Genomic DNA, 115,343 nt, shown 5'->3' on the forward strand with positions numbered 1-115,343 from the left:
GGTGCTGAGCGACGAGGAGAATGTCCAGCGCCGCCTCGACACGCTGGACATAGTCCATGCCCCGCGCAATTCCCGCCCCGAGGTGCTGTCGGACCTGGTTGCGGAGGCAGTGGGCCGCTTGGACGACGGCGCCGGGCGCGCGGCGCTCCTGGCCGATCCTTCCCGGGCCCTCAGCGATTGGACGGGGGAGTCCCGCACCGGGCAGGGGCGCGGGGGAACCACGGACGGGACGGCGGACTGCGGAACGGGCAGCGCTGCAGATGAGCGGGCAGCCGGTTCAGTCACCGCGGTGTGGGGACCGGCCGGCGCCCCCGGCCGGACCACCGTCGCCGTCAATCTTGCCGCCGAAGCGGCAGCTGCAGGAAAGGCCGTGCTGTTGGTGGACGCGGACACGTACGGATCCTCGGTGGCCGCGCACCTGGGCCTGCTGGAGGAATCGGCAGGAGTTGCGCAGGCCTGCCGGCTCGCGGAGCAGGGCATGCTGGACGGGGAATCGCTGCTCCGCAGCACCCTCAGCGTGTCCATCAAGGGGCCGCGCCTGCTGGTGCTGACCGGGATCACCCGGTCGGACCGCTGGATCGAGTTGCGGCCCACCGCCCTGGGGCTGGTGGTGGAGCAGGCGCGCAAGAGCGTGGACCTGATTGTCATCGACTGCGGCTTCAGCCTGGAGACGGATGAAGAGCTGAGCTTCGACACCATGGCACCGCGGCGCAACGGTGCCACGCTGCGCGCCCTGGAACTCGCGGACACAGTGCTTGCCGTGGGGGCTGCTGATTCCGTGGGGGTTCCGCGGCTTGTCAGGGCACTTGCGGAACTGGAAAGTGCGGTGCCCGGCACCGCACCGAAAGTGGTGCTGAACAAAGTGCGCAGTTCTTCGGTGGGGCGTTCGCCGGAACGGCAGCTGCGCGATGCCTGGGAACGGTTTGGACCAGGAATGCCTGTGACCGCTTTCCTTCCGGCGGAATATGCCACAGTTGATGCGGCTTTGCTGGCAGGTTCCGCGCTGCTGGAGACGGCACCTTCATCACCCCTTCGGCATGCGATTGCGGCGCTCGCTGAGGTCCGGGTTTCCACCCGGCGCCGGAGCAAACGGATTGCGGCCGCGGCAAAGTGACCTTTTCACCCTTGCGGGATAGGCTCAAGGAAAGCCATCCGCAAAGAAGCGGGTGGCAAAGAAGGCAACAACGGAGGCGTATTACATGTCGTCTGGATCCCCCATTTCGGATCTATCGGGTATCGACGAGTCCCTGGATGAATTCATAGGGAACTACTACGAGCATCTGGCAGGGGAAGACGCAGACGGATATCCGCCGTCGGCCCTGCGGGAAAGGGCGGTGCGTCACCGCAGCCTGGGAGCCGTCCGGCCCGACGGCTCGGCGTCCGTGGACATCATGGACGACGGCGATGCCAGCGTCATCCTGATCGTCACCGACGACATGCCGTTCCTTGTTGATTCGGTGACTGCGGAGATCGTGCGCCGCAACGCCGCTATCAGGCTCGTGGTGCACCCCACCTTCCTGGCCAACCGGGACCGGGAAACCGGCGAACTGCAGGCAGTGCACCGGGTGCCGGCCAGCGCGGGGATTTCCAGCGGCGACACCGCCGCCATGCCCAACCTTTCCAGCCTTCTGGGCAAGCAGAACGAAACCACCCGCGTTGAATCCTGGATTGCGGTGGAAATCGGACGGCTGGCCGATGAGGACCAGCGCAGCGAACTCATCGCCGGCCTGCAGAAGGTCCTTGAGGACGTCCGCCTGGCAGTTGCCGACTGGCCTGCCATGCGGGCAAAGGTCCACGAGGTCTCCCGTTCCTTGGAAAATGCCGCAAATCCCCGTGACATTCCCGACTTGACGCAGGCCCGCGAGCTGCTTTCCTGGCTGGACAACGGCAACTTCACGTTCCTGGGCTACCGCGAGTACGACCTCATCTCCGAAAACGGCGAGGACCTGCTGCGCGTCAGCTCGGACAAGGGGCTGGGACTGCTCAGCCGTGCCTCGGCAGCCGGACGCGTGCAGCACCTGACCAGCGCCGGCCGGGCGAAGGCCCGGGAAAAGCGCGCACTGGTGATCACCAAGGCCAATTCCCGGTCCACCGTGCACCGGGCCGCCTACCTGGACTACATCGGCGTCAAGAGCTTTGATGCCCAGGGCAACGTCAACGGTGAGCGCCGGTTTATCGGATTGTTCTCCACCGGTGCCTACACCGGCTCCGTACGCAATATCCCGATCGTTCGGGACAAGGTCCGCGAAGTCATGCGCCGTGCCGGCTTCCCCGCCGATTCGCACTCCGGCAAGGACCTGCTGTCCATCCTGGAAACGTATCCGCGGGACGAGCTGTTCCAGATTGACGTGGAGACGCTGCTGGAAACAGCCCAGAGCATCCTCCGGCTGCAGGAACGACGCCGTACCCGGCTGTTCCTCCGCCCGGACGTGTACGGGAGGTTCATGTCCGCCCTGGTCTTCCTGCCCAGGGACCGGTACAACACCTCGGTCCGCCTGCGCATCCAGGACGAACTGCGCTCCAGCTTCAACGCCGAGTCAATCGACTTCGAGGCGCGGCTGACCGAGTCCGCACTGACCCGTATCTTCTTCCGCATCCGGCTGCCGCGCGGCGAAGAAATCCAGGACATCGATCCGGTTGCGCTGGAACAGCGGCTGGTGAAGGCTGCCCGTTCCTGGAGCGAAGGCATCAGCGAAGTTCTCCGTGCCAAGTACAGCCGGAGCGACGCGCAGCGGCTGGCTGGCCTGTGGGCCGAAGCCTTCCCCGAAAACTACCGCGTCGGATACGAAGTCGAAGATGCCCTGGAGGACATTGCCCGCTTTGAGGCCCGGCTGGCTGAACCCGAGTCGTCCCCCGAGCTGTTCGTCTACGTTCCCGAGCGCACCGGCGTCAGCGGCAGCGAGGACGCGCGGCTGAAACTGTACCTGCTGCAGCCGCGTTCCCTGACGCAGCTGCTTCCCACCCTGCACAACCTGGGCCTGGAAGTGCTTGACGAACGTCCCTATGAGATTCGCAGGGGAGACGGCACTTCGGTGTTCCTCTACGATCTGGGACTGAAATACCCGGCGGGGCTGGACCCGATCAAGACCGGTTCCCTGCTCGCTGAAGCCTTCCGCGCCGAGGCGTCCGGAGCGAGCGAGTCGGATTACTTTGACCGGCTGATCCTTGAGCAGGGGCTGTCCTGGCGCCAGGTGGTCATCCTGCGCAGCTACGCCAAGTACATGCGCCAGCTGGGCAACACCAATTCCTATGGTTTTGTTGCCGGAACGCTGCGCCGCAATCCGGAGGTGGCCCGCGCACTCGTGGCCCTCTTTGAAGCGCGGTTTGATCCTGAACTGTCCGAAGATGAACGCACCGCCGCCGAAGAAGCGGCCCGCACGGCGCTGGATGCGGGACTGGAAAAGGTCCCCACCCTGGACGCTGACCGGGTCCTGCGCACCGTAGCCAACCTGATCAACTCCACCCTGCGCACCAACTTCTACCAGGACAAGCCGTACGTCAGTTTCAAGCTGAACACGGCGGCCATCGAGGGGGCTCCGTTCCCGCGGCCCAAGTATGAAATCTGGGTCTACTCTCCGCGGGTTGAAGGCGTCCACCTTCGCTTCGGTGAGGTTGCCCGTGGCGGCCTGCGCTGGTCCGACCGCCGGGAAGACTTCCGCACGGAAATCCTCGGGCTGGTCAAGGCACAGACAGTGAAGAACGCCGTGATCGTTCCGACCGGTGCCAAGGGCGGCTTCTACGCGAAGCAGCTGCCTGACCCGGCAGCGGACCGCGGAGCGTGGATGGAAGAAGGCAAGGAAAGCTACCGCACCTTCATCCGGGCCCTGCTGGACATCACCGACAACCTGGTGCTGTCCACCGACGGCGAAGAACAGGTGGTTCCGCCGCAGCGCGTCGTGCGACATGACGGTGACGACAGCTACCTCGTGGTGGCCGCGGACAAGGGCACTGCTTCCTTCTCCGACATCGCCAACGCACTTTCCGCAGAGTACGGCTTCTGGCTGGGCGATGCCTTCGCCTCAGGCGGTTCCGTAGGTTATGACCACAAGGCCATGGGCATCACTGCCCGCGGTGCCTGGGAATCGGTGAAACGCCACTTCAGCGAGCTGGGTGTGGACACGCAGACCGAACCGTTCACCGCCGTCGGCGTTGGTGATATGAGCGGTGACGTCTTCGGCAACGGCATGCTTCTGTCCAACCAGGTCAAGCTGATTGCAGCCTTTGACCACCGGCATATTTTCCTGGACCCCAATCCGGACCCTGCCGCCTCCTATGCGGAACGCCGCCGGCTCTTCGAGCTGCCCCGTTCCTCCTGGGCTGATTACGACGCCTCACTGATCAGCGACGGCGGGGGAGTCTTCCCGCGCCAGTCCAAGAGCATCCCGGTCAGTTCCGAGGTCCGCCAGGCACTGGGGCTGGGCAGCGAAGTCACCAAGATGAGCCCGCCGGACCTGCTGCGTGCCATCCTCAAGGCGCCGGCAGACCTGCTCTACAACGGCGGCATCGGCACCTACGTCAAGGCCTCCACGGAGACCAACACGGAGGTTGGGGACAAGGCAAATGACGCCATCCGCGTGGACGGCCGGGACCTGCGGGTCAAGGTGGTCGGCGAAGGCGGAAACCTGGGCATGACCCAGCGCGGCCGTATTGAAGCGGCCCGTGCCGGAGTCATCCTCAACACCGACGCCATAGACAACTCGGCGGGCGTGGACTGCTCGGACCATGAAGTCAACATCAAGATCTTCGTGGACCGCATGGTTGCCGCCGGCAAGCTGGATCCGGCAGAGCGTGCAGAGTTCCTGCACTCCATGACGGACGAGGTTGGGCGCCTGGTCCTGCAGGACAACAAAGACCAGAACATGCTCCTGCTCAATGACCGCCGCCACGTTATCGAGTGGAGCCCCAGCTACGAGCGGCTGATGGACTGGCTCGAGAAGCACTCGGATCTGAACCGCGAGCTGGAAGCGCTGCCGACAAATGAGGAACTGCGGGCCCGTGTGGCCGCCGGCGAGGGCCTTACATCGCCCGAACTGTCGGTGCTGGCCGCCTATGCCAAGATCGAGCTGACCAAGGCACTGACGCAGTCCGATCTCGCAGACGACCCCTACTTCAGCGGGACGCTGCGCCGGTACTTCCCGCAACAGCTGGTGGAACGCTTTGACGACCAGCTGGACACCCATCCGCTGCGCCGGGAAATCATCTCCACCATGGTGGCCAATGACATCATCAACATTGGCGGCATCACCTTCGCTTTCCGGGTCATCGAGGAAACCTCGGCCACCGAATCCATGGTGGCCCGTGCCTTCACCGCCCTGCGGGAAATCTACGAGATCGACGGCGTCATTGATGAACTGAACCACTTGCCGGCCAGCTTCCCCACGGAAAACTGGACGACCATCCATCTGGACATGCGCCGGCTGCTGGACCGGGCCGTCCGCTGGTTCGTCAACCATGTGGGGCGCGGCAGCTCCATCGACGAAGACATCGAGGCGTTCAAGCCGGTCATCGGTCCGCTGCGGGCAGATCTCCTTCACTACCTGAAGGGCGCCGACCTTGACCGGTTCCAGGCAGCCCTTGAACGCTCCCGCGAATGGGACGTCCCGGAAAACCTGGGCACCTACTGGGCGGAACTGTTTGAGAGCTTTGGCCTGCTGGACATTGCACTGCTGGCAGCAAAGCGGGTGGATGAGCCGGCCGCGAACGTTGCAGGTGTCTACTTTGCACTCTACGAGCGGTTCGGTGTTGACGATCTGCTGGAACGGATCACCAAGCTTCCGCGCGGTGACCGCTGGCAGGCGCTGGCACGGGCCGCGCTCCGCGACGACCTGTACTCCACGGTCGCTGACATGACGGTCGCCGCACTGACCGCGACGGCGGGACAGGCCGGCGAGGATCCGTTGAAGCGGGTAGCGCTCTGGGAAGAGCAGAACTCGGACAATTTGGAGCGTGCCCGGGTGATGTTCGAAGATGTGAACAAACTGGAGCACGAGGACATGGCATCCCTTTCGGTTGCTCTGCGCCTGCTGCGCTCCATCGTCCGACGCTAGATACGAAAAGAAAAAGAGACAGTGGCCATATTTACCGATCCCATCAAGGACCATGCCGATTTTGGACCGGGGGACGCGGAGTGGCTGCACCTTTTGGTCGGCGACTGGCAGCTGGTCGCCGACCTGGCGTTTGCGGATCTCGCGCTCTGGTTCCCTCTTCCGGACGGCAGCTATGTTGCGCTGGCTCATGCCCGCCCGTCGACGTCGCACACCGTGTTCCACAGCGACTTCGTGGGGGAGCGGATCCGGGCGGATCTGCAGCCCCTCGTTGACAGGGCGTGGAACAGCCAGGTCATTGAACGGTCTCCGGAAACGAGCTGGACGGCGGAGACTGCCATGCGGGTGGAAGCCATTCCTTTTGTCCGCAACGGCCGCACCCTGGCCGTGGTCACCAGCCACATGGACCTGTCCTCCTCCCGCATGCCGTCACGGCTGGAACTGACCTACCGGCAGTGCGCCTATGATCTGCTGCGGATGGGAACCCTGGGGCTGTGGCCCGACTTCGCCACACCCACGGGTTCCCGCCGCGGCGCTCCCCGCGTGGGAGACGGACTCATCCGCATGGATGCCGAGGGCGTGGTGCAGTATGCCTCGCCCAACGGCGTCTCCGCTTTCCGCCGGCTGGGGGAGATGGAGGCGCTGGAAGGCCGAGCCCTTGCGGAAATCACCACGGCGCTGCTCAAGGACCGGCGCATGGTGGATGAAACGCTGCCGCTGGTGGTGACCGGACGGATGCCGTGGCGCACGGAAATCGAGTCCCGGGGAGTCAGCCTGTCGCTGCGGGCCATTCCGCTGCGGGACGAGAAGGAACGGTTTGGCGCCCTGGTGCTGTGCCGGGATGTTTCCGAACTGCGCCGCAGGGAAATGGAGCTGGTGTCCAAGGACGCCACCATCCGCGAAATCCACCACCGGGTCAAGAACAACCTGCAGACAGTGGCCGCGCTGCTGCGCATGCAGTCACGGCGGATGGAAAGCGAAGAAGGCAAGCAGGGGCTGGCGCAGGCCATGCGCCGGGTTGCCACCATTGCCCTGGTCCACGAAACCCTGTCCCAGGGACTGACGCAGAACGTCAACTTTGATGAGCTCATTGACCGCCAGTTCCGCCTGGCTGCCGAAGTGGCCTCGCCAACCCAGCAGGTCCGCACCGAAAAGGAGGGGTCCTTCGGGGAGCTGCCCAGTGATTTCGCGACCCCGCTGGCACTGGTGATCAATGAACTGGTCACAAACGCCGTCGAACACGGCTTGTCCGACCGCAAGGGCACGGTGTGGCTTAGTGCGGCGCGGCAGCACGGCGCCTATGCCGAGGAAATCCTTATTGTCACCGTGGCCGACGACGGCGTGGGGCTGCCGCCGGGGCCCCGCCGGGAGGGTTTGGGACTCCAAATTGTCCGTACCCTGGTGCAGAGCGAACTGGACGGCACCATTGAATGGTCTGCCCGTCCGGGAGGCGGAACGGAAGTGCGCATTGAAATGGGATTGGACAATGCGTCGCGCCGGAACTGACGTGTTGTAGTTCCGGCCTGTAAACGGGTTAAACAGGAAGGGCCGCTGCTCTTGGCAGCGGCCCTTCCTGAAGTTTCCCGGACTAAATCCGGCTCATTAAGAAGCGCGGCGTGCGCGTGCGGCACGGCGCTTCAGTGCGCGGCGTTCATCTTCACTCATGCCGCCCCAAACGCCGGCATCCTGGCCGGTTTCGATAGCCCACTGGAGGCAGGTATCCATGACCGGGCATCGGCGGCACACACTCTTGGCCTCTTCAATCTGAAGAAGAGCCGGGCCGGTGTTGCCCACAGGGAAGAACAGCTCCGGATCTTTGTCCAGACACGCTGCGCGGCTCCGCCAATCCATGCTAATCACAATCTCCTCTAAATAGTTGTCTCCCGTTTGTGAAAACATTCACGAGCAACTGCAAACGAAAGGGGCCAGCTCCGGCCCCACATTTCCCCAGCTCCTAGGATTCCATGTAACGGAACCTCATACAAGGGTTAGGGAGCTCCCAATTTGCCCGAAACTGTGAGGGATGTGTCACAGCGGCGACAGTCAATCCGCGCCCCGGCGCAGAGCTCTCCGACTATGTCCGGTAGTGTGCCAGTGTGTCAAGACTTCAAGAGCCGCATGGGGGCCGCCCCGCGTCCCGTCCAGCGGCAGTTATCTTCATTTCCGCAGTCCTGGTCCTGGAAGCAGCAGTTCTCCTGGTGCTGGCGGGCTGGTTTGTCTACAACCTCTTCACGGAAACCCCGGTATCCATGGGCGGTGCGGTGTTCACTACCGTCCTGCTGGCAGCTGCAGGCGGATGGCTGCTGGCCCTGGGGCACTTCTTCTTCCGTGGTTTCCGCTGGACCCGGGCCGGAGTGCTGGTGTTCCAGCTGTTCGCCCTCGTGATCGCCGTCCCCACGCTGCAGGGCGGAGTCCTGCTCGCCGGGCTGCTCCTGCTGGTGCCCGCCGTTGCTGTGTTGATATTGCTGTTTACCCGCCCCGTCGTCCGGCACACCTCGAGACTCTCGGGGGAGACAAAGGCCCTGTAACCGGCCCGGCAGTGGAATCGGCCACACGCCGGCTTTCGCCGGGACGGCCCCGCGAGCCGTGGAATACCTGTGCGCAGGTGTCCTGTTCCAAGTGGTTTGTGAACGTGCAGCCGCGCGGGCGTGGCTTTTAAGCGGGATAAGGCAAGGCCCTTAGAATGGTGCCGAGCGGGCCCAACGTACGTGCCGCGTCAACGGCAGCGGCCCTGAGCCTCCTTGTTTGAGGGGGTACAGTTTATGGCTGAATTGCTGTCCTGACGAGAGGTCTGTGTGTCGAAGCTAGAAACGGGACTCAAACCGGTCACCGCTCGCGCCGCAACTCCGTCTGCCGCCAAGCCCGCCTACCGTCCCGAAGTGCAGGGACTGCGAGCCCTCGCCGTACTGATGGTGGTCACCTATCACATCTGGTTCGGGCGGGTTTCCGGCGGGGTGGATGTCTTCCTCCTCATCTCCGCGTTCCTGCTGACACTCTCCTTCATCCGCAAGGTGGAGGGCGGGCGGCCCCTGGCACTTGGCCGCTACTGGCTTCACCAGTTCAAGCGGCTGCTGCCTCCGGTCATAGTGGTGCTCGTTGGAACCCTGACGGCAACGGCGCTGTTTGTCCCGCAGAGCCGCTGGACCGAGATCCTTTCGCAGAGCTGGGCCTCACTGCTGTATTTCCAGAACTGGCTGCTCGCAGCGCAGTCCGTGGACTATTACGCCGCAGACCACAGCACGGCGAGCCCCCTGCAGCATTTCTGGTCCCTTTCCATCCAGGGACAGGTCTTTATTCTCTGGCCGCTGCTCCTGGCGGCATCGGCACTTCTGGCCAAGATCGTCCGGGTCCGGTTCCGGCGGATGGTGCTGATTGTCTTCGGATCGGTTTTTGCCCTGTCCCTGGGCTTCTCGATCCTTGAAACCTACACCAACCAGGCCCATGCCTACTTCGACACCCGCACCCGGCTGTGGGAATTCGCGCTGGGATCCCTGCTCGCTCTGGCGCTGCCGTACTTGAAGCTTCCCCGGGGCCTGCGGATCGCGGCCGGGTGGCTCGGTTTGGCCACCATGCTCAGTGTGGGCTTCCTGCTGGACGTCCAGGGCCAGTTCCCCGGCTACGTGGCTCTGATGCCGCTCCTGGCCGCGTCGTTCGTCATTATTGCCGGCCAGACCGGAAGCCGCATCGGAGCGGACCGGCTGTTGTCCTGGAAACCGCTGATGCGCCTGGGCGACATGTCCTATGCCCTGTACTTATGGCACTGGCCGGTCCTGGTGATCTACCTGATTTGGCGGGACCGCCAGGAGGTGGGGCCGGTTGGGGGAACCGCGATCATTGCTGTGTCACTGGTCCTCGCCTACCTGACAACCAAACTGGTTGAGCGTCCGCTCCGGTCCTCCGCATGGGTAAACCGCAACTCAGCCCGCGCCGCACTGGTGATAGGCCTTTGCATCGCCGTCGCCGCGGCTCCGATTGCCGGCTGGCAGTACGGACTCAAAACGCAGGCCGAGAAGCAGGCGGCCGCGGCGATGAGGGATAATCCCGGTGCCCGCTCACTGCTTGCAGGCTTCGAGGACCTCAGCAGCCCTGATGCCCAGCCCGTTCCCGCGCTCAGTGCGCTGGACCAGGAGTGGGGCGTCCTGGAGGGTGACTGCTCCGAGTTCGAGGCCGCGCCCGGGGACCCGGTGCTGGCCGGAAACTGCATGATGACAGAGCCTTCCCCGCAGCCGGAGAAAACCATCCTGGTGATTGGCGATTCCCACGCCGAACAGTGGCTGGGAGCGCTGGAGCCCCTCGCCAACGAGCACAACTACCGGCTGGTTTCCCTGCTGCTGGGCGGGTGCCAGTTCGGTGCCCTCACCGAGGGCCGCGGGGAAGACTGCAACAGCTTCAATGAAGCAGCCGTGGACTACGCGCTGGAACTGAAGCCAGACGCCGTCGTGACTGTCGCTACGGCGGCCCACCCGGTGGAACCGTCCGATCCTCCGGTCGCCGGACTTCCGGAAGCGGCAGAAATGCTGCGCCAGGGAGGAGTTCCGGTAATCGGTGTGCGGGATAACCCGCGATACGCCTTCAATATGCTGCAGTGCGCCGAGGCCAACGGCGCCGGGTCGGATGACTGCAACACTGCCGTGGACCAGAAGCTCTCGGATCCTGCAGCGGTGGCGTCGCTTTTCGATTCCATGCCCGGCCTGGAACTCATCGACATGACAGATTTGATCTGCCCCGACGGGACCTGCATGCCGGTGGTGGGGAACGTCTACGTTTATCTGGACGGCAACCACCTGACAACCACTTACACAGCGTCAATGACTGATGAATTCGACCGCCGGTTCCATGCAGCGGTGCCTTGGTAACAAGCGGCAGGGGCCTGGAAAAGTGCCCGTGCTTCGATTCTCGGATAACCTAGACCGTCGGGTCCGTGCCCGGATAGGCCGCACCGAAACAAACAGGAGAAACAAGTGAACGTTGACCTCGTCGTCGTAGGGTCGGGCTTTTTCGGCCTTACCGTAGCCGAGCGGGCTGCCCGGGAACTGGGCCTCAAGGTCGCAGTGCTGGACCGCCGCCACCACATTGGCGGCAACGCCTACAGTGAGAACGAGGTGCAGACCGGCATTGAAGTGCACCGTTACGGCGCCCACCTTTTCCACACCTCGAATGAGCGTGTGTGGGAGTACGTCAACCGTTTCACCGAGTTCACCAACTACGTGCACAAGGTCTACACCAGCCATAAGGGCGAGGTGTACTCCATGCCGATCAACCTCGGCACCATCAACCAGTTCTTCCGTTCGTCCATGGGGCCGGCTGAAGCCCGCGCGCTGATCCAGGAGCAGGCCGGCGAGCTGGCAGGCACAGATCCGGCCAACCTCAATGACAAGGGAATCCAGCTGATTGGCCGGCCCCTGTACGAGGCGTTCATCAAGCATTACACCGGCAAGCAGTGGCAGACCGATCCCAAGGACCTGCCGGCCGAGATCATCAGCCGCCTGCCCGTGCGCTACAACTACGACAACCGGTACTTCAACGACACGCACGAAGGCCTGCCGAAAGACGGCTACACGGCGTGGATCGAGCGGATGGCCGATCACCCGAACATCCAGGTGCACCTGAAAACGGACTTTTTCGACGACGGCCACGAGTTCTCCCGTGACAACACAGTGGGACAGGTTCCGGTCATTTACACCGGTGCAGTCGACCGTTATTTCGACTATGCCGAGGGCGACCTCTCCTGGCGCACCATCGACCTCGAGGAAGAGGTCCTGCCCATCGAAGACTTCCAGGGCACTTCCGTCATGAACTACCCGGATGAGGATGTTCCCTTCACCCGCATCCATGAGTTCCGCCATTTCCATCCGGAACGGGACTACACCAAGGACGCCACGGTCATCATGCGCGAATACTCCCGTTTTGCGCAGAAGGGCGACGAGCCGTACTACCCGGTCAACACTGCGGAGGACCGGGCCAAGCTGCTGGCCTACCGCGACCTGGCCAAGGGTGAAAAGGATGTGCTGTTCGGCGGCCGCCTCGGCACCTACAAGTACCTGGACATGCACATGGCGATCGGATCCGCGTTGTCGATGTATGACAATAAGATCAAGCCCCATTTCACCGGCGGGGCGAAACTTCAAAGCGGAGGAGTAGACGCGTGAGTGACGCAGCCGCAAAGCGGACACCGAAGGTGAATGAACCGGACCAGATCTGGTCACCGCTGCAGCGGGTAATCCTGCCGTCCACGGATCAGCTGGACACCATTCCCCTGTACATGGACACCGGCAGCGCTACGGGCGTGCAGCTGTCCACCATGAACGGTGATGCGCACACCGACTCCCAGTCGCCGTCTGCTGCAATGCCCGGGAAGGAAGCCCACGCTGAAGACTTCCTCTCCCGGCGATCCACCTCCGTCCGCCCCGGCGAGCGTGTCTCCTTCGGCACGTACTTCAACGCCTTCCCCGCCAGCTACTGGCGCCGCTGGACCAATTTGGACACCGTGCGCCTCAGCGTGCGGACCACGGGCACCGGAGCCGTCAGCGTCTACAAGTCCAACGCCCGCGGCTCGCTCCAGCATGTTCAGACCCAGCGCGTGGATTCCCCGGCCACCAGCACCTTTGAACTGAGCCTGAAGCCCTTCGGGGACGGCGGCTGGTACTGGTTTGACCTGGTTGCTGGGTCCGAGCCCCTGATCCTTGAGGAAGCGGAATGGCAGGCTCCCGGAGAGCCGGTGAAGCCCGGCGCCGTCACGCTGGAAATCACCACGCTCAACAAGACTTCCTTCTGCATCAACAACCTGCGCATCCTCGGTGAGCACCCCGAGGCCCTGGCCTTCGTCAAGGAAGTCCTGATCGTTGACCAGGGCACCGAAAAGGTTGCCGACGCTGAGGGTTTCGCTGAAGTCGAAGCACTGCTGGACGGCAAGCTGCGGATCATCAACCAGGCCAACCTGGGCGGATCCGGCGGTTTCGCACGCGGCATGTACGAGGCCGTCGAGAACGGAAGCGACTACGTCCTGCTCCTGGACGACGACGTCGTGATGGAGCCGGAGAGCATCTCCCGCCTCCTGACCTTCGCCGACCGCTGCAAGACCCCCACCATTGTGGGCGGCCACATGTTTGACCTGTACAACCGCACCGTCCTGCACACCTTTGGTGAAACGGTGAACCCGTACCGGTTCCAGCCCGACCAGCCGCATGACCAGATGACGCTGGGACACGACTTTGTGCGCTCCAACCTGCGGCACACGCCATGGCTCCACCGCCGGGTGGACGTGGACTACAACGGCTGGTGGATGTGCCTGATCCCCACCAAGGTAATCCAGGACATTGGTCTTTCCCTCCCGGTCTTCATCAAGTGGGACGACGCCGAATACGGCTTGCGGGCCAAGAGCGCCGGATACCCCACGGTGTCGATGCCCGGCTCAGCGGTCTGGCATGTGTCCTGGATCGACAAGGATGACCTGGTGGGCTGGCAGGCCTACTTCCACACCCGCAACCGCATGATTGCCGCGCTGATCCACAGCCCGTATGAACACGGCGGCCGTGTGGTCCGCGAGACCGGATACATCGACCTCAAGCACCTGATCTCCATGCAGTACTTCACCGCGCAGGGCCGCGTCATGGCTCTGCGGGACCTGTTGAAGGGCCCGGAGCACCTGCATGAGATCCTCCCGACGAAGCTGCCGGAAATCCGTGCCCTGACCAAGAAGTTCAGCGACTCGCAGATTCAGGCGGAACCGGAGGCCTTCCCGGCCCCCGTGATGCACAAGCCGCCGCGTCATGGCCAGGGTTTCTCCGCACCGTCCTACACCACCTTGATTCCGTGGGCTGCGAAGACGGTTATCCGGCAGCTCACCAAGAAGGTGCCGGCCTCGAGCCTGGAGCATCCGCAGGCCTACATTGCCCACCAGGACAACAAGTGGTGGCGGATGTCCCAGTACGACAGCGCCGTGGTGTCCAACGCCGAGGGAACCGGCGCGTCCTGGTACAAGCGCGATCCCAAGCAGCTGCGGGTCCTGCTGGCCGAGGCCGTGAAGCTGAACGCGGAAATCCTGAAGAACTGGCAGAAGCTCAGCGACCAGTACCGCGAGGCGCTTCCGGAAATCACATCCTTCGAGGCGTGGAAGAAGACCTTCGCCGAACACTCGGAAGAGAGTAAATAAGCTTGTCCACCGGTGCACTCGAAACTCCGGGGCGGGGAGCGGGACTGGCGGACATCGTCCGGTCCCGTTTCCTGCTCAAGCTGCTCGTTTCCAAAGAGCTGAAGGTCCGCTACCGCGGATCCGTTCTGGGCCTGCTGTGGTCCTACGTGAAGCCCGGCGTACAGTTCGTGGTCTTCTACGTAGCCCTGGGCGTTTTCCTGAATCTGGAGCAGAGCCCCCGGAATCCGGGCGGGTTGCCCAACTACGCCATTTATTTGTTCTCCGGCATCGTCCTGATCAACTTTTTCACCGAAGCACTGGGCAATGCGTCCAGATCCATTGTGGGAAACGGCGGACTGATCAAGAAGATCTATCTTCCCCGCCAGCTCTTCCCGGTGGCGTCTGTCTGGGTTTCCGCCGTGCACTTCGTTCCCCAGATGCTCATCCTGGTGGTGGCCTGCCTGTTCAACGGCTGGCGGCCGTCGCTGCTGCAATTGGCTGCCGCGGTGGCCGGGTTCATTATCGTGGCGCTCCTCGCCACGGGGCTTGGGTTGCTTTTCGGCGCAGTGAACGTCTACTTCCGTGACGCCGAGAATCTGGTGGACATGCTGTTGATGATCGCCACTTGGGCGTCGCCGGTGCTGTACTCCTGGAAAATGGTGCAGGACAAGATGGGGGAGACGTTTTTCAACCTCTACCAGCTGAACCCCATCACCGTGGGCGTGGAGACCTTCCATTTTGCGTTCTGGCTGCCCACCACTGACGGCGCCGAAGCGATTCCGCCGCACCTGCTGTCCGTGTGGATACCTATTGCCCTGGCCATTTCGGCGGCTGTGCTGCTGCTCGGCCAGCTCGTCTTCCATCGCCTTGAAGGCCGTTTCGCGCAGGAGCTGTAGAACCATGGCAAACGCCATCGAAGTACATAACGTCAACAAGCAGTTTGTCCTGCGGCACACCCGTTCCATGAAGGAAGCCTTCGTGTGGCTGATCAAGGGCCGCAAGGGGGATCTGTCCGAGAAGTTCCATGCCCTCAAGGGCGTGTCCCTCGACGTCGAGCAGGGAGAGACCGTGGCACTGCTGGGCCTGAACGGGTCCGGCAAATCCACGCTCCTCAAGCACATCTCCGGCGTCATGCGCCCCGACAGCGGAACGGTGGGGACACGCGGACGCGTGGCCGGACTGATTGAGGTGGGGGCGGGTTTCCACCACGACCTCAGCGGCCGCGACAACGTCTACCTCAACGGCGCCATCCTTGGGATGACGGAGCAGGAAATTGACGAGAAGTTCGACTCGATCGTTGAGTTTTCGGAGATTGGCCAGTTCATCGACACCGAGGTCAAGTTCTACTCCTCCGGCATGTACCTGCGCCTCGCCTTCTCCGTTGCAGTGCATACGGACCCGGACATCTTCCTGGTGGATGAAATCCTGGCCGTCGGCGATGAACCGTTCCAAAAGAAGTGCATCGACAAGATCAAGGAACTGGCCGGCGAGGGCAAGACACTCGTGGTGGTGAGCCATGACCTGGATTTGGTGTCACGGATCTGCGAGCGGGGTGTCCTGCTGGAGCACGGCCAGATTGTCATGGACGCATCAGTTACCGATGTGGTTGGCAGGATGCGCGGCGATTCATAGGCTTTCTGGCCCCGCTTACCGACACCATATGATTTACCCGCTGCAACGTGCGGTGTGGACCACAGCACCGGAAGGAACACCGTGACCTGGATTTCCGTCACGCCACAGATACTCACCGCAATAGGCGTCATCATGGCGCCGGGAGCGCTGCTGGCCTTCGCCGGATTCCGGCTCCGGTGGCTGGCGGCCCTGGCCATATCACCGGTCCTGTCCGTCTCGCTGATCTCGGTGGCGGCGGTAGTGGCCGATGTGGCAGGTGTGGGCTGGTCCCTGGTTCCGGTTGTCCTGCTCACGGTGCTGGCCACGGCGGTGGCGGCGGTACTGCGGCTTTGGTGGAGCAGGCGGCATGACCGGGGCAGCAAGACGGCGGCAACCGATCCGGCAATCCACCTGGTGGAGGCTGTTGCCGTGGTGGGCGCTGCAGCCCTGATTGGGCGCCGCCTGCTCTTTGCCTTTGGTGCACCCGAGAATATCTCGCAGACTTTCGACAACATCTTCCATCTCAACGCGATCCGCTATATCGCGGAGACCGGCTCCGCGTCGTCGTTCAGCCTTGGCGGGATGACCGGCATCGGTTTTTATCCCGCGGGCTGGCACGGCATTGTGTCCCTCGTCAATTCCCTCGCTTCCTCGCCCATCCCGGTCAGCGTCAACTCCGTTAACCTCGTGATCGGCGCGCTGGTGTGGCCGCTTGGCTGCATCTTCCTGGTCCAGCAGATCGCCGGCCGGAAAGCCGTGCCCACATTGATCGCCGGAGTCCTGTCCGGTGCATTCGGCGCATTCCCGCTGCTGCTGGTGAACTTCGGAGTCCTCTACCCCAACTTCCTCGGAGTCAGCCTGATTCCGGCCGTGCTGGGGGTCCTGCTCAGCGTCCTTGGACTGGCCCGGCGCAGGATGCCCCTTCCCCTCGCCTGGCTTCTTCTGCTCGCCCTGCTTCCCGGCCTGGGCCTGGGGCATCCGAGCGCCTTCCTGGCCGTTACCGCCTTTTCGGTTCCCCTGGTCCTGGCCGCTGTCATCCGCCGGGTCGGAATCGAGTACTCCCGCGCGCGGGCCGGGCGGGCCTGGCTCTATATTCTGGTCTTCGTGCTGTACGCCGTGGGCGTGGTCATGCTGTGGAACGCAGTCCGGCCGGAGGACGACACCCTGATTTGGCTGCCGTACCAGACTCAGGCACAGGCCATGGGTGAAGTTCTGGCCAGTGCCCCGCTGCAGACTGCAGTTTCCTGGGGCGTCTTCGTCCTCACGCTGTGTGGATTCGCCGCGTTGATTCTTCGCCGGGCTCCCTGGTGGACCGCGGGGATCTACGCCGTCGGCGGATTCCTCTATGTCGTGGCCACCGGTGCGCCGGACGGGGATTTCCGCGACCTCATCACCGGCGGGTGGTACACGGACACGAACCGGCTGGCCGCGCTCTTGCCGGTGGTGATCCTCCCCGTGGCGGCCCTGGGCGGCACGCTCATCATTGAAGGCCTGAACAAGGCGCTGTGGCGCCCCGCCATGGAGCGGATGGCGGCCCGCGGGGCGCGTGCGGACATGATGCGCGGCACCACTGCTGCTGCCGTGGCGGTGCTGATGCTCGTAGCCACCGCTGCCACGCAGTCGGAAAACCTGCGCGCCGAGGCACGGTCCGCCGCGGGCAATTACCGCCTCAGCGAGGAATCCCCCCTTGTGTCACGGGATGAGTATGAGCTGATGCAACGGCTGGACGACGAGGTTGAGGAAGGTGCCCGGCTGGTTGGAAACCCGTGGACCGGGAGTTCATTGGTCTACGCCCTTGCCGGCTTTGAGCCGATGCAGCTTCACACAATCGCCGCTCTGGTTCCCGAGGAAGTCGAAATCTACACGAACCTGCGCAATGCCCTGACGGATCCTGAGGTATGCCCCGCCGTCGAAGCAGAGCAGGTTGACTACGTCCTGGACTTCGGCGACCAGGAAGTCCATGGCCGCACCCACCCCTACCCGGGCCTGGAAGACCTTGAATCCAGCGGCGTGGTGGAGCTGGTCGACAGCGAGGGCGACGCGAAGCTCTACCGGATCACGGCCTGCGGCTAGGGCCGGAGCAATCCGCCGGGGGCTTGTCCGGCGGCCGCGCTTAGGAAGCTACGGCCTTGGTGCTCCTGGCAGCCCGCCGGAAGTGGCTGAAGACAACCCGGAGCTGGTAGACGGCAACTGCCAGCTCCGAAACCGCCACCGCCCAAGCAACGGCGGAAACTCCCACCGTCAGGGCTCCCGTGAGTATGAGCGGAATGCCGATGGCTGCACCCAGCACGGTGGAGGCAGCCAGGGCCCTTCCTTGCCCGATGGGAATCAGGCAGGCGAGTCCCACAACCTGCGAGACTGCGACGGCGCCGAAAACCACTCCCATGGGCACGCTGAGGTCAAAGCCCACCTCGATTTTGCCTTGTGAGAGCAGGCTGCTGGCCCAGGGGATGCACAGTGCCATCACCACCGCGCACAGCGCAGCGCCGAGCGGGGCCAGCTTGGCGGCCAGGAGAACGCGGGCATTCTCGAGGGTCTTATCCGGGTTCGCGATGGATCCCTGCAGAACCTGTACCACCGGTCCCACCGCAGTCAGCCCGTACTTGAAGAACCTTTCCGCCATCACATACAGCGGCAAAGAGCCCGGCAGGACGGCGCCCACCACCAACACCGGCGTGTTGACGTACAGGCTGGAGGTGGCGGCTGTGACGACGGCGTGCCGCTGGCCCTGAAGCCGGCGGGCCGCCCGGCGGGCATTGAAGTCAAAGGAAGGGACTGCAGCTGAGCGCGTCCGGATCAGCAGTCCGCTGGCCACAACCGCGGCAAGGTTCATAGCCAGCTGGATCGACAGATAGACGTAAACGTTGCCGGTCACGATCAGCCCGATCAGCCCAAACGCCGTTCCCAGGGTGACGGGAAGCGTGTCAAAAAGCAGCAGCCGGCCGGGACGGGCATCGCCCACAAAAAACCAGGACGCGCCGAGGAAGGGCAGCAGGTAGGCCATGCAGGCGAGCACTGCCACCGGCTTGTCATCACGGGCAATCAGCCATACCACCAGGGCAGCCACCGGCGCCGCCGCACAGAACAGGTACAAGCGGCTCACGAGCGAATCCATGTACATCTGCGGCCGTCTTTCGGCCGGCATACCGGCAACCATGGCCGGTCCGGTGGTGCCCCAGCCGAAGGAGACCACCACGCCAAAGAGCAGGGCCGCCGATTGGCCGAGAGCTATGAAACCCCAGGTCTCGTTCCCGGCGTTGGCGATGACCACTGGGATGGCCAGGACTCCCACCACGGTGGTGATCACCACGGAAGCGCCGAAGGCCCCCAACCGGCGGAGGTGCGGCAGAATCGTGCGCTGGCCCAAAAAGATGTCCTCCGTAACAGGGGCGACGGTAAGCGGCGGATACATTCCGGTGCCTGGTCCCGTCCAAGATTCTAACTTAGCGCCATGTTCGGGTTGATATCATCGTGGTAGCGCAGCCCGCTCCCAGTATGCCTTCCGGCGCCTGGCGGGGGCATCCTCCGAAGATGGGAACTCTTTGTCTGTAGCAGCAGTTGTTGTCTCGTATAACCGCATGGACCTGCTCCGCAAGTGTCTTTCGGCACTTGAGTCCCAGGACCGGAAGCCGGACGAGATCATGCTCGTTGACAACGGTTCCACTGACGGCAGTGTTGCCATGGTGCGCAGCGAGTTCCCCGACGTCACGGTGTATGAGACGGGCGCCAATCTCGGCGGTGCCGGAGGCTTCGCCTGGGGGATTGAGCGTGCGATCGCCGCCGGACATGATGCGGCCTGGCTTATGGACGACGACGCCGAGCCGCTCCCCGGCAGCCTGCGGCCGCTGGCGGAGGCGATGGAAAATGCGCCCGAACGCCCCGGATTCGTTACCTCGCTGGTGGTCAACCCCCAGGGGGAGCCGAACAACGGACACCTGCCCGATCTTTCCGCTGATCCGGCACGGCAGTTGAAGGCACATTCGCTCGGCGGCATTGCCGTGAACAGTGCCAGTTTTGTAGGCGTCCTGATCGACCTCAAGGCCGCCGCCGGGATGCCGCTGCCCTACGCCGACTTCTTCATTTGGTTTGATGACGCCGAATACACGCGGCGGCTGAACCGCGGCGCATACGGGATGGTCCTTCCGGACAGCCGCATCCTCCATCCGGAAAAGCAGAACCAGGCGGACATGGCCGGACGGCTGTTCTACTACCTGCGCAACAATCTGTGGCTCCGGCGCCTGGACCCGTCTCCCCGGACCCTGCTGCAGAACCCGGTCCGCTGGGGCGCGGGAATGGCCGTCCTCGCGCTGCGTCAGGGCGTGCAGGCGCAGGACCGCTCCCTGTGGCTGCGCTGCGCTGCCAAGGGACTGTATGAGGGGCTCGCACGCACCCCGCGGACCATCTGGCCCGGCCAGCTGCTGTCCGGCACCGTGCAGCTGGGCAAATAACAGCGCATAAACAGCGCAGCCCGTGCGGACTTTCCGCCGATCAGCTTCGACCCGTTCCAATCAAAGGTGTACAGCATGACCCATTCCCATCGCGTCGCCGCGGTGATTTCCGCCTTCAATCCGCCCTCGGACCTGGTTGAAAAGGTTCAGCGGCTCGCTGCCCAGGTGGAACGCGTCATTGTTGTTGATGACGGGTCCCCCGCCGCAGACCCCGCCGTCTACGAGGCGCTGGAAGCCGCGGGCGCCGTCGTCCTCAAACAGGGGGAGAACAGCGGAATTGCTGCCGCCCTCAACGCAGGCATCCGTTATGCGGCCGAGTCCTCGCCGGACTTCTATCTGACCCTGGACCAGGATTCCGAGCTTGACCCGGGCTACGTTGCCCTGGCACTGGACGCCTTCGATAAGGCGACGGCACAGGGCGTGCCTGTGGGCATGGTCTGCGCCGAGTGCCACAACCAGCTGCCGGTCATGGTGCAGAAGGCCGGCGTTGAGCATCCGGAGGCCTTCGATCCGATGCAGTCGGGCACCCTGATTCCGGCTGCCGTCTTCGATACCGCCGGGCTGCTGGAGGAGGACCTGTTCATCGACTGCGTGGACTCCGAGTTCACTGCCCGCATCCGGGACCTCGGGCTCAAGGCCATTGTGGCGCCCGGATGCAACATCACGCACGCTGTGGGAGAGGCCCGGCCCATGCGTCTGGGCACCTGGCACGTCACGGTGGGCGGACAGAAACGCTTTGTCCACTCCCATGCGCCCTTCCGCGTCTACTACATCACCCGCAACGGTCTGGTGATGTACAAGCGCTACCTGACCAAACAGCCGGTGTGGGTCCTGCGCCGGATCGGTCTTGAGGTGGTGTTCTACGGCGTGCGCGTGGTGTACGGGCCGCACCGTGCCCGTCAGGTTGCCGCCATTGTGCTTGGCATCCGTGATGCGTTGACCGGCAGGATGGGCCGGATCAGCGCCCGCGACGCCAAGCTTGTGACGCCCCGAAAGAAGTAAACCGCCTAGGACCCTGCGGCAGCCGATTTTCCGCGCTGAATCCGCTTCAAAGCCACAAAGAAGGCCCGCGCCAGCATGATCCTCGCCCGCAGGATCTGCGATAGGCTGCGGGCCTTTTTGGGTGTGGTGTTGTTCTCATGCAGACGGCGGTTCAGTGTGTTCTGCTCCAAATGCACCATGGATCCCTTGAGGTTGCCCGCGAGGGCAATCCACTGGTCATGGGTCTCCACCAGGAACGCGGGGAACGGCAGGATCAGGTTCCGGGCGGAGCCCCGGAACGCCATGGCGCAGCCGTAGTAGGGGCGCACGCCGATCCACAGCGCCAGCAGATTGGCCCACCGCCGGGAACTGTCCGAACTGCGCAGCCGGATCGACTCAATCCGGCGCGGAGCCTGCCCGAAGTAACCGAAGTTGCTGGCAACCACGTCGGCCTGCCCAAGCGCCGCAACCATGGCATCGACGCGGCCGGGAAGCCACACATCGTCCTGGTCCGAAAGGAAAACAAACTCGCCGGTGCTCGCGGTCAGGGCTGCTTCGAAGGTCTTCACGTAGCCCCGGTTCACGGCGGAGCGGATGAGCCGGATACGCGGATCACCAATGGCTTCAACTGTGTCAACGGTGTCATCCGTGGACGCGTCGTCAACGATCACCAGCTCGTCTCCGGCCTGCAGCTGCGGCAGGATTGACGCGATCTGCTCCGCTATATGTGCGGACCCGTTGTAGCTGGCCATGCAGACACTGACCTGGCCGCGGCTGGGGGAGGAAGGGTGGACGCTGGTGTTCATTCTTATCCTGGTGGGTCTTTGGTATGGGCTGGAGTGCCGGATCCAGCATACCGGCTGGCCTGTTTCGACTTAGCGGCATGCCCTCCCTATAGTGGAGGTTGATCCCCTCCCTCTGGTCGCCCACTGATTGCGGCGCCGTCCGTCGGCTATGCCTGCCGTCGCAAAGAAGTGAAAGAAGCAACCCGTGACTGCCGTAGATGTTATGTTCCCGTACTACGGGGACGTGGAACTGATGAAGCAAGCCGCCCGAAGCGTTATGGGCCAGCAGCACCAGGACTGGCGCCTGGTTGTCATCGACGACGGCTACCCCGATCCGGAACCTGCCCGCTGGTTCGCGGAAATCGAGGACCCCCGCGTCAGTTACCAGCGCAATGAAAAGAACCTGGGAGCCAACGGCAACTACCGCAAGGCTGTTGACCTGATTGAGGCGCCCATTGCGGTCATGATGGGAGCGGATGACATCATGCTCCCCAACTACCTCACCGCCGTGGTGGAGTCCTTTGACCAGTTCCCGCAGGCAGACGCCGTCCAGCCGGGTGTCCAGGTCATTGACGAACTGAGCCGGGTCACGGCCCCGCTGGGTGACCGGGTGAAGCGGGCTGCCCTTCCCCGGGGCAACGAGCGGCGCATCCTGGGCGGAGAAGACCTGGCGACGAGCCTGCTGCGGGCGGGATGGCATTATTTCCCGTCCATCGCCTGGAAGTCCGAGACGATCAAGCGAATCGGTTTCCGGACAGAATTCGACGTCGTCCAGGACCTCGCGCTGTTGCTGGACATCGCTGCTGCCAGCGGTTCCCTGGTGCTGACCCCGGAGCTGGCGTTCCTTTACCGCCGCCATTCCGGCTCGGATTCCTCCGTCCGGGCCTTCGACGGCCGGCGCTTTGACGAGGAGCGCCGCTTCTTCGAGGGCGAGGCCACCCGCTTTGAGCAGATCGGCTGGACCCGGGCAGCCCGCGCGGCGCGCCTGCACGCCACCTCACGCCTCAACGCTGCGGCTTTGATTGCGCGTTCCGCCGCCGGCGGCAAGTTTGGCTACATCCCGAAGCTGGCAAAGCACGTGGTCGGCTAGTCCTTTACAGCGAACGAAAAAAAGTGGAGCGGACCCGTCAGGGTCCGCTCCACTTTTTCGTATCCGCCCTTGTCCGGCGTCGTGTCAACGCGTAAGAGGCGGGGGAAGACTACTGCTGGAGATCGTCGGTGTTCTGGTCATCCGGGGCGTGCTTGGCCAGCCACGGCTTGGGCGCTTCATCCAGGGCAATCCGTCGGGACAGCGAGGTGATGGATGTTTCCATGTTGCGGAAACGCTGGTACGTCGTAGCCATGAACACGAAAAAGCTGACGATGGTCGCGTACAGCACCAGGTCGGTACCGCGTCCGATCCCGAGGAATCCCGCAAACCGGGTCAGCACATCCGGGAAGAAGATGGACAGTGCGGCCGCCACGGCGAAGATCATCAGCATGATGCGGCGTACCGCCAGATGCTTGGCGTTTACGCCGCCGCGCATCAGGACCAGGGAAACCAGGATGACGGCGAGAACGAGCGCAATCTGGACGATGAGTAGCAATTAGGTCACCTAAGGAAGAGTTCGGCCAAAATGTTCACGGAATTGAGCAGCGACTGGCCCTTGGACTTGGAGTAGTCGGTGTAGATAATCTCCACCGGGTGTTCCACCCAGCGGGGCCGGATGGTTGCCAGCTGGTTGACCAGCTCGGAGGCATGGGCCATCCGGTTCTGCGTCAGGTGAAGCTTCGAGACGACGTCGCGGTTAAGGGCCCTCAACCCGTTGTGGGCATCCGTCAGGTTCATGCCGGTTGCCATCCGGGACTGTATGGCAGCTGTCTTCAGGACAAGGCGCTTCTGCGGCGACAGCTTGGTCCGGTCATCCAGGAATCTTGACCCCAGGACGGCGTCCGCCTCGCCCGAGTTGATGCGGGCAACCATGTCAACGGCATCAACTACCCGGTGCTGTCCGTCCGCGTCGAACGTGACAATGCTGGTCATGTTGGGATCCTGGAGGGCGTACTCCATGCCGGTCTGCAGCGCGGCGCCCTGGCCCAGGTTTATGGGGTGCTGCACCACCACTGCTCCGGCCGCGCGGGCCACCGCCTGGGAGCCGTCACGGCTGCCGTCGTCGACACAAACAATGTTGGGGAACACCCGCCGAAGGTCCTGAATGACAGAGCCGACAACTGTCGCTTCGTTGTACATCGGGATAACAATCCATGTGGTGCTCACTGTGCCATTATCCCATACCGCGTGCGGCGGAACTTTTGCCGGCAGCGGCGGAGCCCGCCAAATAGGCGGCAAGCCGGTCCGCGGCGTTGGCCGGGGTGAAGCCCGTGGCTTTGATCTTATCCAGCGGCAACATGCTGTTCAGCGGCCGCGGGGCCGCGGCCTTGCCGGCAAAATACTGCTCCGTGCTGACGCCGGTGACAGCGTCCGCGGGGCGTCCGGAGAGTTCGTAGACCCGGCGCGCTATGTCCGCCCATGAGGCGGGTTCGCCGTCGTTGGTCAGGTTGTACGTTCCGTAGGGAGCCCGGGATTCCAGCAGATGCCGGATGCCCGCAGCGATGTCTTCGGTGAAGGTTAGCCGGCCGATCTGGTCATCCACCACGGCGGGCTTCACGCCCCGTTCGGCCAGCGACGCCATGGTCCGGACAAAGTTGTTGCCCTCACCGATGACCCAGGAGGTGCGCACGATGTAATGGGCCGGAACCACGGCAGCCACCGCATCGCCGGCGGCCTTGGTCTGCCCGTAGACGCCCAGCGGCGAGAAGGGTTCATCCTCGGGATGCTCGGCGGCGGTGCCGTCAAAGACGTAGTCCGAGGAGATGTGGACCAGGGTGATCCGGTGTTCGGCGGCGGTGCGGGCCAGGTTGGCCACTGCGCTGACATTGATGGCCCAAGCGGCGGCCCTGCCGGCGGGGGACTCGGCGTCGTCCACTGCCGTATAGGCGGCGGCGTTGATGATCGTGGAGTAGTTCTTCCAGTTCCGTCCGGCCAGAGCTGCGGGGTCGGTCAGGTCCAGATCCGCGCGGGTGGCGAACTCCACGTTCGCTTCGCCGTCGTACGCGGCGCGCAGCGCCCTGCCCAGCTGGCCGTCGGCACCCAGGACGAGGGTTTTCTTCGGTGCCATCGGCACCACGTCGGCCAGCCGCGGGTGGGCCTTGTCCTTGTCCGAGAGCTCGGCCCGGTCCAGGGGAATCGGCCAGTCAATGGCCGCGGTCTCGTCGGCCAGGTTCAGGAACGTGTACTGTCCCTGCGCGTCGGCGCTCCAATGGTCATTGACCAGATACGTGTACGCGGTGTTGTCTTCCAGGGTCTGGAAGGCGTTACCCACGCCGCGGGGAATGAAGATGGCCTGGCTGGGGTCCAGCTCGGCCGTGAACACGGCACCGAAGGACGGGCCTTCGCGCAGGTCCACCCAGGCACCGAAGATGCGGCCGGTGGCCACCGAAATGTATTTGTCCCACGGCTCCGCATGGATGCCGCGGGTGGTACCGGCGCTCTCATTGAAGGAAATGTTGTTCTGCACCGGACCAAAGTCCGGCAGGCCCAGGGCGAGCATCTTCTCGCGCTGCCAGTTCTCCTTGAACCAGCCGCGGTTGTCGCCGTGGACGGGAAGGTCATAAAGCACGACGCCGGGGATGGGCGTCGGGCGGGCAGCAAGGGGCTTGGAGAATTCCGGGGCCATGGGGTTACTGGCCCTGTTCCTTGTACTTGGCTTCCGTGCGGTCCTTCTGCGGCCGCCACCAGGCCTCGTTCGCCCGGTACCAGGCAATGGTGTCCTCGATGCCCTGGTCGAAGTTGGAGAACTCCGGCTCCCAGCCCAGTTCGGTGCGCAGCCGGGTGGAGTCAATGGCGTAGCGCATGTCATGCCCGGGCCGGTCAATGACCTGGTCGTAGGCGTCCGCGGGCTGGCCCATGTGCTTGAGGATCAGTTCAACAACTTCCTTGTTGTTTTTCTCCCCGTCGGCACCGATCAGATAGGTCTGGCCGATCTCGCCCTTTTCAATGATGCGCAGCACGGCCGAGGAGTGGTCGTTGGCATGGATCCAGTCCCGCACGTTCTCGCCGGCGCCGTAGAGCTTGGGCCGCACGCCGTCGATCACGTTGGTGATCTGGCGGGGAATGAACTTTTCCACGTGCTGGTACGGGCCGTAGTTGTTGGAGCAGTTGCTGATGGTGGCCTGCAGGCCGAAGGACCGCACCCAGGCACGCACCAAAAGGTCCGAACCGGCCTTGGTGGAGGAATACGGGCTGGACGGGTTGTACGGGGTGGACTCGGTGAACCGTGCCGGGTCATCCAGTTTCAGATCGCCGTAGACCTCGTCGGTGGAGATGTGGTGGAAGCGGGTGCCGTGCTTGCGGGCCGCTTCGATCAGCGTGTAGGTGCCGATGATGTTGGTGTCCAGGAACGGGCGCGGGTCATGCAGGGAATTGTCGTTGTGGGATTCCGCTGCGTAGTGGACCACGACGTCGGTCTCCGCGACCAGCCGGTCCACCAGGGCGGCGTCGCAGATATCGCCCTCCACCAGCGTGAAGCGGTCTTCGGGCAGGCCCGCCAGCGATTCGCGGTTGCCCGCATAGGTGAGTTTGTCCAGCACGGTGATGGAATAGTCAGTGCGCTCAAGGGCGTAGTGAACAAAGTTGGAGCCAATAAAGCCGGCGCCGCCGGTCACCAGGAGTTTCTGCATGTAGACCAACGTTACCGGATTTGCCGTGGCACCACCGAGCCGGGATGATGAGGTGCATGCGCGGAATCATATTGGCAGGCGGCACGGGGTCCAGACTGCACCCGATCACTCTCGGGGTCAGCAAGCAGCTGGTTCCCGTCTATGACAAGCCAATGATCTACTACCCTTTGTCCACCCTCATCCTGGCGGGCATCAAGGACATCCTGATCATCACCACCCCCCACGACGCGGACCAGTTTGAGCGTCTGCTCGGGGACGGCAGCCAGTTTGGCATCAGCATCACCTACAAGCAGCAGCCTTCCCCCGACGGACTGGCGCAGGCCTTTGTCCTGGGCGCGGAGCACATCGGCAACGGGCCGGTGGCCCTGGTCCTGGGCGACAACATCTTCTACGGCCAGGGGATGGGCACCCAGCTGCGCCGGTTCTCGGATATCGACGGCGGTGCCGTGTTCGGTTACTGGGTTGCCGATCCCAGCGCATACGGCGTGGTGGAGTTCGACCAGTCCGGGCGTGCCATTTCGCTGGAGGAAAAGCCTGCAGCGCCCAAGAGCCACTATGCGGTTCCGGGCCTGTATTTCTATGACAATGACGTTGTGGAGATTGCCCGCAATCTGGAGCCTTCGCCCCGCGGCGAGCTGGAAATCACTGATGTGAACCGGATCTATCTGGAGAAGGGCAAGCTGCAGGTGGAGATCCTGCCGCGCGGAACGGCGTGGCTGGACACGGGCACGTTCGATTCCCTGAACGAGGCCTCGGACTTCATCCGCACGGTCCAGAAGCGCCAGGGCCTGTCCATCGGCTGCCCCGAGGAAATCTCCTGGCGGCTGGGCAACATCACCGACGATGAACTGCGCCGGCGTGCCGAGCCTTTGATTAAGAGCGGCTACGGCCAGTACCTGATGGACCTGCTGAAGAAGTAGCAGGGTGCCGGCTGCCGGCCCAACCCAACAGCACAGTACAGAAAAGAAGGGCCCGGGTCTGCGGATCCGGGCCCTTCTTCCGTGGTGTCAGCGGCTGTTGGGGGAGGGGGTGTCCCGCGGCGGCTCACCGGAGCGGTGCACCGGTGAATCGGGTTGGCCCGGTGACTTTGCCGGGGACAGCGACTGCACTTCGGCACGCAGCTGGGCCAGGGACGTTTCCAGGATGGCCACTTCTTCGGCGAGAACGCGGGTTTCCTCCTCCACGACGGACAGCTCCCACGAGAGGTGCAGGGCAACACCCATGAGCAGCACAATGCTCATGGCAAAGAGAAGGTTGGAGGGCACCTCAACGCCCAGCCATCCGGCCAGCAGGGCCAGCAGACTCGGCCAGCCGGCAAGAACCAGCGATCCGCCTCCCACCAGCAGCCACAGCACGGCGTATTTCTCGCGCAGCTTCTTGCGGCGCAGCAGCACCAGTACCAGGACGACGATGAGCAGGGAGAACACGAACGCAGCGAGGACAGCCATTGTTATGCCTTATCTAGAGAAACCTGTGACTTGCGGCGGGTAAGCGCAAGCAGCAGGGCAAAAACCGAGCGGAGCAGATAGAGGGCAGACTTGGCCGGGTTGTGGCTGGGGACCCCGCCCTGCCGGACCCGCATCGTGACCGGAACCTGGGTGACCGTACAACCGGAGCGGATGGCTACGATCAGGGAGTCGATGGTGTCTCCCAGATACTCGGCGGGATAGTGGTCTATGTATTGGCTGATTGCCTTGACATTCCCGGCCCGGAACCCCGAGGTAACGTCGGTGAGCCGCGTTTTGGCCAAATGCGAAATGACGCCGGCGAGCACTGCCATGGCCCACTTCCGCGGTCCGGCAACCTTGTATCCGTCTCCCTCTTCGGCGAAGCGGGCACCGATGGAAATATCGGCGCCTGACAGCCCGCTGAGCACCCGTTCAATATCCCGGGGATCATGTTGTCCGTCTGAATCGACCTGGATGACCGCCTGGTAGCCGCGGCTGCGCGCATATTTGAAACCCGCGCGCATTGCTCCGCCAACGCCCAGGTTAAAGGGAAGCCGCAGTACCGTGGCACCGGCTTCGCTGGCCAACCGGCCCGTACTGTCGGTGGAGCCGTCGTCGACCACAAGGACGTCATATCCCTTGCGCTGGGCCAACACCTCCCGGACGGTGTTCCCCACGGTTTCCCCCTCATTCCAAGCGGGCATAATCACGAGGACGTCGGAGCGTTCCGGCACGAGCATAAAAGTCTTTAGTCCTATTCCTAGTCAAGGGCCTTCGAGGACCCGGCCCCCCGTCCCCCGCCGGATAGTCCGCGGGCAGCCAGGGCTGCCCCGCTGACATGCCGATGGCTTCCTCAGACAGAATCTGGACAGCCGCGGTGGTGTTTGCAGCGGTGCAGGCAGGGAACGCACACCCCGGCGAATGTTCCCAGGGTGCTATTATCGTAGCCGACCTTGCGGGGTCTCCCATTAGGACCACCAGGAGCCGGAAGCCTTTTATGTCGCGTGGCAAGAATATCGGTTCGCCCCGGAAGCCGTCGCGCGCAGGTGCGCTGCGGGAATTGGTTCTGGGACCGGCAGGCAAATATCTTTTGGTGGGAGGGCTCTCCTTCGCCGTTGATTTCCTTCTGCTGCTGCTCCTGCATGAAGTATTTGGCGTTCACTTGTGGCTTGCTACGCCCATTGCCTTCCTTACCAGCCTCGCCGCGAATTATCTGCTGCAGCGGTCCTTTACCTTTTCCGGGACGTCGGTAAAGGGAACCAGTTTCCTGAAGTACATGGCGCTGGTTGCTTTCAATACTGTTGCGGCCAGCTTTATTGTGAGCGGTTTTGAGGCGCTGGGCAGCAGCTACATGCTGGGGAAAGTCATCTCGACGGCTGCCATGACCATCTGGAACTTTTTCGCTTACAAATACTGGGTCTTCACGGCAAAGACCGCGGCGCCGGATCCCGCCGCAGGGACTGCCTGACCGCGTCCGCGTCGCATTCCCTGTATCCCGCTGGCCTTCCCCGGCCTTCCCTGGTCTTCCCCGCCGCATTCCCGGAGCATTTCCCTGCGGCCGGCATCCTGCGGATCGGTAGACTGGCTGATGCGTTGCGGTCAATACCGCGGCACCAGCCCTCCCCGCGATAGATCAGGAGCCCACCGGCCCATGCGCAGATTGTCCCCTCCGGCCATTTTCCGACGCTCGGCGGTGTCCTTCACCCTGGTCTTTGCGGTCTTGGGATTATTGACCGTTTTATGGTCATTTGCTTCCCCTCTCATGTCTGTTCCGGACGAATCGGCCCACGCAATCCGGGCTGCTTCGGTGGCTCAGGGGCAGCTGCTGGGGAACTCCTCGGGACAGCAGAGCGAACAGTCCGTGGTGACGGTTCCCGGCTACATTGCTGACCTTCGGGCGCAGGAATGCTACGCGCATGATGCCGCCGCGCCCGCTGCCTGTGCTCCCGGTGTGGATGCGGGGGATACCCAGCTGCGGCAGGCAGAGACCAGCGCAGGAAATTACAATCCCGTCTATTACCTGTTCGTGGGGCTTCCAACGCTGCTGCTCAGCGGCGCACCGGCGATCTACGGGATGCGAATCCTCAGCGGGCTGATCGGCGTTGCGTTCCTTGCCTCTGCGCTTCAGGCGGCAGGTCGGCTGGGGAAGCCTAAATGGCCGCTGGCAGCCGGATATGTAGCCATCACTCCGATGGTTCTGTTCCTGAACGCATCGATTAACCCCAACGCCCTTGAGATCGCGGCCGCTGCAGCCTTCTTCATGAACACCTGTGTGGCCTTCGAAAAATACAGGACGCTGTCGGACGTCAAAATAAACATCATCATGGTTGCCGTCTCCGGGGCGGCGCTGGCCAACACCCGGCCGGTGTCCCTGCTCTGGCTGGCGCTGGCGGCCGCCGCCGTCGTCCTGGCCTACGGCTTCCGCCCCCTGCTGCCGATACTCCGTGACCGGCTCAGCCAGGCGATGATTGTCCTGCTTGGACTCTCCTGCGCTTTCAGCCTCGCCTGGCTGGTGATTGCGGACAGTTTCAAGAGCCTGCTGGGGGACCCCGTGGATTTGGCGCCGGATACCGCAGCCGCCATCATGTTTGACCGCACTTTCGACTACGTCTCCGGGTATGTGGGCGTCATGGGGTGGCTGGATACGCCGCTGCCCGCCGGTGTGTACATGTTCTGGCACCTGCTGATGGGTGCGGTCCTTTTGACCGGGCTCAGCGCACGTCCGGTCCGCGGCCGGTTCGGTGTTTATCTTTTGGTGGTTGCCGTGCTGGTGGTCCCGCCCGTCATGCAGGCCCAGGTCATCCAGAGCCTCGGCTGGATTTGGCAGGGCCGGTACCTGCTGGCCCTGGTGGTCATGCTCCTGCTGGCATGCGGGGTTGCCTTCCGGTTCCATTCCTTCCCCTCTTCGCCGTGGGCCCGCGGTGCTGCCAAATGGCTGCTGGGAGGAGCAGTTGCGGCCCACGGTTTCGCCTTTGTCTATACCCTGCGCCGCTACACGGTGGGCATTCAGGACACTGTCCGCTGGAACGAGATGTTCCATCCGGCGTGGCAGCCGCCGTTCACCTGGCAGCTTCTGACTGTGGCCTACTTCCTCGTGCTCCTTGTAGGGGCGGTCCTGGTGTACCGGCAACTGTTCGCGCCGGCCCTTGCAAGCGGCCGGAAGGAACATCGGGAACCAGCGGTTGCCGCCGACTAACAGCTGAGGTTGATCCGGGAAGGACGCCGGGCACCGGCCGGGCCGCGGAGACAACGTGCATTATGCTGAGGACGGCCTGCACGTGAGCGCTCCCACACTGAACCGAAAGTTTATCCATGCCCGGTACCGCCCAACTGCCCCCAGCCGCTCGCCGGCGATCACAGGTGACACTGGGGGAGTTGTTTGATCCTCGGAGCAACTCGCTGAACGCTCTTCGACTCCTGCTGGCCTCCCTGGTGGTGGTCTCCCATTCCTGGGTGATTGGAAATCTGGGGGAGGAACCCGCACTGGGGGCCCGGACCCTGGGAGCATGGTCCGTTCTGGGCTTCTTTGGAATCTCCGGTTACCTGATTACGCGCAGCAGGATGAACGGACAGCCTGTCTCACGGTTTTTCCGGGCGCGTTTCCTGCGCATCTATCCGGGGTTCCTGGCGGCACTGCTGCTGGTGGCCTTTGTTTTTGCTCCCCTCTCAGTTGCCGTTGGCTCGCCCGGAGGTTTCACGCTGGGCGACTCGCTGTCCTATGTTGTCCGGAATCTCTTCCTGTATCCGCCCGTCGTCTCGCAGACCACCATCGGCACCACGCTTCCCGAGGGCGAGATCTGGAACGGCGCACTGTGGAGCCTTTTCTGGGAAGCCGGGTGCTACATCGGTGTAGGACTGCTCGGGTTTGCTGCGCTGCGCAGCCGAAGCACCGCCATTCTGGTTACGCTTTTTGCGGGTTCCACCTGCTTGTCCCTTGCCGCACATGTTGGCTGGATCCCCGCCAGCGAGCTCACTCTGGCGCCGCCGCTTATGGCGGCGTTCAGCGGCGGAGCTCTGCTCTACCTGCATGCCCGGAGAATCCGTGTCCTGCCTGCGCTCGCCGTCGCCGTCGCGGTGCTGCTGGTCTCTGTAGCCACCGGGACAGCAACAGTTCTGGCTCCGCTTCCGTTTGCGCTGCTGATCTTTGCCCTGGGGGCAGTGCTGCCGCTGAACCGGATCGGCGCCACCCGTGACCTGTCCTACGGCATCTATATCTACGGTGTGCCCGTTCAGAACCTGATTGAAGTTGGACTTCCGGATCTGTCGCTCCCCGTCTATCTCCTCCTCACCTTCGCCTGTGTTGTGCCCTTGGCATGGGCAAGCTTTACCTGGGTGGAGAGACCGGCCATGCGGCTGAAGCGACGCGTCCGGCCCGCCCTGGCGGTCTGAAGCGCGGAAGCAGCCCGGGAAGGGCTACAGGTCGGCGCAGTCGATGGTGGTGTACCAATTTCCCGGTGCCTGAGTTATCCGAACGGTTTCCAGCTCCGGATCGGCTGCGCACTCCTGGCGTGCTTCCCGGATCTGAGGAGCCCATTCCGGGCCGGCGGAACCCAGGGTTTCGAGCGGAAAATAGTGGATTGTGACCAGGATGAGAAAAGCGCCGGCCACTCCGCCGCGAAAGCCCGGGCTTCTGACCCATGGTGCCAGCCGACCGGTGGACGGAAGACGATCCGCGCTGACCGGGATCAGCAGCGGCACCAGTGCCAGGAGAAACATCGAGGGAACCGCGCTGTAGCGGCTGAGGAAGAATTCCTCCCAGTCCTGGGCCGACTCAAACGTTGAGTAGTGGAAGTAGGCTGCCGGGCTGACCATTACGGCTGCAGTCCAGACAGCCATGGATGACACCAGCCAGACGGCCCCGGCCATGCGGTGCAGCGGCCTTCCCGCCACCGCCGCCAGGACGGCGGCCGCTGCGAAGGGCAACGCGCTGAGGACAATGGGGGCGGCGCCGAAGCGCTGGATCTGGTCGGTGATCACGGATGAACTGCCGTAGAAAACGGCCGCGGTTGAGTTCAGGAAATATCCGTAGACGATGGACAGCAGGTCCCCGGTTTCCCCGGTGCCTCCGGGGAAGCGGGGAAACCTCCACAGGGTGTACAACTGGCAGGCTACGCCGGCGGCAAGTCCTGCCTTGGCCCACCAGAGATTCCTGTCCCTGAGCCGGAAGAAAATCAACGGCAGGAACAGCGCCGCTTGGATTTCAGTCAATCCGATCACCAGGGCAACCGTGCCGAGCAGGATCTTTTGGGTCAGGACGGGCGGAGATTTCATCAGCACCCACGGGGCCAGCCAGAGGAGGTACCAGTGCAGGTTGGCCACGTTGCCCATGGTTTCGATGGCCCCCGCCGGAACAAGCACCGGGATGGAAGCCCAGCAAAGCCGGGCGGCCACACTGGTGGTCAGCGCCGAGGCACAGTAGAACGTCAGTGCCGAAATGAGGCCAAGAACAATACAGCAGGCAACCGTGACCGCCACCGGATACGCTTCCAGCCCGAAGACCGGCACCACCGAAGCAACGATGATGCGCGGCAGCACATGGAGATATCCGGCATAGGGGGTGAAAAGCCCGGGACCCTGGTCCAGGTACTCGGCAAGAAACAACGGTCCGTCCTCCGCCCATACTCTCCTGGCTGCGCGGGCGGGGATCCGGAAGTAGGCCAGTGTTGCGCCACCGAGGGTGAGGCCCAGCATCAAGAGGAAGGATGCCAGGCGGGGTCGGGTAGTCAGCCGGTTACTCAGCCTGGGGTTCAATGACATCCTGCGTGGACCTGCGTTCTGTTCTCTGCGACATGTATTCGGAAACTCAACGCCTGCACGGGACCAACCACCGGGTGTGCCACAACTGCCCAAGCGTATGCTGTGGCAGGGCACCCCAGGCCAACGGAATCAGGAGGACCTATGCGCCGGCGCCATTCCAAGGTTATCCCGCTGTTCCTCAGCGCCGTGGTCTCGCTGGGCCTTACGGCAGCCTCGGTCCCCTCGCCCATCGATGTTGCCTACGGACGTCTCGGCGGCAGTTCCGGCGGACTGGGGAAGCCCACCGGAAGCGAGACGTGCGGGCTGCGCGACGGCGGGTGTTACCGAAACTATCAGTATGGGGCCATCGTCTGGTCACCGGAGACCGGTGCACAGCCGTCGCTCGGCGCCATTCGCTCGGCCTGGCTGGAGGAAGGTTTCGAGACGGGGACGCTGGGCTACCCGCTGGACGCTCCGCGGTGCGGGCATCGAACCTGCACCCAGCACTATGAGCAGGGTTCCATTTCCTGGTCGGCTGCCCACGGCATCACCGTCAGCCGTGCGGTGGATGATCCGGCCTCGGCCGCCGTCGTGGTTAATAAGCAACGCCCGCTCAGCGCGGACTACGTTCCCGGCAATCAACACACAGTGGACGGGCAGCCGCTGCGCGCCGAAGCCGCTGCCGCCTATTCCTCGATGCAGGAGGCGGCGGCAGCAGACGGCGTGGTCTTCACCGCGATAAGCGGATACCGCTCTTACAGCAGCCAGGCAACGTTGTACGCAGCGTATTCGGCGCAGTACGGGACCCAAACGGCAGACACCATCTCAGCGCGTCCGGGGCACAGCGAGCATCAGACCGGCCTTGCCGTGGACATTGCGGATCCGGCCGGAGCCTGCTCCCTTCAGGGTTGCTTCGAGGACACAGCCGCCGGGGCGTGGGCCGCGGCCAACGCCCACCGCTTCGGGTTCATTGTGCGTTACCCGGACGGAGCCTCGGCTGTCACCGGCTACGCGTATGAACCCTGGCACCTTCGCTACGTGGGGAGCGATATCGCCGAAGGAATGCACGCGGAGGGCATCGCGACGCTGGAGGAGTACGCCGGCCTGCCTGCCGCTGCCAACTACTGAGCGGCCTGCGGATTATGCGGGTACGGCTACCCGGTTATCCACAGCACCAACAGTTACTCTAGCCAACGCCCTGTCCGGCTTCTAGTCTGGCCGCCGTGGCCGCAAAAGGGCCGCATTAGTCTCGCGGTCCAGGCTCACCAGCAGCCTCTTCCGTGCTTAGCCCGGGGGAAACGAGTGGACGCCGTTGCGATAGTCGAGGATGAGGTCCGGGAACTGATCCGCCTGCGCGGTTTGGATCCGGCGAGCCAGCTGGCCGAGGTCCGGCGTCTGGTGGAGGACGCCGTCACGGATTACGACGAGCGCTCCCTCCTGGGATCGCTGCCCCCGCTGGGTGCGCTGGAGCCCGCCAGACGCCGCGTCTTTGACGCCGTGGCCGGCTTCGGCGCCCTGCAGCCGCTGCTCGATGACCCCACGGTGGAGGAAGTCTGGATCAATTCACCCACCGAAATCTACGCGGCACGCGACGGCCGCTCCGAACTGACCTCCCTGTCGCTCTCGGCTGATCAGGTGCGGGACCTGGTGGAGCGGATGCTTAAGAGCTCCGGCCGGCGGTTGGATCTGTCCTCTCCGTTTGTCGACGCTTCACTGCCGGACGGCTCGCGCCTGCACGTGGTGATTCCGGATATCACCCGGCGGCACTGGGCGGTCAACATCCGCAAATTCATTGCCCGCGCCAGCAGGCTTGAGCACCTGGTGGAATTAGGAACCCTGACACCGCAGGCGGCAAGGTTCCTTGGCGCCGCCGTTGCCAGCGGCCTGAATGTCCTGGTTTCCGGTGCAACGCAGGCAGGCAAGACCACCATGCTGAATTGCCTGGGGGCCTCCATTGGTCCGCGCGAGCGTGTGGTGACAGTGGAAGAGATTTTTGAGCTGCAACTGCCGCTGCGGGACGTGGTGGGACTGCAGTGCCGCCAATCGAATCTGGAAGGCGTCGGAGAGATTCCGCTGCGGCGGCTGGTCAAGGAGGCCCTGCGCATGCGGCCGGACCGCCTCATTGTTGGTGAAGTACGGGAGGCGGAAAGCCTGGACATGCTCATCGCGCTGAATTCAGGCCTCCCCGGGATGTGCAGCGTTCACGCCAACAGTGCCCATGATGCCATCACGAAAATCTGCACCCTGCCCCTGCTGGCCGGGGAAAACATCTCCAGCGCCTTCGTGGTGCCCACCGTCGCGTCCTGCATCGACCTCGTTGTCCACTGTGCCCGCAACGCATCCGGCAAGCGCCAGGTCATGGAAATCATGGCGCTGGGCAACCGAGTGGAAAACGGAGTGATAGAAGCGTCGTCTATTTTCCAGCGGACCGACGGGCGGCTCGAAGTAACTGCAGCGTCTATGCCCGCACCGGAAAAGTTCGCCCGTGCCGGGTTTAACGTTGCCGAGCTGCTGGAAGCCCGCCCGTGAGTGCCGCCGTCGGGCTTCTGCTGGGACTGGGATTGTTCCTGGTGTGGCGTTCCTGCTGGGTTATGCCGGCACCATCTGTCCGCCCGCACCGCAGCAGCCGGCTCGAGGATGAACTGCTGCAGGCGGGGATCCAGCGTGTGACACCCCGTGCCGTTGTGGCAAGCAGCGTCGCCTCTGGACTGTTGGTGGCCCTGCTGGTCCTCGCTGGAACCGGCGGCATCCCCATTGCGGTCTGCTTTGGGCTCTTCGGCTCCGGCGTCCCCTTGTTCCTGGTCCGCTGGCAGGCCCGCAAACAACGCAGCTCCCGCGCAGAACTCTGGCCGGATGCGGTTGACCACCTGCGGTCAGCCATCAGGGCCGGGCTGTCCCTGCCTGAAGCACTGATCCAGCTGGGGGAGAACGGGCCTCAGGAGCTGAGGCAGCCTTTCCGCGACTTCGCGGCGGATTACCGTTCCGGCGGGCAGTTTGACCATTCCCTGACAAGGCTGAAGGCAAACCTCGCGGATCCGGTGGCCGACCGGATCGTTGAGGCACTGCGCCTGACCCGTGAAGTGGGCGGCTCGGATTTGGGCCGTTTGCTCGGGACGCTCAACGAATTCCTGCGGGATAACGCCAGGACCCGGAGCGAGCTGCTGGCCCGCCAGTCGTGGACCGTCAACGCTGCCCGGTTGGCCGTCGCCGCCCCGTGGATCGTGCTGATGCTCCTGGCCAGCCGGCCGGAAGCCATCGCCGCCTACAATTCCGCAGCGGGGGCGGCCGTGCTGGCTGCGGGGATCGTCATTTCGGTTCTCTGCTACCGGCTCATGCTGCGCATCGGTGCCCTTCCTGAAGAAGAGCGGGTGCTGAGATGAGTGCACCTTGGGTTCTGGCCCTCTTCGGCGGCCTCGCGCTGGGCGCCTCGCTCTGGTTCGCGGTCCTGCAGATGCCCTGGATGAGGCCTGTGACGTTCAGTGAACGAATTGCCCCGCAGCTGCGCACCGGGGGCCAGGGGTCACGGCTGCTGACTATCCCGGCCGGTGATCTCACTCCCTTCGGCCCGCTGGAACGCATCCTGCGTCCGGCCCTGCACCTGGCAGTCCACCGCCTGAACAGGTTCAATCCGGTCACACGCGATTTGGAGCGCCGGCTGGAACGGTCCGGGCAGGGCACGAGTGTGCTGGACTTCAGGGCCGAGCAGGTGTTGTGGACGGGCGGCGGATTCCTGGCCGGAGGCATCATTTCCGTCTGGCTGGCCAGCGTGGACCGGACAGGGGCCACAGGGGTCGTCCTCGGAACCATCATGGGGGCGGTCCTGGGTTTTGCCCTCCGGGATTACCGCCTCACCTCCCAGATCCAGCACCGGGAAACACGGATGCTTGCCGAGTTCCCGAGCCTTGCGGAAATGATGGCGCTCGCCGTCGGCGCGGGAGAAAGCGCCAACGGGGCGCTGGAACGCATTGCCCGCACAGCCAACGGGGAATTGGCGGGGGAGTTTGCCCGCATCCTCGCGGAAACCCGTTCCGGGGTGCCGCTGACCGGCGCCCTGCAGCACTTTGCGGACCGCGTTCGGCTCGCTCCTCTCTCGCGCTTTGTGGACGGGCTGACGGTTGCCATTGAACGCGGCACCCCGCTGGCCGACGTGATGCGCGCCCAGTCCCAGGACGTGCGGGACCTGGCTAAACGCGAGCTGATGGAAAGCGCCGGAAAGAAGGAGATCGCCATGATGGTCCCTCTGGTTTTCGGCGTCCTTCCGCTGACCGTACTCTTCTCGATTTTCCCCGGTCTTTCCCTGCTGGGGATTGGACTCTAGGACCCCCAATGAAAGGAACATCCCATGCGCACCATCCACGCACCACGGCTCCTGCTCCTGCTCGGCACCTCGCTGCTCGTCCGTTTCGAACAGACAGTGAGAAGTGGGGACCGCGAACGCGGCGACGTCCCCGGGTGGGTCATGATCACCCTGATGTCAGCCACGCTGGTGGCCCTTATCCTGGGGCTGGCCAAACCGGCCCTCACAGATTTGTTCAACTCCGCCATCGCCAGGGTCAGCACTCCCTGAATGTCCGCCGGCCGCGGACCGGAGGCGGTGAGACAGGCTCGGCAGTGGTGGATTTTGTCATGGTCGGCGCACTGCTGACCCTGTTGTTCATATCGATTGTCCAGCTGGCACTGGTTTTCCATGTCCGCAATACCCTCACTGATGCGGCTGCGTCAGGGGCCCGCTACGGGACGCTGGCCGACCGCACTCCGGCAGACGGTGCAGAACGCACCGGTGAGCTGATTCGGGTAGCCCTGACCGACTCGCTGGCCGGGGACATCAGTTATGCGGAGACAACCAGCGGCGGCGTTCGGATGCTGGAAATCACGGTCCGGGCACCGCTTCCGGTGATTGGTTTCATCGGGCCGAGCAACGGATTGGAGGTGAGGGGACATGCCTTCTGGGGACAGGACACCGCTGCGAACGGTTAGCGCCGGGAATGATTCTGGCGAAGGTGATGACAACGGGGAAAACGGCAGCGCCCTGGTGGAGTTCATCTTTCTGGGCCTGGTGCTGCTGGTGCCGGTCATCTACCTCATCATCACCGCGGGCCAGGTACAGGGTGCCGCCTTTGCCGCCGTCGGAGCGGCCGAATCCGCGGCAAAGGCCTACGCCGACGCCGGGGAGCCGGATGCCGGCGAACAGCAGGCCCGGATGGCAGCTGAACTGGCCTTTCAAGATTTTGGGTTTGAGCCCGAAAGCATGCTGCTGGACATCTCCTGTTCTGCGGAGTGTCTGGCTCCGGGTTCCACCGTGACCGCGCTGGTGAGCTTTGATGTTCCGTTGCCGCTGATGCCGGGGCTGCCGGGGATGGACTTTGCCCCGGTAACCGTTGGCTCTTCCTCCACACAGGCCGTGGGGCGCTACGGGTGAGGGGACAAAACTCAGGCGCCCGACTCCGGGCATCCGTGCAGTCCAATTGCCGCGGCGACGAGGGGCAAATCGGCGTCCTGGTGATCGGTTACATGTTGGTGAGCCTGCTGGTTGTCACAGTAGTTATGGGTTCCTCTGCCCTCTACCTCGGGCACAAGAAGCTGCTCTCCGCTGCGGACGGTGCTGCCCTGGCGGCAGCCGACACCTTCTCGCTGGGGTCCGGCAGACACGGACAGGGGCCGACCGCCGTACTGGCGCCGGCGGCGGTTCGTGCGGAGGTCAACAGGTATCTGGCGGAGATCAACGCGGCCAACGGGCTGCCGGGGCTGCGCGTCGATGGTGAAACCGGAACTTCGGACGGGCGCACGGCCAAGGTGGTGCTGACCGGCGTCGTCCATCCGCCGCTGGTGAACTTCCTGGTACCGGACGGGATCCCGATTACCGCGGTCAGTGAAGCCCGAGCCCGCCTGAGCCAGTAGGTCTCCGGAGTCAGCCGGCTTGCGAAATCAGCCGGCAGAACGAAGTCAGTCCGCTGAACACGGAAGAAAGCGCTCGCAGGCCGCGGCTGGAGCTAGGAGGCTTTGGCCTGCGGTTCAGCCGACGGCGCGTGTCCCCAGCCGCCGTGGTCGATGTCCAGCAAGACGCCGTTCTCTGCGTAGCAAAGTGTGACCGGTTCCCCGTACTGGTCACACTCCGGGTCGGGGCAGCGGTCTTTCATCGGGCCAACGTATTCATTGCTGAAGTGCACCTCCCACTCGTCCATCTTGGTCAGTGCCCAGGGGTCACCCTCGGCGGCGAGGGCTTCCAGCTCCTCCAGCGCATAACGGCGGCCCGATTCGGGATGGCGGACGGGCAGGGACTGCGCCGATTCTTCGGACTTGCGGTTGCTCACAGTCGGCTCCTTCTGCATGTGCTGACACTTCCAATTTACCCAGCCCCGGTGACAACCGCTGAACGGCCGGCGGCGCGGCGTGCCGCCGGCCGCGGATGCCGCCGGGTCAGTCGGAAAGCACCGTCAACGGCTCATGGCGTAGGCTGTAAGCACCATGGCTGAAATTGATTTTCCCGCGGAGATCCGCGCCCTCAGGTCCACTTTTGCTTCCATCGAGGAGGTCTCCGATGTAGCCAAGATCAAAGAGGACATCGAAGAGCTCAGCGAGATGGCGGGAGTTCCCGACCTCTGGGATGACCCTGCCGAAGCGCAGAAGATCACCTCCAAGCTGTCGCACCGCCAGACCGAGCTGGAGCGGCTGGAGAAGATCCAGTCCCGCATCGATGACCTTGAGGTTCTGGTGGAACTGGCCCAGGACGAGGCCGACGCCGAGTCCAAGGCCGAAGCCGTGACGGAGCTTGAGTCCCTGCGCAAGTCTTTGTCCCAGCTGGAAGTGGTCACCCTGCTCTCCGGCGAGTACGACGCCCGCGAGGCCGTAGTGACCATCCGTTCCGGCGCCGGGGGAGTGGACGCCGCTGACTTCGCCGAAATGCTGCTGCGCATGTACCTGCGCTGGGCCGAACGCCACGGCTATCCGACCACTGTCCTGGACACGTCCTACGCCGAAGAAGCCGGCTTGAAATCGGCCACCTTTGAGGTCAAGGCCCCGTATGCCTTCGGCACCCTGGTAGTGGAGGCCGGCACGCACCGCCTGGTCCGCATCAGCCCGTTCGACAACCAGGGCCGCCGGCAGACCTCGTTTGCCGCCGTGGAAGTCATTCCCCTGATCGAACCCACTGACCACATCGATATTCCGGACAACGACATCCGCGTGGACGTGTTCCGCTCCTCGGGTCCGGGCGGGCAGTCCGTGAACACCACCGACTCCGCCGTGCGCCTGACCCACCTTCCCACCGGAACCGTGGTGTCAATGCAGAACGAAAAGTCGCAGCTGCAGAACCGCGCAGCGGCCATGCGCGTGCTGCAGTCACGCCTGCTGATCCTGAAGAAGGAACAGGAAGACGCCGAGAAGAAGGCATTCGCCGGTGATGTGAAGGCTTCCTGGGGCGACCAGATGCGCTCCTACGTCCTGAACCCGTACCAGATGGTCAAGGACCTGCGCACGGAACATGAAGTGGGAAACACCTCAGCGGTGTTCGACGGCGAGATTGACGACTTCATCGACGCCGGCATCCGCTGGCGTGCCAACGGCAGCGTCTCCGCCCGCAAGTAACACCGACGGCAAGCAGCACCGACGGGCAGGGCCCTAGAGCCCGAGTCCGGTCTGAAGCGGATACGCCAGCGTCTGCGCGAACGTGTTGGTGATGTGGTTGTCGCGGTAGACCAGGACGTTGCCAATGACTGACGGGCACTTCGTCTCGTCGCAGAAGTAATCCGTCAGGTCCACCGGACGGCCGTTCGCCAGTTTGCCGGCAGCTGTCAGCAGCGGGTCCGCCTGCGACGCGTGGTCCGAGCGGTCGACGGCGCACTCCGCCGGGTCCTCCTCTTCCACCACGCACTCGGGCGCGCTGAATTCGGGATAGGGGATGTCGCCTATCACGCCCACCGGTATTCCGGCCTTGTCCAGCGGCTCGAGCAGCTTCGAATAACCGTTCACGGCGTCCGCCTGCGTGTTCCAGGTCCAGCCGAGGGTATCTTCGTAACCGCCTGGCCGCATGGCAGTGGTGACAACCAGATCGGGTTTCATCTCCAGCAGGTCCTGAACGGTTCCCACGTTCTGCTCGGCGCAGTTCTCGTAGACGCGCGTGTCGCTGTGCAGGGGCTCGGCGCTGAACGGGCAGCCGATGCGGGTCATGATGTACAGCCGGTATCCGGTTTCCTTCGCGGCGATGTCCAGCGCAGAGACGAACTGGCCTGCATGGGAATCTCCCACGAGGACAATGCTCTTCTGCGCCTCTTTATCCCCGTAGACGCAGTCGGAGTAATCGATCACGGCGGGGTCGTACTTGAGGCACTGGGGATTCACGTCCGGCTGGTCCATGGTGGCCGCACCCGCATCGGGGCGCAGCGGCAGGCCGGACGGAACTAGTGAAGGATTGGCCGAGTCAAAGGCCATGGCGCCGGGGTAGGAAGAGGCATCGTTCTCCTGCGACAGGGCGTCAATCTTCTGCTGCACCGCCAGATAGGGAAGAGCGGAAGCAGCAACCGGCACGACAATCAGTACGCCGGCGAGCACATAGACGGCACGGTGGGCGGACCTGGGTGCCCTGTGCCGTCCGCCGGCAGATGCAGAGGCAGAAACACGTGCAGATGCTCCGAAGCTCCGGAACGGCTTTTCAATGAATCGCGTGGACAATGCTGCCGCGCCAACGCTGACGGCGATGAGGGCGGCGCCGGCCAGCGGCCCGGGAGCCGATCCGAGCAGGAAGACTCCGAACACGGTGACAGGCCAGTGCCATAAATACAGGGAGTAGGAAATATCGCCCACATAGGTGACGGGGCGAAGCGACTGCCACCGGGACGCAGTGCGCCACCCGGCGCCCGGGGTGTTCCCTGCAGCGATGCACAGTGCGGCGCCCACGGTGGGGACCAGCGCGATCCAGCCCGGAAACGCCATGCTCGTGCTGAACGCGGCGGCCGCAAAGCAGATCATTGCCAGTCCAAGCCAACCTGCCGCCGTCGAAAGCCGCTGCGGGAGGTTCCGGCCGGCGGCAGCCACCGCCAGGATGCCGCCCAGGCCCAGTTCCCAGATGCGGGTGGTGGTAAAGAAATAGGCGAGATCGGGGGAGGAGGCCGAGAAAAGCACCGAATGGAGGAAGGACGCCGCGGTGACTGCACAAATTGCGGCGAGCGCCGCCGTCGTCCTGCCGGTTTTTCGCCCCAGGGCCCGCAGGGTACCGGCAACAGCAAGGAGCAGTACCGGAATGAAGAGGTAGAACTGCTCTTCAACGGCCAAGGACCAGTAGTGCTGCAGGGGTGAGACCGCGGAGGTGGCTCCGGCGTAGCTGGTGCTGTTGATGGCCTGATTCCAGTTCTGCACGTTCAGGCTGGATGCCACGGTGTCCCGGGCGACCCCCTGCCATCTGCCTTCGGGGAAAATCAGCATGGTTGCGGCCAGGGTGGCCAGGAGCACGGCGGCCGCCGCCGGAAGGAGCCGGCGGATCCGGCGCCCGTAGAAGGCAAGGAGGCCGATGGTCCCGGTCCGGGTCAGTTCGCGGACCAGCGACCCCACGATCAGGTATCCGGAAATGACAAAGAAGACGTCAACGCCCACGAATCCGCCCGGCAGGACGTCCGGCCACATGTGATAGAACACAACAAGCCCGACGGCGAGTGCCCTAAGGCCCTGGATGTCCGGACGGAAGCGGGCAGGCTTTTCCGCCGACGCGGCGGGGCGGGCATTGCCGGAGATGCGCGTCTTTCCGCCGCGGTCTGCAGCGCCTGATACCGCGGAAGCCTGGTCGGGTGCGGTGGTCGGGCTGGCGGAGGGGGATGTGGGCACGAGTACCGATTCTACGGCAGGGCCGCGGCTGCCCTCGGGGAACCGGGGTGAAGCGGCGGCAGCGGGCCTGCGACACACCGGACCTAATCTGCTCCGGCGCGTTGAAGCGCCGATATAGTCGAACAGCCGGTGCCCTCATCCCAAACCAAGGCCCGTGCTCCGGCTGCACTGATGGGCGCGAAGCGGACATGATCACTTTCGATAACGTCACCAAGGTCTATGACCGCAAATCCAGGCCTGCCCTGAACTCCGTAAACCTCGAGGTGGACCGGGGCGAGTTCGTGTTCCTGGTGGGAGCTTCGGGTTCAGGAAAGTCCACCTTCATCCGGCTGGTCCTCAAGGAAGAGCATGCCTCCCGCGGGACGGTGTACGTAGCCGGATCCAATGTTGCCAAGATTCCCAGCTGGCGCGTGCCGCGCCTGCGCCGGGGCATCGGCGTCGTCTTCCAGGACTTCCGCCTGCTGCCCAACAAGACCGTTTTTGCCAATGTGGCCTTTGCCATGCAGGTGATTGGGCGCAGCCGTGCGGTGATCCGCGACTCCGTGCCCGAGGTCCTCAAGACTGTGGGGCTGGAAGGCAAGGGCAACCGCCTGCCCCACGAGCTCTCCGGCGGTGAGCAGCAGCGCGTCGCGATTGCCCGCGCCATCGTCAACAAGCCCTCGATCCTCCTCGCGGACGAGCCCACCGGAAACCTGGACCCCACCACCTCGCAGGGCATCATGAAGATCCTGGACCGGATCAACCAGAACGGCACCACCGTGGTCATGGCCACGCACGATGATGACATCGTCAACGCGATGCGCAAGCGGGTCGTCGAACTCCACCACGGGAAGATCGTGCGCGACGAGCGCGAAGGCATTTACCTGGGCGCGCCCCAGACTCAGCAGGGGGCAATAATTCTGCAGGAACCAGTTACCGCATCCGACGACGACGGCGTCCGCTCGCCTGGTGACGCTTCCTCGCCTGACGGCAGCCGCACGGCCGGAACGGGAGCAGCTGAATGAGGCTCGCATTCGTCCTCGGCGAGATCGGGTCCGGGATCCGGCGCAACCTCTCGATGGTGGTCTCGGTCATCCTGGTGACCTTTGTTTCCCTCACCTTTGTGGGCGCGGCCGGACTGCTGCAGCTGCAGATCGGGCAGATGAAGGGTTACTGGTATGACAAGGTGCAGGTGGCAGTCTTCCTGTGCGCGGATTCCTCCACCACGGCTTCCTGCGCCGCCGGCCCCGTCACGGATGAACAGCGTGATTCCATTGAAGCGGAGCTGAAGTCCCCGGAATTTACCCAATACATTGCCTCGGTTGATTACGAGGACCAGACAACCGCGCTGGGCCACTTCCGGGAACAGTTTGCAAACTCTCCGCTGGTGGATTCAGTCACCGCTGACCAGCTGCCCGAATCCTTCCGCGTTTCACTGGTGGACCCGGAAAAATACGAAGTTATTCACGAAGCGTTCTCATCGATGCCCGGTGTGGAAACCGTCAGTGACCAGCGTGAACTCCTGGAAAAAGTCTTCTCCTTCATGAACATGGCGTCGCTGATCGCACTGATTATCGCCGGTGTAATGCTGGTGTGCGCCATCCTGCTGATTGCCACCACCATTCGCCTGTCAGCATTCAGCCGGCGCCGCGAAACCGGAATCATGCGTCTTGTGGGAGCGTCGAAGGCGGTGATCCAGCTGCCCTTTGTCCTGGAAGGGGTTATCGCCGCCGTCATAGGCGCCGTGCTGGCATCGGGTACGCTGTGGGCAGTGGCACACTTCTTTATTGGTGCATTGGCGAAGGCATACCCTGCAACTGCGTTCATTTCAGCTCAGCAGGTACTGGTGCTTAGCCCGGTTCTACTTATTGTTGGGGCCTTAATGGCAGGTGTATCCTCTCTGCTGACCCTCCGACGGTACTTAAAGGTTTAGAGTGTTGCTCACTCTCGAAGAAAACGGACGGATTTCCATGGATGGTTGCATCAATGACTAACGCGGGCATGCCGCCGGCGCAGCGGCTTGCCCTGCGCAAAACATCTGCCGGTGTGGTTGCTTCAGCGGTACTTGCGCTGACGCTGGCATTCAGCGGAACCGCTTCCGCAGATGAGCTTGATGACCGCAAGGCAGCCATCGAAAACGAACAGCACAAAGTCCAGGAAACCTACGAGTACCTCGACGCCGAATCCAGCCGGAAGGTTGCCGAGCTGGCGGTGTACCAGCAGCAGCTCCCCGGAGCCCAGCAGGCACTCGCCGACGCCGAAGGCCGCGTCTCCGCCGCCGCAGGCAAGGTCAGTGCACTGACGGACCGGGTGGCCCTGGCCCAGGAAACGCGCAGCACCATCTCGGCGCAGATCGAGAAGGACCAGGCCGCCATAAAAGACACGCAGCAGGTCATCGGCCAAATTGCGGCGCAGGCCTATAAGAGCGGCGGCGTGCCTTCGAGCTTCTCGCTGATGCTCGGCGCCGACGGCGCGGACAGCCTCACCGACTCCATGGGACTGGCGGAACAGGTCCTCCGCGGACAAAACGCCACCATGCAGCAGCTTTCCCAGCAGAGCGCCACGAATGTGAATTCCGAAGCACGCCTGGCAGCTGTGGAAGAGGAAATCTCCACGCTGAAGGGGCAGGCCGAAGAGGCCCTGAAAGCGGAACAGCAGGCCCGGGACGCCGCTGCCGCTGAGAAAGCCAAGGTGGACACGCTGATCGAGCAGACCGCCGCGGCGAACGCCGCCCTGGAGGCCAGGAAGCCGGCCATCCAGGCACAGCTCGCATCGCTGGAAACAGCGAAGGCCCAGGCAACTGCGGACATCGCGGAACGCCAGCGCCGCCTGCTTGAAGAGGCAAGGAAGGCTGAAGAGGCCCGCGTTGCCGAGGAAAACAGGCGAGCAGCTGAAGAGGCCGCCCGCAACAACAGGCCCGCTCCGGTACCGGGAGTTGCCTCAACCAAACCCACCAATCCCTCCGCCTTCGGGTTGAGCCTTCCCGTCAAGGCCCCCATTTCTTCAGGGTTCGGCTGGCGGGCCACACCTGCGGGAACCATCGACTTCTTCGGCACCGGCGGGTATCTGCACTCCGGCATCGACTTTGCCCCCGGCTGCGGCGCTCCCGTGTACGCCCCGGCATCCGGTGAGGTCTGGCGCGCAGACCAGGGCCAGGCGGACGGCATGATCGGCACCGGCAACCGCGTGGTCCTGAACCACGGCGTTATCGGAAACAGTGCGCTGGCAACCAACTACTACCATCTGACCAAGTTTGTGGTCTCCCCGGGACAGTGGGTGGATGCCGGCCAGCTGATCGGCTATGTGGGCACCACCGGCAACTCGACCGGCTGCCACCTGCACTTTGAGACGGTGCTCAACGGTGAGCTGGTTGACCCCATGGGCCTGCTGTAGGCCTACAATAGAGTTTTCCGTTCGTCGAAAAGGAGTTGTCCCGTGCCTAAAGAAAGTGGCCGTAAAGTTGTGGCCACCAACCGCAAGGCCCGGCACAACTACGAAATCCTCGACACCTATGAGGCCGGCATGGTTTTGATGGGAACCGAGGTCAAGTCACTTCGGGAAGGCCGTGCGTCCCTGGTGGACGGCTTCGGTACCTTCTACAACGATGAGCTGTGGCTTGAGGCTGCCTACATTCCGGAATACCTCAACGGAAGCTGGACCAACCACTCGGCGCGCAGGCGCCGCAAGCTCCTTCTGCACCGCGAGCAGCTGGACAAGATTTCGCAGAAGATCCGGGAATCCGGCTTCACCATTGTTCCGCTCCAGCTGTACTTCCTGGACGGCCGCGCGAAGGTGGAAATCGCCGTTGCCCGCGGTAAGCGCGACTATGACAAGCGCCAGACGCTGCGCGAAAAGCAGGACAACCGCGAAGCCCTGCGGGATATGCGGGAGAAGAACCGCGGCGCCTGAGAATCGGCCAATCCGCGCCGTGTCCGGCGATGGGCTACACTTAACGCACCGGTCCGGCTAACGGTCCGGTGCTTGATAAATACATATGGGTTACCCATACATTGGGGATGACAGGTTTCGACGGTGTTAGTCGAGACAGGTGAAGCGGGCCGAGGATGCAGGGTTATCTCGTAAACGCTCCTTGCAAAACAATAAGTGCCGATTCAAAGCGCACTGACTTCGCTCTCGCTGCCTAAGCAGCGGGCATAGTCCGTCAGCCCGGGAATGCTCTCGTCCCGGATCCTGGCGTCATTTAGAGGGCCACTGCTGAACATGCTCGCCGTTGGCGTGTTCGGGACTCTTAAACGGCTGGGCCCGGATCAGCTGCTTGTCTGCATGACAGCTGGGGCCGAGAAAATCCACCGCAGACTGCGCCCGGAGAAGCCCTGACAACACGACATCGGACGGGGGTTCAATTCCCCCCATCTCCACCCATAAAAATGAAAAGCAGGGAAAAAGCCTTTTGGCTTCTTCCCTGCTTTTCGTTTAACTCCGCCGTTTACGGCCGCCGCCGTCCGGGGCGGGCGGGCCGCCCTTCGGGGTACGGTCCGGTGGAGTCGTTGGTCACACAGCCGCGCATATTCGGGCCGTCTTCAGGGCAGGGGCGGAGGAGGGGCAGCAGGAATTGCTAGACTGGCAGGAGCCGGAAACCTGTTGCAGGAACCGCATCCGGCCTACCGCTTAGGCGGATCCGTGAAAGCCGCCGCGTACCGGCGCTGCGGGTTCGGCAGCATCCGCCCGTACGTGCTCCGTCCGGGCACATGAGCTATAACCGGTCGATACGACCCTGTAGGAGACGCACCACTTTATGCAAAGCCTGGACCATGGAACACAGTCCGAAGAGATCTGGAACCGTCGCTATGACGACAACGTGGCTGAAGTAAATCAGCTCTGTGATTCGCTGAAAGCACTGAAGCCGGGCACAGAGGTGCCCTACGTTGATCCGATGCACGACGTGGGAGAGACCCGCATTGTGAGCCTGTTCTCCAACATCGGCACGGCCCACAAGTCCGGTTTCATCACCGCCGGAGACGACGACGCCGTGGCCCGCCTTCTGGGAGTGCACTGGCAGGTGGGTTTGCGCCCCGAGTACGTCATGCCGTGGAACACGTACCCGTGGTACGTTCCGGGGGAGCCGAACGGCAAGCTGACCAAGGAACAGATCCAGGAGGGCCTCAAGCCCCTGCTGCGCTTCCTCGCCCTGGTGCCGCGTGCCTCCGTCATCGTTGCCCACGGCACCGAGGCCCAGAGGCTGTGTGCTGCGTTCCTCAAGACCGAGAACCGGATGATTTACCGGCGCAGCTTCAAGATCTACAAGGCCCGCTCCGTTGACGGCCGGGCCTTCGGGGCCACCGCGGAACGCCAGGAGGAAGGCCTCGCCACCATGCGGATTGCCTACAAGGACGCCATGGCCCGCACCGGGCTGGCCATTCCCGGAAGCTAGGCTCCAAACCCAGGTGTAAAAAAACCAGGCGTGCTCACTGCACGCCTGGTTTTTTCATATCCGGCCGAAGCTTCAGCGCCGGCGGTTGGCGGAGCGCCTAGTGATCCTCCGGAGCATCCGAACGTCCCGGCACCTGGTCCGCCGGGACATTGACGTAACCCACAAAACGGGTGCCAATGCCGTCGTACTCACCGCGTACGTGTCCGGCCGGTACTTCCGGAAGCTCGGAAAGGGCATGGTCGGCACAGGCAAGGAACGCGAACTCGGGCCACCACTTCTTGGGACGGGCGCTCTCCGAGTAGCCGCACACAGTGCACACCAGCTCGGTCCAAATGGGCCGTTTTCCTGTCCTGTTGGCTCGGGACTGAACCAGCCAGGCCGGAGGTTCCGCCTGCATCCGGGCCAGTTCCTCTTCGGAAAGGCGGGCAGGAATTCCGTGGCGGGTGGCCATTTCTACGGGTATATCGAGGGCAAGTGCTGCTTGGCGTCTGGTAATCATCCCCATTAACGATACGGGACTTTGCACGCCCGGCCCTGCCGGTCCGCCGGGTCTCTTCCGGATATCAGGCCGGCACAGCGGAAGGCCGGACCATCCCTGCGGGACGGTCCGGCCTCCACGGGCCTGTGCAGCGGCACCCGGCCGAAGCAGTGCGGTGCTGCTAGTCGGCGAAGGCCTGCCGCAGGTTGGCTTCCTGCTCCTTGGAGAGGTTGGTATAGATCAGCTTGGCATCAGGGAAACTGCTGCGGAAAGCGTCCAGGACACGATCCTCCACGGCATCCGAACTGAGAACGAACAGGGCCGAGGTCCCCGGGGTCACTTCGTTGCGGACCTGCTTGATGAAGTTGTCGTCGATCCCGACGTCCACCATGGAACCCGAGATGGCGCCAGCGGCGGCGCCAACCACCAGGCCAAGCAGCGGAACAAAGAAAATCAGTCCAAAAAGCAGGCCCCAGAACCCGCCGCCCAGGGCCCCTGCCCCAACCAGATGGTGTTCCTGAACGGTGCGGGGCTTCTTCTTATCCTGAGGCCAGGTGACATAGGCCTCATCCTGCACGCTGATGAGCCCCTGCGACTGCAGGGAATCAAGGGTTTCGGTTGCCTGTTCGGCAGCTCCTGCATCCGGGAATTTCCAAACGGTCAATGTTGCCATGGCAGTGTCTCCAAACGATTGGGATCCAGAAAACGTCAACCTCACACAGGAAGGGGTCCGGCGAAGTAGCGCCTACACTAATGACGCTCCCAAGACACTGGCAAGGAAGTGGGCAGGACCGGTCGCCCAGCGGGGAAGTGTGCCCGCTGCCCCTGTCCTGCCTTCCGCAAGAGACGTATTATGCTCGCATTCCCGTCCCGGTCAGCGGCGGGCCGCGCCCGGCTGCACCGGGCTGAGCGAGAGGGGCCGCCGTGAGGGATCCGGACCAGCCTGCGTGGTGGACCAACGCCGTCGTCTATCAGGTCTATCCGCGCAGTTTCGCGGACAGCACCGGAAGCGGCACCGGCGACCTGGCAGGAATCACGGCAAGGCTGGACCACATCTCGGAATTGGGCGCGGATGTCATTTGGCTGTCCCCGGTCCACCAGTCGCCGCAGTACGACAACGGCTATGACATCAGCGATTACCGGCGCATTGATGCCCTGTTTGGTTCCGAGGCGGACTTCGATGAGCTGCTGGAGGGGATTCATTCCCGCGGCATGAAACTCATCATGGACCTGGTGGTCAATCACACCTCCAGTGAGCACCCGGCGTTCATCAGCTCCGCACGTTCGCGGGACAGCGCTGAACGCGATGAATACTGGTGGCGCGACGCCCGTGCCGGGTTTGAGCCCGGTGAACCCGGGGCGGAACCCAACAACTGGGGATCCCACTTTGGCGGGTCGGCGTGGACCTATGATCCGAAAACCCGGCAGTATTACCTTCATCTTTTTACGCCGCAGCAGCCGGACCTGTACTGGGACAATCCCCGGGTGCGTGCCAAAGTCCACGCAATGATGAACTGGTGGATTGACCGGGGCGTGGATGGGTTCCGGATGGACGTCATCAACTTCATTTCCAAAGACCCGCTGCTGCCGGACGGAGTGGTGGAATCCGGCGGGGTGTGGGGAGACGGCTCACCGTACTTCACTTCCGGTCCGCGGATCCATGAATTCCTGCAGGAAATGCGCAGCGCGGTGTTAGCCGGCCGCAGCCGCGACTACCTGACGGTGGGGGAGACGCCAGGGGCAACAGTGGACCAGGCGCTGCTGTACACGGACCCGCACCGGGGAGAGCTGGACATGGTGTTCCAGTTTGAGCACGTCAGCCTGGATCAGAGCCCGGGGAACAAGTGGGATTACCATCCGCTGAACCTGACAGACCTCAAGACCAGCTTGAACCGGTGGCAGCGGGGGCTGGCGGACAAGGGCTGGAACAGCCTGTACCTGGGAAACCATGACCAGCCGCGGCATGTGTCCCGGTTCGGCGATGACGGGCAGTACCGGTACGAGTCGGCAACGCTCTGGGCCACACTGCTGCATCTGCACCGCGGAACACCCTACGTCTATCAGGGCGAGGAAATCGGCATGACCAACGCCAATTTCACCTCGATCGACCAGTACCGCGACGTGGAGTCGCTCAACTTCTATACGGATGCCCTGAGCCGCGGTGGGGAGGAAGAAACGGCGCTGCAGGCGCTGGCGGCAATGAGCCGCGATAACGCCCGGACCCCCATGCAGTGGAACGGCGCGGAAAACGCCGGGTTTACCACTGGTACACCGTGGATTCCGGTGAATTCGAATTACAGCCGGATCAATGCCGAAAAGGACCGGGCTGCCGAGAAATCCATCTACCGCTATTACCAAAAGCTGATCAGCCTGCGGCATCAGTCTCCCGTGGTGGCCCTGGGCGACTTCCACCTCCTCGATCCTGAACATGAGGTGCTGTACGCGTTCCGCCGGAGCCTGGGAGACCAACAGTTCCTGGTGGAGTGCAATGTATCCGGCGCAACCCTTGAAATCCCCTCGGATCTGGGCGTCGGAGATCTCATCCTGGGCAACTATGAGGAGCCCGGAGAACCTCATTGGCTGCGGCCCTGGGAAGCACGGATCACGGATATCTCACGGTACGAGGACGGGTAGCGATGATCGCCTAGGAGGCCGTAAGCGACCGTTCGAACAGTGGCTTGAGGGCGGCGAACCCGCCTGCGCGAACTGCCTCGCGCTGCCGCCGGGCTCCGGTGCCCGCTTCCAGAACGTGGGCCACCCCGGCACGGACATACCCGTAATCCCCTGATCCCTCCAATGCGGGACGGATATGCTCCACCAGGGCGCCCACCTGCTGCGCGGCGGTGCGGCCGGCATGGCCGCCGCCGGCACCGTGGTCCAGCAGGTTCCCACCCAGGCCAAAGCGAGCTGCCTGCCAGAGGCCGGCGTCCAGGATTTCGGGTTCGCTGAGCATGTCCGCGCTGCCCTCCACAGCTGACTCGTCCTCGGCAAGGGCAGTTGCCACCAGCCCCCGGGTCATCAGGGCCAGCAGTACGGCGTCCCGGGCTTCCAGCTGCGTGTCCGCCACCCGGACCTCTACGGTGGGATAGGTGTTGGACAGGCGGGCGATCCATCCGATGTGGCCCTGATCAAGCACGACGTCGGTGGCTATCAGGCGGGCAAGCCGAGCTTCGTAATCCGCGGCGTCGGAAAAATAGGGTGGAGTGCCCTGCACGGACCAGCGGCGGTACTGGATGAGCCGCCAGCTCGCAAACCTGCTGTCGCGTCCCAGCCAATACGGGGAATTGGTGCTGATGGCGCCAAGCGTGGCCAGCCAGGGACGCAGGCGGTTCAGGACCTGGATGCCCCGGTCGCGGCTGGGGACCGCAACGTGGACGTGCGTGCCGTTCACATAGTGCTCATCCGAAACGGCACCGGTCATGACACCCATGTGCTGGTAGCGTTCCGTACCGCTCACCACGGCGGGGCTGGCTGCAACGGCCGGGGCCGCTCCGGTGGGAGCCACAGCGAGTCCGGCCGCGGCGGCGGCTCCGGCGAGCCGGGAGCGGAATTCAAGCAGCGAGGCCAGGGCCTCATCCGGTTCGGCACAGATGGGTGTGGAGCTCTCGACCTGGCAGGCCAGCAGCTCCGCAGAGCTGGTAAAGCTGCTGCCGTCGCCGGGAGCCAGGGTTTGGATCAGCTCCTCGGCGCGGGCACTGGGCAGTGCGGTGACCGGGTCGACGAGCAGGAATTCTTCTTCGATTCCGAAGGTGACCACGTGATGCCCCTGTTCCGCAGCAGAGAGTGTGGCTGGATATGTGCGGGCCCCTCGGGGCCGGAGCATCAGGTTACAGGCCGGAAGCCCCGGTTGGCACCATCCGCCAGGAAAGCGTGAGGTAGGGCAGCTCCAGGGGCTCTTCGGGCTGGTAGCCCAGATGCTCAAAGAGGTACCAGGTCAGGTTTGCCATGACCTTGTCCCGAACGGGCTCTGCTGCCGACAGGTAGTAGGAGCGGGATTTGGCCAGCTCCATCAGGTCCTCGGGCGTCATCTGCTGGGACCAGCGCGTGACGTGGGAATCGTCGGGCACGAACTCGGGCCCGACGACGGGGCGGAACCCCGGGCGCAGGACGTCACCGGCATGGATGATCCGTGAATAGCGGTGGACCCACGGGACGCTGACGTCGAGCTGGTTCCAGATCAGCCCGAGGATGCCGCCGGGGCGCAGGACCCGCGCCAGCTCGGTGCTGGCCGCGAGGGGATCACACCAGTGCCAGGCCTGGGCCACCGTGGCGGCGTCCATCGAGGCGGTGGGAAGGCCGGTGTCCTCTGCCGTTCCCACGCGCACCGGAACTCCGGGCAGCATCTGCTGCAGCTGCCGGAGCATATCGGCGGAGGGGTCGACGGCGGTGGCCTGGTATCCGGCTTCGGTCAGGGAACGCGTGTACTTGCCCGTTCCGGCACCGATGTCCGCCACCTGGAGCGGCTCGCCGTCGGCTGCCGGCCCAAGACCGGTGGTGCGGCTGCCGGCAAACAGCCAGCGGACGGCTTCGGCGGGGTACCCGGGTCGGATGCGGTCATAATGCTCCCCGCCGTCCTCGTAGCTGCGCGCAAGTTCGCGGCGGCGCACGGCTTCAAGGCGGGGGCCGGAGGCAGGACGGACCACGGCTAGAGCAGGTCGTCCAGACCGGGGTTCAGGTGGCGGAGCACTTCACTGTGGAGTGCCCCGTTGGTGGCCAGGGCGTTGCCGCCGAACGGGCCGTCCTCGCCTTCCAGCGACGTGAAGCGGCCGCCGGCCTCGGTGATGATCGGCACCAGGGCAGCCATGTCATACAGGTTCAGCTCCGGCTCGCAGGCGATGTCCACGGCGCCTTCGGCAACCATGCAGTAGGACCAGAAGTCTCCGAACGCCCGGGTGCGCCACACTGATTCGGTCAGGCCGATGAACTCGTCCAGGTTTCCCCGTTCCTTCCAGCCGCCGAGGCTGGAGTAGGACAGCGAGGCGTCAGCGAGGTTGGACACGTTGGAAACGCGGAGCCGGGTGGCGGATGCGAGGGAGCGGCCCATGTAGGCCCCGGTTCCGGTGGCAGCCCACCAGCGTTTTCCGAGGGCGGGGGCGCTGACCACGCCGAGGACGGGAACGCCGTCGTCCACCAGCGAGATGAGGGTGGCCCAGACGGGGACGCCGCGGATGAAGTTCTTGGTGCCGTCGATGGGATCGATGACCCAGCGCCGCGGACCGTTTCCGGTGGAGCCGAACTCCTCGCCGGTCACCGCATCACGGGGCCGGGCACGGGAGAGCTGCCCGCGGATGGCATCCTCAGCCGCCTTGTCCGCGTCGGTAACGGGGGTAAGGTCCGGCTTGGTTTCCACTTTGAGGTCCAGGGCCTTGAAACGCGACATGGTCTGGTCATCCACGGAGTCGGCCATGACATGGGCGAGTCGCAGGTCATCGTTGTAATTCTGAGCGAACGGCATACTGTTCAACTTATCCTTATTCGGCGGGCACTGCCCACGTTTGCCGGGCCGGTGAAGCCCTGTTGCGCCGCTTTGGGGAGCGGCCCGCCCCTGAGGCGGTTTTTCCGGAACTCACTGCGCGCCGAGCTCCTTGGCAGATGCCCGGTTCTCGGTGCGCGTACCGGAGCTCAGCAACCGGCGCAGGGAGGCCAAACGCGCCGGACCCGCCGCTCCGGCCTGGCCGGACTCAACCCACGGATCCAGCCCGCAGTTCTTGGCCTGGTCATCGTGCCGGCAGCCGCGTTCGCAGGTGTCCGTTCCCGGAGCAAGATCCGGGAACGCCTGCAGGATGCGGTCGGGATCCACATGCGCCAGGCCAAAGGACCGGATGCCCGGGGTATCGATGATCCAGCTGCCGGACGGTGCGTCCAGGACTTTCAGCGCCAGGGCGGAGGAAGACGTGTGGCGTCCGCGGCCTGTTACCGCGTTGACGCCGCCGGTGGCACGGTCCGAGCCGGTCAGTGCATTAACCAGGGTGGACTTGCCGACGCCGGAGTGGCCCACCAGGACGGATACCTTGCCCTCGAGGTGGTGATGCAGCTGCTGGACGGCGTCGCCCTGCAGGCGGGCGGACAGACCGTCGTCGGACCGTGCGTCAATGCCGGAGGCGTCGTCCGCGGCGGTGCGGCTGATGATGACGTCCAAATCCAGGTGCTCGTAATTGGCGAGCAGTTCGGCGGGATCCTTGATATCTGCCTTGGTGATGCACAGCAGCGGCGAAATGCCGGCGTCGTAGGCGGCCACGAGGGCACGGTCAATGAACCCGGTGCGCGGTTCGGGGTTGGCGGCGGCCACCACGATCACCAGCTGGTCGGCGTTGGCCACCACGGCGCGTTCCACCGGATCGGTGTCATCGGCGCTGCGGCGCAGCAGGGTCCGGCGGTCCTGGATGCGCACGAGCCTGGCAAGGGTGTCGGGCCCGCCGGAGACGTCTCCCACGAGGGACACCAGGTCACCGGCCACCACAGGGTTTCGGCGGAGTTCGCGTGCGCGGGCTGCCGTGACTATGCGTTCGGTGGGCGTGTCCTCGTCGACGACGGCGGTGTAGCGGCCGCGGTCCACGGTAATGATCCGTCCGGTGACTGCCTCGTCATAGGCAGGCCGGTCCTTGGTCCGCGGGCGTGAGCCCTTTTTGTTGGGCCGGATCCGGACGTCAGATTCATCCCAGCTGTCGGTGGAGCGGGCCATCAGCGCACGCCTCCGTTCCGGTGCGTTTCGGAGGTGGGGCCGGAGGAGTCGGCGAGTTCGCGCCACAACTGCGGGAACTGCGGCAGGGTCTTGGCTGTGGTGCCGATGTCCTCGACGAAAACCCCCGGGACCGCCAGCCCGATGAGCGCCCCGGCTGTTGCCATCCGATGGTCCGCGTAGGTTTCAAAGGTTCCGCCGTGCAGCCGCGCCGGCCGGATGGCCAAACCATCCGCGGTCTCCCGTGCGGCGCCGCCCAGCCGCGTGATTTCGGCGGCGAGGGCAGCAAGGCGGTCGGTCTCGTGTCCGCGGAGGTGGGCAATGCCCGTAAGGGTTGAAGGAGATTCCGCGAGGGCGCACAGGGCGGCCACCGTGGGCGCCAGTTCGCTGGTGTCGGCCAGATCGGCTCCGGTAATGCGTCCGGTGCCGGAAACCGTCAGCGTTCCCCCGGACAGGGTGACGGTGCCGCCAAGGCGGGGAAGGATGTCCCGCCAGCGATCACCCACCTGGGTGGTGTGCTCGGGCCAGCCCGCCATGCGCACGGTTCCGCCGGCCACAAGGGCGGCAGCCAGGAAAGGTCCGGCATTGGACAGATCAGGTTCAATTTCCACGTCGAATGCGCGGATGGGTCCCGGGGCCACGCGCCATTCATTGGGGACGGAGTCATCCACCTCCACGCCCGCGCCGCGCAGGACCTGCACCGTCATGCCAATATGCTCCCGGCTCGGCACTGACGATCCGGTGTGGACCAGATGCAGGCCGTCCCGGAAACGGGCACCGGACAGCAGCAGGGCTGAGACAAATTGGGAGGAAGCACCGGCGTCGATTTCAAGGCGACCGCCGGCGACTTCCCCGGTTCCGGCGACCGTGAACGGAAGGGCGCCAGTGCCGTCGTCGTGCACTGCCACCCCCAAGCCGCGCAGGGCGTCGATGATGGCGGACATGGGGCGCAGCCGTGCGTGCGGGTCGCCGTCGAAATCTGTGCTGCCGTTTTTCAGTGCGGCCAGGGGCGGTACAAACCGCATCACCGTCCCCGCCAGACCGCAGTCAATTCCGGCCCCGGAAGTGCTTCCCTGCTCCATCGGCTGGACCTCAAGGTCCGGCCCGAAGGCGCCGTCGCCGTCGACCTCCGTGATCGTGGCGCCCAGGGTCCGCAGGGACTGGACCATCAGGGCGGTGTCGCGGGAATGGAGAGGCGCCCGGAGCCTGCTGGGGCCGTCGGCGAGGGCCGCCAGCACCAGATACCTGTTGGTCAGGGACTTGGAACCGGGGACGCGGACGTCAGCGTTCAGCGGGGCGGTAACCCGGGGAGCGGGCCAGGGGGAAACTGTCTGCGGTGCGGCGGGGGAGGGCATGGAACTAGGAACCCGCGATGCCGGCTGCGGTGGTGCGGACGGCCTTGTTGGCCTTCTTGAGCTGCTTGGCGGCGTCCTTCTTTACCGAGCGTGACTTGCGGCCGGCGTCCTTGCCGAGCGAGGCAACGCTGCGGCGCGTGTCATCGGCAAGGTGGCCGGCACGCCAGGCAAGGCCGGGGCGGCCGTTGGTGTCCACGGCTACCAGCAGGACGGCGCCGATCAGTGAGAGGTTCTTCAGAAGGGCCGCACGGCGGGCCTTGCGCTCGTCATTCGTGTCGGTTTCCGCGTTCTTGTACTCGACCACAGCATTCAGCACCGCGGTGCCGGCCAGCAGCAGGCCGGAGAGGCGGGGCAGCTTGCCCAGGGCCAGGAGGGTACCGGCACCCACCTGGGTGGCGCCCAATGCCTTGGCAACAAGCTGGGGGTTGTTGGTGACGGCGGCAGCGGAAGGGACCATGGAGCCGGCGCGCTTCAGCACGGGGCGGAGCTGTTCTGCAGTTTGGTCGGAATCGCGCAGGCGGTCAACGCCAGCGGCAATGAAACCGGTGGCAAGCAGCGGACGGGCAAGTAAACGGACAATCGACATATTGGCCTCCTGGTTGCTGCCGGTCTCGGAATAGCCGGGCAGAATACTCCTAGTCTGGCACTTTTACGCAGAGTGCACACCTTATGCAGAAGCAGACGCCGCAAAGGAAGGGTGCGGAATAAGCTCCGCTGTTCCGGCGTTGGGGGGAGTGTAAGGCATTCTTCGGAACGTAAGGGGAATACCGGATGGTGGCCGCGCCCGGACCGGGCGGATGCTGCGTTCGGTGAACCGCGGAGACTGTGGAGAACGTGCTGACAGCACTGCGGAGTCCCGGCAACCGGCCCGCAGGGCAGTAAGGAGTAAACGTGCCAGGTGCCATGGTCTTGGCAGACGCGCAGCCGGAGGCTGCGGCGTCTTCCGTTCAGTTGCGGGTAACACCGGTCGCCCGCACCGTAGACTTGGAGGTGATGAGAACTGATGCGCCGGAAGGCAGCCCCCAAGTGGAAGACTCCGAACTGGATGTCGCTTCCGAATCGGAAGAGGCCCGCAAATTACGCTTTGAGCGCGATGCCATGCAGTACGTGGATCAGCTCTACTCTGCGGCCATGCGAATGGCCCGCAATCCCTCGGACGCCGAGGACCTGGTCCAGGAGGCCTATACCAAGGCGTTCTCCGCGTTCCACCAGTATCGGCCGGGAACAAACCTGAAGGCGTGGCTGTACCGGATCCTGACAAACACGTATATCAACCTGTACCGGAAGCGCCAGCGTGAACCGCTGCAGGCCAACTCCGACGGCGTTGAGGACTGGCAGCTGGCACGTGCCGCGGAGCACAGCTCCACCGGGCTGCGCTCCGCCGAAGCAGTGGCCCTGGACCACCTCCCGGATTCGGACGTTAAGAATGCGTTGCAGTCCATTCCGGAAGAATTCCGTTTGGCCGTTTACTTCTCCGATGTGGAGGGGTTTGCGTACAAGGAAATCTCCGAAATCATGAACACTCCCATTGGGACCGTAATGTCACGCCTGCACCGGGGCCGCAAAATGCTCCGCGAGCTGTTGGCCGAATATGCAAATGATCGCGGCATCCGCGGCAAGGCATCACCTGCCGCCGCCGGAGCCGGCCAAAACAAGAAACAGGGGAACACACAATGAGCGATTGCCAAAGCTTGGGTGATTGCGAGGACGCCCGCATCGAACGGCTCTATGAGTACCTGGACGGCGCCCTGTCCCACGATGACATCGTGGAAATCAAAGAGCACCTCGACGGGTGTCCCGAATGCGCCGAGGAACACGATCTTGAATGCGTCATCCGGTCGGTTGTTAAGCGCTCCTGCACTGAAGCTGCTCCGGAAACGCTGAAGGCCAGCATCCTGGCCAGGATCAGCCAGATCCAAACCGCTGACCACTAACAGGACAGCAAAAAAGAACCCCCGGCGGCCGTAAGGCTCCGGGGGTTCTTTCTTTAGTGGCGATGGGCCACACGGTTAGTCCAAGACTTAAGTGTTGGGACGCTTACCGTGATTGGCGCCGCCGCGCTTACGGTCACGACGCTTGCGTGCACGCTTGCTCATAGCTGCCTCCTTCGATTTGCTGAAAGTTCTGCCCTCCAGTGTCCCACAGGGTGAGCCCGACAACCTAAACCGCGGCCCCGGGGGACCACGGTTTAGGTTTTTCTGCGGGACTCAGCCGCCTGCGGCCATGAGGGCGTTGCGCTGTTCGCGGCGCAGGGCCTGCTCCGCCGGATCCGGCACGGGCGCCGCTGCCAGCAGGCGGCGGGTGTATGAGTCCTGCGGATACCGCAGCACCTGTTCCGTGGATCCCTGCTCCACCATGATGCCTTTGTTCAGTACGGCAATGTGGCTGGCCAGAATCTCCACCACGGCCAGGTCGTGGCTGACGAACAGGCAGGCGAAGCCGTACTGCTGCTGCAGATCCTGCAGCAGGGCCAGGACCCGGGCCTGGACCGAGACGTCCAGTGCGGAGGTGGGCTCATCGGCGACGAGCAGCGACGGGCGCAGCGAGAGTGCGCGGGCAATGCCCACGCGCTGGCGCTGTCCGCCGGAGAGCTCATGCGGGTACCGGTTGCGGAAGCTGGTGGGCAGCTGGACATCGTCGAGCAGACCTTCCACCCGGCGGTCCAGATCCTTCTGCGAGAGCTTTTCATGCAGGAACAGGGGCTCACCGATGGATTCACCGATGGACATGCGCGGGTTCAGGGAAGCCGCCGGGTCCTGGAAGACAATGGCGAATTTCCTGCGCAGCGGCAGCATTTTCTTGGGAGAAAGCCCCGCAATGTTGGTGCCGTTGATATCCACGCTGCCGGCGCTGACCGGAAGGAGTCCGGTCACTGCCCGGGCAATGGTTGACTTGCCCGAGCCCGATTCCCCCACCAGGCCCATGACTTCGCCCGGATTGATCACAAAGGAAACGTCCGAGACGGCCTTGAAGGCAGGCTGGCGGAAGCGGCCGGGATATTCGATGGAAACACCCGTCAGCTGCAGGGCCGGGACAACGCCCGAGTCCGCAGTGGCGAGGTCCGCCGATTCGCGCAGCACCGCACGGGGAGCCTCGCTAATCTGCAGCGAGCCGTCATCCTCCACCTCGACTGCGGACAGGACTCCGCCGACGACGGACCCCAGGTGCGGCACGGCCGCCAGCAGCTGGCGGGTGTACTCTTCCCGCGGATTGCTGAAGAGCTCCGCCACCGGGGCGGCTTCGACAATGCGGCCCTTCTCCATGACCACCACTTTGTCAGCGAGGTCCGCCACCACGCCCATGTCATGGGTAATCAGCATGACTGCACTGTTCAGACGCTTGTTGAGGTTCCGGAGCAGCTCCAGGACTTCAGCTTGAACAGTCACATCCAGGGCCGTCGTGGGTTCGTCCGCCACCAGCAGGATGGGGTCGTTGGCAATCGCGATGGCAATCATGGCCCGCTGGCGCTGGCCGCCGGAGAACTGGTGGGGATACGAGCCGTAGCGTTTTTCCGGCTCGGGGATTTCCACCATCCGCAGCAGTTCAATGGCCCGTTCCTTCGCCTGGGCCGGAGACGCATCCGTGTGCTGTTCGATGATCTCCTTGATCTGCTCGCCCACGGTGAGCACCGGGTTCAGTGCAGTCATGGGTTCCTGGAAAATCATGGCAATGTCATTGCCGCGGATTTTCCGCAGTGCCGACTGCGGAGCCCCGATGAGTTCCTTGCCCTGTAGCTTTGCACTGCCCTTGGAGCGCCCGTTTCCGGGCAGGAGCCCCAGCAGGGCCATCGACGACATGCTCTTTCCGGACCCGGATTCGCCCACAATGGCCAAAATCTCGCCTGGGCTGACGGTGAAGGACACGTCCTCGGCCGCCATCACCCATTTGTTGTCCACGTTGAAGTCCACGCCCAGACCCGATACTTCAAGAATCGGAGCCGTACCCGCCGGTGAAGTGACGTCGCTGTACAGGGGTGCCGAACTCATTACTTTTTCCTTGTCTGTCGGGGATCAAACGCATCCCGGAGGCCGTCGCCGATGAAGTTGACGGTGAGGGCGATGGCCACGATGAAGATGCCGGGCCAGAAGAAGAGCCACGGACGGGTGGTCATGGCGGCTCGGTTCTCATTGATGAGCTTGCCCAGGGATGTGTCCGGCGGCTGCACTCCGAGCCCCAGGAAGCTCAGTGCGGTTTCCAGCAGGATCGCACTGGAGATTGCCAGGGTTGCGGACACGATGATTACCCCAACGGTGTTGGGCAGGATGTGCTTGAAGATGATTCGGCGGGAACTGGCGCCCACGGATTTGGCCGCTTCGACGAATTCCTTTTCCCGCAGCGAGAGGAACTCGCCGCGGACGATGCGTGCCAGGTTGGTCCAGGTCAGCAGGCCCAGGAAGACGGCAAAGACAATGATGCCGAAGTCGGACACGATGCTCGCCAGCACGGCGGCTACCACCAGCAGGGGAATGGTGATGATGACGTCGGTGAGACGCATCAGGACGGCCTCGGTGATTCCCCGGAAGTACCCGGCGAGTGCGCCGATGACGGTTCCCACCACGGTTCCCACGATTCCCACGACGAAAGCGATGATCAGGGAGATCTGGGCACCGCGCATGGTCATGGCAAAGTAATCGCGTCCCAGAGTGTCCTGGCCGAAGGGGTGGTTGCCCAACCCGGTCCAGGAGATGGTGGGGGAACCGCCGTCTTCAAGCTCCATGACGGAGGAGAAGGTGTGAGGCCACCAGCCGGGGATGTGCAGCGGGCCTACAGAGATTCCGATGGAGGTAAAGCTCAGCAGCAGGATGAACACCAGCCCTGTCAGGCCGCCGAGGGCACCCTTGTGGCGGAAGAACCGTTCCCGGACCAGCTGCCCCTGGCTCTTCGCCGCGGTGATCTGCGGATCGGAGATTACGGCTTGGGTTGCGGGGGCATCAGCGATGTCCGTCCTCTGGCTTTCCAGAGTCATGCTCGTCAGTTCCGGGCTGCTGCCCGGGGTTCCGGACGGTATTTTTTCAGTCATGTCTTCCGCCTATCAGTTCAGGCTAATGCGCGGGTCGAGGAACGCGTATGCGATGTCGGCCAGCATGTTGAAGGTCACTGCTGCCACGCCGGTCACGAGGAAGAAAGCCATGATCACGTTGGGGTCCACGTCGTTAAGGCCCTCCGTGAACAGCCGTCCCATTCCGCTCCAGCCGAAGACAGCTTCGGTAATAACGGCTCCGCCCAGGACTCCGGCGAAGTCGAATGCCATCAGCGTGGTGATGGGGATCATGGCGTTGCGGAATGCGTGCTTGACGACCACCGTCCGCTCGCTCAAGCCCTTGGCCCTCGCCGTGCGGACATAGTCCTGGTTCATCACCTCAAGCATGCTGGCCCGGGTGTAGCGGGTGTAGGTGGCAAAGGAGATCAGCATGATCGCGATGGTGGGCAGGATCAGGTACAGGGCGTAATCGAGGTTGATCTCCCAGAAAGTGCCCTTCAGGTTCGGTGTCGAGGATCCCGTGGTGGGAATGGGCCGGCCGCCGTTTTTGCGGGCGAGTGACGGGTAGGCGCCCAGCAATGCATCGATGAACACGAAGAATCCGATAGCCAATCCGATGACCGCGGTCAGGTTGCGGGTCTGCTTGGCATAGGGCCCGCCCAGAAAGTGGCCAATGGCCATCGACACCACGAGGGTCAGCGCTGTGAGGCCGGCAATAATGCCCCAGTTGGGATCCTGCATGAGCGGCTGGGTCACCAGGTAACCGACGTAGCCTACGGCGGCCGTGGCGAGGGCTGCGTAGACAATCCGGCGGCGGCGGAAGCCGGCCAGCATGGCGGTAATGCCAAGCGCCAGGCCGAAAGCTGTGATCAGGAGGCCGATGGGTCCCAGGCCCGGAGTTTTGAACCAGTTGGTGACCAGCAGCAGGTAGAACAGGACAGAGGTGGCAATGGCAACGATGGCGAAGACACGCAAATGTCGTTTTCTGTCGCCGCCGAGGGCCACAGCCGCGACGACGCCGGCTACGAGCCCCACAGCGGCTATGCCCAGATAGGACATTTGTGGATCGGCCAGCCAGGTGTTCAGATCAATCGCCAGGTACTGCTTGAGCAGTGTGGAGAGCCAGAACAGCGGCATGGAGAAGAGCAGGAAGGCGACAAAGGTAATGGAGTAGTCAAAGACGCTGTACTGGCGGAGGGCCGTGACCAGACCGACGGCGACACCGAGGACGAGGGCGATCAGGGTAGCAACGACGACGAGGCGGAAGGTGGACCCCATGGCTGTCTGCAGCTGCTCGAGCACCGGACTGCCGGCACGGTTAAGTCCGAGCGTGCATTCGGCGCCGCCGGGAATGATGCAGCGGCCCACTTCCTGCAGCCAGAGCAGGTAGCGCGCGGCAACCGGCTGGTCGAGGTGCAGTGCGGCGGTTCGCTGCGCGATGCGGGACTCGCGTTCGGCGCTTTGCAGTTCGATGAGGTCAGCGAGGGGATCGCCCGAGTTGACGGCCAGGACGAACATCAGCACCGTGGCGGCGAGAAGGATAAAGAACGAGGTCACCGCTCTTTTGAGGATGAAGTAGAACACCGAAGGCTCCTATTGGGGGTGGTACGTAAAGCCATTAGCGGGCAAAAGTTTGGGATGGGCAGACACTGTGGTCTGCCCATCCCGCTTTCTAACCGTTGTGGCGTGATGCCTTGGTTAGGCCTGCTTGGTCCACTTGTAGGCGTTCCACGTCACGCCGCTCTGAGTGGGGTTGTAGACAACTTCCTCCATGGTGGAGTTGTAGGCCACAATGTCGGCATTGGCAAAGAGGACGACGTTGTAGACATCCTTGGCCAGTTCCTCTTCGAGCTGGGTCTTCAGTCCGTCAACCTTTTCGGGGTCGGTGGTGGCTGCAATCTGGTCCCACAGCTCGTCAACCTTTTCGCTCTTGAACTTGCCGTAGTTCTGCACGCCCTCGGAGTCGTAGATCGACTGGCCGCTGGCGACGAGGCCGGAACCGGCCCAGCCGAACAGTGCAGCATCCCAGGAGCCGAGTTCATCGAGCTTCTTGGTCCAGTCCTTGTCCGGAGTGGCAATGATGTTGAATCCGGCCTTGTCGCAGGAATCCTTGATCAGGGCGGTCATGTCGGCGCGCACCTGGCTGGCGGAGGAGAAGAGCACGCGTACGTCAACGGGCTGCGTCTTTCCTGCTTCTGCCATGAGGGACTTGGCGCCCTCGATGTCCACCTCGTCATACTCGCTGGCAGTGGGTGCACCCTCGAGGATCTCGTCGTACTCCGGCTGTGACTGCTGGTATTCGCGCAGGTTGAGCACAGTCGCATCAGGAGCAACGGGCTTGACGAACTTGTCGACGATGTCCTGGCGCGGTACGCACTTGGAGAAGGCCTGGCGGACCTTGAGGTCCTTGAACACGCCGTTTTCGGACTGGTCCAGGTCGATGTGCGAGAAGGTCATGCCGGTGTCGGTCACCATGGTCACGGAGTCACCGATGGCTTCGATCTGGTCCTTGGTGTCGCCGGTGGGACCGGACGGCTCAATGACGTCCACGTCACCGTTCTGCAGGGCCTGCACGGCTTCGGTGTCATCAATGGTCTTGAAGATGATGCTCTCTGTGGCACCCTGGCGCTCTTCGCCCCAGTAGTTCTCGTTCTTGGTCAACGTCAGGTTTCCACCCGCTGCGTTGTCCAGCTTGTACGGGCCGGAGGAGGGGATGAGGGCTGCATCCGGGAGCGAGGGGAGGCCTTCGGCGTAGCCCCAGCCGGTGTTCCAGAACTCCGCGACCGGCTTCAAAGCGGCGATGTTGTTGTCCTGGATGGCTTTGATCAGCGCCTCGCCGTCGTTGTCCACGCTCAGGCCGCCCTGCTCCGCCGCAACGTGTGCCGGCATGAGTGAACCGATCATGAGGTTTTCCCAGTCGGCGTAAGGCTGTTCGTAGACGTACGTGAACTCCTTGGCGCCTGCTTCGCCTTCCGGCATGGACACGTACTCGAAGCCGTTGTTGGAGGAGGGCTCGAAGATTTCGGCCTCGCCCTCAACAACCTTGCCGGAGATGGCGGCCCAGTTCAGCAGGACGTCGTCGAAGTCGATCGGAGTTCCGTCCGACCACTTGGCGTCCTCATCGATCGTGTACTTGACGGTCAGGGGATCGTCACTGACCTTCTCGAAGGTACCGAACTCTTCGTTCCGGATAACACCTTCCGGGCTGTACTCGGAGAAGTTGCTGTGCACCAGGTTGTCAACGTAGGTGTTGTACACACTGTTGGACTTGGAGGTGCTGCCGTTGTAGAAGTCCGGCGCCTGGCTGATGGCTACCGAAATGGACGACGCGAGGTTGGCGTCTTCGGTGGTTTCGGCGTCGGCGGTGTCGCCGCCTCCGGCTGAGCCGCAGGCGCCCAGGAAGAGGGCCCCCACGGAAAGTGCGGCAAGAGTTGCCGTGCGCTTCGTACGCATTCGTAGTCCTAACTGGTGATGAGTCGTCAGGAACCACCACAGGCGGCTCCCCCAAGCGGTCGTGATGACCGCCACATGTTCCGAAAGACTAGCCACTAAATGTTTCCACTGTGCTAACTGTGAGCGGACGTTAACTGATTGTTACCTGCGGCACAGACTGCCCGGCAGATGCCGGGAGGGCGGTTCAGGGGGTTGACCCTTGACTTTGCAAGGAATTGTGGCCGCAGCGTCTACCCGGGGAACAAGCGGTTCGTGAAGGAATACGTCTTAAAGTGCCGAGGGCCTCCGGCGTGTCGCCGGAGGCCCTCTTGATGCGCTTTTCTATTTAGTTCATGTCCGGCAGGTCAAGCCAGCGGTACCAGCCGCGGTGCAGCACAAGCCAGGCCATCAGGCCGTAGCCGGCCTGCCCGGGGGTGCCTCCGTTGGATGCCAGATCCGTGCGCCACTGCTCATGGTTCAGCAGGGGAGTGAGGGTGTCCACGTAGACGTGCTTCCGCCGGGTGGTCACATCGCCGAAGGCGGCCGAGAGATCCGACAGGCGCCGGTTTCGTTCCGCGTTCAACCCCGGAGGGGGCCCCACGACGAAGACCTTGATGCTCATCTGGGCTGCACCGTCCAGAATGTTGGCCAGGTTGAGCCGGCTTCGCGCCGTCGACAGGTCAAGGTCAAGGTCACGGTCCGAAAGGCCGATGACCAGACGGTTCTCGCAGCGGTCGTCGAAGCGGCGGCCGGCTTCCTGCAGCCAGCGGTTCGCCAGGGCCTCGGTCCCCTCCTGGGGCGCCGCCAGCGTATAGGCCTGGACATTCACGTTCTCGGGGGTGGTACGGGCCAGGACCCGGCCCAGCCAGCCCAGGGCGCGAGGGTCGCCGTGCCCGGCCAGCAGCTCGTCTCCGACGGCTGCAAGCCTGATTTTGCGTTGTTCCACTAGTCACCTTTTCCGGTCACAAAAAACGGGGTGGGGCGCCAGCAGCGCCCCACCCCAACTTAGCCTACTGGCGTTCGAAGGCCTTCTTGACGAGGATGTCCTGCTCTACCGCGTGCCGCTTGGCGGAGCCGGTTGCGGTGGAAGCAGACGCCGGCCGTGAAACCAGGCGCAGCGGCCGGTCCAGTTCGGCCGGAAGGTTCAGGCCGATGAACGGCCACGGACCCTGGTTCGCGGGCTCGTCCTGCGCCCAGACAACTTCGGCGTTCGGGTACTTGGAAACGGCAGCCTGGATTTCCGCGGCGGGCATCGGGTAGAGCTGCTCCACGCGGACAATCGCGGTCTTCTGGTCGCCGGTTTTTTGCCGGTTGGCCAACAGGTCGTAGTACAGGCGGCCGGAGACCAGCAGTACGCGGTCGACGGCGTTTGCGTCCAGGTCCGCGTGCTCCGGGATGACCGGCTGGAACGAACCCGAGGTGAAGTCTTCCACCGAGGTGGCAGCGGCCTTCAGGCGCAGCAGCTGCTTCGGGGTGAAGACGATCAGCGGCTTCCGCGGACGGCTGTAAGCCTGGCGGCGCAGCAGATGGAAGTGCGAAGCACCCGTGGAAGGGTTGGCAACAATCATGTTGTCTTCGGCGCACATCTGCAGGAAACGCTCGATCCGTGCGGATGAGTGGTCCGGGCCCTGGCCCTCGTAGCCGTGCGGAAGCATCAGCACCAGCGAGGAACGCTGGCCCCACTTCTGCTCGGCCGAAGAGATGAACTCATCAATGATGGTCTGGGCACCGTTGACGAAGTCGCCGAACTGGGCTTCCCAGAGCACGAGTGCGTCCGGGCGTTCCACCGAGTAGCCGTATTCGAAGCCCATGGCGGCGAATTCGGACAGCAGCGAATCGTAGATCCACAGCTTTGCCTGGTTGGGATCCAGTTCTGCCAGCGGCATCCATTCCTGGCCGGTGGCGCGGTCGTGGAAGACGGCGTGACGCTGGGTGAAGGTGCCGCGGCGTGAGTCCTGCCCGGCCAGGCGAACGGGAACGCCTTCCATGACGAGCGAACCAAACGCGGCGATTTCAGCGAAGCCCCAGTCGATGCCGCCTTCACGGGACATCTGCTCCCGCTTTTCCAGCAGGGCCTTGAGCTTGGGGTGCACGGTGAAGTTCTCGGGAACCGCTACGTGCGCCTTGCCGATGTGTGCCAGGACCTCTGCGGAGATGGCCGTGGACGCCGGGGACACGATGGTGCTGCCTTCCTGCTGGGACGACGGGCGTTCCAGGTCGGAGACGGCTTCGGTGTCCTTGGTGATGACCGGCAGGGGAGAGGTCTGCGCGGCGTGGGTTTCCGCGAAGACCCGCTCCAGGCGGCCCTGGTAGTCGCGCAGTGCCTGCTCTGCTTCTTCCTGGCTGATGTCGCCGCGTCCGATCAGGGACTCGGTGTACAGCTTGCGCACGGAGCGCTTGGCTTCAATCAGGGAGTACATCATCGGCTGCGTCATCGAGGGATCGTCGCCCTCGTTGTGTCCGCGGCGGCGGTAGCAGACCATGTCGATGACAACGTCCTTGTGGAAGCGCTGACGGTAGTCGTAGGCCAGCTGCGCAATGCGCACCACCTGCTCCGGATCGTCGCCGTTCACATGGAAGATGGGAGCCTGGACCATCTTGGCCACATCGGTGGAGTACACCGAGGAGCGCGATGATGTTGGCGAAGTGGTGAAGCCGACCTGGTTGTTCACCACTACGTGGATGGTTCCGCCGGTGCGGTAGCCGCGCAGCTGGGACAGGTTCAGCGTTTCCGCAACCACGCCCTGGCCCGCAAAGGCTGCGTCACCGTGGATGAGGATCGGCAGGACCGGGAAGTCATCGCCCTGGTCCAGGCGGTCCTGCTTGGCCCGCACGATGCCTTCGAGGACGGAGTCGCCGGCCTCAAGGTGGGACGGGTTGGCTGCCAGGTACACCTTGGTCTGGTTGCCGTTGTCCGAGGTGAAGGTGCCTTCGGTGCCAAGGTGGTACTTGACGTCGCCGGAGCCCTGCACACTGCGCGGATCCTGGGTTCCTTCAAATTCACGGAAGACCTGGGCGTAGGTCTTGCCCGCAATGTTGGTCAGCACGTTCAGGCGGCCGCGGTGGGCCATGCCGATGCCGACTTCGGCCATGCCGTCGTCTGCCGCACCGGAAATGACAGTGTCCAGCAGCGGAATCAGCGATTCGCCGCCTTCAAGGGAGAAGCGCTTCTGGCCAACGAACTTCGTCTGCAGGAAGGTCTCAAAAGCCTCAGCGGCGTTGAGCTTGCTGAGGATGCGCAGCTGCTCCTCGTTGGTCGGCTTGCTGTACTTGGTCTCCAGGCGCTCCTGGAACCACTCGCGCTCAACCGGATCCTGGATGTGCATGTACTCGATGCCCGCCGTACGGCAGTAGGCATCGCGCAGCACGCCGAGGATGTGGCGCAGCTTGAGCATCGGCTTGCCGCCGAAACCGCCGGTGGGCCATTCCCGGTCCAGGTCCCACAGGGTCAGGCCGTGGTTCAGGATGTCCAGGTCCGCGTGGCGGCGCTGGACGTATTCCAGCGGGTTTGTGTCCGCCATCAGGTGTCCGCGGACACGGTACGCATGGATCAGCTGCTGGATGCGTGCAACCTTGTTGATCTGCTCTTCAGGGTTGACCTGGATATCCGGGCTCCAGCGCACCGGCTCATACGGGATCCGCAGGGACTCGAAGATCTCGTCGTAGAAACCCTGCTCGCCAAGGAGCAGCTGGTGGATGATGCGCAGGAACTCGCCGCTGCCTGCACCCTGGATGACGCGGTGGTCATAGGTGGAGGTCAGGGTGATGATCTTGGAAATCGCATTGCGGGCCAGGATCTTCTCGTTGGAGCCCTGGAATTCCGCCGGGTAGTCGAGGGCGCCGGCACCAATGATGCAGGCCTGGCCCTTGGAGAGGCGGGGAACGGAGTGAACCGTTCCGATGCCGCCCGGGTTGGTCAGCGAAATGGTGGTGCCCTTGTAGTCGTCGGCAGTCAGCTTGCCGTCGCGGGCCTTCTTGACGAGGTCTTCATATGCATGCCAGAACTCCGAGAAGTTCAGCGTCTCGGCCTTCTTGATGTTCGGCACCACCAGGAGACGGGTGCCGTCCGGCTTGGGCATGTCGATGGCCAGGCCGAAGTTGACGTGCGCCGGCTGGACGGCAACGGGCTTGCCGTCCACGACGTCGTAGTACACATTCTGGGACGGGAACTGTGCGGCGGCGCGGATAATGGCGTAGCCGAGCAGGTGCGTGAAGGAGATCTTCCCGCCGCGGGCACGCTTGAGGTGGCTGTTGATGACAATGCGGTTGTCGATCAGCAGCTTGGCCGGAACGGCACGGACGGTGGTTGCCGTGGGAACGCTCAGGCTGAGGTCCATGTTGGTGGCAATGGCCTTGGCCGGGCCGCGCAGGACGTTGACCTTGTCTTCCTCGGTGGGAACACTGCTGGGCTGGGTCTTGGGCAGCTGCGCGGGAATCGGCGGGGTCTTGCTCTCCGCGGGTTCGCTCTTGGCCTGGGCAGGCTTGGCGTCCTTGGCTGCGGAGTTGGATGCAGCAGTTTCCTTGGCGACCGGCGGCTTGCCGGACTGCTGCGTAGATGCGGGGGACTCCCCGGAAGCCTTCGGCTTGGCGGACTCGGCCTGCACTACCGGAAGCTGGCGGGTCGCGGGGTTGGCTCCGGCCCGGCCTGCGGCCGCAGATCCGTTTCCGTTGGACGCTGCTGCGCCGGAAGCCTGGGCTTCCTCGTCCTTGAAGGAGTCGAAGATGCTCCACCACTTCTTGTCAACAGAGTTCTTGTCCTTCAGGTACTGCTCGTAGAGTTCATCGACAAGCCACTCGTTGCCGCCGAATTCTTCCGGCAGCCGGTGGTTGGATTGGTCTGGCACTGTTGATACGCCTCTTCCATGAGTTGCCTTTTGCCCTGTTTGGCACCATGTCTGAGGGCTTGCGCCGCAAAGCTCACTGGTGCGGCCCGGCCGGTGCGCTGTGACCGAGACTTCATGCCAGTCTAGTGACATTGCGGGACAACTGGCCAATTGGTTTGACATCCGGGGTGCCCGGGGAGCTATCGCATCCGCGCACCCGCTGCACGCGCGCACATTGCGCGGCGCCCGGTTTAGCTGCAGGGGTAACGGTGGCGCGCCATTGACGAACCTGTAAACTGAAAATCTCATGGACAGTTTCTCTAGGCGCCGGCCTGCGTCCCCGTCCGCACTTGCTGCGGACCGCACGCACAGAGCCGGCCACGCCCGAACCCAAACCCACAGCACCCCCGCCGCCGCATCGGAGCCTTCCAGTCCGGCCTCCGCTGATCACCCTCCGCCTGCCCCGCGCGCTGACTCCGGTTGTACCCGGGCCTCGGGGGGAAGACCCTGATGGAATGGCTTTACCTCGTCTTCGGCCTGCTGTTGATCCTGGGCACAGGCTTCTTCGTGGCAGTCGAGTTCTCACTGGTTGCCCTTGACCAACCCACGGTCCGCCGGGCCGTGGAAAACGGCGACAAAGGGGCCGAGCCCCTGCTGCGCTGCCTCACCTCCCTTTCCACCCAGCTTTCCAGCTGCCAGCTGGGCATCACCGTCACCACCCTGCTGACCGGCTTTGTCATGGAGCCGTCGGTGGGCAGGCTGCTGAAAACACCGCTGGCCGGACTGGGGCTCCCCACGGTTGCGGTGGATTCCGTATCCGTGGTTGCGGCAATGGTCCTCGCGACGTTCCTCTCCATGCTTCTGGGTGAATTGATCCCCAAGAACATGTCCATCTCGCTGCCCTTCCGGATGGGCCGCGCCCTGGCCCGTCCGCAGCTGGCCTTTACCGTGCTGTTCAAGCCGGCCATCGTGGTCCTGAACGGTTTCTCCAACAAGGTCCTGCACCTCTTTGGACTCGAAGCCAAGGAAGAAGTCTCCGGAGCACGCACTCCTGCGGAGCTTTCCTCCATGGTGCGGCGTTCAGCCGAGATGGGAACCCTGGACCAGGGGACGGCAAACTTCCTTTCCCGCACGTTTTCCTTTGCGGAACGCACCGCGGCAGATGTCATGACCCCCCGCATCCGGCTCGAAACCATCGATTCCGAACAGTCCGTTGCCGATGTCATTGAGGCAGCCCGACGCACCGGCTATTCCCGCTTCCCCGTGCTCGGCGATTCCCCGGATGACATCAGGGGCGTTGTCCACGTCAAGAAGGCCGTGGCCGTGCCGCGCAACCGCCGGGCAGACCTGCCGGCAGGTGCCATTATGAGCGAGGTCCTGCGGGTTCCCGAGACGGTGCACCTGGACAGCCTGTTGTCGGAACTGCGGAACGCCAACCTGCAGCTCGCAGTTGTCCTGGATGAGTGGGGCGGAACCGCCGGTGTTGCCACCCTTGAGGACCTGGTGGAGGAAATCGTCGGCGAAGTCTCGGATGAACATGACAAGATCAAGCCCGGCGTGCTGCAAAGCGCCGCCGGTGCCTGGTACTTCCCGGGCATCATGCGTCCCGATGAAGTCTCCCGCCTGGTGCCCCTGCTGCACATTCCCGATGAATCCGGCTACGAAACCGTAGGCGGTTACATCATGGCCGAACTGGGACGCATTGCCCGTACGGGTGACCGCGTGGAAACGGACGGCGGCCTGCTGGAAGTGGAGCGCATGGACGGACGGCGCATCGACCGCGTCAGTTTCATTCCCCAGGAGAACGACGACGATCCGGCGGCTGCCGATGAAAGCGCGCCGAAGGGGCGGGCATCGGCTGCTGCCGAGGATGCCGCCTCGAAGAATCCGGCCGTGGGCAACTCCGCCCTGAAAGACACCGCCGGCAGGGGGACCCAGCGATGACCGACGTGATGGGCATTTTTTGGCTGGTCCTGCTGTTGATCGGCAACGCCTTCTTTGTGGGCGGCGAGTTTGCTGTGATGTCCGCACGCCGAAGCCAGATTGAGCCGCTGGCTGATGCCGGCTCCAAACGTGCCAAAACCACGCTCTGGGCGATGGAACACGTGTCCCTGATGCTTGCCTGCGCACAGCTGGGCATCACGGTCTGTTCCCTGTTGATCCTCTCCGTGGCAGAACCCGCCATCCACCACCTCCTGGCCGCACCGCTGGAGGCCCTGGGGTTGCCGGTGGAGTTTGCCGAAGGAGCAGGGTTCCTTGTGGCACTGCTGATTGTCACCTTCCTGCACGTGACCTTTGGCGAGATGGTTCCGAAGAACATTTCGGTTTCCGTTGCCGACCGGGCCGTGCTGCTCCTGGCACCGCCCCTGGTCTTCATTTCGCGGGTCGTGCGGCCGGTCATCTTCAGCCTGAACTGGCTGGCCAACCACGCGCTGCGCGCCATGGGGATTACCCCCAAGGACGAGGTTGCCTCCGCCTTCACACTGGAGGAGATGCAGTCCATTGTGGAGGAATCCACGAAGCACGGGCTTGTTGCCGATGACTCCGGTGTTATTTCCGGAGCGCTGGAATTCTCCGGCCAGTCCGCCGGAACCGTGATGGTTCCGCTGGATGAGCTGGTCACCCTGCGCACCGACACCACGCCGGCGGAGTTCGAAAAGGCCGTGGGCCGGACGGGATTCTCGCGTTTCGTGCTGATGGATGAGCACGGAAACCTGACGGGCTACATGCACCTGAAGGACATCATGGCCATTCCCGCTGACGCCTACGACCGGCCGCTGACGGAGAACAAGGTCCGGACGCTGGCCAACCTGCGGCTGGATGACGGGATTGAAGATGCATTGGCAACGATGCAGCGCACGGGTTCGCATCTGGCCCGCGTACTTGGCCCGGACGGGCAGACCCGGGGCGTACTCTTCCTGGAGGACGTCATTGAGCAGCTCGTCGGTGAAATCCGCGACGCCACCCAGGCGCAGGGGTTCCGCCGTTCGGGGGAAAGCTACTCCGAATAGGAGTCCGGCGAGCCGCAGACCAAAGCTTAGATGCGAATGATTCGCGTTTAGGTTATGCTGAGGGGAGTTCCGTTCGCGGAGCTCCCCTTCTCCTTTTAACCCTCCTCGCGCGACAGGGATATCACCACTTATGCGACGACCGTCCGTTCGCCTGTCCGGCATGCTCCTGGCTGCCGGCGCCCTTGCCCTGACCGGTTGCACCGGAAACTCCGATTCCCCCGCCGGCGGAGGCGGGGAAGGGAAGCTGGACGTTGTTGCTTCCACCAATGTCTACGGAAACATCCTGGAGACCGTGGGCGGGGACAACATCAGCGTCACCGCCGTCATCAACCGCCCCAGCCAGGACCCGCATTCCTATGAAGCGACGGCGCGGGACAAGCTCGCCGTCTCCGAGGCGGATCTTGTGGTGCTCAACGGCGGCGGCTATGACACGTTCATGGAGCAGCTGGTTGCCGATGCGGGAATTGACAGCGCCGATGTCCTGAATGCGGTGGAGATTTCCGGGCTGGAAGGGCACGACGACGACGCCGCCGGCCACGACGACGCCGCCGCGGGCCACGAGGAAGACCACGACCACGGCGGTCACTCGCACGGTTCCTTCAACGAGCACGTTTGGTACAGCCCGGCGGCGATGGGACTGCTGGCCGAGGCCGCAGCCGAACGCCTGTCCACCCTGGATCCGGACAACGCAGAGGGGTACCGGGACAACGCCGCCACCTTTAACAGCGGTGTCGAAGACCTCCTGGCCGATTTGGACGCAGACAAAGCAGCGGCCGGCAACCGTGAGGTGGCGGTCACCGAACCCGTGCCGGAATACCTGTTTGAGGCTGCCGGACTGCACAACGTCACTCCTGCGGATTTCACCTCCGCCGTGGAGGAAGGGTCCGACGTTCCGCCGGCTGTGCTCAAGGAAATGCAGGACCTGCTGCGTTCAGGAGATATTGCCTTCCTGGCCTACAACACCCAAACCTCGACTTCGCAGACCGAAGCCGTCCGCGAGACCGCCGAGAATGCCGGTGTTCCCGTGCTGGACTTCTCCGAAACCCTTCCCGACGGGAAGGACTACCTGAGCTGGATGGGCGCCAACGTGGCCGCCATTGATGACGTGCTGCGATGACCCGTCCGGTGGTCCGGCTCCGGGACGCAGGACTGTCCTTCGGGTCCCGTACCCTGTGGGACGGCCTGAACCTGGATATCAACGCGGGGGAGTTCCTGGCTGTGCTGGGACCCAACGGGTCCGGAAAGACCAGCTTCCTGAAGGTGCTGCTCGGCCTGCAGCAGCTCTCTCAGGGCACCGTGGAGATCAACGGCGTGCCTGCCCGGCGGGGAAGCCGCGACATCGGCTACATCCCGCAGCAGAAGGCCTTCGGTCCGGGAACCCCGCTGCGCGCACGTGACCTTGTGGGTCTGGGTGTCGACGGCAACAAGTGGGGCCTGCGGCTGCACCGGGCACCCGTGCGGAAGCGGGTGGACGGACTTCTGGAACAGGTGGGTGCCACCCGGTACGCCAACGAACCGGTGGGCCTGCTCTCCGGCGGGGAACTCCAGCGGCTGCGTGCCGCACAGGCCCTGGCCACCGACCCCGATCTCCTCCTGTGCGACGAACCCCTGCTGTCCCTGGACCTGCACCACCAGCAGGCCATCAGCTCACTGATTGACGGGCGCTGCCACGAGCAGGGGTCGGCCGTTGTATTTGTCACCCATGAGATCAACCCGGTCATCGACTACGTGGACCGTGTGCTGTATCTGGCCGGGGGAACCTTCCGCACCGGAACGCCGTCGGAAGTGCTGCGGTCGGACGTGCTGTCGGAAATGTACGGAAGCCGCGTGGAAGTACTGCGCAGCCATGGACGCATTGTGGTCCTGGGCATCCCGGACGCGACCACCCATGTCCACGGCGAAAGCGAGGATGATCATGGACTTGAATGATCTGTTCTCCGCGGTCTTTGACTTCAGCGACTACGGGCAGCTTCTCCCGCTGGTCAGCAATTCCATTTGGGCGGCAGCGATCCTGGGCCTGGTGGGCGGCCTGATCGGAACTTTTGTCCTGATGCGGGACCTGGCTTTTGCCGTGCACGGCATAGCTGAGCTGTCCTTCGCCGGCGCCGCCTTCGCCCTGCTGATCGGCGCCAACGTGGTGATCGGTTCCCTGGCGGGCTCAGTCATTGCCGCGCTGCTGTTGGCCGTCATGGGGCTTAAGGCCCGGGACCGCAACTCCGTGACGGGCGTCATCATGCCGTTCGGGCTTGGCCTGGGCATCCTGTTCCTGGGGCTTTACGAGGGCAGGTCGGCCAACAAGTTCGGCCTGCTGACCGGGCAGATCGTCGCCGTCGACACCGTTCAGCTGAACCTTCTGGCGGGCACCGCCGTCGTCGTCATAGCCGGGCTGGTCCTGATCTGGCGCCCCCTGACCTTCGCCAGCACCGACCCCGAGCTGGCGGAGGCCCGCGGCGTGCCGGTGCGCGTGCTGTCCATTGTCTTCATGATTTTGCTGGGGCTTTCCGTGGCGCTGTCCATCCAGGTGGTGGGAGCCCTGCTGGTGCTGTCGCTGCTGATCACGCCGTCTGCCGCCGCCCTGCTGGTGACGTCCTCGCCGCGGCTGGTGGTGCTGCTCAGCGTGCTGTTTGCCGTGACCTCGGCGGTGGGCGGAATCCTGCTGGCGCTGGGCGGGCGGATCTCGATCAGCCCGTACATCACCACCATCTCGTTCCTGATCTACCTCATCTGCCGGCTGATCAAGCGGCTGCGGACCAAGGGACGGGTGAAGGCTGCGGCCGTCGCCGCCTAAGCCATCAGCGGCTGAACGCTCAGACGCTGCACTCGGGGCAAAGCCCGAAAATCTCCACGGTATGGGCAACATCGGTGAACCCGTACTGCGCACCAAGCCCGGCAGCCCAGGCCTCAACGGCCGGGGCCTCCACTTCCACGGCCTTGCCGCAGCGGCGGCACACCAGGTGATGGTGGTGGTGCTCCACTGCGCAGCGGCGGTACAGCGCCTCGCCGTCACTGTTGCGCAAGACGTCCACCTGGTTTTCCTCGGCCATGGACTGCAGGATGCGGTAGGTGGTGGCCAGCGAGACGCTGTCGCCGCGGTCATGCAGCAGGCGGTAAAGTTCCTGCGTGCTGACAAAATCGTCCAGCTCATCCAGGGTTCTGCCAACTGCAAGGCGCTGGCGTGTGACCCGCTGTTCCGGGGCCCGCTTGGCTTGCCGGGACGTCTCGGATGACATGCTCACTCCTTGGAACGGTAAGGCCGGAGCCGGATGGCAGAGTTGATCCCGGACCCGGTGTGCAGCAACTGAATCTGCGCAGCCGGTCCGGCGCCGCCGGTGCAGCTTCCAGATTATCGCACCCGGGACGCAACGCCCCTGCCGCGGCGCTGTCGGGTACCGGGACGATCCCGGTCCTGCGGGGTACTGTGACCCGTATGAAACTGACCAAGTACACCCATTCATGCGTGCGCCTGGAGCGGGACGGCAATGTCCTGGTACTGGATCCCGGCTCATTCTCCGAAGTTGAAGAGGCCCTGGACGGAGCATCCGCCGTCCTGATCACCCACGAGCATGCCGACCATCTGGACCAGGACCGGGTTTTGGCCCAGATGACGGCGAACACCGATGTGGTGCTTTATGCCCCGGCGGCCCTGGCTTCCCGGCTGCGTTCGGCGTCGGGCGCCGGCAGCGGAACGAACAACGGCACCAACACCGTGGCCGGCAGCAGCGTTGCAGACCGGATCCTCGATGTGGAGCCGAACAGCACCTTTACCGCGGCGGGCTTTGAGGTGCAGTCCTTCGGCGGCCAGCATGCCCTCATCCATCCGCTGGTGCCGATGGTGGCCAACATCGGCTACCTGATTGATGGGACGCTGTACCACCCGGGCGATTCATTCGTCATTCCCAACGGAGTGAACGTGCAGACCCTGCTGGTGCCCCTCCACGCACCCTGGTCCAAGGTGGGGGAGGTTATTGACTTTGTCATCGCCTCCGGGGCGGAGCGCGCCTATCCCATTCACGACGCGCTCCTGAACGAGGCCGGCCTGGGCCTCGCTGAGGGCCATGTCACGCGTTTCGGGGAGATGTACGGCACCGTGTACCAGCACCTGTCCAGCGGAGACTCGGTGCAGGTATGACCGGCCCGGTGATCGATGTCCCGGGGCTGCAGGAGCTGCTGGCCTCGGATGATCCGGTGGTCCTGCTGGACGTGCGGTGGGCCCTGGGCCATACCGACGGGCACAAGCAGTACCAGCGCGGTCACATTCCCGGGGCAGTGTTCGTGGACCTGGAAAAGGACCTGGCGGCGCCCTCCGGGTCCGGTTCCGCAGGACGTCACCCATTGCCGGACCGCGAGGATTTCCAGCGCACCGCTTGCCGCTGGGGCATCAACCCGGGGGACACCGTGGTGGCCTATGACGCCGTGGGCGGAACCTCGGCGGCCCGGGCCTGGTGGCTGCTGCGCCACGCGGGCCTGGATGCTGCGTACGTGCTCGACGGCGGCGTCGTCGCCTGGCACCGGGCGGGGCTGGCACTGGAGGGCGGGGACGTGGTGCCCGCCGAAGGCAGCGTCGAGCTGTCCTGGGGCCGGATGCCGGTGGTGGAAATGTGGGATGTTCCGGGCGTTGTTGCGGCCGGACGGCTTCTGGACGCGCGGGCAAAGGAACGTTACCGCGGCGACCGCGAACCTGTTGATCCCCGGGCCGGACACATTCCCGGAGCTTTCAACGCTCCCGCCGGAGACAACCTGACGGAGGAGGGAACCTTCCGCTCCCCGGAGGAGCTGCGGGCAGCCTATGAGGCCCTGGGAGTGCGCGGAGGCGCGCCCGTGGCGGTGTACTGCGGATCGGGCGTCAGCGCAGCCCATGACGTGGTGGCGCTGGAAGTTGCCGGTTACAAGGCGGCGCTCTATCCGGGGTCCTGGTCGCAGTGGTCATCCACGAAGGGTTCACCGGTGGCCGTTGGGCCGCAGCCCGGGGAATGGCCCGGCACGGGGAGAAAGCGATAGCGTCTAAGGATGATGACCGGCCGTCCAGTACCCCCGCCGCTGCACCTGCGGATTCCTGCCGATACGCAGGTTCCCGCAGGCGCAGCCGCCGGTTCCCCGCATCCGTCCACTTCTCCCGACCAAGGAGCCACCGTGCCCACTTTGTTCACCAAGATCATCAACGGCGAAATTCCCGGACGTTTTGTCTGGAAGGACGACGACGTGGCGGCGTTCCTGAGCATCGGTCCGCTGAGCGACGGCCACACCCTGGTGGTGCCCCGCCTGGAGGTCGACAAATGGACTGACGCTCCGGCGGACCTGCTGCAGAAACTGACCGCCGTTGCGCAGGCCATCGGCTCAGCGCAGATTGCCGCGTTCGGTTCCGAGCGGGCCGGGCTGAGCATTGCCGGGTTCGAAGTGGATCATCTGCACCTGCACGTGTGGCCCACCAATTCGCTGCAGGACTTCGACTTCAGCCGCGCGGATTCCAATCCGGACCCCGAGCGCATGGATGCCAATGCGGACAAGCTCCGCCAGGCGCTGCGCGACGCCGGGCACGGGGAGTTTGTACCCGAAGCGTAGCCCGCAGGGATTGCAGTTCCGTGCGGGCCGGGGCAACCCTCCCCTCAGGCCTGCTGCCGGCTGACGGCCCAGTTCCAGATGAGCTCGGCGGTGTAGCGGCCGTGGCTGCGCAGATGCGGGCTCGCCGCGACCTCCGGCTGCAGCCCCGAATGGATCATGTAATTGAGCAGCGCCGCCAGCCAGGCGTCAATGTATTCTGCCGGCACGTCACGGGTGAGCACTGAGCGCCTCAGCCAGGCATCGGCGTCGAGCCCGCCCCCGCGGGCATAGGGCAGCACCCCAACCCAGTCCGTCCACGCTGCACCCGTGCCCAGGAAATTCCAGTCGCAGATGAGCGCCCGGCCGGAGCTGATGAGGATGTTGTCCGGGCGCAGATCCCCGTGCAGGACGGCGTCCCCGGCCAGGGCTTCCGGGCACACATCCAGTGCGGACTGGAACAGGCGGGCCTGCCCGGCCTCCAGCTCCGGCAAGAACCACGGGCTGGGACCGCCGTCGGCGATCGGCGCGAACTGGGAGGGAACCTGCGCCATGTCCTCGGCCAGCGGGTTCCCGGCCAGCGCCGCCGGAAAGTGTGACAGCCGCTCGGCGACGCTGACGCAGGCGCTCTCCACCGCCGCAAGATCGGCTTCATTCCACGGTTGTCCCGGCATCCGGCCCTCCACAGCCTCATAGGCCAGCAGCTGCCAGTCCACGCCGTCCACCACATGGTGCTCCGCGAGGCGCAGGCGGGGTACGGGCATTGCCCCGGGCAGGAGGGGGACAACCCGGGACTCGCGCTCATAGGCCGGGTAAATGAGCGAATCCGAGGCCGGTGCCGCCTTGGCGAAAACCTGCCCGCCCGTTTCGCTGCCCAGTACGGCGGCGAAGCCGTTGGTGAACCCGCCGCCCGCGCTGCGGACCGAGACGATGCGTCCGCCGGCGTGGACCGCCAACCGTTCCCGCAGGACGTCGGGCAGCTCGGAAAAGGTGCGGCGGTTCGCGGTCCGGCGGTAATCCGGAACGGGGACGAGGGTCTGAGGCGGATGCGGCATGGCAACAGCCTAGCGGCGGAGGAGAGTGGCCGATTCTTCCCAAACCGGAGGGATTTGCTGCCTAGGACGGAGCCAGGGCTGCGTTCAGGGCCGTACGGATCCGCTTTTCCGAGACGGAGCGCACCGTGCCCAGCTCCTGGGCGAAGAAACTGATCCGCAGTTCCTCGATCATCCAGCGGACCTCGGTCAGCGCCGGCGGGGTTCCGGCGCCGGGCAGCAGGGCGGCAACGGCGTCGTCGTAGTCATCCTCCAGCGCCTGGATCACGGTCATCTGCTGGGCATCGCGCTGCACATTGGTGGGCAGTTTCTCGAGCCGGCGCTCAATACCGGCCAGGTAACGCGGCAGGTGGGTGAGCTGTGCATAGCCGGTGCGGGCCACGAACCCCGGGTAGACCAGGGAATCCAGCTGGGCACGGATGTCGTTCAGTGCGCTGATCAGGGCCAGCGACTGCGTTCCCTTGAGCGCCTTGGTGATCCGCCGCGTGCTGGACAGGATTTTCTCCACCGTGGCGGTCACGGTGAAGACGGTGTCGATCAGCTCGGCCCGGACCTTTTCATACAGCTCGTCGAACTCAGCCCGGGTCCACGGCAGCACCTCAGGCGTCAGCTTGTCCACGGCGGCCAGGGTGCAGTCCTCGATCAGGGCGGCCACCGAACCGTGCGGATTCTGGCTGAAGGTTAGTTTTTCGGTATTGCTCAGGTGCTCCAGCACGTACTTGGCCGGGCTGGGAACGCGCAGGACCAGCAGCCGGATAACGCCGCCGCGCATGGCAACTGCCTGTTCTCCGGCGCTCTGGAACATCCTCAGGCCGGCGGTTTTGCCTTCGTCCACGAGGGCCGGGTATCCGGTGACCGTGTGTCCGGCGACGAGCCGCTGCACCTGCTTCTCGACGGTGCCTACGCTCCACTCGGTCAGCCCGGACTGTTCGGCCATCGAGGGCCCGGAGGCAACCGTGTCCGGCGACACCGCACCGGAGCGCTGGCCCGGCCCGGCGTTTGCGCCCGGGTTGGAGGACTTTCCTCCGCGCTTGCCGGCACTCTTGGGCGTCACGGTTTTGGGGGTGGCGCCGAGGGATTCTGCAATGGCGCGCCGGGTGGCGGGCGCCAGGGATTCCTGCAGCGCAGCAAGGTCCTTGCCTTCGTCCAGGACCTTGCCGGAGCCGTCCACCACGCAGAAGCTCATGCGCAGGTGTTCGGGAACGGCGTCCCAGTTCCAGGAACCGGGCGGAATAATGTGACCCTTGAGCCGGCGCAGGGCCAGCTCCAGGGAGGGTTCCAGGGCGTCCGAGGCCGGATCGAAGTCAGCGGCCAGAGCAGCTGCGGCGGCCCGCGCCACGTCCGGCGCCGGAATGAAGTTCTTCCGGACGGCCTTGGGCAGGGACTTGATCAGCGCCGTGATGAGCTCGGCGCGCAGGCCCGGAATCTGCCACTTGAACGGTTCCGGATCTAGCTGGTTAAGAAACAGGACCGGGACCTCCACGCTGACGCCGTCGCCGGCTCCGGCAATGCCCGGGGAGAACTCATAGGACAGGGGCAGGTCAAAGTCCCCGTAGCGGAAGCTCTTCGGGAAATCATTCTCATCCAGGCCGGCGGCGTCGTCGGTGCGAAGGGCATCGGGATCAAAGTCCAGCAGGGCCGGGTTTTCATGCCGGGCGCTCTTCCACCACTTGTCGAAGTGCCGTTCCGAAACCACATCCTTGCCCACGCGCTCGTCGTAGAACTCGAACAGCGTCTCGTCATCCACGCGCAGGCCGCGGCGCCGGACCCGGTTTTCCAGCTCCTCCACTTCGGCGAGCAGCGCCTGGTTGCGGTGGAAGAACTTGTGGTGGGTCCGCCAGTCACCCTCCACCAGGGCATGGCGGATGAACATTTCACGGGACAGCTCGGGATCCACCCGGCCGTAGTTGATGCTGCGCTGCGGGATGACCGGGACACCGTAGAGGGTGACCTTCTCATACGCCATCACCGAGCCGCGGCTCTTGGACCAGTGCGGTTCGCTGTAGGAGCGCTTGATCAGGTGCGGAGCCACTTCCTCCACCCACAGCGGATCGAATTTGGCCGCGACCCGCGCCCACAGCCGGGAGGTTTCCACCAGTTCCGCGGCCATCACCCAGTCCGGAGACTTCTTGAACAGGGCCGAACCCGGGAAGACCGCAAAGCGGGTGCCGCGTGCACCGGCGTATTCGCGCTTGCGCTGGTCGTAGAGGCCAATGTGGCTGAGCAGGCCCGCGAGCAGGCTCATGTGGATTTCTTTGTCGTGGGCCACCGGGTCCACCGGGCCGGGGGAGAGCGTGATGCCCAGCGGCTTGGCGATCTGGCGCAGCTGCGCAAAGAGGTCCTGCCACTCCCGGATACGCAGATAGTTCAGGAACTCGTTCCTGCAGAGGCGGCGGAAGGCCGACGACGAGAGTTCCTTCTGTTTGTCCTGGAGGTAGCGCCAGAGGTTCAGGTACCCGGTGAAGTCCGAGTTCTCATCCACGAACCGCTTGTGGAGTTCGGCTGCTTTCTGGGCGCGTGCGGCGTCGTCCTTCGAAGGGCGTTCGCGCGGATCCTGGATGGTCAGCGCGGCCGTGAGCACCATGACTTCCTTGGCGCAGCCGCGGGCTCCGGCTTCCACGATCATCCGGCCCAGCCGGGGATCAACCGGCAGCTGGGAAAGTTTGCGGCCCACGGGGGTGATGCCGCCGGCCGGCTGCAGGGCGCCAAGTTCCTTCAGCAGGGTGGCGCCGTCGTTGATGGCCTTGGAATCCGGGGGCTGGACAAACGGGAAGTCCGCCACGTCCTTGGGTCCCTTGGCCACGCCCATGGCGGACATCTGCAGGATGACGGCGGCAAGGTTGGTGCGCAGGATCTCGGGGTCCGTGAACTCCGGACGGGCCTCAAAGTCCTCCTGCGAGTAAAGGCGGATGGCGATGCCGTCCGAGACACGGCCGCAGCGGCCCGAGCGCTGGTTGGCGGAGGCCTGGGAGATGCGCTCGATGGGCAGGCGCTGGACCTTGGTGCGGTGCGAATAGCGGGAGATACGCGCGGTGCCGGTGTCGATGACGTACTTGATGCCCGGCACGGTCAGGGACGTCTCAGCGACGTTGGTAGCCAGGATAATGCGCCGGTGCTTGCCGGGGTGGAAGACCTTGTGCTGGTCCGCCAGGGAGAGCCGTGCGTACAGGGGCAGGATCTCCGTGTTGGCCAGGCGCGGCACGCGCTGCACGGACGAGCGCAGGGCGTCGGCCGCGTCGCGGATTTCGCGCTCGCCGGAGAAGAAGATCAGGATGTCTCCGGGAGCTTCGCGGGAGAGTTCCTCGACGGCGTCGCAGACTGCGTCCACCGGGTCGCGGTCTTCTTCCAGCTCATCGTCGGCGTCTTCGTCGTCCGATCCGCCGTCCGCCGGCTGGTTGAGCGGACGGTAACGGATTTCCACGGGGAAGGTCCGCCCGGAAACTTCGATGATGGGCGCCGGCTTGCCGTCGGCCGCAAAGTGCTCGGCAAAGCGTTCCGGATCAATGGTGGCCGAGGTGATGATGACCTTCAGGTCCGGCCGTTCCGGCAGGAGCCTGCGCAGGTAACCCAGGATGAAGTCGATGTTCAGGCTGCGCTCATGGGCTTCATCAATGATGATGGTGCTGTATTTCTTCAGCTTGCGGTCGTGCTGGATTTCGGCCAGCAGGATGCCGTCCGTCATCAGTTTGACCTTAGTCTGCCGGCTGGTTTCGCCGGTGAAGCGCACCTGGTAGCCCACCTCCGCGCCGAGCTCGACGTCGAGCTCCTCCGCGATGCGCTCTGCCACCGTGCGTGCGGCCAGCCGCCGCGGCTGGGTGTGGCCGATCAGGCCCTTCTCCGCCAGCCCGAGTTCCAGGCACATCTTGGGGATCTGGGTGGTTTTGCCGGAACCGGTTTCGCCCGCGATGATCGTCACCTGGTTGGCGGCAATGGCCGCCATGATGTCTTCGCGGCGCTCCGAAACGGGCAGCTGGGCGGGGTAAGAAATAGTCAGTGCCATGATTGCTTCCAGTCTAATGGCTGGAGTCTCCCGCTTTTCCGTATTCCGCCGAGGGCTGGACATTGGCGGCCCGCTGAAGCAGAGCCGCCGCGGCCCGTGCCCGGTCCCGCATTTCAGCCGGAGCCAGGATCTCGAAATCGACACCCAGGGCAGCCAGGCGCATCAGGGGCAGGTCCAGGGAATCCCAGCCCCCGCGCAGGATGGTGTGCTCCCGGCCGTCGGCTTCCAGGGCGGCTGCCTCCGGCGGAATCCGATCCCGCAGTTCAGCCAGGGGAGCGGCCAGCCGCAGGACGACGTCGTACCGGTAGGGAAAGCGCGTAATGGAGTCCTGGACGTAGGCAGCCATGTCCTTTGCGGGCAGGGGGCGGGGAAAGAAGCGCTCGCGGATGGAGGGGATGCTCTGGCAGCGGTCCATCCGAAAGGTCCGCCAGTCCCGGCGCTCCAGGTCCCAGGCCGCGAGGTACCAGCGCCGGCCGGTGCTGACGAGCTTGTACGGCTCCACCAGGCGCCGTCCCTGTGCTGCTCCCGCCGCGGTGTACCGGAAGGCGACCACCCGCTTCTCGGCAATGGCGCCGGACAGCGCGGTCAGGGTTTGCGGATCCACAGTGGCGGCACTGCCGCCCAGAACGCTGACGGATTGGCGCAGGGCGGAGAACTTGGGCCGCAGCCGTCCCGGGAGCACCTGCTCGAGCTTGGCCAGGGCACGAACCGATGCCTCGCCGATTCCGGACACCGGTCCGGTGGCGACGGCGGTCAGCCCGAGCGCAACGGCGAGCGCTTCGTCATCGTCCAGCAGCAGGGGCGGAAGCTGGGCTCCGGAACCCAGCTGATAACCGCCGGCGATGCCCGGGGACGCCGAAATGGGATAGCCCAGGCTGCGCAGCTTGCTGATGTCGCGCCGTACCGTGCGCTCGGTGACGGTCATGCGGTCCGCCAGCGCAGCTCCCGTCCACTCGCGTCTCATCTGCAGCAGCGACAACAGGTGCAGCAATCTCGCTGACGTTTCCAACATGGTCCAAAAGTACCCCCGGATGCGGACAAAAGCTGTCCGCAACCGTTTTTAGGGTGATAAGCGGATGAAGGTCCGAAAAGAACACAACGAACAAGGACGGCGGGATTCATGGAACACGAGCAGGAGAAATCCAGGGGAGCCGGAGCGGAGACGCTGGATATTCCGCGGCTGCTGACTGGTCAGATGCAGTGGCACTGGGAAAACCAGGCCCGGCCGCGGCTGCAGGGACTGACTGATGACGAGTACTTCTGGGAACCCGTGCCGGAGGCTTGGAATGTCCGGCCGCGGAGAACTGGAACCGCCGGAATGCAGGGCGGGAGCGGGGATTTCACCATCGACTTTGAGTATCCGGAGCCGGTGCCGGCACCGGTGACCACCATTGCCTGGCGGATCGGGCACATCCTGGTGGGTGTGCTGGGTGCCCGCAACGCTTCTCATTTCGGCGGACCGGCGGTCAGCTATGAGGATTTTGACTATCCCGGGACGGCGGCCGAAGCCCTGGATCTGCTGGATGAGTATTACGGGACCTGGATCGGGTCGGTCTCAGCACTGGACGACGCAGCGCTCGCCGCTCCGGCGGGCGAGGCGGAGGGCCCCTGGGCGCAGGCGCAGATGGCGGAACTGGTTCTGCACATCCACCGCGAGATGATCCATCACCTGGCCGAGGTGGCACTGCTGCGGGATCTCTATGCGCACTGCGGGCAGGCCTAGCCGGTACTGAAGGCGCCGCGGCGCGAGGCTTGGGAGCAGGGCGGAGCGAATGCGTTGCGTGCGTACCGCCCGGTCGGTACGCTCAGCTCACGATATGACGCAGCACACTTCTGAGGGAGAGACATGACAGAGTCCCAGGCGCCCGCTGAACAGCGCACCGCCATCGTTACCGGTGCCGGACGCGGCATCGGTGCGGCCATTGCCGCGCGGCTCGCCGCCGACGGCCACCGCGTTGGAGTCATCGACCTGCGGGAAGAGGATACAGCCGCCACGGTGGACGCCATCAACAACTCCGGCGGGAAGGCCGTGGGCGTGGGTGCGGATGTGGCGGATGCCGGTGCCGTGGAAACAGCGGTCTCCCGGATTGCAGGGGAACTCGGTGCGCCGACCATCCTGGTCAACAATGCCGGTATCCTGCGCGACAACCTGCTTTTCAAGATGACGGACACCGACTGGGACGCCGTCATGGGCGTCCACCTGCGCGGAGCCTTCCTGATGAGCCGGGCAGTCCAGGCGCACCAGGTGAACCAGAAATGGGGGCGCGTCGTGAACCTCTCCAGCACATCGGCGCTGGGCAACCGCGGCCAGGCCAACTACGCCGCGGCCAAAGCCGGGCTGCAGGGCTTCACCAAGACCCTGGCCATTGAGCTGGGGCGGTACAACGTAACCGTCAACGCCATTGCACCGGGTTTCATCGAAACCGACATGACCCGGGCGACGGCGGAGCGGGTCGGAGTGCCGTTCGCTGACTTTGTCCAGCACGCCGTGGCGGAAATCCCGGTGGGCCGGGCCGGAAAACCGGCGGACATCGCGGCGGCGGCATCCTTCTTCATCCGGGAGGAAGCCTCCTTCATTTCCGGACAGGTGCTGTACGTCGCCGGCGGACCGAGGGCCTAGCAATGGCACACTTTACGTCGGTGCAGGAGCTGGAGGCAGCCGTTGGCCAACGGGAAACCAGCGGATGGATCACGATCGACCAGGACCGTATTCGCCGGTTTGCCGATGCCACCGATGACCAGCAGTGGATCCACACTGATCCCGAACGGGCCGCTGCCGGACCGTTCGGTGCTCCCATTGCGCACGGTTTCCTGGTGCTCTCGCTGCTGCCGGCGCTGGCCGCGGACCGGGTGAGCCTGGACGGAACCGTCATGGGCATCAACTACGGACTGGACCGCGTGCGGTTTCCCCACCCGGTGCCCGTGAACAGCCGGGTCCGGCTGGTCTCCGAGCTGGCCAAGGTCGAAGCCACGGCCCAGGGCATCCGCGTTGTCACCGGTGTCACGATCGAACTGGAAGGGGCTCAGAAGCCTGCCGTGGTTGCCGACTGGATCACCCTGTACGTGCTGGCCTAGATCACCGTTCTGTCCGGCTCCAGGTCCCGCCGCTAAAGGGTCAGCACCACCCGCCCTGCGGTCCTGCCCTCGCCGAGGCGCTGGATGGCATCAGGGGCGTTGCTGAACGGGACGGTTTCGGTGACCACCGGGCGGATCAGCCCTTTGTCGGCCAGGAGGGTGAGCTGTTCATGAACTTCGGCAACCAGCTCCGGAGCCTTCTTGGTGTAGAGCGCCCAGTGCAGTCCCAGGACTGAATAATTCTTGACCAGCGCGTGGTTCATTCGGGCGGTCTGCAGGGTCCCGCCGGCAAACCCGACGACGACTATCCGCCCCTCGAAGGCGATGCAGCGGGTGGAACGCTCAAAGGTTTCACCGCCCACCGGGTCGTAGACGACGTCCGCGCCGCGTCCGCCGGTGGCTTCCTTGACCACCTCGACGAAGTCTTCACTGGTCCGGTTGACCACTAGGTCAGCTCCGGCCTGCTCCGCTACCCGGCGTTTGGCTTCATTGCCCACGACCCCGATCACGGTGGCTCCGGCTGCCTTGCCCAGCTGCACCGCAGCCGTTCCCACACCTCCGGCTGCGGCGTGGACCAGCAGCGTCTCACCGGGGGCGATCCGTGCCCGCCGGTGCAGCCCGAAGTACCCCGTCTGGTAACCGATGCACAGTGCGGCGGCCTCGGCGTCGGACAGTGACTCCGGGGCCGGAAAGGCCGAGGCGGCGGGAACCACCACCTCTTCGGCCATGACGCCCAGATGGGTGGCACTGACGCGGTCCCCGAGGCGGAAGCCCGTGACGCCGTCGCCGATTCCCGTGACGGTGCCGCACAGTTCAATGCCGGGAACGAAGGGCAGTTCCGGCTTCTCCTGGTATTCCCCGCGGCACAGCAGCACATCGGGGAAGTTCAGGGCCACGGCGCGGGTCTTCAGCATCAGGGAGCCGGGCACGGGCACAGGGGAGGGCTGCTCGGTGAGCTGCAGTGCTTCCCGCGGCTCGGCAAGGGTAACGACGTTCCAGGCTTTCATTCTGCTGCTCCTTCAGGCGCTGCGGGCCGCAGCCCGGCGAGGTAGAGATCGGTCAAATGTTTGGCGACCTGCTGCTTGGTCAGGGCTCCGTCCGGCTGGTACCAGTACGAGAGGTAGTGCGGGTTGGCGAAGAAATTGGCCACGAGGACGGCGGTGGGGATGTCGCTGCGGAAAACCCCCTCGGCCCGGCCGCGGGCGATCAGCGCTGCAAACACCTCGTTGTACCGGCGGCGGCGGGTCTTTACCTCTTCCATCCGATCGGGGCTGAGCATGTGCTGGGACCGGAAGAAAACGGCACCTTCACGGATCCACTCGATGGAAGTAATGATGACGTCCTCGCAAACGGTCCGGACGGTCTCTTCCAGCGGAAGATCCCGGCCGGCGATCTCTTCGAGGTTGCGCTGCTGCAGGGTGAGGAGGCGGTCATAAATATCGAAGAGCAGGTCATCCTTCGAATTGAAGTAATGGTAGAGCGCACCCTTGGTGACCCCCGCGGCGTCAACAATCTGCTGCACACTGGTGTTGGCATAGCCCTGGGCGGCAAAGAGGTCCACGGAAACGCGGGCCAGCTCCTCTTTGATGTTCATGGTTTTCATGCGTCGGTATACCGTGTTTCTCATGGTGTCGGTATCTGCGGAGGTACCTGTCCGAGAGGCTCGGTGAGGAACCGACCGGTTGGTATGCCGCTCACCATACCGCTGACAGGCCCGCTCCGCGCAAGAGTTCCGGTGAAAAACCGCAAACAGCAGTATCCGCAAGGACCTGCCCCGAACGGTGTCTGGGTGTCTGCGAGTATTTCGCCGGTCGTGTCCTGCCCTGCAGATCCGCTTTGCGCTGGTAGCGTCCCGTTTCAATCGGTGCCGAATGCTGCCCCGGGTGATGACTTCGACGGGGGAACCGATGCTTGTACGCCGCTATGTCTTTCCAACGCTGTGGCTGGTGATTTTTGCCGTGCTGGCTGCGGCTCTTTTCAAGCTTGCCTTCCTGGACGGGATGCAGGCCGACGCCGCCGCCGGCTTTGAACAGCCGACCGCCCGGATCAGTACTCCGCTCGTTCCCGCGGCCGTGGGAACCGTCACCAACCTTGTCTCAGTTCCGGGTTCGGTGGTGAGTGACCCCGCCGTCCCGGTGAAGAGCACGAGTGACGGGACCGTGGACTTCATTTACGTGGAGGCAGGGGAGACCGTCGCCAAGGGGACGCCGCTCTTCCAGGTCAAGACCCTGGTGGAAGCAGAGCCGGAAACCGCCGTCGTCGTTCCTTCGGATGAGCGCGCCGGAGACGACGAACCGGCAGCGCCTCCCGTCCCGGCAGCGCCGGCCTACACCTACACGGATGTGGTCGCGACCTCGGGCGGCACCGTTGCCGAGCTGTCGGTGCTTGTGAAACAGCAGCTGTCAGTGGGCACCGAGGTTGCCTCGATTGATCCCGGCACCTTCTCGGTCTCCGGAACACTCACCTCGGATCAGCAGTTCCGCATCTTCTCCCGGGCCAACACTGCCATGGTGACGGTCAACGGCGGCCCGGCGCCCTTCCCCTGCAGCAACGTCACCATGGGCAAGACACCCGCTGCCCAGACCGGAATTTCGGCCCAGGCCATGGGGCCGGCAGGACCCCCGGCGGCGGACGCCCCGGCTGCCGGCAGCGTGAGCTGCGCCGTTCCAAAGGAAACAGCCGTCTTTTCCGGGCTGGGTGCCACCATCGACATCTCCGCGGGCCAGGCCGAGAACGTGATTACGGTTCCGACGACGGCAGTCCGGGGATCGGTACAGACCGGCATCGTCTGGGTAATGCCCGACGGCGGGGGCAGCCCGGACGCGGCAGCGGAAGGTGACCCCGCCGGGGAACTGCAGTCTGTCGCGGGTGCGGTTGAACGGGAAGTTGCCCTGGGCCTGAACGACGGCCAAACGGTGGAGATCACGTCCGGCCTGGCCGAGGGGGAAATGGTGCTCCAGTTTGTTCCCGGTGCTCCTGCCCCCGCCGATGACGGACTGATGTACGGCATGCCCGGAATGGTGGGCGGATGACCGCCGGTGAGCTCACCGGCGCCGCTGCCATTGACGCCGGTGCCGGCGGGCAGCCGGAACCCCTGGCAGCGCTGTGGCAGGTTACCCGTTCGGTGTCCCTGCCGGATCACGGCACCCTGCAGATCCTGGCGGGCGTGGACCTCGCCGTCTATCCCGGAGAGCATCTGTCCATTGTGGGCCGTTCGGGTTCGGGCAAATCAACGCTCCTGAATATTCTGGGTTTGCTGGACGTCCCCACCTCCGGATCGATGACCTTCGCAGGGGAACCGGTGGACCGGATGACCGAGAAGCGCCGGGCGCAGGCCCGGGGCGCCGCCGTGGGATTCATCTTCCAGCAGTTCAATCTGCTGGCTGAGCGGACGGCCCTGGAAAACGTCATGACCCCGCTGCTCTATGCCCGCGGCCGGCAGTTCTGGCAGCGTGAACGGCTCGCGGCGGCAATGCTGGACCGGGTGGGGCTGGGGGACCGGACCCATGACCGGCCGTCCAAGCTCTCCGGCGGAGAACAGCAGCGGGTCGCCATTGCGCGTGCCCTGGTGCGCTCGCCGCAGCTCATCCTGGCCGATGAGCCAACAGGGGCACTGGACATCGCCACCGGCAGATACGTCATGGACCTGCTCGCCGAGGTGGCTGCCGAATCCGGGGCCGCCCTGGTCACCATCACCCATGATCCCAATGTCGCGGCCCTGGCCGACCGCCATTTCCTGCTGCAGGACGGGCAGCTGGAACCGGGACTGCAGGTGGTGGCATGAGTCTTTCGGGGATAGTGGGAACACTGGTCGAAGCCTGGGCGGAACTGAGGATCCACAAGACCCGGATCCTGCTGGCGCTGATCGGCGTCGCCCTCTCCGTGGCAGCCCTCACCACGGTGGTGGGGCTGGGAAACATGGTGCGCGAATCGATCGCCCAGGGCAGCGAAGCCCAGTCCGGGCGGCCGGCAACGCTCGCAGTGATGATGTACTCTGCCGACGGATCCAACCCGGATCCGGAGCTGGTCACGGCGGCCTACCGGGAGCTGCCCAAACGCTACGCCGTGGAGTATTCCTCCCTGATCTATTCGACGATGGTGCCGTTTCAGCTGCCCGGCGGAGTCACGCAGACCCAGACGATGGTGGTGGACTCCGACTATGAGGTGATGCGCCGCGTGCCCATGGCCGAGGGATCATGGTTTACCGCCGCCGACGCCCAGCGGCTGGCGCCCGCCGTCGTTATCAATGAAGCTTTCTACGCCAGTCTGGGGAGCCCGGACCTGCGTTCCCACCCGGTGCTCCCGATCTCACGGGACGGGGAAATCACCGCGGTGGTGGTGGGCGTCAACCGGGACCGCTACGAGGGGGAGTACCCCCAGGCGATCATGCTCTCCGAAGCCTATGATCGGCTCGGACTGGAAGCCGCAAATCCGAGCCTGGAACTCTGGGTGCCCGAGGAGCTGAGCGAAGCCCTGGCGGCGTCGGTCTCAGCGGACCTGACGGCGCAGTTTCCCGGCATGCAGGTTGACGCGAACCGGAGCGACTACGCCGCGTGGGGAGATCCCTTTGGCGGACTGCAGTGGGCGGTGGCCGGGATCGCCGGGCTGGTGATGCTGCTGGGCGCAGTGGGACTCCTGAACATCTCCATGGTGACGGTGAAGTACCGGGTGCGGGAAATCGGCATCCGCCGCAGTTTCGGGGCGACGTCGGGACGGATCTTCTTTGGCGTCATGCTGGAGTCGGTGGTGGCCACGTTTGTTGCCGGCGTGCTGGGCGTCATGGCCGCGGTGGCTGTGGTGAAGCTGCCGATCGTCCAGCGCACGGTTGCCTCCGGGTTGACGGAGCTGCCGCCGTTTCCGCTGGAAGCTGCACTGATCGGCCTCGGCGCGGCCACTGCGGTGGGCGCGCTGGCCGGGCTGATACCCGCGCTGGTGGCGGTGCGGGTGAAAGTCATCGATGCCATCCGGTACTAAACCGCCGGCCCATCAACCCGTAACGGGAAGAACCAATCCGCATGGGACGAACCGTGAACCCGAACCCTGAACGCGTGGAACTCTCGCTTCCGTTTACCGGAACGTGGAGGGTGGAGAACAGTCCGCGCCGCCGCGTCCCCAGCCATGGCACCCACCTGCTGGCGACCACGTACGCCATAGATTTCACGAAGCACGCCGATCCCAGATTGCCCTGGTGCCCTACATGCTGGGGCAGGGGTCCCGGCTTCGCATCGGACTCGGTGCCATCGCAGGAAATTACGTCCTGCTGGCTGCGCCCGGCGGTACGCCGGTGGTGGGAGTCATGCATGTGCAGGCCATGGACGGAACTGATCCCTGGACCGCACGGGGCCTGCCGCTGGGTTTCCGCCGCTTCCTGGAGAAGCCTGCGAGGGGAACCAGGTTTGTGCTGCGGGAGAATGCCGTCCCGGATGAGGGAGCAACAGTGGCCACTCTTTGAGCCGGGATACGGGCCCGGAGCTTGACCGGAAAACTGGCCGGAACGCAGAAGAACCCCGCAACCAGTGCGGGGTTCTTCTGCGTTCCAAAGTGCCCTCGATAGGATTCGAACCTACGGCCTGTTGCTCCGGAGGCAACCGCTCTATCCCCTGAGCTACGAGGGCAAGGACGCCGGTAAACCGGCAGGTCCTGTGGGACTCAAGAAGCTTAGCAGGTCCGGCGCGCGGTGTGAAAACGCGGCCAAAATCAATAACCCAGGAAGGCATCCGTCTTAACGGCGCGGCCGCCGGCCCCGCGGACCGCGGCGCGTGCTGCGGCTACGGCCGCGGGAGACCCGGAGACATAAGCGGCGCGCTGCGCAATGTCCGGAACCGCCCGGGCCAGCGCCTGCGCATCCGGCAGCCCCGGTCCCAGCCAGGTCCACCCGGTGATCTGCGGATCCTCCGGGGTGCAGACCAGGACCCGGATGCCCATCGAATGCAGTTCGGCGGCGTAGGCCAGCTCATCCACGGAAGAGGCCGCATAAACCAGCACCACGTCGCGTGCCGCCTGCCCGTCCGTCTGGCCGCCTGACCCGTCCAGGTTTCCGGCGGCGGCCAGGGAACGCAGCTGGCTCATGAACGGAGTAACACCCACCCCGGAGGCAAGGAGCAGCAGAGGCACCCCTGGATTGCGGGGAAGCAGGAAATCTCCGGCCACCGAGGTTCCGGTGACCACGGCTCCGGGCTTCAGCTTCAGGAGGGCGGTCTTGAACGAGCTGGACGGATCAGACGCCCGCAGCCCCACGGCCACGGTTTCCGGCTGCTCCGGTGCCGTGGTGAGGCTGAAGATCCTGCGGGTGCCGCGCCCGTCGGGGCTGGCGTGGGGCAGGCTCAGCTCCACATATTGCCCGGGCCGGAACTTCAGCGGACGCTGCGGTTCAAACACCAGCTCCCGCGCCGTCGGCGTCAGGGCCCGGTTTTCCCGCAGCCGCAGCCGGATGCCTGCCCGCGGTGCCAGGACAAAGGCCAGCAGGTTACCCAGAAGCAGGGCCAGTTCCGGGGACATAAAGACCGGACCCAGGTTCAGCGGGACGGCGAACAGGACGCCGACGACGGCGGCCTCCAGCAGCCGCTGCCAGCGCCGCGGCGGCAGGGTCAGCGGCTCGGACAGCATGAAACCGACGAAGAACAGCACCGGATAGGACGCAAACAGGGTGGCCAGCGCCGTTGTCAGCGGTTCCCCGCCGGACAGGAACCGGGCCACGATGATGGCACCCGAGGCCAGCAGGAACACGCCGGCCATGGGCAGCAGGCGGTTGCGGTACAGGATCAGGGCGGCGGCGGGCAGGACGACCACCAGCATCAGCGGTGCCGCCACCCACCACACGGCGCTGTTCAGGCCGGTGACGGCCAGCAGCGCGGCACCGAAGGCGGCGGGATTGAAGATGTGCCGTCCGCGCCACACCAGCAGGTACTTTGACGCCGTGGCCGCCCCGGCCGCGAGCGCGACGGTCAGCAGCTGGGAGCCTTCGGTGGTGGGCCAGAACAGGAAGAAGAGGAGCAATCCGGTGATCAGCGAGGAATCCGTTTGCGGGCGGGTGCGGAACAGCAGTCCCATGACGCGGCTGGCCACCAGTGAGGCGACGACGGCGGTGGCGGCCGTGGCAGCGAGTTCTGCCGGGGTGTAGAACAGCAGCCCGGCAACGGAAAGCACAAAGGACCACGCCGTCAGGGCCAGCAGCAGGAAAACGGTGAGCCGGTACATGGTCCAGCGTCCGGTCAGGGCGTCCAGCCGGGGGGTTGAGGCGGACAGGGAAACGCTCATGAAAACAGGACTCCAGCCATTGAAGGTGAGAAGGCGGCCCGCCCGTCCGAGAACATCCGCACATAGTCAAAGGCGAAGTTCTCGGCGAGGGTGCCGGGGTCGGTGAAAAACAGGGCGGTGGCCAGGCCGTCGGCGGTCATCGCGTCATCAGCCAGCACCCAGGTGGCCGCCACCGAATCCACGGAGCGGCCGGTCAGAGCGTTCACAATATGGTGCAGCCCGTCACCCCACTGACGGCGGTTTGCAGCGGAAGCACACAGGGCCCGGCCCTGCAGGGGAACGACGCCGATGGCCCGGGCGGGGTCATACGGATGCTCCAGCGCTATCCGCAGGGGACCGGATCCGGCATGGCGCAGGTCGGATCCCGCATCCACGGTGAGCTCCCGGTGCCCGGCACGGCGCAGCAGCGCAAAGACCAGGTCAACCAGCTGCCCCTTGCCCGCGGCACCTATATCAAGGGTCACCGGCACCGAAGTGCTCAGCACGGTCCGGTCCCCGAGGGCCTGCCAGGATGCGGCAGCCGGCCAGTCCGGTGCAGGGGACGGCCCGGCGGAAGAAAACGAGTACGCCGCGTCGTAGCCGAGGCGCTCCAGCGAGTGGCCCACCAGAGGGTTCACCGCTCCGCCGCTGAGCCGGTGGAGCGTGTCAAAGAGGCTGAACAGCGCAGCTGCGGAGCGGGGCAGGTTCACGGTGCCGGGCGCCGCCGCCAGCGGGAAAATGACGGAGTCCTGCCGGAAACGCGAGTAGGTGCCGTCGTAGGCGGCCACCAGTTCCAGTACGGCCGTCCGCAGCTGATCCGTCAGCGGCTCAGCAGTGCTGACGGTCCACGCCGTGCCGATGGCTTCGAACGCGAAATCCGGCATGGCGGGGCCGGTCAGCTCGCGGCTTCGGTGCGGATGGAGTCAAGGGCCTTGTTGAAGCCGGAGCTGGTCAACGAGGAGCCGGCAACCTTGTGGACGTCCAGCTCATTCAGTGGCTTGCCCACTACCTGCTCCTGGATGCCGGAGGTGAATTCACGCTGGTACTGCTTGGAGGTGGGGTTGTTGCCGGACGTGGTGACCGAAAGCTCCGTGACGACGCCGTCTTTCAGGCTCAGGGTCACGTCGACTTCCTCCGTCTTGTTGGACGGGGGAATGTAACTGCCCTGCGCGGAGTACTCTCCGTCGGCGTAGCTGCCGGCAGGTGCGGCTGCAGCAGCAGTCGCGGGAGCGGCGGACTCCGCGGCGGGGGAATCGGCGGAGGAATCACCGTTGGCGGGGGCGCCGTCGCCGGCTGTTCCGGCGCAGGCGGTGGAGGCCAGGGTGAGGGAAGCGGCGGTGAACAGCAGGGCTTTGCGTGAGGGGGTCATATCTCTCCTGGGGTGGGGTCCCTATCCATTACAACGTATCCGGTTGTGCTTCGCCTGTGCACAGGGTGTTGACTTGCGCACCCCGCGGTCCCGGGGCTGCGGGGAGACGGTCCGCGGGCCGCGTCACAGTTCGCGGAACGCCTCCTGCCCGGACGCTATGCTTAACCGGTGACTCCTGAAGAACTTTCCTCCGCCGTAACTGCCTGCCTCCAAGACGCCATCGATGCCGGTGACTTCAGCATCGACGTGCCCCGGGAGGTGCGCGTGGAGCGGCCGAAGAACCGTGACCACGGCGACTGGGCCACCAACATTGCGCTGCAGCTCTCCAAGCAGGCCGGCATGAACCCGCGGCAGTTTGCGGAGATCCTCAAGGGCCGCCTGGAAAAGATCGACGGCGTCGCCAAGGTCGACATCGCCGGCCCCGGGTTCCTGAACATCACGCTCGACGCCGGTGCCGCCGGCGAGCTGGTCAAGACGATCGTTGACGCCGGTCCTGCGTACGGCACCTCCGAAATCCTCAAGGGCACCCGGATCAACCTCGAGTTTGTCTCCGCCAACCCCACCGGCCCGATCCACCTCGGCGGAACCCGCTGGGCCGCCGTCGGCGACGCCCTGGCCCGCGTCTTCCAATCGCAGGGCGCCGATGTCACCCGCGAGTACTACTTCAACGACCACGGAGCGCAGATTGACCGCTTCGCGCGGTCCCTGCTCGCCTCGGCCAAGGGCGAAGCCGCTCCCGAGGACGGCTACGCCGGAGCCTACATCGAGGACATCGCCAACCGCGTGCTGGCAGCCGAGCCGAATATCACCGAGCTGCCCGACGCCGAGGCCCAGGAACGTTTCCGTGCCGTCGGCGTGGACCTGATGTTCGGTGACATCAAGGAATCGCTGCACAACTTCGGCGTGGACTTCGACGTCTTCTTCCACGAAGACTCGCTCCACGAGAACGGCCAGGTTGACAAGCTCCTGGAACAGCTCAAGGAATCCGGCAACCTGTATGAGAAGGACGGCGCCTGGTGGCTGAACTCCAGCGAGTTCGGTGATGACAAGGACCGCGTCGTCATCAAGTCCGACGGCAACGCCGCGTACATTGCCGGTGACATCGCGTACATCCAGAACAAGCGCGACCGCGGTTTCGACCTGAACTTCTACATGCTCGGTGCCGACCACCACGGCTACGTGGCCCGGCTGAAGGCCGCCGCCGCCGCCCTGGGACACGACCCGGAGTGCGTTGAGGTGCTGATCGGCCAGATGGTGAACCTGGTCAAGGGCGGCAAGCCCGTGCGCATGTCCAAGCGCAACGGCACCGTGGTCACCCTCGAAGACCTGGTGGAAGCCGTGGGCGTGGACGCCGCCCGCTACACGCTGGCCCGCTTCTCCGCCGACTCCAACATTGATATTGACCTGGACCTGCTGACCAAGCGCAGCAACGAGAACCCGGTGTTCTACGTCCAGTACGCGCACGCCCGCACCTACGCCCTGGCCCGCAACGCCGAGGCCGCCGGCGTGGACGATTCAGCGTTCGACGCTTCCCTTCTGACCCACCCCACCGAAGGTGAACTGCTGGCCGCGCTGGGACAGTATCCCGGCGTCGTCGCGCAGGCCAGCGCCTTCCGCGAACCGCACCGCGTGGCCCGCCACCTGGAGGTCATCGCCGGAACGTACCACCGCTGGTACGACGCATGCCGCATTGCTCCGCAGGGCGATGAGGAGGTCACCGACGTGAACCGCACCCGTCTGTGGCTGAACCTTGCCGCCCGCCAGGTCCTGGCCAACGGCCTGGGCCTGCTGGGAGTCTCCGCTCCGGAACGGATGTAATTCATGACTGTTTCCCCGCTCGCCCCCGAATGGCTCAGCCACCCGGCGGACGCCAATGCACTGCGCCCGCAGATGTGGGCCCGCGATGTGACCCGGAACAGCAACGGCGAACTCGAAGTGGCCGGCGTGTCAGCTTCAGCGCTGGCCCGCGAATTCGGCACCCCGCTGTTCGTGATGTCCGAAGCAGACTTCCGGGCGCGCGCCCGGGAGTTCAAGGACTCCTTCGATGCAGCCTTCGCAGATCTGTGCGGGGGAGTGGACGTCTACTATGCAGGCAAAGCCTTCCTGTGCACCGCGGTGGCCCGCTGGGTCCGTGAAGAAGGCCTGCGCCTGGACACCTGCTCCGGCGGGGAACTGGCCGTGGCCCGCCGCGCCGGCATTCCGGGTCCTGAGCTGGGCCTGCACGGAAACAACAAATCCGACGCGGAACTGATCCGGGCCCTGGACATGGGCCTGGGCCGGATCGTCGTGGATTCCATGGCGGAACTGCACCGCTTGGACGCCCTTGCGGCCTCCCGCGGGGAGCAGGCTCCCGTCATGCTGCGCCTGACCCCCGGCGTGCATGCGCACACGCACGACTTCATTGCCACCGCGCACGAGGACCAGAAGTTCGGTCTCTCCATGGCACCGGATCCGGCCGCGGGCGGGGAGTCGCCCGCAGCCGCCGCCGTGGCAGCCGCACTGGAAGCCAAGGGCGTCCGCCTGCTGGGCCTGCACTGCCACATCGGCTCGCAGATCTTTGAACCGGAAGGCTTTGAACTGGCCGCCAAGCGCCTGCTGGGCTTCCTGGCGGAAATCAAGGCCGTCCACGGCGTGGAACTGCCGGAGCTGGACCTCGGCGGCGGCTACGGCATCGCGTACACCGAAGCTGACACCCCGCGCCCTCCGGCGGAAATCGCGCAGGCGATGGCCGCCGTCGTCGGCTCCACCTGTGCGGAGCTGGGACTGGCCGTGCCGCGGATCTCGATTGAGCCCGGCCGCGCCATTGTTGGTCCCACCACTTTCACGCTGTACCGTGCCGGCACCGTCAAGACGGTCCGCGTGGATACGGCCGACGGCGGCACCGCCGAACGCCGCTACGTCTCAGTGGACGGCGGGATGAGCGACAACGCCCGCCCCGTGCTCTACGACGCCGATTACTCGGCCGTGCTCGCCTCGCGTGCATCCGAAGATGACGCCGTTATGTCACGCGTGGTTGGCAAACACTGCGAGAGCGGGGACATAGTGGTCCGGGACGTCTATCTTCCGGCCGACACCGGCGACGGCGACTTGTTGGCGGTTCCGGGAACGGGTGCGTACTGCTGGGCACTGTCCAGCAACTACAACTACATTGCCCGTCCGCCCGTGGTTGCCGTGCTGGATGGCACTGCGCGGCTGATCATCCGCGGAGAGACTGAAGATGACCTCTTGGCCCGGGACGTTGACGCCGCAGGCGCACGTTCGCCCGAATTGCTGAAGGAGTAGGCACGCACCATGAAGACCCTCAAAGTTGCCCTGTTGGGCTGCGGAAACGTTGGCTCCCAGGTTGCCCGGATCCTCATTGACGACGCCGAAGACCTGGCTTCGCGCACCGGTGCCCGGCTGGAACTGACCGGCATTGCCGTCCGCAACCCGGACGCTCCGCGGGACGCGGATCTGCCGCGGAACCTCTTCACCACTGATGCCGAGAAGCTGGTGGAGGACGCAGACATCGTCATTGAGCTGATGGGCGGCATGGAGCCGGCCCGCACGCTGATGCTGCACGCGATTGGCCACGGCGCCTCCGTGGTCACCGGCAACAAGGCACTGCTGGCCGCCGACGGCGCCGCGCTTTTCGAGAAGGCGGACGCCGCGGGCGTGCGGCTGGCCTATGAAGCGGCCGTCGCAGGTGCCATTCCCATCCTGCGCCCCATCCGGGACAGCCTTTCCGGTGACCGGATCACCAAGGTCATGGGCATCGTCAACGGCACCACCAACTACATCCTGGACGCCATGGACAGCACCGGCGCCCAGTTCGCCGACGCCCTGGCTGAAGCCCAGCGCCTCGGATACGCCGAAGCCGACCCCACCGCCGACGTCGAGGGCCATGACGCTGCGTCCAAGGGTGCCATCCTCGCTTCGCTGGCCTTCCACACCGACTTTGACCTGGCGAACGTGTCCTGCGAGGGCATCTCCTCCGTCACGGCTGATGACATTGCCGCGGCGAAGGACGCCGGGTTCGTCATCAAGCTGCTGGCCATCGCCGAAAAACTGGACAACGACGGCGACCCCGGCGTCAGTGTCCGCGTGCACCCCACGCTGCTGCCGCGCACCCACGCGCTGGCCGCGGTGCGCGGTGCCTTCAACGCGGTGTTCGTGGAAGCCGAAAATGCCGGTGAGCTGATGTTCTACGGCCAGGGCGCCGGCGGCGCCCCCACCGCGTCGGCCGTCATGGGCGACGTCGTGTCCACCGCCCGCCGGCTGGTCCTGGGCGGCCCGCTGGGCGCGGAGACGCCCACCGGATCCGTACCGGCCCTGCCGTTCAGCAAGGTCACCACCAGCTACAGCATCGGCCTGCAGGTCACCGACCAGCCCGGTGTCCTGGCTGCAGTGGCACAGGTCTTCGCCGAACACGGTGTCTCCATCGAAACCATGCGCCAGACCATCCATGCCGACGGCACTGCATCATCCGCCGAGCTGCGTTTCGTCACGCACCGGGCATCCGAGGCTGCGCTGGCAGCCACCGTCGAGGCCATCAAGGGCCTGGACATCATCAAATCAGTCACATCCGTCCTGCGGGTAGAAGGGGTCTAATACCGTGGCTCATCAATGGCGCGGCGTCATCCGCGAATACGCCGATCGTCTTCCCGTAACCGAGAACACCGAGATCATCTCCCTCGGCGAGGGCGGCACTCCGCTCGTCAAGGCCAAGGCGCTTTCCGAGCTGACCGGCAATGAGGTCTACCTCAAGGTCGAAGGCATGAACCCCACCGGATCCTTCAAGGACCGCGGCATGACGATGGCCATGACGGCGGCCGTCGAGTCCGGCGCCAAGGCCGTGGTGTGCGCTTCCACCGGCAATACCTCCGCCTCGGCTGCCGCTTACGCCACGCAGGCCGGCATCACCTGTGCCGTGCTGGTTCCGGACGGCAAGATCTCCATGGGCAAGCTCAGCCAGGCCATCGCCCACGGCGCCGAACTGCTCCAGGTCAACGGCAACTTTGACAACTGCCTGGATGTGGCCCGCAAACTGGCCGAGGCCTACCCGGTGTTCCTGGTGAACTCCGTGAACCCGGCCCGCATTGAAGGCCAGAAGACCGCTGCCTTCGAGGTGGTGGACGCCCTGGGCGACGCTCCGGACTTCCACCTGCTGCCCGTGGGCAACGCCGGAAACATCACCGCGTACTGGAAGGGCTACACCGAGTACGCCGCCCCCTACACGAACCTTGCCGGAGACGAACTGGCTCCCGTGGCCACCAAGACTCCCGCGATGTGGGGCTTCCAGGCCGAAGGCGCTTCGCCGCTGGTGAAGGGCCATCCGGTCACGGATCCGGACACCATTGCCACCGCCATCCGCATCGGCAACCCGGCGTCCTGGGAGCAGGCCATTGCTGCCCGCGATGAGTCCGGCGGACTGATCGAAGCCGTCACGGACGCTGAAATTCTCGAGGCGCACCGCTGGCTCTCTTCCCGCGAGGGCGTGTTCGTGGAACCGGCCTCCGCCGCAGGTGTGGCCGGGCTGCTCAAGAAGCACGCCGCCGGGGAAGCCCCCGCCGGCAAGAAGATCGTCATCACCGTCACCGGACACGGGCTCAAGGATCCGCAGTGGGCCCTGCGCACCGCTGACGGTTCCGATGTTGAACCCACCAAGGTGGAGTTCGACGTCGTCTCCGTTGCCGCTGCGCTGGGACTGGAAGCCCAGGCCGCGGGTTAAGCGGACATGCACGTGAGCGATTCCGCAGCACTTCCCCGCACTGAGGCCGGGACAGCGTCCCGGGCCGGCACCGCAACCCCTGCCGTGGCCGCCGGCCAGGACGTAACGGTCCGGGTGCCGGCCACCAGCGCCAACCTGGGCCCGGGCTTTGACAGCCTGGGCCTGGCGGTGGGCCTGTATGACACCGTGCGGGTCCGGACCTCGGCGGAGCCGGGCACCCTGGTGAGCATCAGCGGGGAAGGCGCGGCAACGCTGCCCACCGATGACACCCACTTGGTGGTCCGGACCATCCGGGAAACCGTGGAGTCCGCAGGGTTTCGCCTGCAGGGCCTGCAGCTGGAAGCGGAAAACGTCATTCCGCACGGCCGCGGCCTGGGCTCTTCGGCTTCTGCCATCGTGTCCGGTGTGTTGGCGGGCAACGCACTCCTGCCGGCCGGGCTCCGGCTGAACGCCGCCGCCCTGCTGGACCTGTGCTCCCGGCTGGAAGGCCACCCGGACAACGTGGCACCCGCGCTGGCCGGAGGGCTGGCGGTCTCCTGGGAAGAAGAGGGCAAATTCCGGTCCGTAACTGCACCCGTTCACGCGGACATCATCCCGGTGGCGGCAGTGCCGGCCACTGAACTGTCCACGGAGAGCGCCCGCGGCCTGCTTCCTGCGCAGGTTCCGCATGCGGACGCTGCTGCGAACTCAGGGCGGGCCGCCCTGCTCATCCATGCCCTGTCCTCGGAGCCCGCGCTTTTGCCGGCGGGAACCGTGGACTTCCTGCATCAGGATTACCGTGCAGCGGCCATGGCACCCAGTGCTGCCCTGATGAAGCACCTGCGCGCCAACGGGATTGCTGCAGTCATCTCGGGCGCCGGGCCCACCGTCATGGCCCTGGCCCACGGTGCCGCCTCTGCGCAGCGTGCCCAGACGTTGATTGCCGAGCATCTTGAGGCCGCTGAAAGCAGCGAATTCTGGCGTGTTTTACGGCTGAGTGTGGACCGAGATGGTGCTAGAGTGGAAGAGCACCAGCGGTACTAACCGTCTTTTGTGCACCCGCATCCAGGCCGTACGCTTCTGGGCCGGCCTGAAATTTTGTTGAAAACCCGTTGTCAAGGGCATAGTGTCCAAACACGGTGTTGAAAACTGTTTCAACTGCGGGAGCTCAAATTCTCGGTGCAGCCTTCCGGGTACTGCCAAGAAAAGGTCAGTTCCCTTGAATGCCGCAAGTTCGGCAGCGAAGCTGACCAAACTCCTGTGGATTTCTTTCCAAGAGGCACCCAAGCAGATTCGCCGTTGCCCGGCACATGCCGGACCGGCGAACCCTGACCCCCATGTCTGACCATAGGGGAACCAGGGCCAATCATCCGCGGCCGGCATTGCGCCGGACCGCCCGACGAGGGGGAAGGATCCTTCGTGACAGACACCACTGACCTGACAACAGGTGTGGACTCAGCTACCGCCGGAAACAACGGCGAAGCGACTTCAAAAAGCTCCGGACTGGCCGGCCTTAAGCTCGCTCAGCTGCAGGCGCTGGCCGGACAGCTTGGCATCACCGGCGGTTCACGCATGCGTAAGGGCGACCTCGTGACCGCCATCTCCAACCACCAGCGCGGCGGTGCAGTAGCCGACCGCCCGGTGCGCGGCGCCAAGACCGAAGCCCCCCAGGCTGACGTCGCCAAGGCCGCTCCGGCCGCGGCCGAAGCACCCGCCGCCGAGCAGTCCGCCCCCGAGCGTCCTGCCCGTACCCGCAACCGCAACCGCCGCGCTGCCAGTGACGGCGTTGTCACTGCACCCGCCGCAGAAGCGCCTGCGCAGAGCGAACCGGCCCAGGCCGAGGCTCCGCGTGAAGAGACCCAGCGCGAGGAAAGCCGCCGCGAGGAGCAGCCGCAGCGCGAGCGCAGCAACCGCCGTTCACGCAGCCGCCGCGCTGACAGCGACGGCACCTCGGACAACAGCCGAACGGACTCCAAGCCGGAGACGCAGGCCCCCGAGGCAGTACCGGCCGCCTCTTCCGAGAACGGAACGGGCGCTTCGGCAAACGGTTCCGCATCCGAGGACCGCAATCGCGAGAACAACCGGGACAACTCCCGTGAGAACAACCGCGACAACGCCCGTGAAAACCGGCGTGAGAACAACCGCGGAGACCGCGACAACAACCGTGCCGAGCGCGAGAACAACCGTGCCGAGCGCGAGAACAACCGCGGTGACCGTGACAACAACCGTGCGGACCGTGACAACAGCCGCAGCGACCGCGATAACAACCGCAGCGACAGCCGTGACGACAATGACGAGAACGGGCGCGGACGCAACCGCCGTAACCGCAACCGCAATGACCGCAACGACCGCGGCGACCGCAATGACCGCAACGATCGTTTCCGGGACCGCAACGAGCGCCGCCGCAACCGGAACCAGAACCCGGATGTGGACGACGTCGAGGTCACCGAAGATGACGTCCTGCTACCCGTAGCCGGCATCCTGGACGTCCTCGAAAACTACGCCTTCGTCCGGACCTCCGGTTACCTGCCGGGCCCGAACGACGTGTATGTTTCCCTGGCCCAGGTCAAGAAGTACAACCTGCGCAAGGGCGACGCCGTCGTCGGCGCCATCCGCGCACCGCGTGAAGGTGAAAACCAGGGCGGCAACCAGCGCCAGAAGTTCAATGCCCTGGTCCGCCTGACCTCCGTCAACGGCAAGCCTGCCGAGGACAACAAGGACCGCGTGGAGTTCTCCAAGCTGGTGCCGCTGTACCCCTCCGAGCGCCTGCGCCTGGAAACCTCCGCCAAGGTGATCGGCCCGCGTGTCATTGACCTCGTGGCTCCGATCGGCAAGGGCCAGCGCGGCCTGATCGTCTCCCCGCCCAAGGCCGGTAAGACCCTCATCCTGCAGGCCATCGCCAACGCCATCACGATCAACAATCCTGAGGTCCACCTCATGATGGTCCTGGTGGACGAGCGCCCTGAAGAAGTCACGGACATGCAGCGCACGGTGAAGGGCGAGGTCATTGCCTCCACCTTCGACCGTCCCGCCGATGACCACACCACGGTTGCCGAACTCGCCATCGAGCGGGCCAAGCGCCTCGTGGAAATGGGGAACGACGTCGTCGTCCTCCTGGACTCCATGACCCGCCTGGGCCGTGCCTACAACCTGGCCGCTCCGGCGTCGGGCCGTATCCTTTCCGGTGGTGTGGATTCGTCCGCGCTGTACCCGCCCAAGCGTTTCTTCGGTGCTGCCCGCAACATCGAAAACGGCGGTTCGCTGACCATCCTGGCCACGGCCCTGGTGGAAACCGGATCCAAGATGGACGAGGTCATCTTCGAGGAATTCAAGGGCACCGGGAACATGGAACTGCGCCTGTCCCGCAACCTCGCGGACAAGCGCATCTTCCCGGCCGTGGACGTCAACGCGTCCGGTACCCGCCGCGAAGAGAACCTGCTCTCGCCTGATGAAGTCAAGATCATGTGGAAGCTCCGCCGCGTCCTGTCCGGCCTGGACACGCAGCAGGCGCTTGAACTGCTCACCGGAAAGATCCGGGAGACGCAGTCCAACGTTGAGTTCCTGATGCAGGTCCAGCAGACCACCTTGGGCACCAAGGACAACTAGCTGCCTTACCAAGCCGCTCATACTCCGGCCTCCGCGTTTTGCGGAAGTGCCGGAGTCTGGGCGGCTTGGCAGTTAACGCGCAGGTCCCGACGCGGCGCACGCCCGGAAGCTGTGCACGGATAAACTGCTGAAGGCAGTTGGAAAACTATCCGTCGTGAAATTGTCACGGATCCGTCCCGGTTTGGGACCGGATCCACCGTCGAAAGAGGAACGTAAAACATGTTTGAGTCCATACAGGGTCTGTTGGATGAGCACGCAGAGCTGCAGCTGCGGCTTTCCGATCCCGCAGTGCATGCGGACCAGGGCCTGGCCCGGCGGCTTGGGCGGCGCTACGCCGAACTCAGCCGCATTGTGGACGCCTACAACAAGTGGCACGCCCTCGAAGATGACCTTGCGGCCGCTTCGGAGATGGCAGCCGAGGACCCCGAATTTGCCGCCGAGGTTCCGGTCCTGAAGGAACAGCTGGATGACGCCCAGGAGACCCTGCGCCGCCTGCTGATTCCCCGGGACCCCAATGACGGCCGCGACGTCATCATCGAGGTCAAGGGCGGTGAAGGCGGCGATGAAGCAGCCCTGTTTGCCGGTGATCTGCTGCGCATGTACACGCGCTACGCAGAGCACCGCGGCTGGCGCACCGAGATTATCTCGGCCACTGAGTCAGACCTGGGCGGTTACAAGGACGTCTCCATGGCCATCAAGGGCAACTCGAATGACCCTGCAGAGGGCGTCTACGCACGCCTGAAGTACGAGGGCGGCGTGCACCGTGTGCAGCGCGTCCCCGTCACGGAGTCCCAGGGACGCATCCACACCTCCGCTGCCGGCGTGCTGGTGCTGCCGGAAGTGGACGAGCCCGAAGAAGTCGAGATCAGCCAGAACGATCTCAAGATTGACGTCTACCGGTCCTCCGGTCCCGGCGGCCAGTCAGTGAACACCACCGACTCCGCCGTCCGCATTACCCACCTGCCCACGGGCATCGTGGTGGCCATGCAGAACGAGAAGTCCCAGCTGCAGAACCGTGAAGCCGCCATGCGCGTGCTGCGCTCCCGCATCCTGGCGCATGAGCAGGAGAAGATCGACGCGGCGAACTCGGACATCCGCAAGTCCCAGATCCGCACCATGGACCGCTCCGAGCGCATCCGCACTTACAACTACCCGGAAAACCGGATCGTGGACCACCGCACCGGCTACAAGGCCTACAACCTGGACACCGTGCTGAACGGCGAACTGGAGGCAGTGGTGCAGGCAGCCATCGAAATGGATGAGCAGGCCCGCCTCGACGCCATTGGTGACGAGAACTAACCTGCCGATGGAATCCACCACCCTGGCAGCGGCCCTGCGCGAGGCCGCTGCCACCCTGGCCGCGGCCGGGGTGCCCAGCCCGGCCGTCGACGCCGAGCTGCTGGCCGCCCATCTGCTGGGGGAGTCACGCGGCCGGGTCAAGGCACTGGCATTCACCGACGCTCCGGTACCTGAGGGGTACGCCGAGCTTGTGGCAGAGCGCGCCGCCCGCGTCCCGCTGCAGCACCTGACCGGCACCGCATCCTTCCGCTACCTTGAGTTGAAGGTCGGGCCGGGCGTATTCGTTCCGCGGCCCGAGACCGAGACGGTGGCCCAGCTGGCCATCGACCGGATGCGCACCGTCCTCGACGCCGGGAAATCGCCGGTCCGGGCCGTGGACCTTGGCACCGGCTCCGGCGCGATCGCTGCGGCGCTGGCCTCCGAGGTTCCGGAAGCTGAGGTGTCCGCCGTCGAACTGAGCCCGCTGGCTCTGGCCTGGGCACGCCGCAACCTGGACCCGCTGGGAGTCCGCCTCCTGCATGCAGACCTGCGGACGGCCCTGGCGGATGAAGACGGAACATTTGACGTGGTGGTGTCCAACCCGCCCTATGTTCCCGCTGATGCCGTGCCCAATGAACCTGAAGCCGCCGAGCATGACCCGGCCATGGCATTGTACGGGGGAGGACAGGACGGGCTGGAACTGCCGCTGGCAGCTGCCCGCACTGCCGCCCGGCTGCTGCAGCCGGAGGGCTACTTTGTCATGGAACACGCGGAGGTCCAGGCCGAACGGATCGCTGCACTGCTCTCTGCGGAGCCCTGCTGGCGGGACGTTGCTTCGCATACTGACCTCAACGGCCGCCCGAGGGCCACCTCCGCGGTGCGGACGTCGTCGGCGGCCTGAGGCACCCTTCCACCCCACATTTGAAGTTACTTGAACCATCCGAAACGAAGGAATGAAAGACGCCCGTGACTACCACTTACGACTGCACTGATCCTCAGAGCCGAAGCGAGGGCCTGGCCAAAGCGCAGCAGGCCGTTGCCGCCAAGCAGTGCGTGGTCCTGCCCACCGACACCGTCTACGGGATTGGCGCCGACGCCTTTTCTCCGCAGGCCGTGGCAACGCTGCTCGCCGCGAAGGGCCGGGGCCGGTCCATGCCGCCGCCCGTGCTGATTCCCCGGATGCAGACCATGGACGGACTGGCGGTGGATGTCTCCGCGGATGCCCGCGCCCTGGCCGAGGCCTTCTGGCCCGGCGGCCTGACCCTGATCTTCCAGTCGCAGCCGTCCCTCACCTGGGACTTGGGCGATACCCTGGGCACCGTGGCACTGCGCATGCCGGATGACAGCACAGCGCTGGAGCTGCTGGCCCTGACCGGGCCCATGGCCGTCTCCTCGGCCAACCGCACCGGAAACCCCGCCGCGCAGACCGCCGAGGAAGCCCGCGAACAGCTGGGCGAGTCAGTGGAGGTCTACCTGGAAGCCGGCCACCGGCCTGAACACGGCGAATCCGGAGTGCCCTCGACCATCGTGGACGCCACCTCCGAGACTCTTCGCATGGTCCGCCTCGGCGCGATCAGCCTGGAGCGCCTGCAGGAAGTGGTGCCCGGAGTGCAGGGTCCCGCGGAGGACGAGGCCTAGCTGCCGGCACCCTGAGAAGTGCCGATCTCGGGGGGAGGGCAATACCCTCCGCCCGAGTGACGACGTCGTGCTGCTTACTCCAACCGAGTGTCGCGTTCCTGCGGTTTTCCGGCGGCTATTGCGGCATCGCCGCGTCACTCGATCTGCGGAAACGGCATCGCCGCGTCACTCGGGAGTGCAGACACGCCCGACGCGTCAGGGCTTAGCGGGCAGCAGTCTCCCGGCCGTGCACAGAGCGAAGAACCTCCTGCACCCGGGGTTTGGGCACGTTGCCCGTCTTTTCGGCCCAGCCCGGAACCTGGCGCTGCCCAAACCACATCATCTCCAGGCGGCGCAGCGGGCCGTGCAGCCGTTCTCCCGCGAGGGAGGACAGTTTGTAGCCGCTCCACAGCGCGCTCCGGCACAGCCAGGCCGGCAGCCGCCGCGGCGTCCGGCCGCCGGCGGCTTCCAGCACTGAGGCCACCGTCGACTGTTCCCAGGGCTGGAGCACGACGGCGGGAACGGTCCCGGAATGCTGCCCCACTGTGAGGACATACTGCACCAGGGAGTCCACCGAGCTGACCGGTGACGGAGCTGAACCGCTCCCCGCGACGGTGGCAAGGGGAGAAGAAGCCAGCCGTACAAGCTTTGCCGTGGTGGGGCGGCGCGGGCCCTGGACTGAGGTGGCGCGGATGGTCACCGTATTGCAGGATCCGGTGCGCCGCGAAGCCAGGGCCCGTTCGCCCAGGGCTTTGGACCGGGAATAGGCGGAGAAGGGCTGCACATAGCTGGTTTCGTCCAGGAAGGGCCGGTGCCCCTGGACGGCTGCGCTGCTGAGATGGATGAAGCGGCGGACACCTGCTTGGTCGGCGGCGTCGGCAATCACCGCCGGAAGCAGCGAATTGGCACCGCGCAGCGCGGGGGAGTCGGCTCCTCCCGGAGTAGCCAGTCCGGCGGCGTTGACCACTACCTCGGCGCCGGCGAAGGCCGTTGCCAGGCTTGCCTGCACATCCTGCAGGTCAGCGGCCTCATCCAGCAGGCCCGCTGTGTCAGCGGCAACGGATTCCAGCCGGGGAGCCGGGACGTTCCGGACCGTGATTCCGGCTTTCCTCAGCTCTGCACACACAGCGCTGCCAATGAAACCGGAGGAGCCGAGGACAACCCACAGCGGCTGCCGGCGGTTCGGGGACTGCGCGGGGCGGTCAAACTGCTCAGGCTGGCCGGGGCGTTCCCGCCGGTCGGACTCGTGGGACTGCTGGGCTTCGGATTCCTGCGGGGAAGGGTGCTGCGTCAAACCTGGTGCTTTCCGATCATGTGGGCGGAGCTGGAACAAGCGGCGGCATGGGCTGCCATGATCCATCGTGCAGGATGGCGCGGCTTTCGCGCCAACCGCGCCACAGGCTGGCCACGCCGGTGAGCCTGTGTTCGACGGCGAGCAGCCGCAGGAGTTCCTTGGCAGCGGTCAGCAAAGTGCCCAGGGCAAATCCGGGACGGCTGAACTGCCCGTGCACCCGCAGATACTGGGCGGTGTGACCGCGGTTGCGCATGGAATAGAAGCGGCTCAGGTCGCTGGAGTCATTCAGGTGCCTGATGCCCAGATCAATCTGTTTCTGCGGGCGGACCTTCTGCAGCACAAAATCATTGACGTACACCACGTCCGTCAGGCGGGAGGCCAGCCAACCATAGATTTCGTCGTCGCCGTTGATGAAGTAGCGCTGGTCCGGAAGGCCGATCTGACGGACCAGGCCAGCGGAAATCAGCATCCCCTCGAAGCAGCCCACATTGGTGGCAAACACCGGCGAGTCCCGGAAGACGTTCCCGCGGACGGGCACGTGGATCCCCAGGAAGGGCAGGAAGCGGTGCTGCCAGAAGAACGGCCGCCCCGCCCCGTCCATGCGCCGCCCATGGATGCACTCATACATGCCGGTCCATTTGCGCAGCGCGACCACCGCGCCGGGAAGGATGGCGACGTCGTCGTCCATCAGCCACAGCCAGGACGCGCCTTCGGCGAGGGCGCGTTCCACGCCCGCCGCGAAGCCCCCGGCGCCGCCGGCATTGACGGGCAGGCGCAGGTTCACAAGGGGAACGCTCAGCTGCTTGGCAGCGGCGGCGAGGACCTCCTGCGTGTCATCGGTGCTGGCGTTGTCCACCACGATGATCCGCACCGGTCCGGACTCAAGCGCGGCCACGGAATCCAGCAGGCCGCGCAGGTAGCCGGAACGGTTGAACGTGGTGATGACAAGCGTCAGCTCGGCAGCTTCAGCGGAACCCTGGGCGGCGGACATGTCAGAACCCGAAGTCCGACGGCGGTCCGAAGCGGCGTCCGCGCATACCCGCGGCATAGGCCCGCAGCCAGGCGGCGAAACCGCGCGGGTCGCGGGTCCTGGCGAAGTGCACGGGATAGCCCACGGCGTCCGCGGCGAAGGACCGCAGCCGCTTGTACTTCCAGGTCAGGTGGCCGCGGTTGCGGTAGAAGTAGAACTGCTTGAAGGCGTTTTCGGGAACCAGCACGTGCAGCCGGTCACCGGCCACCTGCTGCACCTCCGCCCATGCCGCGGGATGGGTCAGCGCCACGGAGGTGACTGTTCCAAAACGGATCCCGGCGCGCCGCAGGCGGATCATGAAATCCGTCTCATCTCCGCGGATGAACAGGCGCAGGTCCGGCAGGCCAACCCGAAAGAAGACATCGGCGCGGATCAGCGCGCCGTTGAAGAAGTGTCCAACGTCCGGAATGAAGCCCAGCTTTTCAACTTCGGCACGGCTGTGCGTGAGCTTGCCGTCGAGCCGGAAATGGAAGGAAAGGGTGTCCGGCTGCCCCGGGGCCACCACCAGGGGAAGGACCACGTCCATCCGGTGTTCCTGCGCGGCTTCCAGCAGGGCGGACAGGCAGTTGGGATCCTCGGGATGCGCGTCGTCATCCATGATCCAGATCCAGTCGGCACCCGAGGCCATGGCGGACAGGATAGCCAGCGAAAAACCGCCGGCACCGCCGAGGTTGGTGTGGGAACGGATGTAGGTGACCGGCGCCGGTGAGGCTTCAGCGATATCCTGAACCGGAGTCTTCCCTGAGTCCACCAAGGATACTGACGTAATGTTGGCGCTCTGCGCAGCTAGGGAGTCCAACAGTGTGGAGACGTCGTCTGGGCGGTCGAAAGTTACTGCTGCTACGGCCACGGAGTCCGGCAAAATGGTCCTTTCGAGGCAACCCGGATGCGCGGCACAAGCCGAACGGAGAAGGGTGTGCAGTTAGAATGCAGATGAGATTCCAGTCTATTACACCGGATTCTTCCGAACTGTGTTGCAACCACCGAGAAGAGAACCGGGGAACTACCCGTTGAGGATTATGAGGCAGACAAGCACGGACGAAAGCGGGTCCTTCCGCGAGGAAAAACCTGCATTGTGGCTGTGGTCACAGTACATCCTGGACTCTCTGGCCTGGATTGTGGCAGTGGTCCTGGCACTGGTTCTGCGCTACGAACTGACGGTGGACCAGATCAATTTCGGCGGCCTCGCAGTCTTCTGCGGTGTGGCCGTGCTGGTGCAGTTGGTGGTTGGATACTCCTTCGCCCTGTACCGCGGGAGGTACAGCTTCGGCAGCTTCCATGAGATGCGGCTGCTGGCCATGGTCACCCTGGTTGTGGCCGTCATCCTGGTCCTGGTCAGCGCACTCTTCGGCCTGACCATCGACATTCCCCGCTCCACCGGCATGATCGCCTTCCCGTTTGCCTGCCTGTTCATGGCTGCCATCCGCTACCTGAAGCGCATGTATGTGGAGGGCAAGGTTCGGCCGGGCGACGAAGCCCAGCGCGCCCTCGTGTACGGAGCCGGTTTCCTGGGCAGTTCGCTGGTCACCCGCATGATGAAGGATCCCGATTCCCCTTATTACCCCGTTGGCCTGATCGATGATGACCCGGCCAAGAAGCATCTCCGGCTGTCCACCGTTCCGGTGCTGGGCCGCCTGGAGGATTTGCGGGAGATTGTGCAGCGAACCCGCGCCACCACGCTGATCATTGCCATCGCCGACGTCGAAGCCCGCCAGGTGCGGCAGGTCACCGACACCGCCGAGGGGCTGAACCTGCGGGTGCTGGTGCTGCCGCCGCTGAAGGACATGCTCAGCAAGGGCGCCGGGGCCGGACTGACCGATTTCCGCGAGGTCGCCGTCGAAGACCTCATCGGCCGCCGTCCCGTGGACATCCATGTGGAGGAAGTGGCCGGCTACCTCACCGGACGCAAGGTCCTGGTAACCGGTGCCGGCGGTTCCATCGGCTCGGAACTGTGCCGCCAGATCACCGCTTTTGACCCCGCTGAACTGATCATGGTGGACCGGGATGAAACCGGCCTGCAGCTCACCCAGCTCTCCATTACCGGCCACGGCCTGCTCAACGGCAAGGACACCGTCCTGGCCGATATCCGGGACCCCGAGGCACTGGACCAGATCTTCTCCGAGCGGCGTCCCGACGTCGTTTTCCATGCAGCCGCTCTCAAGCACGTCTCCCTGCTGGAGCAGTATCCGCAGGAGGCCTGGAAGACGAACGTCCTGGGCACAGCGAATGTCCTGCGTGCAGCCAAGAAGGCCAAGGTCCGGTACTTCGTGAACATCTCCACGGACAAGGCCGCAAACCCCACCACGGTGCTGGGGCACTCCAAGCGTGTGGCGGAAAAGCTCACCGCATGGATGGCCGGCAGCACCAAGGACCGCTACGTCTCCGTGCGGTTCGGCAACGTGATTGGCAGCCGCGGCTCCATGCTGCCGCTGTTCACGGAACAGATCCGCCAGGGCGGACCCCTGACCGTGACCGACCCCGAGGTCACCCGCTTCTTCATGACCATCCCTGAGGCTTGCCAGCTGGTCATTCAGGCCGGCGCCATCGGCCGCGGCGGCGAAGTCCTGATCCTGGACATGGGCGAGCCGGTGAAAATCCTGGACGTGGCCAAGCGCATGATTGCCATGTCGGGCAAGGACATCGAAATCGTCTTCACCGGCCTGCGCCAGGGCGAAAAGATGCATGAGATTCTGGTGGGGACCGGCGAGGATGACTCCCGGCCGCTGCACCCGAAGATTTCCCACACCGCGGTGGACGAGCTGGACCCCTCGGACCTGAAGTTCGAAGACTGGCTGCTCAAATGCGGTGTGAATACCCACGGCGAGGCACTGCCTCCGGTCACCGGCATCGGCGACTCAGCCGCCCGGGACCGTGCCGGCCTGCACCGCTTCAACGGCGGAACGGCTGAACGGCGGACCGGCTGATGCTGCTGGCCCTGTGCACCGGTGCGGCGTTCCTCGCCAGCCTGCTGCTGCCGTTTCTGTTCGTCCCCTTCCTGCGTCGTCTCGGTGTCCTGGATATCCCCAATGAGCGTTCTTCCCACTCCAAGGTGATCATCCGCGGCGTGGGCGTCACGATCGCCGTCGGCGTTCTGCTGGGGCTGGGACTGTCCCTCATTACCGGCCTGGTGGCGGTGGACCGCTCCATAGTGCTGATCCTGATGGCTGTCATTGCCCTGGCGTCGCTGCTGGGGTGGATAGAGGATTTCCGCGGATTGTCCGTCCGGGTCCGCGCAGGCCTGCAGCTGCTGCTGGGAATTGCCGGCACCGCCGCGCTGGTGTGGACCATGGGGCAGAGCTACTGGTGGATTCCGGTGGGTGCGCTGGCCATCGCCGCCTACATCAACGTTGCCAACTTCATGGACGGCGTGAACGGAATCTCCGGGCTGCACGGCATCACGGTGGGCGTCCTGTACTCTGTGGCCGGAGTCCTGGGGGACCAGCTGTGGATGACGGTGGCCGGTGCGGTCACCGCGGCGGCTTTCGCCGCTTTCCTTCCATGGAACCTGGGCCGGGGATCGGTGTTCATGGGCGACGTCGGCAGCTACCTCCTGGGGGCATCGATTTCCGGCATCGCGGTGGCAGCCTTCCTGGCCGGCGTCAACGTGGAGTACCTGCTGTTCCCGATTGTCATCTACCTCGCCGACACCTTCTCGACCCTCCTGCGGCGCATGAGCAGGGGAGAGCGCTGGTACGCGGCGCACCGCCAGCATGTTTATCAGCGCCTCACCGACGCCGGCCTGAGCCATCTTCAGTCCGCCTCAGTGGTGACAGGCTGCACCCTCCTCACCGGAGCAGCGGGGTTCGCAGTGGCGGGTGGAGACGATGTGCTGAAGGTCGCTGTGACGCTGCTCGCCGTGGCCGTCGTGGTGTTTTACCTGTTCTCGCCCAGGGTTTTCGGACGCCGCACCGCGGAGGTGTGAAGCCGTGAGACGCGTCCGGACAGGAGGCACTTCTATGTGCTGTAGAATTTCAGGAGCCGACGTCACCCGCGGCCTATCACCACACTTCAGGCAAGGAAGACTGCCCACACCATGAGATCCGCAGACGGCTCCCGCTTCGGTGGGATCCTGAATCCCTCCGGGCCAACGAAGGCCCCCTGGCTGGGAATTCTCAGGGCCGCCCTTGTCATGACCGGTATCGGTGCCCTCTGCGCTGCTGCTGCCGCCGCAGTGATTGTGGATCTTGAAGCAGCGGCCAGTGCCCTTCTTGGCTGGTTCCTGATCGTTGCTTTCTTTGGGATCAGCCTCCTGGTGGGGCATTTTGTCGGGCGGAAGAATCCATCAGGCGCCATTGGCATGTTCGTAGTCACCTACGCCATCAAAATGGTTGGCTTCGCTGTCATTCTTTTGATGCTCGGCGTGCCGCCGTGGCTGAACCGTGAATGGTTTGCGCTGACGGCCCTGGGTGTTGTGGTTCTCTGGCAGGCCGCAGAGATTCGCGCCTTTTCCCGAACCCGTTACCTGATCTTTGCCGACGATCCCGAACCGGCCGGCGAAGGAGTCAAACATGCCTAAGCAACAGCCTTCAACGGTGCCCCCAGCCTTCGAGGCTCCCATCAGTTTCCGGCGCGCAGTGATGCAGTATGTCCTTGCGGGAATCATCGCCCTGGGTTTGATAGGGTGGGGGCTGGATAGTTTCCTGGGAACTCGCTGGATTTTACCGGCCGGTATCGTCATGGGTGCGATCAGTGGCTACTATGTGGCCGCCGCGCACC

100 protein-coding genes, 1 tRNA gene, 1 other RNA gene and 1 pseudogene (2 of these 103 only partly in view) are annotated in these 115,343 nt (G+C 64.6%); 63 read left to right on the forward strand and 40 right to left on the reverse strand.

All coding sequences use genetic code 11. From position 1 onward, the window contains the following. From ACIQXM_RS11510 to ACIQXM_RS11520, 3 genes are all read left to right on the forward strand, one after another. Positions 1–1,114, forward strand: the 3' portion of a protein-coding gene (locus ACIQXM_RS11510; RefSeq protein WP_400931524.1) for a CpaE family protein. The gene continues 224 nt to the left of window position 1, outside the view; the window shows 1,114 of its 1,338 coding nt (coding positions 225–1,338); its start codon lies beyond the left edge, outside the window; its stop codon occupies positions 1,112–1,114. 85 nt (positions 1,115–1,199) lie between these two features. Beyond that, entirely contained in the window at positions 1,200–6,047 is a 4,848-nt protein-coding gene (locus ACIQXM_RS11515) for an NAD-glutamate dehydrogenase (RefSeq protein ID WP_400931526.1), read from the forward strand. Between the two features lie 21 nt (positions 6,048–6,068). Further along, positions 6,069–7,550, forward strand: a complete 1,482-nt coding sequence (locus ACIQXM_RS11520) for a sensor histidine kinase (RefSeq protein WP_400931528.1) — start codon at positions 6,069–6,071, stop codon at positions 7,548–7,550. Between the two features lie 96 nt (positions 7,551–7,646). Here ACIQXM_RS11520 and ACIQXM_RS11525 read toward each other — a convergent pair whose 3' ends face one another. After that, positions 7,647–7,895 carry a WhiB family transcriptional regulator gene (locus ACIQXM_RS11525; protein ID WP_104052537.1) on the reverse strand — a complete coding sequence of 83 codons (249 nt, stop codon included), beginning with the start codon at positions 7,893–7,895 and terminating at the stop codon, positions 7,647–7,649. A gap of 245 nt (positions 7,896–8,140) precedes the next feature. Between ACIQXM_RS11525 and ACIQXM_RS11530 the strand changes: the two genes are divergently transcribed. The 7 genes from ACIQXM_RS11530 (at position 8,141) to ACIQXM_RS11560 (ending at position 17,859) form a co-directional block, all read left to right on the forward strand. After that, positions 8,141–8,572: a hypothetical protein gene (locus ACIQXM_RS11530; RefSeq protein WP_400931530.1), complete on the forward strand. Its 432-nt coding sequence runs from the start codon at positions 8,141–8,143 to the stop codon at positions 8,570–8,572. A 267-nt stretch (positions 8,573–8,839) separates the two neighbouring features. Then, entirely contained in the window at positions 8,840–10,900 is a 2,061-nt protein-coding gene (locus ACIQXM_RS11535; RefSeq protein ID WP_400931532.1) for an acyltransferase family protein, read from the forward strand. A 105-nt stretch (positions 10,901–11,005) separates the two neighbouring features. Beyond that, positions 11,006–12,193, forward strand: coding sequence for a UDP-galactopyranose mutase (gene glf, locus ACIQXM_RS11540; protein WP_400931534.1), 1,188 nt, complete (start codon positions 11,006–11,008; stop codon positions 12,191–12,193). Beyond that, positions 12,190–14,196, forward strand: coding sequence for a glycosyltransferase (locus ACIQXM_RS11545; RefSeq protein ID WP_400931536.1), 2,007 nt, complete (start codon positions 12,190–12,192; stop codon positions 14,194–14,196). The genes glf and ACIQXM_RS11545 overlap by 4 nt, the downstream gene beginning before the upstream one ends. A 2-nt stretch (positions 14,197–14,198) precedes the next feature. Beyond that, a complete protein-coding gene (locus tag ACIQXM_RS11550; RefSeq protein WP_400931538.1) occupies positions 14,199–15,071 on the forward strand; it encodes an ABC transporter permease in 873 nt (290 codons plus the stop codon). Positions 15,072–15,075: 4 nt separating this feature from the next. Beyond that, entirely contained in the window at positions 15,076–15,807 is a 732-nt protein-coding gene (locus ACIQXM_RS11555; RefSeq protein ID WP_400931540.1) for an ABC transporter ATP-binding protein, read from the forward strand. Positions 15,808–15,888: 81 nt separating this feature from the next. Beyond that, positions 15,889–17,859: a DUF6541 family protein gene (locus ACIQXM_RS11560; RefSeq protein ID WP_400931542.1), complete on the forward strand. Its 1,971-nt coding sequence runs from the start codon at positions 15,889–15,891 to the stop codon at positions 17,857–17,859. Positions 17,860–17,899: 40 nt separating this feature from the next. Here ACIQXM_RS11560 and ACIQXM_RS11565 read toward each other — a convergent pair whose 3' ends face one another. Further along, positions 17,900–19,153 carry a hypothetical protein gene (locus tag ACIQXM_RS11565; RefSeq protein WP_400931544.1) on the reverse strand — a complete coding sequence of 418 codons (1,254 nt, stop codon included), beginning with the start codon at positions 19,151–19,153 and terminating at the stop codon, positions 17,900–17,902. A gap of 175 nt (positions 19,154–19,328) precedes the next feature. Between ACIQXM_RS11565 and ACIQXM_RS11570 the strand changes: the two genes are divergently transcribed. Both ACIQXM_RS11570 and ACIQXM_RS11575 read left to right on the forward strand, forming a co-directional pair. Then, the gene (locus ACIQXM_RS11570) at positions 19,329–20,234 is read left to right on the forward strand and encodes a glycosyltransferase family 2 protein (RefSeq protein ID WP_400931546.1); all 906 of its coding nucleotides are present in this window, start codon (positions 19,329–19,331) and stop codon (positions 20,232–20,234) included. A 75-nt stretch (positions 20,235–20,309) separates the two neighbouring features. After that, positions 20,310–21,236, forward strand: coding sequence for a glycosyltransferase (locus tag ACIQXM_RS11575; protein WP_400931548.1), 927 nt, complete (start codon positions 20,310–20,312; stop codon positions 21,234–21,236). Positions 21,237–21,241: 5 nt separating this feature from the next. Here ACIQXM_RS11575 and ACIQXM_RS11580 read toward each other — a convergent pair whose 3' ends face one another. Continuing rightward, positions 21,242–22,021 (reverse strand): glycosyltransferase, encoded by a 780-nt coding sequence (locus ACIQXM_RS11580; RefSeq protein WP_400931550.1) that lies wholly within the window; start codon positions 22,019–22,021, stop codon positions 21,242–21,244. A 184-nt stretch (positions 22,022–22,205) separates the two neighbouring features. Between ACIQXM_RS11580 and ACIQXM_RS11585 the strand changes: the two genes are divergently transcribed. Further along, positions 22,206–23,090 (forward strand): glycosyltransferase family 2 protein, encoded by an 885-nt coding sequence (locus ACIQXM_RS11585; protein ID WP_400931552.1) that lies wholly within the window; start codon positions 22,206–22,208, stop codon positions 23,088–23,090. Positions 23,091–23,199: 109 nt separating this feature from the next. Here the strand turns inward: ACIQXM_RS11585 and ACIQXM_RS11590 are convergent, their stop codons facing one another. Genes ACIQXM_RS11590 through rfbB form a run of 4 tightly spaced genes read right to left on the reverse strand, consistent with a single transcriptional unit; the run spans position 23,200 to position 26,719 of the window. Continuing rightward, positions 23,200–23,586 carry a DUF2304 domain-containing protein gene (locus ACIQXM_RS11590; RefSeq protein ID WP_400931554.1) on the reverse strand — a complete coding sequence of 129 codons (387 nt, stop codon included), beginning with the start codon at positions 23,584–23,586 and terminating at the stop codon, positions 23,200–23,202. Between the two features lie 5 nt (positions 23,587–23,591). Further along, positions 23,592–24,257, reverse strand: coding sequence for a glycosyltransferase family 2 protein (locus ACIQXM_RS11595; protein WP_400931555.1), 666 nt, complete (start codon positions 24,255–24,257; stop codon positions 23,592–23,594). Between the two features lie 7 nt (positions 24,258–24,264). Continuing rightward, on the reverse strand, positions 24,265–25,716 hold the full coding sequence (locus ACIQXM_RS11600) for a sugar nucleotide-binding protein (RefSeq protein ID WP_400931557.1): 1,452 nt from the start codon (positions 25,714–25,716) through the stop codon (positions 24,265–24,267). 4 nt (positions 25,717–25,720) lie between these two features. After that, entirely contained in the window at positions 25,721–26,719 is a 999-nt protein-coding gene (rfbB, locus tag ACIQXM_RS11605; RefSeq protein WP_400931559.1) for a dTDP-glucose 4,6-dehydratase, read from the reverse strand. A 56-nt stretch (positions 26,720–26,775) separates the two neighbouring features. Here rfbB and rfbA point away from each other — a divergent pair, with 56 nt between their 5' ends. Then, positions 26,776–27,639, forward strand: a complete 864-nt coding sequence (rfbA, locus tag ACIQXM_RS11610) for a glucose-1-phosphate thymidylyltransferase RfbA (protein WP_400931561.1) — start codon at positions 26,776–26,778, stop codon at positions 27,637–27,639. Between the two features lie 87 nt (positions 27,640–27,726). Here the strand turns inward: rfbA and ACIQXM_RS11615 are convergent, their stop codons facing one another. Together ACIQXM_RS11615 and ACIQXM_RS11620 are read right to left on the reverse strand one after the other, a co-directional pair. Beyond that, positions 27,727–28,167: a DUF2304 domain-containing protein gene (locus ACIQXM_RS11615; protein ID WP_400931563.1), complete on the reverse strand. Its 441-nt coding sequence runs from the start codon at positions 28,165–28,167 to the stop codon at positions 27,727–27,729. Positions 28,168–28,169: 2 nt separating this feature from the next. Then, positions 28,170–28,907 carry a glycosyltransferase family 2 protein gene (locus ACIQXM_RS11620; protein ID WP_400931565.1) on the reverse strand — a complete coding sequence of 246 codons (738 nt, stop codon included), beginning with the start codon at positions 28,905–28,907 and terminating at the stop codon, positions 28,170–28,172. A gap of 257 nt (positions 28,908–29,164) precedes the next feature. Here ACIQXM_RS11620 and ACIQXM_RS11625 point away from each other — a divergent pair, with 257 nt between their 5' ends. The 3 genes from ACIQXM_RS11625 (at position 29,165) to ACIQXM_RS11635 (ending at position 32,556) form a co-directional block, all read left to right on the forward strand. Beyond that, the gene (locus tag ACIQXM_RS11625) at positions 29,165–29,635 is read left to right on the forward strand and encodes a GtrA family protein (RefSeq protein WP_400931567.1); all 471 of its coding nucleotides are present in this window, start codon (positions 29,165–29,167) and stop codon (positions 29,633–29,635) included. 183 nt (positions 29,636–29,818) lie between these two features. Then, positions 29,819–31,363 carry a DUF2142 domain-containing protein gene (locus ACIQXM_RS11630; RefSeq protein ID WP_400931569.1) on the forward strand — a complete coding sequence of 515 codons (1,545 nt, stop codon included), beginning with the start codon at positions 29,819–29,821 and terminating at the stop codon, positions 31,361–31,363. A gap of 179 nt (positions 31,364–31,542) precedes the next feature. After that, positions 31,543–32,556 (forward strand): acyltransferase family protein, encoded by a 1,014-nt coding sequence (locus ACIQXM_RS11635; RefSeq protein ID WP_400931571.1) that lies wholly within the window; start codon positions 31,543–31,545, stop codon positions 32,554–32,556. 24 nt (positions 32,557–32,580) lie between these two features. Here the strand turns inward: ACIQXM_RS11635 and ACIQXM_RS11640 are convergent, their stop codons facing one another. Then, positions 32,581–33,918, reverse strand: coding sequence for a hypothetical protein (locus ACIQXM_RS11640; RefSeq protein WP_400931573.1), 1,338 nt, complete (start codon positions 33,916–33,918; stop codon positions 32,581–32,583). Between the two features lie 147 nt (positions 33,919–34,065). Between ACIQXM_RS11640 and ACIQXM_RS11645 the strand changes: the two genes are divergently transcribed. The 8 genes from ACIQXM_RS11645 (at position 34,066) to ACIQXM_RS11680 (ending at position 39,801) form a co-directional block, all read left to right on the forward strand. Further along, complete coding sequence (locus ACIQXM_RS11645; protein ID WP_400931575.1) at positions 34,066–35,031, forward strand: D-alanyl-D-alanine carboxypeptidase family protein; 966 nt, start codon at positions 34,066–34,068, stop codon at positions 35,029–35,031. 174 nt (positions 35,032–35,205) lie between these two features. Then, a complete protein-coding gene (locus tag ACIQXM_RS11650; protein ID WP_400931577.1) occupies positions 35,206–36,432 on the forward strand; it encodes a CpaF family protein in 1,227 nt (408 codons plus the stop codon). Further along, positions 36,429–37,283 carry a type II secretion system F family protein gene (locus ACIQXM_RS11655; protein ID WP_400931579.1) on the forward strand — a complete coding sequence of 285 codons (855 nt, stop codon included), beginning with the start codon at positions 36,429–36,431 and terminating at the stop codon, positions 37,281–37,283. The genes ACIQXM_RS11650 and ACIQXM_RS11655 overlap by 4 nt, the downstream gene beginning before the upstream one ends. After that, positions 37,280–38,221, forward strand: a complete 942-nt coding sequence (locus tag ACIQXM_RS11660; RefSeq protein WP_400931580.1) for a type II secretion system F family protein — start codon at positions 37,280–37,282, stop codon at positions 38,219–38,221. Before ACIQXM_RS11655 ends, ACIQXM_RS11660 begins: the two co-directional genes overlap by 4 nt. A gap of 24 nt (positions 38,222–38,245) precedes the next feature. Further along, positions 38,246–38,470 (forward strand): hypothetical protein, encoded by a 225-nt coding sequence (locus ACIQXM_RS11665; RefSeq protein ID WP_400931582.1) that lies wholly within the window; start codon positions 38,246–38,248, stop codon positions 38,468–38,470. After that, complete coding sequence (locus ACIQXM_RS11670; protein WP_400931907.1) at positions 38,467–38,880, forward strand: TadE/TadG family type IV pilus assembly protein; 414 nt, start codon at positions 38,467–38,469, stop codon at positions 38,878–38,880. Before ACIQXM_RS11665 ends, ACIQXM_RS11670 begins: the two co-directional genes overlap by 4 nt. Continuing rightward, positions 38,843–39,322, forward strand: coding sequence for a hypothetical protein (locus tag ACIQXM_RS11675; RefSeq protein WP_400931584.1), 480 nt, complete (start codon positions 38,843–38,845; stop codon positions 39,320–39,322). The genes ACIQXM_RS11670 and ACIQXM_RS11675 overlap by 38 nt, the downstream gene beginning before the upstream one ends. 35 nt (positions 39,323–39,357) lie before the next feature. Continuing rightward, positions 39,358–39,801: a pilus assembly protein TadG-related protein gene (locus ACIQXM_RS11680; RefSeq protein ID WP_400931586.1), complete on the forward strand. Its 444-nt coding sequence runs from the start codon at positions 39,358–39,360 to the stop codon at positions 39,799–39,801. Positions 39,802–39,893: 92 nt separating this feature from the next. Here ACIQXM_RS11680 and ACIQXM_RS11685 read toward each other — a convergent pair whose 3' ends face one another. Further along, a complete protein-coding gene (locus tag ACIQXM_RS11685; RefSeq protein WP_400931588.1) occupies positions 39,894–40,214 on the reverse strand; it encodes a hypothetical protein in 321 nt (106 codons plus the stop codon). A 154-nt stretch (positions 40,215–40,368) separates the two neighbouring features. Between ACIQXM_RS11685 and prfB the strand changes: the two genes are divergently transcribed. Beyond that, the gene (gene prfB / locus ACIQXM_RS11690; RefSeq protein ID WP_400931590.1) at positions 40,369–41,487 is read left to right on the forward strand and encodes a peptide chain release factor 2; all 1,119 of its coding nucleotides are present in this window, start codon (positions 40,369–40,371) and stop codon (positions 41,485–41,487) included. A gap of 33 nt (positions 41,488–41,520) precedes the next feature. On the opposite strand, the gene ACIQXM_RS11695 is transcribed toward prfB, so the two are convergent. Then, positions 41,521–43,716: an acyltransferase family protein gene (locus ACIQXM_RS11695; RefSeq protein ID WP_400931592.1), complete on the reverse strand. Its 2,196-nt coding sequence runs from the start codon at positions 43,714–43,716 to the stop codon at positions 41,521–41,523. A 188-nt stretch (positions 43,717–43,904) separates the two neighbouring features. On the opposite strand from ACIQXM_RS11695, the gene ftsE reads away from it, so the two are divergent. The 6 genes from ftsE (at position 43,905) to ACIQXM_RS11725 (ending at position 49,087) form a co-directional block, all read left to right on the forward strand. After that, a complete protein-coding gene (gene ftsE / locus ACIQXM_RS11700) occupies positions 43,905–44,720 on the forward strand; it encodes a cell division ATP-binding protein FtsE (RefSeq protein ID WP_400931594.1) in 816 nt (271 codons plus the stop codon). Continuing rightward, positions 44,717–45,628 carry a permease-like cell division protein FtsX gene (gene ftsX / locus ACIQXM_RS11705; RefSeq protein WP_400931596.1) on the forward strand — a complete coding sequence of 304 codons (912 nt, stop codon included), beginning with the start codon at positions 44,717–44,719 and terminating at the stop codon, positions 45,626–45,628. The genes ftsE and ftsX overlap by 4 nt, the downstream gene beginning before the upstream one ends. Positions 45,629–45,681: 53 nt before the next feature. Further along, positions 45,682–47,088 carry a peptidoglycan DD-metalloendopeptidase family protein gene (locus tag ACIQXM_RS11710; protein WP_400931598.1) on the forward strand — a complete coding sequence of 469 codons (1,407 nt, stop codon included), beginning with the start codon at positions 45,682–45,684 and terminating at the stop codon, positions 47,086–47,088. 42 nt (positions 47,089–47,130) lie between these two features. Then, positions 47,131–47,604: an SsrA-binding protein SmpB gene (gene smpB, locus ACIQXM_RS11715; RefSeq protein ID WP_400931600.1), complete on the forward strand. Its 474-nt coding sequence runs from the start codon at positions 47,131–47,133 to the stop codon at positions 47,602–47,604. A gap of 103 nt (positions 47,605–47,707) precedes the next feature. After that, positions 47,708–48,077, forward strand: a transfer-messenger RNA (tmRNA) gene (ssrA, locus tag ACIQXM_RS11720). A gap of 374 nt (positions 48,078–48,451) precedes the next feature. Then, positions 48,452–49,087: a uracil-DNA glycosylase gene (locus ACIQXM_RS11725; RefSeq protein WP_400931602.1), complete on the forward strand. Its 636-nt coding sequence runs from the start codon at positions 48,452–48,454 to the stop codon at positions 49,085–49,087. 97 nt (positions 49,088–49,184) lie between these two features. Here the strand turns inward: ACIQXM_RS11725 and ACIQXM_RS11730 are convergent, their stop codons facing one another. Beyond that, entirely contained in the window at positions 49,185–49,586 is a 402-nt protein-coding gene (locus tag ACIQXM_RS11730; protein WP_400931604.1) for a hypothetical protein, read from the reverse strand. A gap of 160 nt (positions 49,587–49,746) precedes the next feature. Beyond that, positions 49,747–50,238, reverse strand: coding sequence for a DUF1269 domain-containing protein (locus ACIQXM_RS11735; protein ID WP_400931606.1), 492 nt, complete (start codon positions 50,236–50,238; stop codon positions 49,747–49,749). Positions 50,239–50,489: 251 nt separating this feature from the next. Here ACIQXM_RS11735 and ACIQXM_RS11740 point away from each other — a divergent pair, with 251 nt between their 5' ends. Further along, positions 50,490–52,199 carry an alpha-glucosidase gene (locus ACIQXM_RS11740; RefSeq protein ID WP_400931608.1) on the forward strand — a complete coding sequence of 570 codons (1,710 nt, stop codon included), beginning with the start codon at positions 50,490–50,492 and terminating at the stop codon, positions 52,197–52,199. A 10-nt stretch (positions 52,200–52,209) separates the two neighbouring features. Here the strand turns inward: ACIQXM_RS11740 and ACIQXM_RS11745 are convergent, their stop codons facing one another. From ACIQXM_RS11745 to ACIQXM_RS11770, 6 genes are all read right to left on the reverse strand, one after another. Continuing rightward, positions 52,210–53,322 carry a glutamate--cysteine ligase gene (locus ACIQXM_RS11745; protein WP_400931610.1) on the reverse strand — a complete coding sequence of 371 codons (1,113 nt, stop codon included), beginning with the start codon at positions 53,320–53,322 and terminating at the stop codon, positions 52,210–52,212. A 70-nt stretch (positions 53,323–53,392) separates the two neighbouring features. Further along, positions 53,393–54,208: a class I SAM-dependent methyltransferase gene (locus ACIQXM_RS11750; RefSeq protein ID WP_400931612.1), complete on the reverse strand. Its 816-nt coding sequence runs from the start codon at positions 54,206–54,208 to the stop codon at positions 53,393–53,395. A 2-nt stretch (positions 54,209–54,210) separates the two neighbouring features. Next, complete coding sequence (hisN, locus tag ACIQXM_RS11755) at positions 54,211–55,020, reverse strand: histidinol-phosphatase (protein WP_400931614.1); 810 nt, start codon at positions 55,018–55,020, stop codon at positions 54,211–54,213. A 111-nt stretch (positions 55,021–55,131) separates the two neighbouring features. After that, positions 55,132–56,247, reverse strand: a complete 1,116-nt coding sequence (gene rsgA / locus ACIQXM_RS11760; protein WP_400931616.1) for a ribosome small subunit-dependent GTPase A — start codon at positions 56,245–56,247, stop codon at positions 55,132–55,134. Beyond that, positions 56,247–57,599 carry a 3-phosphoshikimate 1-carboxyvinyltransferase gene (aroA, locus tag ACIQXM_RS11765; protein ID WP_400931618.1) on the reverse strand — a complete coding sequence of 451 codons (1,353 nt, stop codon included), beginning with the start codon at positions 57,597–57,599 and terminating at the stop codon, positions 56,247–56,249. The genes rsgA and aroA overlap by 1 nt, the downstream gene beginning before the upstream one ends. A gap of 4 nt (positions 57,600–57,603) precedes the next feature. Next, entirely contained in the window at positions 57,604–58,185 is a 582-nt protein-coding gene (locus ACIQXM_RS11770) for a DoxX family protein (RefSeq protein WP_400931619.1), read from the reverse strand. Positions 58,186–58,592: 407 nt separating this feature from the next. Between ACIQXM_RS11770 and ACIQXM_RS11775 the strand changes: the two genes are divergently transcribed. Then, positions 58,593–59,276, forward strand: coding sequence for a sigma-70 family RNA polymerase sigma factor (locus tag ACIQXM_RS11775; protein WP_400931621.1), 684 nt, complete (start codon positions 58,593–58,595; stop codon positions 59,274–59,276). Further along, a complete protein-coding gene (gene rsrA / locus ACIQXM_RS11780) occupies positions 59,273–59,533 on the forward strand; it encodes a mycothiol system anti-sigma-R factor (protein WP_210231282.1) in 261 nt (86 codons plus the stop codon). The genes ACIQXM_RS11775 and rsrA overlap by 4 nt, the downstream gene beginning before the upstream one ends. A gap of 87 nt (positions 59,534–59,620) precedes the next feature. Here rsrA and ACIQXM_RS11785 read toward each other — a convergent pair whose 3' ends face one another. The 7 genes from ACIQXM_RS11785 to ACIQXM_RS11815 all read right to left on the reverse strand — a co-directional run bounded on the left by ACIQXM_RS11785 (position 59,621) and on the right by ACIQXM_RS11815 (position 70,856). After that, positions 59,621–59,695, reverse strand: coding sequence for a 50S ribosomal protein bL37 (locus tag ACIQXM_RS11785; protein ID WP_369299106.1), 75 nt, complete (start codon positions 59,693–59,695; stop codon positions 59,621–59,623). A gap of 111 nt (positions 59,696–59,806) precedes the next feature. After that, positions 59,807–61,585: a dipeptide ABC transporter ATP-binding protein gene (locus tag ACIQXM_RS11790; RefSeq protein ID WP_400931624.1), complete on the reverse strand. Its 1,779-nt coding sequence runs from the start codon at positions 61,583–61,585 to the stop codon at positions 59,807–59,809. Then, positions 61,585–62,619, reverse strand: coding sequence for an ABC transporter permease (locus ACIQXM_RS11795; RefSeq protein WP_400931625.1), 1,035 nt, complete (start codon positions 62,617–62,619; stop codon positions 61,585–61,587). Before ACIQXM_RS11795 ends, ACIQXM_RS11790 begins: the two co-directional genes overlap by 1 nt. A 12-nt stretch (positions 62,620–62,631) precedes the next feature. After that, entirely contained in the window at positions 62,632–64,164 is a 1,533-nt protein-coding gene (locus tag ACIQXM_RS11800) for an ABC transporter permease (protein WP_400931627.1), read from the reverse strand. Between the two features lie 114 nt (positions 64,165–64,278). Beyond that, positions 64,279–66,033: an ABC transporter family substrate-binding protein gene (locus tag ACIQXM_RS11805; protein WP_400931629.1), complete on the reverse strand. Its 1,755-nt coding sequence runs from the start codon at positions 66,031–66,033 to the stop codon at positions 64,279–64,281. Positions 66,034–66,358: 325 nt separating this feature from the next. Continuing rightward, a complete protein-coding gene (locus ACIQXM_RS11810; RefSeq protein WP_400931631.1) occupies positions 66,359–66,958 on the reverse strand; it encodes a GDSL-type esterase/lipase family protein in 600 nt (199 codons plus the stop codon). 64 nt (positions 66,959–67,022) lie between these two features. Continuing rightward, complete coding sequence (locus tag ACIQXM_RS11815; RefSeq protein WP_400931633.1) at positions 67,023–70,856, reverse strand: multifunctional oxoglutarate decarboxylase/oxoglutarate dehydrogenase thiamine pyrophosphate-binding subunit/dihydrolipoyllysine-residue succinyltransferase subunit; 3,834 nt, start codon at positions 70,854–70,856, stop codon at positions 67,023–67,025. A 489-nt stretch (positions 70,857–71,345) separates the two neighbouring features. On the opposite strand from ACIQXM_RS11815, the gene ACIQXM_RS11820 reads away from it, so the two are divergent. From ACIQXM_RS11820 to ACIQXM_RS11840, 5 genes are all read left to right on the forward strand, one after another. Further along, positions 71,346–72,779, forward strand: a complete 1,434-nt coding sequence (locus ACIQXM_RS11820; RefSeq protein WP_400931635.1) for a hemolysin family protein — start codon at positions 71,346–71,348, stop codon at positions 72,777–72,779. Continuing rightward, positions 72,776–73,846, forward strand: a complete 1,071-nt coding sequence (locus ACIQXM_RS11825) for a hemolysin family protein (RefSeq protein WP_400931637.1) — start codon at positions 72,776–72,778, stop codon at positions 73,844–73,846. The genes ACIQXM_RS11820 and ACIQXM_RS11825 overlap by 4 nt, the downstream gene beginning before the upstream one ends. Before the next feature lie 130 nt (positions 73,847–73,976). After that, positions 73,977–74,963, forward strand: coding sequence for a metal ABC transporter solute-binding protein, Zn/Mn family (locus ACIQXM_RS11830; RefSeq protein ID WP_400931639.1), 987 nt, complete (start codon positions 73,977–73,979; stop codon positions 74,961–74,963). Then, on the forward strand, positions 74,960–75,775 hold the full coding sequence (locus tag ACIQXM_RS11835; protein ID WP_400931641.1) for a metal ABC transporter ATP-binding protein: 816 nt from the start codon (positions 74,960–74,962) through the stop codon (positions 75,773–75,775). Before ACIQXM_RS11830 ends, ACIQXM_RS11835 begins: the two co-directional genes overlap by 4 nt. Further along, the gene (locus ACIQXM_RS11840; RefSeq protein ID WP_400931643.1) at positions 75,762–76,634 is read left to right on the forward strand and encodes a metal ABC transporter permease; all 873 of its coding nucleotides are present in this window, start codon (positions 75,762–75,764) and stop codon (positions 76,632–76,634) included. Before ACIQXM_RS11835 ends, ACIQXM_RS11840 begins: the two co-directional genes overlap by 14 nt. A 19-nt stretch (positions 76,635–76,653) precedes the next feature. On the opposite strand, the gene ACIQXM_RS11845 is transcribed toward ACIQXM_RS11840, so the two are convergent. Continuing rightward, positions 76,654–77,076 carry a Fur family transcriptional regulator gene (locus ACIQXM_RS11845; protein WP_400931645.1) on the reverse strand — a complete coding sequence of 141 codons (423 nt, stop codon included), beginning with the start codon at positions 77,074–77,076 and terminating at the stop codon, positions 76,654–76,656. 197 nt (positions 77,077–77,273) lie between these two features. On the opposite strand from ACIQXM_RS11845, the gene ACIQXM_RS11850 reads away from it, so the two are divergent. The 3 genes from ACIQXM_RS11850 (at position 77,274) to ACIQXM_RS11860 (ending at position 79,405) form a co-directional block, all read left to right on the forward strand. Continuing rightward, positions 77,274–77,975: an MBL fold metallo-hydrolase gene (locus ACIQXM_RS11850; RefSeq protein WP_400931909.1), complete on the forward strand. Its 702-nt coding sequence runs from the start codon at positions 77,274–77,276 to the stop codon at positions 77,973–77,975. After that, positions 77,972–78,844 (forward strand): sulfurtransferase, encoded by an 873-nt coding sequence (locus ACIQXM_RS11855; RefSeq protein WP_400931647.1) that lies wholly within the window; start codon positions 77,972–77,974, stop codon positions 78,842–78,844. The genes ACIQXM_RS11850 and ACIQXM_RS11855 overlap by 4 nt, the downstream gene beginning before the upstream one ends. Before the next feature lie 132 nt (positions 78,845–78,976). Continuing rightward, positions 78,977–79,405: an HIT family protein gene (locus ACIQXM_RS11860; RefSeq protein WP_400931649.1), complete on the forward strand. Its 429-nt coding sequence runs from the start codon at positions 78,977–78,979 to the stop codon at positions 79,403–79,405. Between the two features lie 44 nt (positions 79,406–79,449). On the opposite strand, the gene ACIQXM_RS11865 is transcribed toward ACIQXM_RS11860, so the two are convergent. From ACIQXM_RS11865 to ACIQXM_RS11875, 3 genes are all read right to left on the reverse strand, one after another. Further along, entirely contained in the window at positions 79,450–80,436 is a 987-nt protein-coding gene (locus ACIQXM_RS11865) for a phosphotransferase family protein (RefSeq protein WP_400931651.1), read from the reverse strand. Between the two features lie 61 nt (positions 80,437–80,497). Continuing rightward, positions 80,498–84,433 carry an ATP-dependent RNA helicase HrpA gene (gene hrpA, locus ACIQXM_RS11870; RefSeq protein WP_400931653.1) on the reverse strand — a complete coding sequence of 1,312 codons (3,936 nt, stop codon included), beginning with the start codon at positions 84,431–84,433 and terminating at the stop codon, positions 80,498–80,500. A gap of 13 nt (positions 84,434–84,446) precedes the next feature. Then, on the reverse strand, positions 84,447–85,445 hold the full coding sequence (locus ACIQXM_RS11875) for a helix-turn-helix transcriptional regulator (protein ID WP_400931655.1): 999 nt from the start codon (positions 85,443–85,445) through the stop codon (positions 84,447–84,449). A 108-nt stretch (positions 85,446–85,553) separates the two neighbouring features. Between ACIQXM_RS11875 and ACIQXM_RS11880 the strand changes: the two genes are divergently transcribed. The 3 genes from ACIQXM_RS11880 to ACIQXM_RS11890 all read left to right on the forward strand — a co-directional run bounded on the left by ACIQXM_RS11880 (position 85,554) and on the right by ACIQXM_RS11890 (position 87,508). Next, the gene (locus ACIQXM_RS11880) at positions 85,554–86,156 is read left to right on the forward strand and encodes a DinB family protein (RefSeq protein ID WP_400931657.1); all 603 of its coding nucleotides are present in this window, start codon (positions 85,554–85,556) and stop codon (positions 86,154–86,156) included. A 123-nt stretch (positions 86,157–86,279) separates the two neighbouring features. After that, positions 86,280–87,053, forward strand: coding sequence for a 3-oxoacyl-ACP reductase FabG (gene fabG / locus ACIQXM_RS11885; RefSeq protein ID WP_400931659.1), 774 nt, complete (start codon positions 86,280–86,282; stop codon positions 87,051–87,053). 2 nt (positions 87,054–87,055) lie between these two features. After that, the gene (locus ACIQXM_RS11890) at positions 87,056–87,508 is read left to right on the forward strand and encodes a MaoC family dehydratase (protein WP_400931661.1); all 453 of its coding nucleotides are present in this window, start codon (positions 87,056–87,058) and stop codon (positions 87,506–87,508) included. Between the two features lie 32 nt (positions 87,509–87,540). Here ACIQXM_RS11890 and ACIQXM_RS11895 read toward each other — a convergent pair whose 3' ends face one another. Continuing rightward, complete coding sequence (locus ACIQXM_RS11895; protein WP_400931663.1) at positions 87,541–88,515, reverse strand: NADPH:quinone oxidoreductase family protein; 975 nt, start codon at positions 88,513–88,515, stop codon at positions 87,541–87,543. Next, entirely contained in the window at positions 88,512–89,102 is a 591-nt protein-coding gene (locus ACIQXM_RS11900) for a TetR/AcrR family transcriptional regulator (protein WP_400931665.1), read from the reverse strand. Before ACIQXM_RS11900 ends, ACIQXM_RS11895 begins: the two co-directional genes overlap by 4 nt. A gap of 313 nt (positions 89,103–89,415) precedes the next feature. Here ACIQXM_RS11900 and ACIQXM_RS11905 point away from each other — a divergent pair, with 313 nt between their 5' ends. From ACIQXM_RS11905 to ACIQXM_RS11920, 4 genes are all read left to right on the forward strand, one after another. Further along, entirely contained in the window at positions 89,416–90,540 is a 1,125-nt protein-coding gene (locus ACIQXM_RS11905) for a secretion protein HlyD (protein ID WP_400931667.1), read from the forward strand. Next, positions 90,537–91,292 carry an ABC transporter ATP-binding protein gene (locus ACIQXM_RS11910; protein ID WP_400931670.1) on the forward strand — a complete coding sequence of 252 codons (756 nt, stop codon included), beginning with the start codon at positions 90,537–90,539 and terminating at the stop codon, positions 91,290–91,292. Before ACIQXM_RS11905 ends, ACIQXM_RS11910 begins: the two co-directional genes overlap by 4 nt. Further along, positions 91,289–92,482 carry an ABC transporter permease gene (locus ACIQXM_RS11915; RefSeq protein ID WP_400931672.1) on the forward strand — a complete coding sequence of 398 codons (1,194 nt, stop codon included), beginning with the start codon at positions 91,289–91,291 and terminating at the stop codon, positions 92,480–92,482. Before ACIQXM_RS11910 ends, ACIQXM_RS11915 begins: the two co-directional genes overlap by 4 nt. Positions 92,483–92,696: 214 nt before the next feature. Further along, a complete protein-coding gene (locus ACIQXM_RS11920) occupies positions 92,697–92,960 on the forward strand; it encodes a hypothetical protein (RefSeq protein ID WP_400931674.1) in 264 nt (87 codons plus the stop codon). 90 nt (positions 92,961–93,050) lie between these two features. Here the strand turns inward: ACIQXM_RS11920 and ACIQXM_RS11925 are convergent. The 4 genes from ACIQXM_RS11925 to ACIQXM_RS11940 all read right to left on the reverse strand — a co-directional run bounded on the left by ACIQXM_RS11925 (position 93,051) and on the right by ACIQXM_RS11940 (position 96,113). Next, a tRNA-Arg gene (locus ACIQXM_RS11925) sits at positions 93,051–93,123 on the reverse strand. A gap of 82 nt (positions 93,124–93,205) precedes the next feature. Beyond that, a complete protein-coding gene (locus tag ACIQXM_RS11930; RefSeq protein WP_400931676.1) occupies positions 93,206–94,765 on the reverse strand; it encodes a ferredoxin--NADP reductase in 1,560 nt (519 codons plus the stop codon). Continuing rightward, positions 94,762–95,628, reverse strand: a complete 867-nt coding sequence (locus ACIQXM_RS11935) for an FAD:protein FMN transferase (protein WP_400931678.1) — start codon at positions 95,626–95,628, stop codon at positions 94,762–94,764. Before ACIQXM_RS11935 ends, ACIQXM_RS11930 begins: the two co-directional genes overlap by 4 nt. An 11-nt stretch (positions 95,629–95,639) precedes the next feature. After that, entirely contained in the window at positions 95,640–96,113 is a 474-nt protein-coding gene (locus ACIQXM_RS11940; RefSeq protein ID WP_400931680.1) for a hypothetical protein, read from the reverse strand. Positions 96,114–96,281: 168 nt separating this feature from the next. Between ACIQXM_RS11940 and argS the strand changes: the two genes are divergently transcribed. The 9 genes and pseudogenes from argS to ACIQXM_RS11985 all read left to right on the forward strand — a co-directional run. Continuing rightward, positions 96,282–97,931 (forward strand): arginine--tRNA ligase, encoded by a 1,650-nt coding sequence (gene argS / locus ACIQXM_RS11945; protein WP_400931682.1) that lies wholly within the window; start codon positions 96,282–96,284, stop codon positions 97,929–97,931. Between the two features lie 3 nt (positions 97,932–97,934). Next, positions 97,935–99,395: a diaminopimelate decarboxylase gene (gene lysA, locus ACIQXM_RS11950; protein ID WP_400931684.1), complete on the forward strand. Its 1,461-nt coding sequence runs from the start codon at positions 97,935–97,937 to the stop codon at positions 99,393–99,395. 9 nt (positions 99,396–99,404) lie between these two features. Further along, positions 99,405–100,703, forward strand: coding sequence for a homoserine dehydrogenase (locus ACIQXM_RS11955; RefSeq protein WP_400931686.1), 1,299 nt, complete (start codon positions 99,405–99,407; stop codon positions 100,701–100,703). A 4-nt stretch (positions 100,704–100,707) separates the two neighbouring features. After that, complete coding sequence (gene thrC, locus ACIQXM_RS11960) at positions 100,708–101,823, forward strand: threonine synthase (RefSeq protein WP_400931688.1); 1,116 nt, start codon at positions 100,708–100,710, stop codon at positions 101,821–101,823. Positions 101,824–101,835: 12 nt separating this feature from the next. Next, the gene (gene thrB / locus ACIQXM_RS11965) at positions 101,836–102,846 is read left to right on the forward strand and encodes a homoserine kinase (RefSeq protein WP_400931690.1); all 1,011 of its coding nucleotides are present in this window, start codon (positions 101,836–101,838) and stop codon (positions 102,844–102,846) included. 375 nt (positions 102,847–103,221) lie between these two features. Beyond that, positions 103,222–105,408, forward strand: coding sequence for a transcription termination factor Rho (gene rho, locus ACIQXM_RS11970; protein ID WP_400931692.1), 2,187 nt, complete (start codon positions 103,222–103,224; stop codon positions 105,406–105,408). A gap of 219 nt (positions 105,409–105,627) precedes the next feature. Further along, positions 105,628–106,707, forward strand: coding sequence for a peptide chain release factor 1 (prfA, locus tag ACIQXM_RS11975; protein WP_400931694.1), 1,080 nt, complete (start codon positions 105,628–105,630; stop codon positions 106,705–106,707). A gap of 7 nt (positions 106,708–106,714) precedes the next feature. Further along, positions 106,715–107,587 (forward strand): peptide chain release factor N(5)-glutamine methyltransferase, encoded by an 873-nt coding sequence (prmC, locus tag ACIQXM_RS11980; RefSeq protein ID WP_400931696.1) that lies wholly within the window; start codon positions 106,715–106,717, stop codon positions 107,585–107,587. A gap of 65 nt (positions 107,588–107,652) precedes the next feature. Continuing rightward, positions 107,653–108,312: pseudogene (locus ACIQXM_RS11985) on the forward strand (L-threonylcarbamoyladenylate synthase); the annotation flags it as partial. A gap of 214 nt (positions 108,313–108,526) precedes the next feature. Here ACIQXM_RS11985 and ACIQXM_RS11990 read toward each other — a convergent pair. Genes ACIQXM_RS11990 through ACIQXM_RS12000 form a run of 3 tightly spaced genes read right to left on the reverse strand, consistent with a single transcriptional unit; the run spans position 108,527 to position 111,489 of the window. Further along, positions 108,527–109,597: an NAD-dependent epimerase/dehydratase family protein gene (locus tag ACIQXM_RS11990; protein WP_400931698.1), complete on the reverse strand. Its 1,071-nt coding sequence runs from the start codon at positions 109,595–109,597 to the stop codon at positions 108,527–108,529. A 16-nt stretch (positions 109,598–109,613) separates the two neighbouring features. Beyond that, positions 109,614–110,588: a glycosyltransferase gene (locus ACIQXM_RS11995; protein WP_400931700.1), complete on the reverse strand. Its 975-nt coding sequence runs from the start codon at positions 110,586–110,588 to the stop codon at positions 109,614–109,616. Position 110,589: 1 nt separating this feature from the next. Next, positions 110,590–111,489, reverse strand: coding sequence for a glycosyltransferase (locus ACIQXM_RS12000; RefSeq protein ID WP_400931702.1), 900 nt, complete (start codon positions 111,487–111,489; stop codon positions 110,590–110,592). Positions 111,490–111,646: 157 nt separating this feature from the next. Between ACIQXM_RS12000 and ACIQXM_RS12005 the strand changes: the two genes are divergently transcribed. The 4 genes from ACIQXM_RS12005 to ACIQXM_RS12020 form a co-directional block, all read left to right on the forward strand. After that, positions 111,647–113,551 (forward strand): polysaccharide biosynthesis protein, encoded by a 1,905-nt coding sequence (locus ACIQXM_RS12005; protein WP_400931703.1) that lies wholly within the window; start codon positions 111,647–111,649, stop codon positions 113,549–113,551. After that, positions 113,551–114,549, forward strand: a complete 999-nt coding sequence (locus ACIQXM_RS12010; RefSeq protein ID WP_400931705.1) for a glycosyltransferase family 4 protein — start codon at positions 113,551–113,553, stop codon at positions 114,547–114,549. Before ACIQXM_RS12005 ends, ACIQXM_RS12010 begins: the two co-directional genes overlap by 1 nt. Before the next feature lie 111 nt (positions 114,550–114,660). Further along, the gene (locus tag ACIQXM_RS12015; protein ID WP_400931707.1) at positions 114,661–115,143 is read left to right on the forward strand and encodes a hypothetical protein; all 483 of its coding nucleotides are present in this window, start codon (positions 114,661–114,663) and stop codon (positions 115,141–115,143) included. After that, a protein-coding gene (locus ACIQXM_RS12020; RefSeq protein ID WP_400931709.1) for a hypothetical protein crosses the window boundary here: on the forward strand, positions 115,136–115,343 show its 5' portion. 68 nt of this gene lie beyond the right edge of the window; the window shows 208 of its 276 coding nt (coding positions 1–208); its start codon is at positions 115,136–115,138; the stop codon falls past the right edge of the window. Before ACIQXM_RS12015 ends, ACIQXM_RS12020 begins: the two co-directional genes overlap by 8 nt.

It is taken from the genome of Arthrobacter sp. NPDC097144 (assembly GCF_044762205.1).
GTDB lineage: Bacteria > Actinomycetota > Actinomycetes > Actinomycetales > Micrococcaceae > Arthrobacter_B.

What these genes read in the sequence shown, in the direction of transcription:
- rfbA (WP_400931561.1), top strand. Translation starts at nt 26,776, where the DNA reads ATGCGCGGAATCATATTGGCAGGCGGCACGGGGTCCAGACTGCACCCG.
- ACIQXM_RS11645 (WP_400931575.1), top strand. Translation starts at nt 34,066, where the DNA reads ATGCGCCGGCGCCATTCCAAGGTTATCCCGCTGTTCCTCAGCGCCGTG.
- ACIQXM_RS11905 (WP_400931667.1), top strand. Translation starts at nt 89,416, where the DNA reads ATGCTTGTACGCCGCTATGTCTTTCCAACGCTGTGGCTGGTGATTTTT.
- ftsE (WP_400931594.1), top strand. Translation starts at nt 43,905, where the DNA reads ATGATCACTTTCGATAACGTCACCAAGGTCTATGACCGCAAATCCAGG.
- ACIQXM_RS11725 (WP_400931602.1), top strand. Translation starts at nt 48,452, where the DNA reads ATGCAAAGCCTGGACCATGGAACACAGTCCGAAGAGATCTGGAACCGT.
- ACIQXM_RS11600 (WP_400931557.1), bottom strand. Translation starts at nt 25,716, where the DNA reads ATGGCCCCGGAATTCTCCAAGCCCCTTGCTGCCCGCCCGACGCCCATC.
- ACIQXM_RS11515 (WP_400931526.1), top strand. Translation starts at nt 1,200, where the DNA reads ATGTCGTCTGGATCCCCCATTTCGGATCTATCGGGTATCGACGAGTCC.
- ACIQXM_RS12005 (WP_400931703.1), top strand. Translation starts at nt 111,647, where the DNA reads ATGAGGCAGACAAGCACGGACGAAAGCGGGTCCTTCCGCGAGGAAAAA.
- ACIQXM_RS11935 (WP_400931678.1), bottom strand. Translation starts at nt 95,628, where the DNA reads ATGCCGGATTTCGCGTTCGAAGCCATCGGCACGGCGTGGACCGTCAGC.
- ACIQXM_RS11930 (WP_400931676.1), bottom strand. Translation starts at nt 94,765, where the DNA reads ATGAGCGTTTCCCTGTCCGCCTCAACCCCCCGGCTGGACGCCCTGACC.
- ACIQXM_RS11675 (WP_400931584.1), top strand. Translation starts at nt 38,843, where the DNA reads ATGCCTTCTGGGGACAGGACACCGCTGCGAACGGTTAGCGCCGGGAAT.
- ACIQXM_RS11555 (WP_400931540.1), top strand. Translation starts at nt 15,076, where the DNA reads ATGGCAAACGCCATCGAAGTACATAACGTCAACAAGCAGTTTGTCCTG.
- ACIQXM_RS11850 (WP_400931909.1), top strand. Translation starts at nt 77,274, where the DNA reads ATGAAACTGACCAAGTACACCCATTCATGCGTGCGCCTGGAGCGGGAC.
- ACIQXM_RS11625 (WP_400931567.1), top strand. Translation starts at nt 29,165, where the DNA reads ATGTCGCGTGGCAAGAATATCGGTTCGCCCCGGAAGCCGTCGCGCGCA.
- rsgA (WP_400931616.1), bottom strand. Translation starts at nt 56,247, where the DNA reads ATGGCCCGCTCCACCGACAGCTGGGATGAATCTGACGTCCGGATCCGG.
- ACIQXM_RS11895 (WP_400931663.1), bottom strand. Translation starts at nt 88,515, where the DNA reads ATGAAAGCCTGGAACGTCGTTACCCTTGCCGAGCCGCGGGAAGCACTG.
- ACIQXM_RS11910 (WP_400931670.1), top strand. Translation starts at nt 90,537, where the DNA reads ATGACCGCCGGTGAGCTCACCGGCGCCGCTGCCATTGACGCCGGTGCC.
- ACIQXM_RS11710 (WP_400931598.1), top strand. Translation starts at nt 45,682, where the DNA reads ATGACTAACGCGGGCATGCCGCCGGCGCAGCGGCTTGCCCTGCGCAAA.
- prfB (WP_400931590.1), top strand. Translation starts at nt 40,369, where the DNA reads ATGGCTGAAATTGATTTTCCCGCGGAGATCCGCGCCCTCAGGTCCACT.
- ACIQXM_RS11875 (WP_400931655.1), bottom strand. Translation starts at nt 85,445, where the DNA reads ATGTTGGAAACGTCAGCGAGATTGCTGCACCTGTTGTCGCTGCTGCAG.
- ACIQXM_RS11730 (WP_400931604.1), bottom strand. Translation starts at nt 49,586, where the DNA reads ATGATTACCAGACGCCAAGCAGCACTTGCCCTCGATATACCCGTAGAA.
- hrpA (WP_400931653.1), bottom strand. Translation starts at nt 84,433, where the DNA reads ATGGCACTGACTATTTCTTACCCCGCCCAGCTGCCCGTTTCGGAGCGC.
- rfbB (WP_400931559.1), bottom strand. Translation starts at nt 26,719, where the DNA reads ATGCAGAAACTCCTGGTGACCGGCGGCGCCGGCTTTATTGGCTCCAAC.
- ACIQXM_RS11620 (WP_400931565.1), bottom strand. Translation starts at nt 28,907, where the DNA reads ATGCTCGTGCCGGAACGCTCCGACGTCCTCGTGATTATGCCCGCTTGG.
- ACIQXM_RS11665 (WP_400931582.1), top strand. Translation starts at nt 38,246, where the DNA reads ATGCGCACCATCCACGCACCACGGCTCCTGCTCCTGCTCGGCACCTCG.
- ACIQXM_RS11955 (WP_400931686.1), top strand. Translation starts at nt 99,405, where the DNA reads ATGAAGACCCTCAAAGTTGCCCTGTTGGGCTGCGGAAACGTTGGCTCC.
- hisN (WP_400931614.1), bottom strand. Translation starts at nt 55,020, where the DNA reads ATGCCGTTCGCTCAGAATTACAACGATGACCTGCGACTCGCCCATGTC.
- ACIQXM_RS11835 (WP_400931641.1), top strand. Translation starts at nt 74,960, where the DNA reads ATGACCCGTCCGGTGGTCCGGCTCCGGGACGCAGGACTGTCCTTCGGG.
- ACIQXM_RS11790 (WP_400931624.1), bottom strand. Translation starts at nt 61,585, where the DNA reads ATGAGTTCGGCACCCCTGTACAGCGACGTCACTTCACCGGCGGGTACG.
- rsrA (WP_210231282.1), top strand. Translation starts at nt 59,273, where the DNA reads ATGAGCGATTGCCAAAGCTTGGGTGATTGCGAGGACGCCCGCATCGAA.
- ACIQXM_RS11805 (WP_400931629.1), bottom strand. Translation starts at nt 66,033, where the DNA reads ATGCGTACGAAGCGCACGGCAACTCTTGCCGCACTTTCCGTGGGGGCC.
- ACIQXM_RS11995 (WP_400931700.1), bottom strand. Translation starts at nt 110,588, where the DNA reads ATGTCCGCCGCCCAGGGTTCCGCTGAAGCTGCCGAGCTGACGCTTGTC.
- fabG (WP_400931659.1), top strand. Translation starts at nt 86,280, where the DNA reads ATGACAGAGTCCCAGGCGCCCGCTGAACAGCGCACCGCCATCGTTACC.
- ACIQXM_RS11580 (WP_400931550.1), bottom strand. Translation starts at nt 22,021, where the DNA reads ATGAACACCAGCGTCCACCCTTCCTCCCCCAGCCGCGGCCAGGTCAGT.
- ACIQXM_RS11660 (WP_400931580.1), top strand. Translation starts at nt 37,280, where the DNA reads ATGAGTGCACCTTGGGTTCTGGCCCTCTTCGGCGGCCTCGCGCTGGGC.
- ACIQXM_RS11890 (WP_400931661.1), top strand. Translation starts at nt 87,056, where the DNA reads ATGGCACACTTTACGTCGGTGCAGGAGCTGGAGGCAGCCGTTGGCCAA.
- ftsX (WP_400931596.1), top strand. Translation starts at nt 44,717, where the DNA reads ATGAGGCTCGCATTCGTCCTCGGCGAGATCGGGTCCGGGATCCGGCGC.
- ACIQXM_RS11940 (WP_400931680.1), bottom strand. Translation starts at nt 96,113, where the DNA reads ATGACCCCCTCACGCAAAGCCCTGCTGTTCACCGCCGCTTCCCTCACC.
- ACIQXM_RS11615 (WP_400931563.1), bottom strand. Translation starts at nt 28,167, where the DNA reads ATGGCTGTCCTCGCTGCGTTCGTGTTCTCCCTGCTCATCGTCGTCCTG.
- prmC (WP_400931696.1), top strand. Translation starts at nt 106,715, where the DNA reads ATGGAATCCACCACCCTGGCAGCGGCCCTGCGCGAGGCCGCTGCCACC.
- ACIQXM_RS11830 (WP_400931639.1), top strand. Translation starts at nt 73,977, where the DNA reads ATGCGACGACCGTCCGTTCGCCTGTCCGGCATGCTCCTGGCTGCCGGC.
- ACIQXM_RS11770 (WP_400931619.1), bottom strand. Translation starts at nt 58,185, where the DNA reads ATGTCGATTGTCCGTTTACTTGCCCGTCCGCTGCTTGCCACCGGTTTC.
- ACIQXM_RS11575 (WP_400931548.1), top strand. Translation starts at nt 20,310, where the DNA reads ATGACCCATTCCCATCGCGTCGCCGCGGTGATTTCCGCCTTCAATCCG.
- lysA (WP_400931684.1), top strand. Translation starts at nt 97,935, where the DNA reads ATGACTGTTTCCCCGCTCGCCCCCGAATGGCTCAGCCACCCGGCGGAC.
- ACIQXM_RS11840 (WP_400931643.1), top strand. Translation starts at nt 75,762, where the DNA reads ATGGACTTGAATGATCTGTTCTCCGCGGTCTTTGACTTCAGCGACTAC.
- ACIQXM_RS11880 (WP_400931657.1), top strand. Translation starts at nt 85,554, where the DNA reads ATGGAACACGAGCAGGAGAAATCCAGGGGAGCCGGAGCGGAGACGCTG.
- ACIQXM_RS11525 (WP_104052537.1), bottom strand. Translation starts at nt 7,895, where the DNA reads ATGGATTGGCGGAGCCGCGCAGCGTGTCTGGACAAAGATCCGGAGCTG.
- ACIQXM_RS12010 (WP_400931705.1), top strand. Translation starts at nt 113,551, where the DNA reads ATGCTGCTGGCCCTGTGCACCGGTGCGGCGTTCCTCGCCAGCCTGCTG.
- ACIQXM_RS11820 (WP_400931635.1), top strand. Translation starts at nt 71,346, where the DNA reads ATGGAATGGCTTTACCTCGTCTTCGGCCTGCTGTTGATCCTGGGCACA.
- ACIQXM_RS11775 (WP_400931621.1), top strand. Translation starts at nt 58,593, where the DNA reads ATGAGAACTGATGCGCCGGAAGGCAGCCCCCAAGTGGAAGACTCCGAA.
- ACIQXM_RS11630 (WP_400931569.1), top strand. Translation starts at nt 29,819, where the DNA reads ATGCGCAGATTGTCCCCTCCGGCCATTTTCCGACGCTCGGCGGTGTCC.
- aroA (WP_400931618.1), bottom strand. Translation starts at nt 57,599, where the DNA reads ATGCCCTCCCCCGCCGCACCGCAGACAGTTTCCCCCTGGCCCGCTCCC.
- ACIQXM_RS11735 (WP_400931606.1), bottom strand. Translation starts at nt 50,238, where the DNA reads ATGGCAACATTGACCGTTTGGAAATTCCCGGATGCAGGAGCTGCCGAA.
- ACIQXM_RS11825 (WP_400931637.1), top strand. Translation starts at nt 72,776, where the DNA reads ATGACCGACGTGATGGGCATTTTTTGGCTGGTCCTGCTGTTGATCGGC.
- ACIQXM_RS11795 (WP_400931625.1), bottom strand. Translation starts at nt 62,619, where the DNA reads ATGACTGAAAAAATACCGTCCGGAACCCCGGGCAGCAGCCCGGAACTG.
- ACIQXM_RS11855 (WP_400931647.1), top strand. Translation starts at nt 77,972, where the DNA reads ATGACCGGCCCGGTGATCGATGTCCCGGGGCTGCAGGAGCTGCTGGCC.
- ACIQXM_RS11915 (WP_400931672.1), top strand. Translation starts at nt 91,289, where the DNA reads ATGAGTCTTTCGGGGATAGTGGGAACACTGGTCGAAGCCTGGGCGGAA.
- ACIQXM_RS11865 (WP_400931651.1), bottom strand. Translation starts at nt 80,436, where the DNA reads ATGCCGCATCCGCCTCAGACCCTCGTCCCCGTTCCGGATTACCGCCGG.
- ACIQXM_RS11900 (WP_400931665.1), bottom strand. Translation starts at nt 89,102, where the DNA reads ATGAACATCAAAGAGGAGCTGGCCCGCGTTTCCGTGGACCTCTTTGCC.
- ACIQXM_RS11845 (WP_400931645.1), bottom strand. Translation starts at nt 77,076, where the DNA reads ATGTCATCCGAGACGTCCCGGCAAGCCAAGCGGGCCCCGGAACAGCGG.
- prfA (WP_400931694.1), top strand. Translation starts at nt 105,628, where the DNA reads ATGTTTGAGTCCATACAGGGTCTGTTGGATGAGCACGCAGAGCTGCAG.
- ACIQXM_RS12015 (WP_400931707.1), top strand. Translation starts at nt 114,661, where the DNA reads ATGAGATCCGCAGACGGCTCCCGCTTCGGTGGGATCCTGAATCCCTCC.